The sequence below is a fragment of the Novosphingobium sp. PASSN1 genome (genome assembly GCF_002278815.1).
The window spans coordinates 1-115343 of sequence record NZ_NKIS01000012.1 but is presented as its reverse complement, the minus strand read 5'-3'; the positions used below and the strand labels follow the sequence as shown (position 1 = coordinate 115343).

Genomic DNA, 115343 nt, shown 5'->3' with positions numbered 1-115343 from the left:
GCATAGCCCACAGCGAAGATTCCGACGAGCAGGCCCGGCCGCCAGCGCGCCCGGGTCCGCCAGAACAGCACGAACAGCACGATGCCCAGCACCAGCCCTTCGAGCAGCGCTTCATAAAGCTGGCTGGGATGGCGCGGCAGCGGCCCGGCGCCGGGAAACACCATGACCCAGGGCACTTTCGAATCCGTCACGCGCCCCCACAGTTCGCCGTTCACGAAGTTGGCGCAGCGCCCGAGAAACAGGCCCGGCGCAACGCAGACGGCAATGTAGTCGCAAGTCCGCACGAAATTGAGCCCGCCGCGCCACGCCACCCATGCAATCGCCAGCACCGTGCCGATCAGCCCGCCGTGGAAGCTCATCCCTCCCTCCCACAGCCGGATCAGGCGTGCAGGGTTAGTCAGCAATTCGGGCGCATAGAACACGGCATAACCCAGCCGCCCGCCCAGGATGATGCCCAGCGTTGCATAGAAGAAAAGGTCGTCGGCGTGGCGCTGCGCCAGCGGTGCGCCCGGCTGGCGGATCATCCGCCCCAGCTGGAAGTAGGCCAGCATGATCCCGACCAGATAGGCCAGGCTGTACCATTTGATCGCGAAGAACCCGAGGTCGATCGCGATTGGCGAGAGGCCCAGGCTCTCCCAGTGCAGCGGCTGGTATCCGGTGGTGGCGGCTGCGACAGCCGATAGTGACAGCAAGGGCCAAGCTCCCTGAAGGATCGAGATCGAAACGAACGGTTTGCGTCGGAACTGTTTTGTTTTGTGCCACGCGCATCGCGGCCTTGCGCGGCCTTCTGGCACAGGGCAAACCCGCGAGGCAAACCGAATAACACAGCAAACCCGAGATCGGCCCGGAGAGGTCGGATCAGGGCCGAGAGGAGTGATTGCCAGACCATGCTGACCCAGCTTGACCGGGATCTTGCCCAGGTGATGGACGGGCTGACCGCCCCCGGCGGGATGCTTGCCACCACGCCGCACCATGCCTTTGGCCGCGATCTGCCGATGATCGCCGCGGCCCCGCCCACGCTGGGGGCCTATTTCACCCAGTTCTGCATGTTCCACGGCGCCAAGGAGTTCATCGTCGATGGCGATGTCCGGCTCACCTTCGCGCAAACGCTCGAAGCCGCGCGGATCGCGGCTGGCGGTCTCGTTGCGGGGCACGGCGTCCAGAAGGGCGATCGCATTGGCATCGCCGCGCGCAATTCGGCCAACTGGATCGTCGCCTACATGGCGGTCCTCATGGCCGGCGGCTGCGCCGTGCTGATCAACGGCTGGTGGCAGGGCGAGGAAATGGCCCATGGCATCGACATGGTCGGCTGCCGCCTGATCATCGCCGATCGCCAGCGCGCCGAACGGCTCACCAGCATTGGCCATGGCGCGGAAATCTTGCCCATGCTCCACGATTGCCATCCGGCTGAAGGCCTCGCGGCGCTCACCGCCAAGGGCGGCGATGCGGCCACCCCGCTGCGCGATGTCGGGCCGGATGATCTGGCCACCGTGCTGTTCACCTCGGGCTCGACCGGTGTTTCCAAGGGCGCCTACTCCGATCATCGCGGTGTGGTGCAGGGCACCTACAGCTACCTTGCGCAAAGCGTCATGGTGCTCGGCCTGATGACCGCACGGGGCGAAGCACCGCCAGCGGGTGCACAGCCCATCGCGCTCGTCAACGTGCCGCTGTTCCATGTCACCGGCGAAGTGCCGCTCATGCTCCAGTCCTTTGCGTTGGGGCGCAAGCTGGTGCTCATGGCCAAGTGGGATGCGGTCACCGCGATGCAGCTGATCGAGCGCGAGCGGGTCACGTATTTCGTCGGCGTCCCGCTGATGAGCTACGAGATCGCCACCCACCCCGATCACGAAAAGTACGATCTCTCCAGCTGCGTCACGTTCGCCGCTGGCGGTGCGCCGCGTCCGGTCGAGCATGTCGATCGCATCCGCAAGGCGCTGCCCCACGCCTTCCCGATCCTCGGCTATGGCCTCACCGAAACCAACGGCGTCGGCTGCGGCAACTTCAATGAAAACTACATCGCCAAGCCCGGCAGCACCGGCACAGCCTCTCGTCCGCTGGTCGATCTGGCCATTCTCGATGATGCCGGAAATCCGGTGCCGCAAGGTCAGCTTGGCGAAGTCTCGATCCGCAGCGTGGCCAATTTCCTGGGGTACTGGGACAATCCCGAAGCCACCGCCGCCGCAATCATGCCCGATGGCTACTTCCGCACCGGCGATCTGGGCTACCTCGATGCCGAGGGCTACTTGTTCATTGTCGACCGCAAGAAGGACATCATCATCCGCGGCGGCGAAAACATCGCCTGCATCGAGGTCGAAAACGCAATTTACGCGCACCCCGGCGTGGCCGAAGCCAGCGTGTTCGGCCTGCCGGACGAGCTTTACGGCGAAGTTCCGGTTGCGGTCTATCTCGCCAAGGAAGGCTGCACGGTAACGGCAGACGATCTGCGCACGTTCCTGGCCTCGCACATCGCCGCCTTCAAGATCCCCGTCCGCTTCTGGGAAGAGCACGAGGCGCTGCCCCGCCTCGGCACGGAAAAGGTGGACAAGCGCACCCTCAAGCAGCGTTACGGGGCGCAATGACAAGAGACGCGCAAGGTCGGATAGGATAAGGGGAGGGGCTATGCTTGCCCCCCGGATTCCCAACCAGCGCGCCATCGTGGATCGCCGTGCGCTCGCCGATGCCATTGCCGAGCGCGTCGCGGCGCAAGGTGACAAGGCGCGGCCCGCCATCGTCGAGCTGCTGCGCGAGGCGCTAGCCGCCGGGCGCGAGGAACTGGCGCGCCGCCTGCGCGAAAAGCCTTCGCACGGCACCGAATGCGCGCAGGGGCAGGCGTTCCTTGTCGATCAGCTCGTGCGCGTGATCCACGATCACGTCGTCGGCCATGTCTACCGCGCTAGCAACCGCTCGACGGGCGAGCGCATCGCGCTGGTCGCGGTCGGCGGCTACGGGCGCGGCGAAATGGCGCCGCATTCCGACGTCGACATCGCCTTCCTCACCCCGATCAAGCCGACCTCGTGGTGCGAGCAGGTGATCGAGGCGATGCTCTATTTTCTCTGGGATCTCGGGCTCAAGGTCGGCCAGTCCAGCCGCTCGCTCGATGAAATGGTGCGCATGGCGCGCAGCGATCTCACCATCCGCACCGCGCTGCTCGAAGGGCGCTACGTGTGGGGTGACCGCGCGCTCTATGAAGAAGGCTCGCGCCGCTTTTGGGCCGAAGTCGTCACCGGCACCGAGCGGCAGTTCGTCGCGGAAAAGCTGGCCGAACGCAACGAGCGCCACAAAAAGCTGGGCGATAGCCGCTATGTCGTCGAGCCCAATGTCAAGGAAGGCAAGGGCGGCCTGCGCGATCTGCACACGCTCTACTGGATCGGCAAATACATCCACAAAGTGCGCGATCCCAGCGAGCTTGTCGGTGTCGGCCTGCTCACCGCCGCCGAATACCGCGCCTTCCGCCGGGCGGAGAGCTTCTTCTGGTCGGTGCGCTGCCATCTCCATGCCGTCACCGGCCGCGCCGAGGATCGCCTCACCTTCGATCTCCAGCGCGAAGTCGCGCTGCGCATGAACTTTGCCGATCGTCCGGGCAAAAGCGCGGTCGAACGCTTCATGCAGTACTTCTTCATCCAGGCCACGCAGGTCGGCTCGCTCACCGGCATGTTCCTCGCCCAGCTGGACGAGCAGTTCGCCAAGACCAAGGTCGGCTTCTTCGCCGCGCTGCGCGGCCGCCGCAAACGCAAGATCGGCGCTTTCCCGATCCAGGCGGAAAAGCTTGGTGCCGATGGCGATGATTTCTTCCGCAGCGATCCCGTCCGGCTGATCGAGATATTCCTCGTGGCCGACCGCGAGGGGCTGGAGATCCACCCCGAAGCGATGCGCCTCGCCCGCCGCGATGCGGGGCTGATCGATGCCTCGGTGCGCCGCGATCCGCGCGCCAACACGATGTTCATGGAATTGCTCACCAGCCGCCACGATCCCGAAACGGTGCTGCGCTGGATGAGCGAGGCGGGCGTGTTCAGCCGCTTCGTGCCCGATTTCGGCCGCGTCGTCGCGCAGATGCAGTTCGACATGTACCACCACTACACGGTGGACGAGCACACGATCCGCGCCATCGGCCTGCTCTCGCGCATCGAAAAGGGCGAAGAGACCGAGCAGCACCCGCTGGCCACCGAAGTCATCTCCAAGGTCGCCTCGCGCCGCGTGCTCTATGTCGCCACCTTGCTCCACGATATCGCCAAGGGGCGGCGCGGCGATCATTCGATCCTCGGTGCCGAAGTGGCGATGAAGCTCTGCCCCCGGCTCGGCATGTCCCCTGCGGAAACCGAGATGGTTGCATGGCTGGTGCGCTGGCACCTGCTGATGAGCGCCACCGCCTTCAAGCGCGATCTGGCGGACTACAAGACCATCGCCGATTTCGCCGGGCGCGTGCAAAGCCAGGAGCGGCTGCGCCTCCTGCTCGTCCTCACCATCGTCGATATCCGCGCGGTCGGCCCCGGCATCTGGAACTCATGGAAGCGCCAGCTGCTGGGTGATCTGTTCATCTCGGCAGAGGAAGTCCTGCGCCTCGGGCACAAGCAGCATGGCCGGGCCGAACGCATCGCCGCCAAGAAACGCGCGGTCGCCACGCTGCTCAAGGAGCGCGACGCGCTGATCGGCACCGTGGGCCGCCAGCTCGGCGATGCCTACTGGATCGCGGAGCCTGAGGACATCATCGCGCTCAATCTCCAGCAGATGGACCTTTCGCTCGATGAGCCGCTGACGGTGGAGGCGCACTGGTATCCCGCGCGCGGGGCCACGCTCGTCACCGTACTGGCAGCAGACCACCCTGGCTTGTTCTATCGGATCGCCGGGGGCATCCACCTTGCCGGCGGCAACATCATCGATGCGCGCATCCACACCGCGCGCAATGGCCTCGCGGTAGACAACTTCCTCGTGCAGGATCCGCTCGGCCGTCCGCTCAACGAACCCGCACAGATCGCCCGGCTCAAGACCGCGATTGCCGATGCGCTCGCCAACCGGGTCAAGCTTCTGCCCCAGCTCGCCGCGCGCCCCTCGGCCCGCCCGCGAGCGGAAGCGTTCGAAGTACAGCCCATCGTCATCTTCGACAACAAGGCGTCCAACCGCTTCACCGTGATCGAAGTCGGCGCGCGGGATCGCCCCGCCATTCTCAGCAGCCTTGCCCGCGCCTTGTTCGAAGCGCGGCTGGTGGTCCACTCTGCCCACATCGCCACGTATGGCGAACGCGCGGTCGATACGTTCTACGTGACCGACCTCTTGGGCGAGAAGCTCGAGGCCGAAAGCCGCCTGCGCGCGGTCGAAAAGCGCCTGATCGAAGCGGCGGAGGACCGGCGCACCAAGGCTGTAGCGGCGTGACCGAAGCACAGTATCTTGCGGGCCGCATCCTGCTCGCCATGCCCGGCATGGGTGATCCCCGCTTCGAACGCGCGGTGATCGCGATGTGCGTCCACGATGAACACGGCGCGCTCGGCATCGGTATCGGCAGCGTGCGCGAAGGTGTCACGCTGCACAGCCTGCTCAGCGATGTCGGCATCGATCCGGGCGGTGTGCCCGATGGCCCCGTGCTCAATGGCGGCCCGGTGGAAACCTCGCGCGGTTTCGTGCTCCACAGCACCGATTGGGGCGGCAGCGGGTCGGTCGAAGTCAGCCCGCTCTGCGCACTCTCCGCCTCGATGGACGTGCTGCGCGCCATCGCCGAAGGGCGCGGCCCGTCGAAATGGCTCGTCGCGCTGGGGTATGCCGGCTGGGGCGCAGGCCAGCTTGAAGGCGAAATGCGCCAGCACGGCTGGTACGCCGCGAGAGGGCACAGCGAGATTCTGTTCGAAACCCCGGTGGGCGCCCGCTGGCCCGCCACCTGGCGCGCCGAAGGCATCGACCCATCCCACCTCGTCAGCCAGACCGGCCGCGCCTAGTTCCTCCCCATTTTTGCGCAGCACAAATGGGGAGGTGGCAGCCCGAAGGGCTGACGGAGGGGTAAATTCAACCGAGCCTTCTCACCGCCTCATCCCGCCCGATCAGCGGCAGCAGCGCCTTCATGTCCGGCCCGTGGTCCATACCCGTTAGTGCCTGCCGCAGCGGCAGGAACAGCGCCTTGCCCTTGCGCCCGGTCGTCTCCTTGAGCACCCCGGTCAGTGCAGTCCACGGATCAAGGCTCCAATCGAGGGCCGCGGCTTCCGTCGTGGCCTGATCCAGAAACGCTCGCGTCTCCTCATCGAACTCCGGTGCCGCAATCGGCCCCGTCACCACGCGCCACCACTCCGCCGCTTCGGCCACAGTGCTGAGGTTTGGCCGGATCGCCTCCCACGCCGCTTCGCCCATGCCCTCCGGCAGTCGCTCCGCAACCCGCGCAAATGGCAGCCGGTGGATCACCGCCGCATTCACCCGCGCCAGTTCCGCATCATCGAACCGCGCCGGTGCCCGGCCAAAGCGCCCCAGATCGAAGCTTTCGGCCAGCGCATCGGCATCCAGCGCCGCGTCCACCGGATCGCTCGTCCCCAGCCGCGCCAGCAGCGCAATTAGTGCCTCGGGCTCGATCCCGCTCTCGCGCATCTCGGCCACGCCCAGCGAGCCGAGCCGCTTGGAAAGCTTGCCCTCCGCCCCCGTCAGCAGCGCTTCATGCGCAAAGTTCGGCACCGGGGCACCCAGCGCGGTGAACATCTGCACTTGCGTCGCGGTGTTGGAAACGTGGTCCTCCCCGCGCAGCACCTCGGTCACGCCCATCTCGATATCGTCGATCACCGAAGGCAGCATATAGAGCCACGAGCCATCCGCCCGCCGCACCACGGGATCAGACATCTGCCGGGGATCGAAGTGCTGCGGCCCCCGGATGCCGTCCACCCATTCGATCGGCGTCTCGTGATCCATCAGAAAGCGCCAGTGCGGTGCCTCGCCCGCCGCCGCCTTCGCCGCATGATCCGCCTCGGTCAGCGCCAGCGCCCCGCGATCATAGATCGGCGGCAGCCCGCGCCCCAGCAGCACCTTGCGCTTCAGGTCCAGTTCCTGCGCCGTCTCATAGCACCGATAGAGGCGCCCCGCCGCCACCAGCCGATCAAACGCCGCCTGATAGATCGCAAAGCGCGCCGATTGCCGCTCCTCCCGCTCCGGGTGCAGTCCCAGCCACGCAAGATCGGCCCGGATCGCCACGACATGCTCCTCGCGGCTGCGCGCCACGTCGGTATCGTCGATCCGCAGCAGAAACCGCCCGCCGCTCCGCTTCGCCAGCAACCAGTTGTGCAGCGCCGTGCGAATATTGCCGACATGAAGCGTGCCCGTGGGCGAGGGCGCGAAGCGAGTGGTGACGGGGGTCTTTGACATAGCCTTCGCCTATAGCGGGCGGGCAGGGCCGGACAAGCGCGGTGCTTTGGGATCAGCGCATCAGCATCAGGGGGTGGGTAAATGCATCCCACAACCGTTCGTGCCGGTCGGCGCGGATCAGGCCCTTAATCGCTGCGCCAAACGCATCGCGATCCCGCCGCTGCCCGGCATCCGCGAGCTGCGCCAGTGTCGCCTCATCGGGCGAAAGACGCTGGCAGCAGGCGCGGCCGACGACGAAAGGCTCTGGCCATACCCGGATCACCACCTGAACAAGGTCATGCACGGCATAGGCTGCCTCGCAATTGCTCATGCGCAGCGCCAGTGCCGGTAGCGGATCGCTACGATCCCGCGCGGCAAGCGCGCAGAGCCGGAACGCCTGAACTAGGTCCTGCGCTGCCGCACCTTGCGCGTGCAGCGCGGGCGGACGGGCAAGCGCCGCGATAGTCGGTGCGAATCGGGTAAGCGCTGTCATGGCTGGGCCTGTCTAGTTGCGAACGATTCGCAAGCTATCACAGGTCTTGAGGCCGTCAATGCGAATCGTTCGCAATAAGTCTCAGCCCGTGCGGAACCCATGCGTGATCGGATAGCGCCGATCACGCCCGAAGTTGCGCATCCCCAGCTTCACCCCCGGCGGAGCCTGTCGCCGCTTGTATTCGGCCACATTCAGCAGCCGCTCGATCCGCGCCACGGTGGCATGGTCGAACCCTTCCGCCACCATCTGGTCCACGCTCTTCTCGTGCTCCACCAGCCCGAGCAGGATCGCATCGAGCACGGCGTAATCGGGCAGCGAGTCCGAATCCTTCTGGTCCGGGCGCAGTTCGGCGCTCGGCGGCTTGGTGATGATCCGTTCGGGCATCACCATCCCATCCGGCCCCAGCCCGATCTTCGGCCGGGCCGCATTGCGCCAGCGCGAGATCGCGAACACGGTCGTCTTGTAGGCGTCTTTCAGCGGGTTGTAGCCGCCGTTCATGTCGCCGTAGATCGTCGCGTAGCCGACGCTCATCTCGCTCTTGTTGCCGGTCGTCACCAGCATCGGGCCAAACTTGTTGGAAAGCGCCATCAGTGTCGTGCCGCGAATGCGCGATTGCAGGTTTTCCTCGGTCAGGTCTGGCTGCTTGCCCTCGAACGTCGGAGCCAGCATCTCGGCAAAGGCATCGACTGCCGGGCTGATCGGGATGGTATCGAGCCGCACGCCCAGCATCTTCGCGCAAGCCTCGGCGTCCTCAAGGCTCTCGGCGCTGGTATAGGCGCTCGGCATCATCACGCACCACACCCGCTCCGGCCCCAGCGCATCGACCGCAATCGCCGCGCAGATCGCCGAATCGATTCCGCCCGAAAGACCCAGCACCACGCCGGGAAACTTGTTGGTGTTCACATAGTCGCGCAGGGCGAGCACCATCGCGCAATAGATATCCTCGGGATGCTCTGCGAGTTCGGAAACCACGCCCGGCTGGCAGCGCCAGCGGTTGCCGGTCTTTTGCCACACGGTATCGACCACCGCCTCTTCCCAGTCCGGCATCTGCACCCACAGCGCACCTTCGGGGCCGACCACGAAGCTCGCCCCGTCGAACACCACTTCGTCCTGCCCGCCCACGCGATTGAGATAGGCCAGCGAAATGCCCGTATCGATCGCGCGCCGCTTGGCCACGCCGTCGATGCGCAGTTCGTCCTTGTCGATCTCGTAAGGGCTGCCGTTGATGCACAGGAAGATGTCTGCGCCCTGCGCGGCAAGATGGCGGCACACATCGGGCTGCCAGATATCCTCGCAGATCGGCAGGCCCAGCATCGCGCCCTTGAACGGCACCGGCTCGGGCAGCGGGCCAGGCAGGAAATAGCGCTTCTCGTCAAAAGTGCCGTAGTTCGGCAGCTCCACCTTGAAGCGCACCGCCGCCACTTTGCCCTGATCGAGCAGCGCCACCCCGTTGTGCAGCGCGCCGTCGCGCACGAAGACCGAGCCGACCAGCATGGCGGGCCCCCCATCCGCCGTCGCCGCCGCAAGGGCCTCCAGCGCGATCGCCGCACGCTCGATCAGCGCGGGCTTCTGGATCAGGTCTTCCGGCGGATAGCCGATCAGCTGCATTTCGGGATAGACGATGAGGTCGCTCCCTTCCGCGCGTTCTCGCACGGAGAGCATCCCCGCAACATTGGCGGCAAGATCGCCGACTTTCTGGTTGAGCTGGGCGAGCGTGATGATGAGCGTATCGGGCATGGCGCTGACCCTAGGCGGCATTGGCCAAATAGTTCAAGGGCAGGGCAGTTCAAGGACCACCATTGGTGCAAAACCCTGTGTCCCAACGTTGCAATGCTGTCATCTTGGGCTAAGGCCCCTCCCATCGCCCAGATTTGAGGGACTCGGGGAAGCCCATGAAGATCATGTCCGGCAACGGCAACCTGCCGCTGGCCCGCGCCATCGCTGCCTATCTCGAACTGCCGCTGACCGAAGCTTCGGTCCGCCGCTTTGCCGACGAGGAAGTCTTCGTCGAAATCCACGAGAATGTGCGCGGCGAAGACGTGTTCATCGTCCAGTCGACCGGTTATCCGGCCAACGACAACCTGATGGAACTCCTCATCTGCACCGATGCGCTGCGCCGCGCCTCGGCCAAGCGGATCACGGCGGTCATCCCCTATTTCGGCTATGCCCGGCAGGACCGCAAACCCGGCCCGCGCACGCCGATTTCGGCGAAGCTGGTCGCCAACCTGATCACCACGGCGGGCGCAGACCGCGTCCTCGCGGTCGATCTGCACGCCGGGCAGATCCAGGGCTTCTTCGATATCCCGACCGACAACCTGTTTGCCGCGCCGGTCATGGCCGCCGATATCCAGACGCGCTACGGCGGTCAGGATCTCATGGTCGTCTCGCCCGACGTTGGCGGCGTGGTCCGCGCCCGTGCGCTGGCCAAGCGGCTCGACAATGCGCCGCTCGCCATCGTAGACAAGCGTCGTGATCGTCCGGGCCAGAGCGAAGTAATGAACATCATCGGCGATGTCTCGGGCCGCATGTGCATCCTGATCGACGACATCATCGATTCGGGCGGCACACTGTGCAACGCGGCGCAGGCTCTGCTCGATAGCGGCGCTTCGGGCGTTGCTGCCTATATCAGCCACGGCGTGCTTTCCGGCGGCGCGGTGGCGCGGGTCAACAATTCGGCGCTCAAGGAACTCGTGATCACCGACACGATCCTGCCGACCGAAGCGACTCAGGCGTCGGACCGTATCCGCGTGCTCACCATCGCCCCGCTGATCGGCGAGGCCGTGCGCCGCATTGCCGATGAAAGCTCGGTTTCCAGCCTGTTCGATTGAGTTTTCCGAGGTTCCGGCCCTCTCCCTGACGGGGGAGGGGGTCGGGACACTGCGCCAGTTTTGGTGCGCCCCTTTTGACAGGCGCGGCCGGCAGGCCCATGACCGCGCCCATGCACTTCGCCCAGTTCGATATTGCCGGGTTCCTGCGGGATCACTGGCAAAAGCGCCCGCTGCTCATCCGCAATCCCTGGGCAAACTGGGTTAACCCGCTGGAGCCGGATGAACTGGCGGGCCTTGCCTGCGATGAACCGGGCATCGAATCCCGCCTCATCACGCGCCGGCCTGCTGGTCTGGTGATGGAAAGCGGTCCGTTCTCCGAAGCCCGCTTCGCGCAAGCTGAAACCGCACCGTGGACCTTGCTGGTGCAGGCGGTCGATCACCACGTCCCCGAAGTCGCTGCGCTGATCGCGCCATTCCGCTTCGTGCCCGATTGGCGGATCGATGATGTCATGGTCAGCTATGCCTCCGATGGTGGCGGGGTCGGGCCGCATTTCGATCAATATGATGTGTTCCTCGTGCAGGGGCTTGGGCGGCGGCGCTGGCGCGTGGGGCCGCGCTGCGGTGCGGATACGCCGCTGCTGCCGCACGATGATCTGCGGCTGATTGCCGATTTCGACGCGACCGGAGATTGGGTGCTGGAGCCGGGCGATATTCTCTATGTACCGCCCGGTTTTGCGCATGACGGCGTGGCGGTCGGTGATGATTGCATGACCTATTCGGTCGGATTTCGCGCGCCTTCCCGCGGCGATCTGATCGATGGGTGGAGCGAGCATCTGGCTGACGCGGCAGCCGAGGATGATCGCTATACCGATCCGGATCTGGCCGAGCAGGCCCATCCCGGAGAGATCACCGCCGCCGCGCTGAGCCGGCTCCATGCGATGGCCACCGCTGCCATGGCCGATACCGCCGCCTTTGCCCGCTGGTTCGGGGCATACAGCAGCCTGCCCAAATACGCCGACGCGGATTGGCGGCCAGAAGAGCCGACCACGGCCGATGAGGTGCAGACGTCACTGCAGAGCGGCGCGCCGCTCCTGCGCAATCCGGCCAGCCGGTTTGCGTTCATCCGGCAGGGGGATGCCGCAGTCCTGCTGTTTGCCGATGGCCAGTGCTTTGATTGCGTGGGCGATGTTGCCGGTGTTGCCGAAAGCCTGTGCGCTGGGGCAGAAATGGTGCCGCCCATGCAGTGGGCGCAATCCATGCCGGTTGTCAGGCTGATCGCCGCGCTGATCCATCAGGGCAGCCTCGCGTTCGAGGAGGCCGATTGATGGCGCTGATCCTGTTCAACAAGCCGTTTGGCGTGCTCTGCCAGTTCACCGCCGAACCCAATGGCCCGCCCCGCCCGACACTGGCCGATTTCATCCAGCGTCCCGGGGTCTATCCCGCCGGACGGCTGGATCACGATAGCGAAGGGCTGCTGCTTCTCACCGATGATGGCCGCCTTCAGGCCCGCATCGCCGATCCGCGCTACAAGCTGGCCAAGACCTATCTGGTGCAAGTGGAGGGCGATCCCGATGAAGCCGCGCTGGAGCCTTTGCGCCGGGGTGTCGTCCTGAAAGACGGGCCAACCCTGCCTGCCGATGTGCGCCGGATCGATCCCCCCGCGCTCTGGCCGCGCGATCCGCCGGTGCGCTTCCGCAAGACTGTGCCCGATTGCTGGATCGAACTGACGATCCGCGAAGGCCGCAACCGTCAGGTGCGGCGGATGACCGCTGCGGTCGGCCTGCCCACCTTGCGGCTGGTGCGCTGGCGGATCGGGGAATGGTCGCTCGAAGGCCTCGCGCACGGCGAATGGCGCGAGGTTACTGCCAGGGCTTGATGTCGCCGGGGGCAATCCGGGCAATCAGTTCCAGCCGCCGCGCCTGCCGCGTTTCCAGCGAAAGCGTCATCAAGGGCTGGGGCGAATCGACGAACTGGCGCGGGCTCATGCCAAACAGCGCGGTAAACTCGCGGATCAGGTGGCTCTGATCGTAATACCGCAGCGCCAGCGCCTCGGCTTCCTCTTGATCGGCCACGCCGCGCAAGTGGCTGGCCATGTCGAGCGCGCGGGCGCGGCGCAGCACCTGCTTGGGCGGGATGCCGAAATCGCGTCGGATCAGGCGCTCCAGCCTGCGCTGTTCGGTGCCGCATTGCTGCGCCAGCCGCGCGACGGTAATTTCCGGATTGGTGAAGGCCGCCGCTTCGACCGAGGCAGTTACCGGATCGGGCGGCGCGGCGCCGCTGCGCGCAATCATGCGGCGCATCGCCGCTTCCATGGCCAAACACCACTCTTCGGGCGAGGCGCCTTCGGGCAGGAGGCTTATCCATTCCTCGTTGCACATGCCCAGCGTGTCCAGCGGAGCCAGCCGGTCGCAAAGGGCATCGAGCTTCAGTCCGCCCAGCGCATGGCAGGCTCCCGCGCGGAACGAAAGACCGACACTGGTGAAGCTACCCTTGACGGTGATCGGCATGCGGCGCGTCTGGGGGCCGAAATAGAGGGCCGCCCGGCCCATCTGGCGGCGTCCGTCGGCGGTTTCTGCGGTCCATTCCCCACGCAACTGGATGCGCAGCATGGCCGCATCGCTGAAGATCCCGCAGGAAAGAACGTAGTCCGCAGGCGCATCGACCACCGAAACGTAGAGGCGCGCAATCCACGGTGCCAGATCGCTGGCCGGCGCGCGGCTATACGAAATCGGCTGGCCATCCCGCGTCGCCGCCCCGCCCGAAGCAATCGCCGGGTCAATGGCAGGCCTGCTCATCCGGTTCATTTATGCCCCCATAAACCGATTTGCGACTGGCGCTTCCAGCAATGAAAGGCCCGTCTTGCGCCCTGTCTAGCCACCCCATGGCCCCCGGGGTGTGCGTTCCATCACTGCCAATAAACACAAACCCCCTGATAAATACAAACATGGTGGTCCGCCAAGGCCGTAACCACCGCAAGTCGGGCACCGTCCGGTCCGCGATTCCGACCCGCGCGCTCCCCCTTGACCACACGTGTCAGCGGGGGCCATTGCTGCGGGATGAAGGACACCGATCTGGACCGCGACATTGCCCTCGCCTTGCGCCTTGCCGATGCGGCCGGTGCGGCGATCCGACCCTACTTTCGCAGCGGCCTTTCCGCCGATCGCAAGGCTGATGCCTCGCCCGTCACGCTGGCAGACCGCGCGGCCGAAGAAGCCATGCGCGCCATCCTCGCCGCCGAAGTGTCGGCCGATACCGTGATCGGCGAGGAACTTGGCGCAACTGCGGGAACCTCCCACCGCAGCTGGGTGCTCGATCCGATCGACGGCACGACCGGGTTCCTCGCCGGACGCCCGCTGTTCGGCACGCTGATCGCGCTGGTGATCGAAGGCTTCCCGGTGCTCGGCGTGATCGATCAGCCGATTCTCGGTGAACGCTGGGTTGGCGCCATCGGGCGGCCCACGACGCTCAACGGCCATGCCGTGCGCACGCGCGCCTGCACGCTGCTGGCCGATGCCGCGCTGGCCACCACTGGCCCGCATTACTTCGACGATCATGACGGCGCGCACTTCATGGGCCTCGCGGCAAAGACGGATCACAAGCGCATGGTCATGGGCGGTGATTGCTACAACTATGCGATGCTCGCCTCCGGCCACCTCGATCTGGTCTGCGAGGCGAACCTGAAACTGCACGATTGGGCCGCGCTCGTCCCCATCGTCGAAGGCGCGGGCGGCACCATGGCCGATTGGAATGGTGAGCCGCTCCACGCCGGGTCTGATGGCCACGTGATCGCGCTCGGCGATCCCGCCCGGCTCGAAGACGTGATCGAGGCGCTGGCCTGCCATCACTGATGCGCGCTCGCTGATCCGATGCACCAGCCCCGCCGCCTGTTCTTCTACGGCACGCTGACCCACGAACACGCCAATACCCTGACCGAAACGCTCCTCCCGCGTCTTGACGGCCGGCCCCGGCGCGGCTAGGTGCGCGGCGCGCTGTTTCTCCGCCGCGATCGCCAAGGCGTCTATCCTGTGCTGATGCCGGGGGCAGGGCGCGTGCGCGGCTGGGTCTATGGCGGATTGCGGCCGATCCCGCGCGCGGTGCTCGCCGCGTTCGATGCTTGGGAATACTGCGATCCGCGCCGCCCCGCGCGCGGCGAGTACCGGCGCGTTAACCTCGTCGTCCAGACCCGCGGCGGAGCCTTGCGCGCCGCCGTCTATCTCCCCAACCGTCGCGCGCCGCTGGGCCTGAGGGCGGTTCCCGGCGGGGATTTTGCGGCCCACGCCGCTGCGCGCGGCCTCGCGGTGCTCACTGGTTAGCGCGGCCTTGCCAGCGCGGTTCGCGCATGCCAGCAGGTTTTGGTCCATGACGGAGGGATCGAACATGCGCAGCGCAATCGGGGCAATCACACTGGGGCTAGCGGCAGTTGCCATGCCCGCCACGGCCAAGACGGTGGTGGTCCGCGCCGCGCACATGGTCGATGTCCTCGCTGGCCGCACGGTGGACAATGTCGCCGTCATCATCACTGATGGCCGCATCACGGCCGTCGGCAAAGCCGGTGATGCCGCGCCAGCCGCGGCGGAAACCATCGATCTCGGCAACCGCACGCTGCTACCCGGCCTGATCGACATGCACGTCCACCTCACCAGCGATCCGCGCTTCAGCGGCTATCGCAATCTCGAATTCACAGATAACTTCTGGACCGTGGTCGGGGTCGCCAACGCGAAGCGCACGCTGGAAGCGGGTTTCACCACGGTGCGCAATGTCGGTTCTTCCAACTACGACGATGTTGCGCTCAAACAGGGGATCGAGGCGGGCTACATCACGGGTCCGCGCATCGTGCCCGCCACCTATTCGCTCGGTGCCACCGGCGGACACTGCGATTCGACCGAATTCCCGCCGTCGATCAAGGCACCTTCGCCGGGCGTGGCCAATTCGCCCGAGGAGTTTCGCGCCGCCGTCCGCCGTAATCGCAAATATGGCGCAGAGGTCATCAAGGTGTGCATGACCGGCGGCGTCTTTTCCAAGACCGACACCGTTGGCGGCCAGCAGATGAGCCTTGAGGAAATCAGGGCCGTGACCGACGAGGCGCATATGCTGGGGATGCGGGTCGCCGCCCATGCGCATGGCACCGCCGGGATCAACGATGCCTTGCGCGGTGGGGTCGATACGATCGAGCACGCCAGCCTTGCCGATGAGGAAAGCTTCAAGCTCGCCAAAGCCAAGGGCGCCTGGCTCGACATGGACATCTACAACGACGACTACATCCTGGCCGAGGGCGAGAAGAACGGCGTGTTCGAGGAAAGCCTCGCCAAGGAACGCATGATCGGCCGCAAGCAGCGCGAAACCTTCCGCGCCGCCCATGCTGCCGGGGTCAAGCTGCTGTTCGGCAGCGATGGCGGCGTCTATCCCAATGGCGATAACGGCAAGCAGTTCGCCAAGATGGTCGAATGGGGCATGACCCCGCTGGAAGCCATTCAGGCCGCCACCCGCAGCGCGGCCGAAGCGCTGGACCGGACGGCGGATGTGGGTGCGATTGCTCCGGGCCGCTACGGGGATCTCATCGCGGTGGACGGCGATCCGCTCGCCGATGTGCGCCTGCTCGAAAGGCCTGCGTTCGTGATGAAGGGCGGCGAGGTGGTCCACTCCGCTCCTTGAACGTCAGGCCTCCGAAGCCTCGCTGTTGAGCTGGATGTAATTTGCCAGCCCCATCCGCGCGATCATCTCGAACTGGGTTTCCAGCACGTCGACATGCTCTTCCTCATTGGAAAGAATGTCCGCAAATAGATCGCGGCTGACGAAATCGCGCACAGCTTCGCAATGGGCAATCGCATCCTTCAGCAGCGGGATCGCATCATGCTCCAGCGCGAGGTCGGCCTTGAGCACGTCCTCCACGTCCTCGCCGATGCGCAGCCGGCCGATAGCCTGGAAATTGGGCAGCCCATCGAGGAACAGGATGCGGTCCGCGAGCCGGTCGGCATGCTTCATCTCGTCGATCGATTCGTGCCGCTCGTATTCCGCCAGCTTCTTGAGGCCCCAGTTGGCCAGCATCCGGTAATGCAGCCAGTACTGGTTGATCGCGGTCAGCTCGTTGAGCAGGGCCTTGTTGAGGAATTCGATGACCTTGGCATCACCCTTCATGCTGCGTCTCCTCGCTATGGGGCGAGCGTAGAGAGCGCGCGCTGTGGGCGCAAGGCAGCGATAATCAGGCAGTTACAATCAGGCGGGGACGCAGGCGCGCGCCTCGGCCACGATTTGCTCGGCGTCTTCAAGGCACTGGCGGCACTGCGGGGCGAAGCCAAGGCGGGAATACAGCGATTCGGCATCGCCGCCTTGCTCGCACGCGGCGCGGCGCAGGTCTTTTTCGCGGATGGCGTTGCAGATGCAGATGTACATCGGAACCGAATCCTCGCTTCGTGTCTCGCGACATTAATGCGAGGCATTTGCAATAGCAAGTGCGGAAAGCGCGGCGCTGCGAGGAGGGGCCCGGCGTTGCATTCCGGCGTTCGCAGCTTTATATCCCGAAGCGCATCAAGAGTTGGGGAGAGACGCCCCGACGCCAACCTGCCGGTTTCCGGGCAAGGTGGCGCCTTCGCCTAGCGGAGGGATGCGGCCGGTCCGGCAACGAAACGGAACAAGGCTGCAGGCGTCCACTTCCCGCATTTTTGTAGAGGATGAAGACGCGTGCCGATCCGGATTGCCGACAATCTCCCCGCCCGCCGCACCCTTGAAGCCGAAGGCGTGATCGTGATGAGCGAGACCGAGGCCGCGCGCCAGGATATCCGCCCGCTGCGCATCGCGCTGCTCAATCTGATGCCCGACAAGATCACGACAGAAACGCAGATCTCGCGGCTGCTTGGTGCGTCCCCGCTCCAGATCGAGCTCGAACTGGTGCGCATCTCCGATCATGTCAGCAAGAACACCTCGTCCGGCCATATCGCCGCGTTCTACAAGCCGTGGGAGGATGTGCGGGCCGAGAAGTTTGACGGGCTGATCATCACCGGCGCGCCGGTGGAGCAGATCGACTTTGCTCAAGTGACGTATTGGGACGAACTGCGCCGGATTCTCGATTGGTCGCAGGTCCATGTCCACCGCACGCTCACTTTGTGCTGGGGCGCCATGGCCGCGCTGCACCACTTCCACGGCGTGCCCAAGCATGCGCTGAATGCCAAGGCGGCGGGTGTGTTCAGCCATGTCAACCGCGCGCCCGCCAGTCCGTGGATGCGCGGCTTGCCGGACCTGTTCGATGTGCCCGTCTCGCGCTGGAGCGAACTGCGCAGCGCAGACCTGCCTGCGGGCAGCGGCCTTGCCGTTCTGGCAGACAGTGCCGAAACCGGCCTTTGCCTGATCGACGATCCCGCGAATCGCGCGGTCCACATGCTCAACCATCTGGAATACGATACGCTCACGCTCGCGGGCGAATATGCCCGCGACGAAGGGCGCACGCTGCCTGCGCACTATTTCCCCGGCGATGATCCGGCGGCCATGCCCACCAACACCTGGCGGGGGCACGGGCATCTGTTTTTCAGCAACTGGGTCAACGAAACCTATCAGACAACGCCGTTCGATTCGGTGCAAATCGGCGTGTGATCGCGCTGGGTGCTTGCCTTTTGCCCGCTGCCCCCCTAAGCGCGCCCACTTCATCGGGTGCGACTTCGATGACTCGCCTGGCCATGCAGGGCTGCCACGGCGAGTCGGACGCGCCCTAACCAAGGAGACCAAAATGCCCAAGCTCAAGACCAAGAGCGGTGTGAAGAAGCGCTTCAAGATCACCGCATCCGGCAAGGTCAAGCATGGCGTGGCCGGCAAGCGCCACCGACTGATCAGCCACAACGCCAAGTACATCCGCCAGAATCGCGGCATGGACGTGATCTCCGACGCCGATGCGAAGGTGATCAAAAAGTGGGCGCCCTACGGGCTGAACTGAGGAGCGTTAGACCATGAGCCGCATCAAACGGGGTGTTACCACCCGCGCCAAGCACAAGCGCATTCTCGAACAGGCCAAGGGCTATCGGGGCCGCCGCAAGAACACCATCCGCGTTGCCCGTCAGGCCGTCGAAAAGGCCGGCCAATACGCGTACCGCGATCGCAAGATCAAGAAGCGGGAATTCCGCGGTCTGTGGATCCAGCGCATCAACGCTGCTGTCCGCGCCGAGGGCCTGACCTATTCGCAGTTCATCCACGGCACAAAGCTGGCGGGCATCGAACTGGACCGCAAGGCCATGGCCGATCTCGCGATGAACGAAGGCGGCGTGTTCGCAGCGATCATCGCGCAGGCGAAGACCGCGCTGGCGGGCTGACATTCGGCGCGATTGAGCGCTTTCCTGCGCGGTGTTCCAATCTGGTGCACGCGCGCGCAGGCAAGTTCTGAAAAGCTGACGAAAACAAAAGGGCATCGGTCAACTGGCCGATGCCCTTTTTGTCCATTGTGGCGACTTCCCGTTGCTGTCCCGAAGCGTTATGGTTGTTCCAATCGGGGCGACAACAGGGGCACAGCAGTGAACGGCGACAGTACCGTCAGGGTACGATTCCATCAGCCTCCTCCGGCCATGCGGGCCTATTTCACCACCTTCTACATCACTGAAATCGACGTTGGCACCGATGGCCGGGTCACCGATCACCTCCACCCCGAATGGGCCAATCTGCGCATCATCAGCGGCGTACTTCCGCTTTCAGAGCTGCGCGAAACATCGCCGGTTGGCAATCTTGCCGGGATCGTCACTGGCCCCACCAGCACAACCGTCCGCTTCACCACCGGCACCTCGCGCATCTGGGGCATCGGTCTGCTCCCGCTGGGCTGGGCCAAGTTCGTCGCGGCACCGGCGCACACTTTTGCCGATCGCCTGTGTGATCCGGCGCTTGAACCCGCTTTCGCGCCGCTGCAGCCACTGGTCGATACGCTGTTCGGACCTGCCCCCGATGAAATGACCGAACTGGCCCGCATTACCCGCCATTTCGAAGCACTCGCCGCGCGCGAAGTGCCCGAGGAAGCGCGGATCCGCGCCGTGCATGAGGCGCTGGTCGATCCCGAGATTGCCAATGTTGCCGATATGGCAGACGCTGCCGGGCTCCCCACACACACGCTGGAACGCGTCTGCCGCCGTCACTTCGGCTTTGCGCCCAGCCTGCTGCTGCGCCGCCAGCGCTTCATGCGCAGCCTCTCGCAATATATGCTCGATCCCTCGCTCACGTGGATCGGGGCGATCGATTCGCATTATCACGATCAGGCACAGTTCGTGCGCGAGTTTCACCGGTTCATGGGCATGAGCCCGCGCGCCTATGCCGCCCTGCCGCATCCGGTGCTCGCCGGGGTGATGCGCGCCCGCATGGCGGTGGCCGGTGCGCCAGTACAGGCGCTCCACCTCCCGACCAGGTGATAAACGCGCACCTTGGATTCCGCAGCGTTTGGCGCTAGCGGCGGGGCCGATGGAACAGCTTGAAACAACGCTCGCCGCAATCGCCGGCACCGATACGATCGAAGCCGTGGAGGCGCTGCGCGTTTCCGCGCTGGGCAAGCAGGGCTGGGTCTCGGCCCTGCTCAAGTCGCTGGGCGGCATGAGCCCCGAGGAACGCACCAGCACCGGCCCGCGCATTCACGCCGCGCGAGAGGCGGTCACCGCCGCGCTCGCCGAACGCCGCGCCGCGCTGGAAGGCGCTGCGCTGGAGGCAAAGCTGGCGGCTGAAACCGCCGATCTCTCGCTGCCCGCGCCCGCTGCCCCGCGCGGCAGCGTCCACCCGGTCAGCCAGGTGATGGACGAGCTGGCCGAGATCTTCGCCGACATGGGCTTCGCCGTGGCGACCGGCCCGGAGATCGAGGACGACTGGCACAACTTCACCGCGCTCAACATGCCCGAAACCCATCCGGCGCGCGCGATGCACGATACATTCTACTTCCCGGACACGGACGCGCAGGGCCGCTCGATGCTGCTGCGCACGCATACCTCGCCGGTGCAGATCCGCTCGATGCTGGCTGAGGGCGCGCCTTTGCGCGTGATCGCGCCGGGCCGCGTCTACCGGTCAGATAGCGATGCCACGCACACCCCGATGTTCCACCAGATCGAAGGCCTCGTGATCGACAAGGGCATCCACCTCGGCCACCTCAAGTGGACGCTGGAAACCTTCCTCAAGGCCTTCTTCGAGCGCGACGACATCGTCCTGCGCCTGCGCCCGAGCTACTTCCCCTTCACCGAACCTTCGGTCGAGGTCGATGTCGGCTACACCCTCGTGAACGGCAAGCGCGTCGTCGGTGGCGGCGGTGATGTGCCGGGCGGCGGCTGGATGGAAGTGCTGGGTTCCGGCATGGTCAACCGCAAGGTCATCGAGTTCGGCGGCCTTGATCCCGATGAATGGCAAGGCTTCGCGTTCGGCACCGGTGTCGACCGGCTCGCCATGCTGAAATACGGCATGGACGATCTGCGCGCCTTCTTCGATGGCGATGTGCGTTGGCTCGGTCACTACGGCTTCGGCGCGCTCGATGTGCCCACCCTTTCCGGCGGCGTGGGAGTACGCGCATGAAGTTTGCCCTCTCCTGGCTCCAGGCCCTGCTCGATACCAAGGCCGATGCGCGCACCATCGCGGAGAAGCTCACCTCGCTCGGCCTTGAAATCGAAGGCGTCGAGGATGCCTCGGCGGCGCTCACCAGCTTTCGCGTCGCCCGCGTGCTGACAGCGGAGAAGCACCCGCAGGCCGACAAGCTGCAAGTCCTCTCGGTCGATCTGGGCGATGGCACTCCGCTGCAAGTCGTTTGCGGTGCGCCCAATGCGCGCGCTGGCCTCGTTGGTGTGCTCGGCCTGCCCGGCGCGGTGGTTCCGGCCAACGGCATGGAACTCAGGAAGTCGGCCATTCGCGGCGTCGAATCCAATGGCATGATGTGCTCCACGCGCGAATTGGGTCTTGGCGAAGAGCATGACGGCATCATCGAACTGCCCGCCGATGCGCCGCTCGGCACCAGCTTTGCCGATTATCTCGGTTCCGATCCGGTGTTCGATGTGGCGATCACGCCCAACCGCCCGGACTGCATGGGCGTTCACGGCATCGCGCGCGATCTCGCCGCGGCGGGTCTTGGCGTGCTGAAGCCCATCGACGCCGCACCCGTTGCAGGCAGCTACCCGTGCCCGGTCGAGGTGCGCACCGATGATCCCGAAGGCTGCCCGGCGTTCTATGGGCGCGTCATTCGCGGCGTGAAGAACGGTCCCAGCCCGCAGTGGCTGCAGGACCGCCTGAAGAGCGCGGGCCAGCGCCCGATCTCGGCGCTGGTTGATATCACCAACTATGTGATGCTCGGCTATGGCCGCCCGGCGCACGCCTATGATCTGGCGAAGCTGAACGGCGCAGTCATCGCCCGCCGCGCGCGCGAGGGTGAGAGCTGCCTTGCGCTCAATGGCAAGGAATACCCGCTCCAGCCGTGGATGACGGTGATCGCCGATGACAGCGGCGTCCACGATATCGCGGGCATCATGGGCGGCGAACATTCGGGCTGTTCGGACACGACGACCGACGTCCTCCTCGAAGTCGCCTACTTCACCCCCGCCAATATCGCCCGCACCGGTCAGGCGCTTGCGCTCACGTCGGATGCGCGCGGCCGCTTCGAGCGCGGCGTGGACCCCGCGTTCCTCGATACCGGCATGGACCTGCTCACCAGCCTGATCCTTGAAATCTGCGGCGGTGAGGCCAGCGAAGTCATCCGCGCGGGCACCCCGCCGACGGCGCGCAAGACGCTGGCCTATGATCCCGCGCTTGCCGGCAACCTTGGCGGCATCGACGTGGCGGACAGCGAGCAGAAGCGCATTCTCGCCGCGCTGGGTTTCGAAGTCTCGGCCGATTGGACCGTGGCCGTGCCGACATGGCGCCCGGATGTCGACGCCGCGCCCGACATTGTCGAGGAAGTGATCCGCGTCCACGGTCTCGATGCCGTGCCGTCCACCCCGCTGCCACGCACAGACGGCGTGGCCAAGCCGACCGCGACCGCAGCCCAGATGCAGGAGCGCCGCCTGCGCCGCGCCGCTGCCGCGCGCGGGCTGAACGAGGCGATCACCTGGTCGTTCCTGCCGACTGGGGAGGCCGAGCATTTCGCGGATGGCGAACTCTGGACGCTCGCCAATCCGATTTCCGAAGACCTCAAGACCATGCGCCCCTCGCTGCTGCCGGGCCTGCTTGCCGCCACGCGGCGCAATCTCGATCGCGGCACGGCCACCGTCCGCCTATTCGAGATCGGGCGCCGCTATCTGCGCGGCGAGGGCGGGGCCAGCGCCGAACAGCCGAGCCTGGCCGTCGTGCTGGCGGGCGAAGCGGCTTCGCGCGGCTGGGCAACTGGCAAGGCCAAGGCGTTCGATGCATTCGACGCCAAGGCGGAGGCCCTCGCGCTCCTCGCCGAAGCTGGCGCGCCGGTGGAGAACCTGCAAGTGATGGGTGAGGCTGGAGCGCAGTTCCACCCCGGCCAGTCCGCCACCTTGCGGCTTGGCCCCAAGACGGTGCTGGCGCGCTTCGGCCTGCTGCACCCCGCCACCGCCAAGGCCTTCGATCTGTCCGGTCCGGTTGCCGTGGTCGAACTGTTCCTCGAACGCATCCCGGTACGCAAAGGCCCCGGCAGCTTCGCGCGGCCGCACTATGCGCCGCCCGCGCTTCAGGCCGTCACGCGCGATTTCGCGTTCCTCGTGCCGACCGCGCTCCCGGCGGGCGATCTGCTGCGCGCCGTGCGCGGGGCGGACAAGGCCAATGTCGTTGCGGCCCGCGTGTTCGATGATTTCCGGGGGCAGGGCGTGCCCGAAGGCCACAAATCGCTGGCCGTCGAAGTCACATTGCAGCCGGTCGAGAAAAGCTACGACGAAGCGGCGCTGAAGGCGATCACCGACAAAATCGTGGCAGCAGGCGCCAAACTTGGGGGCGTGCTGCGCGCCTGAACTCTCAGCCAGACGGGGCTTGATGACTGATCTTGTCGCCATTGCCAGCGAAGGCCTGACCGCCCGGATCAATCCGCTGGGCGCAGAGCTTTCCTCGCTCACCGATGCGGCGGGCCGCGAGTACATGACCGACGCCGACCCCGCCTTCTGGTCGGGCCGCGCGCCGCTGTTGTTCCCCATCGTCGGCGCGCTGGCCGGAGATACGCTGCGGGTGGATGGGCGAAGCCATGCGATGCCCAAGCACGGCTTTGCCCGTCGCAGCGCCTTCACGCTGGTGGAGCAGACGGCGGATCGCGCGGTGTTCCGGCTGGAAGACAGCGGCGAAACGCGCAGCTGCTATCCCTTTGCCTTCGCCCTCGAGATGGCCTTCACGCTGTCGGGCCTGACGCTGGAAATGGCCGCCACCGTGCACAACACGGGCGATGCGGCGCTGCCATTCAGCTTCGGCTACCATCCCGCCTTCGCCTGGCCGCTTCCGGGCGGAGCCGACAAGGCCGCCCACCGCGTGGTGTTCGAACGCGATGAGCCGCAGCCGATCCGCCGCATCGAAAAGCAGACGGGTCTGCTCCTGCCCGATGGTGTGCCGACCCCCGTGCAGGGGCGCGAACTATCGCTCGATGCAGACTTGTTCCGCGCCGACGCGCTGATCTGGACGGACCTCAACAGCCGCCGCCTGTCTTATGGCGCAGAGGGCGGAAAAGCGGGCGGCGCATGGCTCGACGTGGCGTTCCCGGACACGCCCATGCTCGGTATCTGGCAAGTGCCCGGCGCGCGCTACATCTGCATCGAGCCGTGGCAGGGGCATTCCGATCCCGTGGGCTATGCGGGCGATTTCGCCGAGAAGCCGGGCGTTGTCGTGCTCGAACCTGGCGCGCGGCGCAGCTTCCGCATGGACGTAACCGTCCGTCCCGGCTAGTCGCGCTGGCCATGAGTTCCAATCGCCGCACCTTCGCCATCATCTCGCACCCTGACGCGGGCAAGACCACGCTGACCGAGAAGCTGCTGCTGCAAGGCGGCGCGATCCACTTGGCCGGTGAAGTCAAGGCACGCGGGCAGGCGCGGCGCGCGCGGTCGGACTGGATGAAGATCGAGCAGCAGCGCGGCATCTCGGTCACGTCTTCCGTGATGACCTTCCAAAAGGACGGCGTCGTCTTCAACCTGCTCGATACGCCGGGCCACGAAGACTTCTCCGAAGACACCTACCGCACGCTGACCGCAGTCGATTCCGCGATCATGGTGATCGATGCCGCCAAGGGTATCGAGCCGCAGACGCGCAAGCTGTTCGAGGTGTGCCGCCTGCGTTCGGTGCCGATCATCACGTTCGTCAACAAGGTGGACCGCGAAGGCCGCTCCGTGTTCGAAACGCTCGATGAAGTGGCCGATGCGCTGGCGCTCGATGTCTGCCCGATGTCGTGGCCCATCGGCATGGGCGGGATTTTCGAAGGCGTGCTCGATTTCGCGACGCAGACCATCGCCCGCCCGGAAGGCGATAGCCGCGAATTTCTCGGCAAGCGCGATCCGAATGTCGCTGGCGCGATCCCGGCTGACATTGCCGAGGAAATCGAACTGGCGCAGGTGGGCTATCCGGAGTTTGATCTGACCGCCTATCGCAATGGCGATCTCACTCCGGTCTACTTCGGCTCCGCGCTCAAGAACTTCGGCGTTGCAGAAATGATCGACGCCATCGCCCGCCACGCCCCCCCGCCGCGCCCGCAGCCCAGCGACAATGGCACCATCGAAACCGACTTCCCCGAAGTCACCGGCTTCGTGTTCAAGGTGCAGGCCAACATGGACCCGATGCACCGCGACCGGATCGCGTTCATGCGCATGGTATCGGGCACCTTCAAGCGCGGCATGAAGCTCACGCCTTCGGGCCTCGGCAAGCCCATCGCGGTCCACTCGCCGATCCTGTTCTTCGCGCAGGACCGCGAGATTGCCGATACGGCGGAAGCGGGCGACATCATCGGCATTCCCAACCACGGCACCTTGCGCGTGGGCGATACGCTTTCGGAAAAGAACGTGGTGCGCTTCACCGGCCTGCCCAATTTCGCGCCCGAAATCCTGCGCCGCGTGCAGCTGAAAGATCCGACCAAGACCAAGCAGCTCAGGAAGGCGCTCGACGACTTGTCCGAAGAGGGCGTGATCCAGGTGTTTTATCCCGAGATCGGCGCGCAATCGATCGTCGGCGTGGTTGGTCAGCTCCAGCTCGATGTGCTGATTTCGCGGCTGGAGGCGGAATACAAGGTCGAGGCCGTGCTGGAGCCTTCCCCGTTCGATACCGCGCGCTGGCTCAAGGGCAGTGACGCTGCGCTCAAGAACTTCACCGATTTCAACATGTCGAACCTCGCGCGGGACCGCGATGGTGATCCGGTGTTCATGGCGCGCTCGGCGTGGGATGTCGGCTATCAGCAGGAACGCAATCCGGAGCTGACTTTCAGCGCCACCAAGGAGCGGTAAAGCCATGCGCATCGCGGTCACGGGAAGCAGCGGCAAGCTCGGCAAGGTTGCAGTGGCGGCACTGCGCGCGGCGGGCCACCGGGTGACTGGCTTCGATATCGTCAGTTCTGTCTATGGCGATGATACGGTGCGCCTCGATTGCGCAGATTTCGGCGCTGTCATGGGGGCGCTCTCAGGCGTTGATACCGCCGCGCGCCGCTTCGATGCGGTGCTGCACCTTGCGGGCATTCCCAAGCCCGGCGCGACGACTGACGAGGCGGCCTTCCGCGTCAACGTGATGGGCACTTACAACGTGTTCTCCGCCGCCGCGCGCCTTGGCATTGGCCGCGTGGTCTGGGCATCGAGCGAGACGATCCTCGGCCTGCCCTTTGCCGAGCCGCCCCAATTCGCGCCCATCGATGAGACGCACCCGCTGCTTCCCAACTGGTCCTATGCGCTGGGCAAGCGGCTGGGGGAGACCATGGCCGACGAGTTCGCCCGCTGGCATCCCGCCATGGCCATCGTCTCGCTGCGCTTCTCCAACGTCTATGTCGCCGAAGACTACGCCGCGCTGCCGCAGATCCAGGCCGATCCCGCCAGCCGCAAGTGGAACCTGTGGAGCTACATCGACGCCGAGGACGCGGCGCAGGCCTGCCGCTGCGCGCTGGAGGCCAGCACTACCGGCCACGAGGCCATGATCATCGCTGCGGCAGACAACCTCATGGGCCGCCCTTCGCGCGATCTGATGGCAGAGCACTTCCCCGGCGTGCCGCTGGCGGAAAGCCTTTCGGGCGAGGCTGCGCTGCTCTCATCAGCGCGGGCCGGTGAACGGATCGGCTTCGCGGCGCGTGTTTCGTGGCGGGAGCGCGTCTGACGCATCGGCCAAAACCGGACTTGCGGCCTGTTCGCACCTGCGGCAGAGACGGCGGATGACACTTCTCGGCCCCACCTCGAACACCTTCATCTCCCAGCGGCTGCGGCTGCACTATGTCGATTGGGGCAATGCGGAGAAGCCGCCGCTGCTGCTGATCCACGGCGGGCGCGATCATTGCCGTAGCTGGGACTGGACCGCCGAGGCCCTGCGCGAGGACTGGCACGTCATCGCGCTCGATCACCGCGGCCACGGCGATAGCGAGTGGGCGTCGGACGGCAACTACCGCACGATGGACATGGTCTACGATGTCGCGCAGCTGGTCCACCAGCTCGGCCTCGCGCCCGTCACCATCGTCTCGCACTCGTGGGGCGCCAACGTTGCGCTGCGCTATGCCGGGCTGTTTCCCGAAGACGTCGCCAAGCTCGTGGCGATCGAGGGCATCTTCCCTACGCCCGATTGGGAACTGCGCATGAAGGACGTGCCCTTCGCCCGGCGCGTGCGCGACTATATTGCGGAGAAGCGCAAGGCCGCAGGCCGCCTGCCGCGCCGCTACCCGACGCTGGAAGACGCCTATGCGCGCATGAAGGCCGAGAACACCTACCTCACCGATGCTCAGGCCCGCCACCTCACGATCCATGGGATCAACCGCAACGAGGACGGCACTTTCACCTGGAAGTTCGATCCCTACGTCCACATCGATCACCCCTACGATATCTCGACCGAGCGCAAGCACGAGCTGTGGGAGGCGATCACCTGCCCGACGCTGCTGTTGAATGGCGCGGATTCGTGGGCCGGCAACCCGGAGCGCGACGGGCGGATCAAGCACTTCCGCGATGGCACGGTGATCGAGTTCGAGAACGCGGGACACTGGCTCCACCACGACCAGTTCGATCGCTTCATCGCCACGCTGCGCGAATTCCTCTGACGCATTTGCAGGCAGGTCTGCCCTCGCAGGCCTGCCTATAATTTAGGCAGTATATCGAATCTGCCCAAGATTCGAGCGAGCCTGCGGGCAGCAATTTCGCACCCGCAACACAATTCCCCCCTGATTCCAGTGCCAAGCGCATTTGGCACGCTGTTTGCGAAGCATGTTCTGCCGGCGGGTCGCCCGGCGAGAAGGCCGCAAAGGGGGGCATGAATGAAATTCATCATCGCCATCATCAAGCCGTTCAAGCTCGACGAAGTGCGCGAGGCGCTCTCCGGGCTGGGCGTTGCCGGGATGACGGTGTCGGAAGTGAAGGGTTTCGGCCGACAAAAAGGCCAGACCGAGATCTACCGCGGCGCCGAATACACCACCAACATGCTGCCCAAGGTGAAGATCGAGATCGCGGCGAGCGACGATCTGGCACCCCGCATCATCGAGACGATCCAGCAGATCGCCAGCACCGACGCTATCGGCGATGGCAAGATTTTCGTTCTCGATCTTGCCTCGGCCACGCGCATCCGCACCGGCGAAACCGGGGATACGGCGCTGTGAGCGGCGCGACTTCTGACATGAAGGGAACTTCGATGATCCGTAAGATGATCGGCGGGGTCGTGGGTGCGGGCGTGATGCTCGGCGCCGCGTCCACCGCTTTCGCCCAGGCGGCGATGGTCAAGGCGCCCGATGTGGCGGCACAGGCCACCATGGTGAACAAGGGTGACACCACCTGGATGCTCATTTCGTCCGTGCTCGTCCTGATGATGAGCATTCCGGGCCTCGCGCTGTTCTACGGCGGCCTCGTCCGCACCAAGAACATGCTTTCGGTGCTCATGCAGGTCTTCATGATCGTTTCGATCGCGGGCCTGCTTTGGGCAACATACGGCTATTCGCTGGCCTTCACCGGCGGCTCGCCCTTCATCGGCGGCTTCGGCAAGGCGCTCATGGCCGGCGTCACCAGCGGGACCTACTCGGCGACGTTCTCCAACAACGTCTACATCCCCGAACTCAGCTACTTCGTGTTCCAGATGACCTTCGCCATGATCACGCCGGCGCTGTTCATCGGCTCGTTCGCTGAGCGCATCAAGTTCACCCCGCTGATGGTGTTCGTGGTGCTCTGGTCGACCTTCATCTATTACCCGATCGCGCACATGGTCTGGTACTGGGCCGGTCCGGACTTCCTCGTCGATGCCCCGACCGACTCCGGTTACCTCTGGGCGATGGGCGCGCTGGACTTTGCGGGCGGCACCGTCGTCCACATCAACGCCGGTATCGCGGGCCTCGTCGGCTGCCTCCTCCTCGGCAAGCGCCTGGGCTATGGCAAGGAAGCCACCCCGCCGCACTCGCTGACCATGACCATGATCGGCGCTTCGCTGCTGTGGGTGGGCTGGTTCGGCTTCAACGCGGGTTCGAACCTTGAATCGAACGGCGTCGCGGCAGTTGCGTTCGTCAACACCATGCTCGCAACCTGCGCTGCTGCTGTCAGCTGGGCGATTGTCGAGCAGGTCGTGCACGGCAAGCCTTCGATGCTGGGCGCTGCCTCGGGTGCCGTCGCTGGCCTCGTCGCGATCACCCCGGCTTCGGGTTACGGCGCGCCGATGACCTCGATCGTCCTTGGCCTCGTGGTCTCGCCGCTGTGCTTCTTCTTCGTCAGCACGGTGAAGAACAAGTTCAAGTACGACGACACGCTCGACGTCTTCGGTGTGCACTGCATCGGCGGCATCACCGGTGCCATCGCCACTGCCATCGTCGCCTCGCCGGCACTCGGTGGCCAGGGCATCATCGACTACACGCAGTTCCCGGCAGTCGCGGCTCCCACCTACGACATCGCAGCCCAGCTCATCATCCAGATCAAGGCCGTGCTCCTCACGCTTGCCTGGTCCGGTATCGGCACGGCGGCGATCTGGTTCGTCCTCGACAAGACCATGGGCATGCGGATCAGCGAAGAAGGCGAGCGCGAAGGCCTCGACATCGCTGACCATGGCGAGCGTGCCTATAACTACTGATTTTCAAGAGCTTGGCGGGGCCAGGGGGCGAGATCCTCTCCCTCGAGCCCACCGGGGCCCCGCCAGACCATGTTCCTCCTGCGAACAGACTAAGGCCGGAAGCACTCATGTGCTTCCGGCCCTTTTTTGTTGCGGCTCAGCGGCTGTTTCTGGCGGCTGTCGTCCGTCGCCCATCAGGCCGCTGACTGCGTTAACCTTCCCACAACGCCCTTGCGCTACATACTTAGGCCGTACTCATGGAATGTACTTGGGGGACAACAGAGTGGTGCTTCGCAAGGCACGTGAGGTTTTCGGAATCGGGGCAGCAGTCGATGCTCCTCCTCCGCGCACGTCCGAAAACGAAGCTGCTGCGCTATGTCACACCTACGAAGCGCTAGGCCTCGGTTTCTTCTGGTCGACCGATGTCGATGGCCGTCTGACCTACCTCTCGCCCGGCGCTCATGCCCTGCTGGTGGAAGATGGCACTGCCGAAGGCAAAAGCTTCCTCGAACTGTTCCTCAAGACCGGCAACGAAAGCGAGGGTGAGCGAACGCTGCCATTTGCCTTCGCGCGCAAGGGCCGGTTCGAGAAGATTACCGTGCGCAGCGAACGCGTCGATGGCGAGACGCTGTGGTGGGCCATTTCGGGCGAGCCGGTCATGGTGCGCGGCGAATTCGCGGGCTTTCGCGGACACTGCGAGGACATCACCGGCGAACGGCGCTCGGCCGAGGAAAGCTCGCACATGGCGATGCACGATGCGCTGACCGGCCTGCTCAACCGGCGCCGCATGTCGCAGCTCCTCGAACGCACGCTGACCCTTTGCTCGCAGCAGCGCAGCCCTTGCGCGATCATGCTGATCGACCTCGACCGGTTCAAGCAGGTCAACGATACGCTCGGCCACGCGGCCGGCGATGCCTTGCTCAAGCAGGTCGCCGCACGTCTGGTTCGCGTGGTGGGCGACAAGGAAAAGGTCAGCCGGCTTGGCGGCGACGAGTTCCAGGTCATCATGTCCGGCGTCGAGGACCGTGGCGTCCTAGGCGATATTGCCACCAGCATCATCACCAGCATCTCGCAGCCCTATACCATCGATGGCAGCCGCTGCCTGATCGGCGCGTCGGTCGGCGTCGCCGTTTCGCCCTTCGATGGCGATGACAGCGACAGCCTCGTGCGTAACGCCGACCTCGCGCTCTATGCCGCCAAGGGTGGTGGGCGCGGGCGTTTCCGGTTCTTCAGCGCAGACCTGCTCAAGGCTGCGGCAGACCGCCGTTTGCTGGAAGAAGACCTCCACGATGCCCTGCAGCGTGACGAGCTCGAGATCCACTACCAGCCGGTCGTGCGTGCGGTCGACAACCACGTCGTCGGGGTCGAGGCACTGGTGCGCTGGAACCATCCGGAACACGGACCGGTCAGCCCGGCACGGTTCATCCCGATTGCGGAGGAATCGAACCTTATCAAGGGTATCGGCGAATGGGTCCTGCGCCGCGCGTGCAGCGAAGCTGCGGCCTGGCCCGGCGGCCTGCGCGTGGCGGTCAACGTATCGCCCGTGCAATTCGCGGATGATGGTTTTCCGGCGCTTGTCGCCAGCGCGCTTGCCAATTCGGGCCTTGAACCTGAACTGCTTGAACTCGAGATCACCGAAAGCGTGTTCCTGCAGGAAGGCGGCGCCACCAATGATCGATTCAAGGCGCTCAAGGGCCTTGGCGTGCGGCTGGCGCTCGATGATTTCGGCACTGGCTATTCCTCGCTCGGCTATCTGAAGACGGCGCCGTTCGACAAGATCAAGATCGACCAGTCGTTCGTGCGCGGCGCAACCGAGGCCGGTTCGCGCAACCGGGCGATCATTGCGGCCATTGTCGCGCTTGCGCAGGCGCTCGAGATGGACACGACTGCCGAAGGCGTCGAGAGCTTCGACCAGTTCGATCTGATGAAGAGCCTCAACGTCACGCTGGTGCAGGGCTATATCTACAGCAAGCCCATCCCCAACGAGCAGTTCGTCCAGAAGCTCAATGAAGGTGACTGGATCATCGAGCCTTCTGGCCCCGCCTTCCAGCGCCACGACCGTCAGGCCATGTTCCGCCGCATCGGCGCGATCCATGATAACCACTATTATCCGGTCGTGCTGCGCAACCTTTCGGTCTCCGGTGCGCTGATCGAAGGTCTGGTCGATGTGCCGCTCGGCACCCAGTTCGTTATCGATCTGGGTGAGGGCCAGCTCGCCGTTGCGCGCGTGCGCCGTTCGCGCAAGCGCCAGCAGGGCCTTGAATTCGAACAGTCACTCGTGCCCGATGGCAATGGCGGCCTGTGTACGCGGCACCGCGCCTCGCCCTATCAGCTGGCCGCTGCCGGCCTGCCGCAGAGCCCCAAGGGCGACGGCGTGCAGCCGATCGGCCCGCACCTCATCGGCGGCGGTGAAGACGGCAAGGCAACGATGCCCGCCTTTGCGATGGCGAGCGACTGGAAAGGTGCGGCTCTCCGCGCGGAGGGATAATCGCCCAGCGAGACGGTTTCCTTGGCGCGGCAAGCCCGCTAAGGCCCGCTCATCATGTCCGCGTCGTCAGATCAGCCCGCAAGCAAGCCTACTGGCACCCGCCCCGTGCCCAAGCCATGGATCGCGGCGATCCATCCTTACGTTCCCGGCAAGTCGACCGGTGCGGATGGGCAAGTGCTGATCAAGCTTTCCGCCAACGAAAATCCGCTCGGCACCAGCCCGCTCGCGCTCGCCGCCCGGCTGGGCGGCGGTGAAGGCGCTGGCGATCCCGCGCGCTATCCCGATCCTGAAAGCCAAGCGGTGCGCAGCGCGCTTGGCGCGCTTCACGCCATTGATCCCGCGCGGATCGTGATGGGCACCGGCTCTGATGAATTGCTCAATCTGGCGGCGCAAGCCTTCGCCGGGCCGGGCGACGAAGTGCTCTACCAGCGTTATGGTTTTGCAGTGTACGAGATCGCCGCCCGCCGCTGCGGGGCGCAGCCGGTCGAGGCGGCAGACCGCGATTATGCCGCCGATGTCGATGTCCTGCTCCGCTGCGTCAGCCCGCGCACGCGCGTCGTGTTCCTTGCCAATCCCAACAACCCCACCGGCAGCTACCTGCCGCGCGCCGAACTGGCGCGGCTCCATGCCGGCCTTCCGGGCCACGTGCTCCTGGTGGTCGATCAGGCCTATGCCGAATATGTCGAGGCGCAAGCGGACGATGGCGCGCTGGCGCTGGCGGCTACTGCCGAAAATGTCCTCGTCACCCGCACGTTCTCCAAGATCTACGGGCTTGCCGGGGAGCGGGTCGGCTGGGCGACCGGCGCGCCGCACCTGATCGATATGCTCAATCGCATCCGCGGGCCGTTCAACCTCACCGTCACCGCGCAGGCGTCTGCGCTTGCGGCGGTCGGGGATCAGGCATTCGTCGCCGCCTCGCGCGTGCACAACCACGCCGAACGCACGCGCTTCGTCGCCGCCCTCGAAGCGCTCGGCAACCACGGCCTGCGCCCGCTGCCGAGCGAGGCCAACTTCGTGCTGATCGAGTTTTCCGGCGCGCTGACCGCAGAGGTGGCCTACAAGGGCCTGATGGACCACGGTTTCATCACCCGCTGGCTGCCGGGGCAGGGGCTGCCGCAGTGCCTGCGCATCACCATCGGCACGGCGGACGAGATGGACACGGTAGCTGCCGTGCTGCGCCAGCTGGCCGAAGCGGCGCGATGAGCGCGCCCGCGCCATTTTCGCGCGTTGCCGTGATCGGGCTGGGCCTGCTGGGCGGCTCGGTCACGCGCGCGGTTCATGCGCACTTGCCCGATGCGATCACCACCGGTTTCGACGCCGATCCTGCCGTGCGGGCCCGCGCGCGGGAGATCGGGCTGGCCAATTTCGTGCCCGATACGGCAGCCGAAGCCGTCACCGGGGCCGATCTCGTCGTGCTGTGCGTGCCGGTGGGCGCCATGGCAGCGGCGGGCGCGATGATCGCCCCGCACCTTGCGTCCGGCGTGATCGTGACCGACGTTGGCTCCAGCAAGGCCAGCGTGGCCAAGGCGCTGGCCGAGGTCTTGCCCGGCATTGCCGTCATCCCCGCACACCCGGTGGCGGGCACCGAACAGAGCGGGCCGGACGCAGGCTTTGCCGCGCTGTTCAAGGGGCGCTGGTGCATCGTCACCCCGCCCGCCGGTGCGGATGAAGGCGAAGTGGCGCGCGTCACGGCCTTCTGGGAAGCGCTCGGCGCGCGGGTCGAGGTGATGGACCCGGAGCATCATGACCGCGTGCTGGCCGTCACCAGCCACCTGCCGCACCTGATTGCCTATACCATCGTCGGCACGGCGTCCGATTTGGAGGAAGTGACGCAGAGCGAGGTGATCAAGTATTCGGCGGGCGGTTTCCGCGATTTCACCCGCATCGCCGCCTCCGATCCGACGATGTGGCGCGACGTGTTCCTCAGCAACCGCGAAGCCGTGCTCGAAATGCTCCAGCGCTTCAGCGAGGACCTCACCGAATTGCAGAAGGCGATCCGCAAGGGCGACGGCGCGACCCTGTTCGATACGTTCACCCGCACCCGCGCGATCCGCCGTTCGATCATCGAAATGGGCCAGGACGATGCACGGCCCGATTTCGGCCGTAGTCATAACGATTAGCTCAGCAGGAACATCGCCGAGACGAGGATCATCACTCCCGTCGCCCCCCAGCCGCCCGCCTTCAGCAGCGGCGGCAGCGTCAATCGGCCCATGACCTTGGGATTGCTCGCTGCCAGCATCGTCATCACCATCAGCGGCGGCGCGAGCAGGCCGTTGATCACCGCCGTCCAGTAGAGCGCCTGCATCGGATCGATGCCGATGAAGTTGAGCGCCACACCGCCCAGCACCGCCACCACGATCGCGGCGTAGAAGGCTTTGGCTTCGTGCGGCTTGCGGTCCAGCCCTTCGGTCCAGCCAAAGGTTTCCGAAAGCGCATAAGCCGCCGATCCCGCCAGCACCGGCACCGCCAGCAGGCCGATCCCGATGATACCCACCGCAAACAGCAGGAAGCTGAGGTCTCCGGCAATCGGGCGCAGCGCGCTGGCGGCGGCATCGGCGGAGGCGATTTCGTGGATTCCGCCCGCATGCAGCGTCGCGGCGGTGGCGATCACGATGAACAGCGCGGTCACGCTCGTCACCCCCATGCCCACCACCGTATCGGTCCGCATCCGGGCCAGCCCTGGCCCTGCCGCACGCGGGAACACGCCCAGCGGGTGCTTGTGCAGCCGGTGCTGTTCTTCCACTTCCTGACCGGCCTGCCAGAAAAACAGGTAAGGGCTGATCGTGGTGCCCAGTGCGGCGATCACCGCCATCGCCGTCTGCCGGTCGAAACTGAGTTCAGGCACCAGCACGCCGCGCAGCACTTCGCGCGCGGAAAGCTCGGCCACAAACGGCACGAGGATATAGGCCAGCAGCGAAAGCGCGGACCATTTCAGGATCCGGGTATAGAGCGCATAGGCCACGAACACTTCGAGCAGCACCGAGATCAGCCCGAACAGCACGACATAGAGCATCGTCGGCCCCGGCAGCAGCAGAGCCAGCGCCGCGGCCATTGCGCCAAGGTCGGAACCGAGGTTGATCGTGTTGGCCACCAGCAGCAGCGTGACCGCCAGCCACAGCACCGGGCGCGGATAGTGCCGTTTCAGGTTGTGGGCGATGCCGTGGCCCGTCACCGCGCCGATCCGCGCGCAGATCAGCTGGGTTGCCACCAGCAGCGGATAGCTGAACACCATGATCCACGCGAGGCTGTAGCCAAACTGCGCGCCGACCTGGCTGTAGGTGCCGATCCCGCTGGGATCATCGTCCGCCGCACCGGTGATGAGGCCGGGGCCGAGCACTTCGCTCCATGTGCGCGCGTCAGCCTCGGTGTGGCGCTCATCGGTGCGGGCATCGTCAATGCTCACGCGCCGGGCGGCCTGGCATTGAGCGCATTGATGGCGGCATGGACGCGGGCTTCGATCTCGTCACGCGGCAGTCCGGGGGGGATCACTTCGCCAAAGCGGTAGCGGATCGTGCCCGCGCGCTTCCAGCGCCGCTGATAAAGCAGCCCGCTATCCACCGCGACCGGGATCACCGGCAGCCCCAGCAACTTGTAAAGCCCGGCAAAACCCGCTTGCAGGCTCGGCTGTGCGCCATGGCGCACGCGGGTGCCTTCGGGGAAAATGATCAGCGGGCGGCCATCGGCGGTCCAGCGCCGGGCCTCGGTCAGCATTGCGCGCAAGGCGCTCGCACCGCGCGCCCGGTCCACCGCGATCAGGCCGTAGCGTGTGCCGATCTTGCCCCACAGCGGGATGCGCAGAAGCTGTTCCTTCGCGAAGACGACGGGGTAGGGATAGAGGTGCGGAAGCTCGATCGCTTCGAAAAAGGACTCGTGCTTTATCGCATAGAGCACACCGGCCTGCGGCACAAACGCAGCGGCTTCGACCGTGATGCCCAGAAACACCCGTGCGCAAGTGCGATGCCACGTCGACCAGATGCGCACCACGTCCTTGTAGCGGTCTCCGCCGAGCACCATCGCGCCGATGGCCACGAAGACCAGCAGCACCGTGGTGCCATAGAAAACGGCATAGAACGCAAGGCTGCGCATGATCTCTGCCACGCGCGGCCCGCGTTCGCGCAGGAAATCCCTCTGCATGGCGCTGTCTGCCACTTGCTGCCCTACCACCCCGCCAGCCACGCCAGGGCGCGGGCGATCAGCTTGTTGTATTCGATGAACAGCGTTTTCATGCTGGGGCGCGAAGGGACCGCATCGGGCAGGATCGCCACATCGCCGGGCGCGGCCATCGTCAGATCGAACACCGCGCGGCGCATGTGCCAATCGGTCGTGACGAGACGCACCGACGTGAGGTGCTCCGCTGCAATCCAGCGCGCCGCTTCCAGCCCGTTGGAGCGGGTGTCGATCGATTCGAAGCCCAGCGTGACGCAGCACGCCATCAGTTCGGGCGAAACCTCGTATTCAGCGGCAAATTCCCCCGGCTTCACTTCGCTGGCGACGCCCGCCACCAGCAGCTTGCGGGCCTGCCCGGCGCGCAACACTTCCAGCGCGCGGGGGATCCGCCCGCTGGCCCCGGTCAGCGCGATGACGCCGTCGGTCTTCTGCTGTCCGGCAGGGCGGGGCAGGGCCATGGCGAACCACAGGAAGCCGAGCACCCAGCCAAGCATCACCGCAGCGCCGATGCGGCGAAACAGGCCGGGCGGTTTGCGCAAGCGGGCCATGTCAGAGCATCCGCCGCAGCGCGGCTAGCACGGTCACGCGCGCGGTAACCACCGCCAGAGCTACCCCTGCAAGCGGGATGGCCGCGATCATCAGCCAGTCCTGCCAGTGCAGCACCGCGCCCGAAACCATGCCCGAACCGAGCGCGGCAAACTGATTTGCCAGCGTGGCGATGGTGATGCCGCCCAGCAGCAGGCCCGCCAGCCCGCCCGCCGCCGCATCGAACGCCATCGAACGCTGGAACACCCGCGCGATCTGCCGGTCGGTGCCGCCCAGCATATGCACGATCTCGATCGCTTCACGGTGATTGCCCAGCGCATTGCGCGAAGCGAGCAGCACGGCGGAAATCGTCGCCATCGCAAGCAGTGCGATCAGGCCGCCTGCCAGCCACTGCAACGTGCCGATCGCGGCGAACACCGGTGCCAGCCATCCCGCCTGCGCATCGACCCGCGCCGATGGCGCCACGGGCCTGACAATCGCCCGCAGCCGCGCCAGCTTCTCTGCCGTTGCCGGGCCTTTCAGCCGCACGTCGATCAGGGCCGGGATCGGCAGCGCCTCGACATCGTCGCCCGGCCGAGTGCCGAGCCACGGCTCGACCAGTGTGTTGAGTTCTTCCTGCGCCACCTGCCGCACTTCGGCGACTTCGGGCGCGGTCTTCAGCGCCGCGAGCACTGCGTCCGCTTGGCGGAGCCGTTCGGTTGGTGCCGCAGTCACGATCTGCACCGTCACGCCGCCTTCAAGGTCGGCGCTGGCGGTGCGCGCGGCATTGCGCAGAGCCAGGCCGCTGGCGGCGGCCACTACCGTGAGCGAAATCATGATCGCGATGACCCACGGCATCGGCCCGGAAAGCTGGGCCTCGGGCAGCAGGCGCGGATCGCTCGTGGCGCCGCCGCCGCGCCAGCGATCGAACAAGGAGGACAGGAAACCCATCGTCTGGCCAGCTCAGCGCGGCAGCGGAGGCGCGCCAGCGCCCCCGGTTGCGCTTGAACCCATCGCCGGGCGGCGCGGCGGATAGCGCAGCGCGCCCGTGGGATCGCTCAGCCGCCCCTTGTCGAGCCGCATGATCAGCGATTCCGGCACCTTGCGGATGAGGTGCACATCGTGAGTCGCGACGACGACCGTGGTCCCCAGCCGGTTGAGGCTTTCGAACAGGCGCAGCAGCTTGAGCGCCATTTCCGGATCGACGTTGCCGGTCGGCTCGTCCGCCACCAGCATGTCGGGCCGGGCAATCACCGCGCGCGCGATGGCGACGCGCTGCTGCTCTCCGCCCGAAAGCGTGGCGGGGCGGGCGTGCTGCCGGTCGCCCAGTCCCACCCAATCGAGCATCTCGCCCACGGGCCGCGCGATATCCTTCTCGCTCACCCCGGCCACGCGCAGCGGCAGCGCCACGTTGTCGAACGCGGAGAGGTGGCTGACCAACCGGAAATCCTGAAACACCACGCCGATGCGGCGGCGGAAGCCCGGCAGGCGTTCGCGCGGCAGGGTGATCGCATCGGTGCCGAACAGCCGGATCAACCCGCGCGAGGGGCGCTGCGCCAGATAGAGCAGCTTGAGCAGGCTGGTCTTGCCCGCGCCGCTCGCGCCCGTCAGGAAGTAGAAGCAGCCCGGATAGAGCGTGAACGAGACGTCGGCCAGGATCTCCTTGTCCGTTCCGTAGCGCAGCCCGACATTGTCGAACTGGACGATTTCGGCTTCAGGCTGGCTCATGTCAGGCGGTGCAGTCCCGAGGGTTGGTGGCGTGCGCGTGGGGGCACGCGCTGCTTCGGGGCGGCTATACGGCGCAATCGATGTGGAAAAAAGGCCGGGTGAGCACTTCTCCCCGCCTGACCCTATTGTTTCCCTGTGTCTGCCCATGCTTAAGCCAGCGTATGATCATCGCGTGCCCAGCCTGCTCGACGCGCTACGTCGTCCCTGACAGCGCGATAGGTGTGGAAGGGCGCACCGTCCGGTGTGCCAAGTGCCGGCACAGCTGGTTCCAACACGGTGCCGCATTGCCCGAGCGGGAGGAGCCGGCTCCGACCCCGCCAACTCCGGCTTCTGCGCCGCCGCCCCCGCCGCCGCCCGCAGCAACTCCGCCTGCGCCGCCACCCCCGGAGCCTGCGGAACCTGAACCCGATCTCACGGCAGAACCCGCCGACCAGGTGCCCGAGCCGCCCGTCGTGCCGCGCCCGGTGGTTCGTCCTGCCACCCGATCGGCGGATGAGGCGTTCGAGGACACGGCTTCGAGCTTCGATCACCAGCCGCCGTTCCGGCCGCGCCGCAATACGGCGAAACTCTGGACCATCGCAGGCATCACCTTTGCGCTGCTCGTCGCCGTGCTCGTCGCGCTGGCGGCGTGGCTTGGTCTGCCCCGGTGGCTGCCTGCCGCGCACGCCACGTTCGGCGCGGGCAATCCTGATCTGGCGCTGTCCTTTCCCTCCGAACGGCAGGATCGCCGTACTTTGCCCAATGGCACCGAGTATTTCGGTGCCAGCGGCACGGTCACCAATGTCGGCAAGCAGCCGCAGGACGTCCCGCCGATCCTGATCGTGCTGCGCGATGCCAAGGACAAGGTGGTCTACACCTGGGATGTCACCCCGCCGCGCGAAATGCTGAAGCCCGGCGAGAGCGTGACGATCAACGAAGCCGTCACCGATGTGCCCAAAAGCGCGAAGGTCGCGGAAATCGGCTGGAAGCCGGAGTAAAAAAACACCGCTTGGTTGTTGCGCGGTGCGGGGTCCTTTGCTAGTGGCCCGCCTCTACCCCGGCAGGGTGGCCTTTTTTGAAAGGGCTGGGCCTTGTTTCGATGTGCGGTCGTGGCGGAATTGGTAGACGCGCAACGTTGAGGTCGTTGTGGGCGAAAGCCCGTGGAAGTTCGAGTCTTCTCGACCGCACCATTCTCTCTGACAATCGAAATGGATTTTGCCTTCGGGCATCCGCTGCGGCGTGGCTGGCGCAGCTTCGCGGGATTGGTGCGCCTTATCGGGGGCAGGCTCGTTGCCCGTCTTGCTTAACTACCATCCGGCATTCGTCACATTTGGGCTTACGGGCATCATGCGGCTCAATCCGGTGCGAATCCCATCTCGATTGCTGGCGCCCAGCTTGGCCCGGATGCGCTTGGAATATTCGCGCATGGTCGCCTCGGTCACGCCCACCGCGCTGGCAATTTCCTGATTTTCGAGTTCGGAACACATCAAATAGGCCACGCGCCGTTCGCTGGGGGAAAGCGGGGCCCGCGCCACATTGTGCAACCGGAGGATGTTGATGGGCAGGTAGCGCTGGAGTGAAAGTACAATCGTCTGACCGTCGTCCATGGCATGGGCGGCGACCCGCATCGTGCACCAGGGTGTGCTGATGTCATCGGCAGCGGGCGGGCTGAACGGGGCTGAGGCAACTTTCGCGAGCCGATCGATCACGGCCTGCGCCGCTTGAGGTACGCGTTCGGCCGTGATCGGAACTTTGCAATCGCTGCTGTTGAGTTGATGCAGGAAGAGACCGGCGGCCGGGCACTTGCTCAGGATGCGGCCTTGCGGATCGACGATAGCCGTGGCGACAATCCCTTCGGCATAGACCTGGTTCGGCCCTATTCCTGCTTCGGGAGCGCGCATCGCATGGAGAAAGTGCGGTCGCAGTGCCAGGACGGCGTCGATTTCACGCTGGCGGAACGGCGCGCTGAACGGTTCGCGGTTGATGGTCAGCAAGGCCACCGGGCGGTTGCGGTCCTTCAGCAGAAAATCCATGTTGTTGCCGATATTGTATGGCCGGAACAATTCGTTCTTCATGACCGAGCGGTCCCAGCCATCGAGCGCGGTGAATTGCCACCAATTGCCGTATTCAAGCGGCGCGTTCACCAGCTTGGCAAAGGAAGGCTGGCCCGTCGCCTCCAGCAAGGGCGTTTGCATCATGAACGCATCGAGCGCCTCCGGGATGGGGTGGCGCTCATAAAGATCGACCGGCTGGCCGTTTTCTCCCAGCCAGACAAACGTGTTGACCGACGAAGGGATGATGAACTGCAGCGCATCGACCATCGCCGGGATGGCCTGCCGTGGCGGCAGACCCAAAGAAGCCATGTGCTGAATGTGCAGTATCGCGGCAGAGTGGCGCAAGATCCCTCGATCAGTTTGGCGTCCATGGCCCGCAGTTCGCGGGTCCGACGCTGGGTCGTGCGGCCTCGGGGCATTTATGTCCTACCCGGGGGACAGTTACAACCGCTCAAACATCCTACTCTTCAGACGCGCGCGTGCCGAAATCTGCCCACTTGGCAAGGTTGGTGGCGCGCCGATGAATTGGAGAATCGGCTGTGGCAACTGCACTCACCCCTCGTCAGTCGAGCGCAACCCAGCAGAGCTACACATTCGACTCAGGCGGTGGAACGGTGGCTGCCAGTACGGTCCCGCAATTGCCCAAGGGCAAAGACACCATCACACTTCTGGATTTCAAATTCGATTTCAACGAGTTCCCGCTGCTGTACGATGCAATTGATGCATTGCCAGGCTTTTCGAAAAGCACGTATAATTCGGTCGATACGAACGGAAAGCCGATCACGGTTCCGCAAATCCATTTTGAATCGCCCAGCGTGGCGGGCTACCAGGCCACGGCTGACTTCCGCGTCGATCTCGCTGCCAAAATTGCGCTCGATTACAACCTTGATCTCGGCCAGTTCACGTTCAACGCGGTGGCCGTTTCGGCCCTGCGGCTGCAAGACCGCGATCCGGTGGATGGCACGCAGCCAGCGAACGATCCCGACGCGGATCTCTACACCAATCTCACGATCGATACGGCCCTTTCAGGGATAACCGTATCGGCCAAGAGCAATGCTGCGACGACCGACAGTACGGCCAAACTCAACGTCGATATCGTTGCCAATGTCGGCGCGTTCAATGCAGGTTTTCTTGGCGATCTGCTAAGCCTCAGCGGCAACTACAGCACCTCGATCGATCTGTTCAAGGGTCGCCCCGGCGACACTGCGGCCTCTTTCACGACCGACTTGCTCAAGGGCTTTATCAACGTCCCCTCGCTGCCCTCCACGCTCAACGCGCAGGCTGGCGGCACCGGGCAGGCACTGTTTGCGCCCTCGTCCGATACCGAGGATGGCCCGATTTTCGCCAATCTCACGTTCGATCCGATCCCGCTGATTCCGGGCCTTGGCCCCATCAACAAGGGCGCGTTCTATCCGATACGGACCCCGCTGCTCGATGTGGGCGTGGAATGGAAGCTGATCACACTGGATTTCGGGGCGAACCTGTCGCTTCGCCAGAGCATCGATGTGTCGATCAAGTCGGTCAATGTCGCGATCGAGGTTGATGAAAAGAACTTCGATACGAACGATCACAAGCTGGTCCGCGATGGCTCAGGCAACATCACTGGCAATGGCACTGCGCTCACCGGGAAGCTGGGCGACAAGTTCAACGTGAACTTCTCGACCGGCGATCAGCAGAACACCCAGATCACCGAGACCTATTTCATCACGGCGCACGTCAAGACGAACATTTCACTGATACCAACGCTGTCGCTCGATTTGCGGCTGATGGATTTTGCGCTGATCATCAATCCGATCCTGATTGATCAGCTCAAGTATGATTTCAATCTGTTCAACCATCGCTTTGATTTCGAGATCGGCGCGATCAAGCTGGTGGAGGATGGTTTTGACGTGACCTTCCGCCCGGTCAGCGTGAAGACGCAAGTCGATACCCATCTGCGCGTGGATGGCACGGAGTTCGATGATCGGGACAGCCCCACCAATGAAGCCGACGTCGGCGCCGATGGGGTGTGGCACAAGGCGCTGTTTCTGGCCGGCAATCAGCCCGATGTGGATGGTCTGGCTGGCGACGACATCATCAAGGGCCAGAACATCGACAGCGTGCTGGCTGGCGGGGCGGGCAACGATACCATCAATGGCGGCACGCAGCAGGACGTGATTGATGGCGGCGATGGGGCTGACTACATTCGCGGAGGCTTCGGCAACGATACCATCTATACTGGCAAGGGCATCGTTGGCACATCCGAGCGCGTCTATGGCGATGGTGGCAACGACAGCATCTATGTCAGCGCCTGGCAGGGCAATATCGATGGCGGCACCGGCGATGACATCATTCGCGTCATCGTTGGCAGCGGCGGTTCGCAGTTCATTTCCGGCGGGGCCGGCAATGATCGCCTTGATCTCGATTATTCGATCTACCAGCACGGCATTACGCTGGATCTATCCGGCGGATTGACCGGGCAGAATTTCACCAAATACGCGCTCAAAGTGCTCGCCAATTCCACGTACCAGTCAATCGAGGCCGTCAATGTCACCGGCGGTTCGCGCTTCACGGATGTGCTGACCGGCGGCGTTCTGGGAGAAACCCTGAATGGCGGCGGCGGCAGCGATACGATTTCGGGCAATGACGGCAATGATGTCATCGATGGCGGGGCGGATGCCGACACACTGCGCGGCGGTGCGGGCGGTGATCAGATCAAAGGCGGCGGCGGTGCCGACAAGATCGACGGCGGTGCGGACAACGATACGATCCTCGCCGGCGATGGGGACGACACCATCACCGCAGGCACGGGCGCAGACCAGGTTCAGGGCGGCAATGGCAACGACACCATCACCGATGCCGGTTCGAATGACGGACTGCGCGACTTCTTCTATGGGCAGGACGGCGATGACACGTTGAGAGCGGGCGTCGGCGACGACAGGCTCGTTGGCGGCAATGGCAACGATACCCTGTTCGACCGGGGCAACGTTGCGAAGATGTGGGGCGATGAAGGCCGCGATACCTTCTATGTGACCGGAGCCAGCACCGCCACGGGCGGCAATGGTTCGGATACCTATCGCATCGGGCTTTCGGCTGTGTTTGGCGGGATACCCTTCGTCCGGACAGTGGGGGCAAAGATCGTTGATGGCGTGGCGGATCAGGAAGTGCCCGGCGTGGTCTTCAGCCCTTTGTCCAATGACCGGATCATCGCCATCGGGGTGACCGCCTCGGCTGTAATCGACCTCCCGGCGGGCTATAAGTTCACGCAATTCGAGCCAGTCGTGTTCGGCAATTCGGGCACGCTGATCTATGGCGATGGCGCGGTTGCCGCCACCTACACCGGGATCGAGAGCTTTGATCTCACCGGTACGGACGATTCTGAAAGCTGGTTCATCGCGGCCCCCTCTGTGGGCGATGGGGCGAGCGGCGAGAGCACGGTGCTGCGCGGCATGGGCGGCGACGATTTCCTCGACGCGGGAACCGACGGGGTCGGCGATATTCTCGATGGTGGCAGCGGCGATGATACGATTGTCGGCCATGCCGGACAGTCGCTCGACGGCGGCACCGGTTTCGATGTGCTGTACTGGCAGTCTCCATCACGCACCGATCAGGTGATCAATCTCGGCAATGAGGAAACCGGGCTTGCGGGGCACGGCACGGGCAATACCCCGATCCTGAACTTCGAGCGGTTGATCATGCTGGGGGGCGTTGGCGTCGGCCTTGGCAACGACAGCATCTCCGGCGGCATTGGCGATGACATCATCATTGGCGGGCGCGGGGACGACTATCTTTCGGGCGGTAGCGGCAATGATCGCATCACCTCCGGCGCAGGCGGATCGCAAATCTACGGCGAAGCCGGCGATGATTACATCCTTGCGACGGACTACGTCAAAGTTCCCGAAAGCGAGCTGACCTTCAAGGTGCCCATCAACCGCACCGGAACGATGTTCGAGACCAGACACATTCCCTATGATTTCATCAGCGGCGGAACGGGCGACGACACGATCTATGCCAGCAATACGGCGGATCAAGTCGATGGCGGAGCGGGCAACGACACCATCACCATTCTCAACGGCGGCTATCGCGGCGCGGTCGTTTCGGAAATTCGGGGCGGGCTGGGTAACGATACCATCGTGGGCAGCGATGAAGCCGAAGTGATCCTCGGCGGCCCGGAGCCCAAGGACCGTACCGGATTGCCCGCGTTTCTGGGGGCGGACGACGACAACCTTCAGGGCCTCGGCGGCGATGACACCCTGTCCGGCGCGGATGGCAACGATATCCTCGATGGCGGCGCGGGGAATGACAGGCTGAAAGGCGGACGCGGCAACGACACCCTAACCGGCGGTGAGGGTAACGATCTGATCGATGGCAGCAGCGGCGCCGACAAGGTCACTTATGCTACCGCGCTCGCCGGTGTCAGGGTGAACCTCGCCATCGCAGACGCTCAGCAGACGGTTGGCGCAGGCACGGACACGTTGATCAGCATCGAGAATGTTACAGGATCGGCGTTCGATGACAGGTTGACCGGAAACGATGGCAACAACACGCTGGACGGCCTTGGCGGGCTTGACCGGATGGCTGGCGGATTGGGCAATGACACCTACGTCGTCGACAACAGCGCCGATCTCGTGTTCGAATCAATAGGGGCGGGCAACGACAAGGTCTTCGCCTCGGCCAGTTGGAACCTCGCGGGCCAGTCCATCGAGACGCTTGAACTGACCGGCACAGCGGGCATCACGGCAACCGGCAATCAATTCGCCAACAGCTTGATCGGCAATTCCGGCAACAACACTCTCACCGGGCTCGGTGGGAATGACCTCCTTGATGGTGGTGCGGGCGATGACACGCTGGATGGCGGCGGGGATATCGATACCGCCAGCTATGCCAACGCTGCCAGCGGCGTCACGGTCAGTCTTGCCCTTGCCGGAGCGCAAGTCACCGGCGGGGCCGGAACGGATACGCTGATCGGAATCGAGAACCTCACCGGCTCGGCCTTCAGCGATAGTTTGACCGGCAATGGCGATAGCAACATCCTGGATGGTCGCGGCGGTATCGACAGCATGGCTGGCGGCTTTGGCGATGACATCTACTACGTCGACAACACCAGCGATGCCGTTGCCGAAGTTGGCAGGCAGGGCACGGACAAAGTCTTCGCCTCGGCCAGCTGGAGCATCTCGGGCCAGTCCATTGAAACGCTCGAGCTGATCGGCACGGCCAACATCGCCGCCACGGGCGATTCGCTTTCCAACACCTTGCTCGGCAATTCCGGCAAAAACCTGCTCACAGGTATGGCCGGAAACGACTTTCTCGATGGCGGCGCAGGCGATGATACGCTGGATGGCGGCGGGGATATCGACACCGCAAGCTATGCACGCGCGGCCAGCGGCGTCACGGTCAGCCTGGCGCTGGCGGGGGCACAGGCCACCGGCGGGGCTGGCATGGATACGCTGGTCAGCATCGAATACCTGACCGGCTCTGCATTCGCCGACACGCTGACGGGCAATGCCGCCAGCAACGTTCTCGACGGCCTTGGCGGCATCGACACCATGGCCGGTGGCAGTGGGGACGACACCTACTATGTCGACAATTCGGGCGATATCGTGATCGAAAATCTCAGGTCGGGCACGGATACGGTGCTTGCCTCGACCAGCTATACCCTGACCGGCGGGTTCATCGAACAGCTTGGCCTGACCGGCACCGCCAACATCAATGCCACCGGCGATGTCGGGTCGAACACCTTGGCTGGCAATACGGGCAACAACCTGCTGACCGGTGGCGGCGGCTTTGACACGCTCCTTGGCGGCGCAGGTGCCGACCGGCTTGATGGCGGTGAAGACGACGACCTGCTCGTCGGCGGCTCTGGTGTCGATACGCTCACCGGCGGAAACGGGGCCGACCGGTTCCAGTTCGGCCCGGCCATCGCTGCCGACGCGGACCGGGTGACCGACTTTGAAGCTGGCAACGACAAGCTGGTTTTCGCGGCAGCTGACTACGGCCAACCGATCGGCGATTTTGACATCCAGTCCTTCACAGAAGGCAGCAGCGCGGTCGGTTCACAAGCACAATTTGTCTACAACAGCGCGGCCCGCACGCTGTCGTGGGACGCCGATGGCGATGGTGCGGGAAGCGCCGTGCTGATCGCCACGTTCGATACCGCGGTGGCGCTTAGCAGCTATGATATCGTGATGGTCTGATCGGCATGGCTTGAAAGGCTGGCGAACACGAATCTGCGATGGCGGCAAAGGCGTGCGGTTCTCCAGGTGCTTCGAACCATCCATCCGAAGCAGCCCGTGCTGCCGTGTTAGCGATTGCTGGCAGAATACCGCCGGTTCATGGCGCATGATCGCGATGCTGGGTTGCAGGAAATAATCGCTGGCACCGTTTGCCGCGAACGGCATCAAATCCAGTTTGCCCTCAGCATGGCGGTCCGCGAACACCTTTGCTGCCCATGAGTTTCCGGCAGGTCAGACCAGTTCGCGCCGGTCAAATTGCCGGGTCTTGCACCTCACCGGTACAAACAGATCCCTCGTCCGCCCATCGTGCGAGCAGCAGGCCGGCACGTTGAATTGCGGCCTCCTGCCCCAGTTCTTGCTCGAGCGCGGCGCAAACAGCGGTGAACGCCATGGGCGCTCGAATCAAACGCTCAAAAATGGCGGCCTCATCACTGTCCAAAATACGAAAACATGGCACCCATCCGCTGCGCCAGACAAGGATATGGACTGGACTTGCTGTCGTGCATCCGTCCGTCCGGGGGGGCAGGCGGGCTGGCGCCGACCAGATTGCTTCGGCCTTGCTGTGATGCACCAGCAGCTGCGCTCCGGCGGCAGGGGAAAGCTCCGCTTGCTCCCAATCCAGCTGCGTGAACATGGCGCGGGTCAGAGGAGCAAGATCGGCCGCAGTCTGGACCGCATCCAGTGCGTGCTCCAGCCGGACAAGTTCCGCGGTGACTGCATCATCGGGACACAGATCAGCGATATTGGTGGCAAAGCTTGCGGCATAGGCATCCAGCGTCCAGCTGGTGGGCGGCTGCGCCATGATATGCTGGCGCGCGGCGGCGTAGAAGCGCTCATCTCCCAGCCATTCCAGCGTCTTGGGGTAAACCTCCGCCAGGCATTGCAGCAGCTGCAGTCGATAAGTGTTGAGATAGACGTCAAGCCCGGGCCTTGCGCTCTCGCCAAAGCGGTCTGCATGGGCCGGATCGCCGGTCTGCAGCCAATCAGTCATGGCGTTCTGGATTGCGGAGAGGTTCATAGCGCGTTGACCCGCTGCGCCCGCGCCGCCCGCCCCCGTGCCACATCCAGTTCGCCGAGTAGTTCGTTCAGCGCAGGGATGGCATCGTCACGCTCGATCATCACCGCGGCGCGCTGATTTGTCCGCCGGATCGCGGCTTCGAAGAGGTCCCAAACCGGATCGCAAACTGCGCGGTCGTGGGTATCGATCAGCAGGGCTTCACCTTCGCTGTGCCCGGCGAGATGGATCTGGTGCACATGGGCCATGGGGAATTGGGCAATGTACTCGGCCGGATCGAAGCCCAGATTGCGGGCGCTGACATAGACGTTGTTGATATCGAGCAGCAGGCCGCATCCGCTGCGCTGGCATAGCGCCGCAAGAAAGGCCCATTCCGGCATCTCGGATTGGGCAAAACCCAGATAGGCCGAAGGGTTTTCGAGCAGGATCTGACGCCCGAGCACCGACTGCGCCTGCGCTACATGACGCGCGACGAGGTCCAGCGCTTCGGACGTGCAGGGCAGCGGCAGAAGATCGTGCGAACTGAAGCCCGGCACCCGGGTCCAGCACAAGTGGTCGGACACGAACAGCGGATCGATCTCGTCCGCCAGCGCGCGGAGCCGGTGCAGGTAATCGAGATCGAGGCCGGTGGCGGAGCCGACGGATAGCGACACCCCGTGCAGCGCAACCGGATAGTGCTCGCGGACCGCGCGAAGGGTCGCCAGCGGTTTCCCACCGGCGACCATGAAGTTTTCCGAGATCACTTCCGCGAAATCGACGGGCACATGGCCGGCCACGAAATCGCTGTAGTGCGGATGGCGCATGCCGAGGCCAAACTGCGTCATCGGCAGAGCTTCACGCCAAGCCCGCCCCCTCGATCACTTCGACGCTGGCGGGGTGGTTTTGCCGCCTTCCTTCGTACACGTGCCCTTGGCTACGTACTTCCATTCGGACGGAGCCATGTCTGATTTTGACTGCCCGGCGCAGCTGTGCATGCCATTCGCATCCGCGCAGTCGTTTTGCCCGGCCTTGGCAACGCCATAGCACTTTTCCTTGCCACCTGCCGCATGTGCCGCAGGCGTACTGGCGGCCATGCCGAGTGCGACGAGGACGGCTGCCGCTGCGACGGTTGCTGGCTTGTTCGTTTTCATTTTTGGTCTGCTCCTTTGGTGTTCAATGTGCGCAGGCTAGATTGCGCCCTTGGGCGCTGTGGTGGTTCCGCCAGCCTTCGCGCATGTGCCCTGTGCCACATACTTCCACTCGGTCCGGCACTCGGTCCGGTCATAGTCCTTTTTTGGCCTGGCCGGCGCAAAAGTGAATCCTCGTCACGCTCGCGCAATCGTTCTGCCCGGCCGTCGATATACCGAAGCATTTGTCCTTGGGCGCATCGGCAGCGTGGGCCGGTGCAGCCGCAAGGCTGAGTGCAAGGGCGACAGCGACGGCAGCTGCCGCTCACGATGTACCGGATAAGTTCGTCATTGGCTTTCCGTCACGTGGTAGAAGTGCTGCGGTCGCTGTTGCTACTCAAGGCTTGCCGGTTCGGGGCTGCTATGGCGTCAGGCCGAGTTTGTGCGCAGACGCAGAACCACGTTCTTGCTCGGGTTTGCGGGATCCGGGCCGAAGGTCACTTCGACGATGTAGTTGTGCAGCGTCCCAAGAACCTTGTACTGCGCGGTGCCTTGCACCATGCTGTCGACCGAGAAATAGCCCCACTTGTCAGTAGAGCAAGTCGGGTTGTCATGCACGCCCGGCTGCGTCGTGATTGCGACATGGGTGCCGTCGATCGGCGAGGTGAAATCTGACAGGCCGGTTACCGACGAAGCGATGTTGGCAATGCCCTTGATGGGATAATCACCCATGGCAACGCAATTGATGTTACCGTTGATGGAGCTGGGGCTGAAATAGACCCGTACCGAACCGCCCGGTGCACTCACTTCGTCCCGGATTTCGAAATCAAAGCCGTCCTGGTTGGCTTTCAGGCTCGTCGCGCCTTCGGTGTAATTTGCGACTATCGCCAAAGCTGGTGTCGATGACAGCGCAATGGCCACCGCCGCCGCGGCAAAAACGTTTCGCTTCATTGGGTTTCCTTGCAAATGTGCGCCGCCAATGGCGGGTATATTTCCAATGGTGGGGCTGGATAGCCTCGCCACTTCAGGCCACTAGCTTGCGGTTCAACCATCTGAAATCCCTTGTTCATGGGAGTGGCAACCACAAGTTCCCGGCTGTAGGGCTTACGGATGAACGCACCGGACGCCGCCTTGCGGGGCGAGCACAAGATCCTGATCATCGAGGATGACGAACCTATCCGGGAACGGCTGGTTCAGGCGATGTTGGTCCACGAAAATTGCTGCGTGGCAGAGGCTGGGACACTGCACGAGGCACGGGCTGCCTTTGCCGCGCAGAAGCCCGATCTGATCCTCTCGGACCTGCGCTTGCCCGATGGCAATGCCATCGCCTTTCTGGTCGAAGCGCGGCGCGCAGCGCCCGCTACCGAAATCCTGGTGATTTCGGTGCTGGGTGACGAGACCACGATCTTTGCGGCAATATCTGCGGGGGCTTCGGGATACCTGCTGAAAGATGCCTTGCCAGCAGACATCTATGCCACCGCGATGGACGTCCTTGCCGGCGGTTCGCCGATGTCGCCGTCCGTTGCTCGTTTGGTCGTGATGCATGCGCGGGCGAACCAGTCTGGCAGGCAGCCGGGCGCGCAGACGGGCGCCGCCATCGACCTCTCCGATCCGCTCACCCCGCGCGAGATGGAGGTGCTGTGGGGCATCGCCAAGGGCTTCAGCTACAGCCAGATCGCCCTGCAATTGGGCATTTCGGCGAACACCGTGCCCAGCCATGTCAAGGCCATCTACCGCAAGCTGCGCGTCGATAATCGCAGTTCTGCAGTCTACGAGGCCGTTCAACACGGCATCATCCGCCTGTAATGCGCAAAGCGCCGGTCATGACGCGCACCGTCGGCGCCGGTGTGATGATTGCTGCGGCGGTCGCACTCGCCATTTTGCTCGCGATGCTGATGTTCGCCCAGACTGCCGATTTCGGTGAACTGGGCAGTCTGGATGCGCTGACTTGCCAGACCCTGCCAGTCCGCCCAGCCACCACCCGAAGCGACCCGCAGGTTTACCATTGCCGTGCTGATATCGCGGGATCTTATGCCCCTGCTGATCTTGCCCTGCTGGCTCCCGTGTTTCGCGATTCCCTCGTCGTCGCCGCCAACGGCGTGACCGTCGGTCAGGCGCGGCTCAACCAGTGGCAGATGCCCGGCCGCCTCGCGACCCTCCCCGCCATGATCGCCATCCCGCGCAGCTTGCTTCGCCCCGGCCGCAACCGGATCGATATAGCGGTAACGGGGCTGGCCGGCCGCACCCCCAGCCTTGGCAGACTGTATGTCGGCCGCGAAGCCGAAGTCATCCGCAAGTTCCGGCAGCTGTGGTTCGTCGCAGAAGTGCTCCCCACACTGATCCTCGGGGGGCAGGCGGCTCTGGCGCTGATGTGCGTCACGATCTGGAACCGCCGCCGCCGGGAAGCCGCGTTCGGCTGGTTCGCGCTTGTGCTATGCTTTGATACCCTGCGCGGATCGCCGATCATTCCGGCCCTTGGCGTCGATGCACCGAGCATCTCCTACTGGAGCCTGCTGGTCCCGTTCAGTTCAGCCGCTTATCTGATGTTTGCAAGGGCGCTTGCGGGCGCGCCGTTCCGAGGGCGAAGCTGGCTGCCGTGGAGCGGCCCGGTCCTCGTTGCCGCAGCTGCCGCGTTTGCGACGCCCGTGGTTGCAACCCGTTTCCTGATGCCGATCGGGATCATGATCATAGGCGGCAATCTTCTGGCTGCCGCAGTCGTGCTGGCAGGCGGTTGGCGGCGCGGTGTGCCGGGCGCGCGGCTGGTATGCTTGTGCACCATACTGTTCATGGCGCTCGTCGCGCACGATGTGCTCCTGCTGCTGCAGGTGATCGAAGGGCAGATCGCGATTGCCCGGCCTGGCCTGCTGGTGCTGCTGATTGCCATGATCACCCTGATGATCAATCGCTTCACCGGGGCGATGGCGGAGTTGGACCGGACCGCTGATACCTTGCGCATTCGCACCGCCGAGATCGAGGCCCAGCTGCGCCGCGCCGACCTCAAGCTGAGGCAGCAGCGCGAAATGACCATCCTTGCGCAAGAACGCGCGCGGCTGATGCGTGATCTGCATGATGGGCTGGGTGGAGACATGGTCGCCGTGCTGGCGCTGGCGGAGCGCAGCGATGGCGCAGGGCCGGAGATTGCCTTTCACGCCCGCGCCGCACTTGCCGATATGCGGCTGATCATTGCCTCGCTTGAGGATTATGGCGGCGATCTGGCGATGGCACTGGGCGCGTGGAAGGAGCGGGCAGAACCGCAAATCGTGGCCGCCGGTATGATCCTGCACTGGCAGATCGGGGATCTTGGTGACACGCTGCAATTTGGCCCGGCACAGGTTCTGGATATCCTGCGCATCTTGCAGGAGGCGCTGACCAACGTGATCCATCATGCGCGCGCTGCCAGTATTACCGTCGGCGCTTTTCTGCTGGCCGATGGCCTTGCGCTCACGTTCGCTGATGACGGAGATGGGCTTGCCGGTAGCTCCCGTGTCGGAAGGGGCCTTGCCAACATGCGCAGCCGGGCCAACGTGCTGGGGGGTGAACTGGAAATCACCTCCACAAGCGCGGGGACGTCGATCGTGCTGCACGTGCCGCTGGTGCAGACGCGCTAAACCACGCCCCGCCAGCTTCACATTGGCCAGCATCCCATTGGCCAGCATCCCATGTTCAGGGGATGGCCCAAGGGACATCTCTCGATCTACCGGGAGCCCTTTGCGGGCATGACGGGCAAACCATGATACGGCACTCCATACCCTCGGCGACTTGCGCGGCGATGATCCTTGCGCTGGCGCTGCCCGGTTGCGCGCCGGTCCGAATGCAGAGCGGCCTGAGGGCGATTGGCCGGCCAGCCGAAGCGGATGTCTTTGGCAGCGCCCGGCACAATCCGCTGTCCGCCGCCGCGCACTATGAGACAGCGATGGGCTTCGTCGCCGGACCTTCGGTCACGCGCGGCGATCTTGAAATGGCGCTGAGCGGTTTCCAGACCTCGGCACGATTGGCCCCGGACTTGTGGGAGCCACTCGCCGGTGCGGCCCTCGTCTCCTACCACATGGGCAACTTCCGCGCTGCGCTGGATCTGATGGGGCAGGCGATCGAGCGGCGCGGCGAAGCAGGGCCGCTGGCGGTGCCTTTCGCCTTGCTGGCCTACCGTGCGGGCGAACCCGAACTGGCCCGGTCCGCCTTGAACCACGCGGGCCATCCGCCGAGCAAGAACTCAGCCGGGCTGCAGTTTCTGGAAGCCGCATTCGCCGGATCCGGCTGGCGGCCGCTCCCGAGCCTGCCTGCCGCTCAGAAGCCGGGACCGCAGACGCAAATGCCGCCCACTGGCGAAAGCAGCGCAAAAACCGGTGCAACCGATGGCGGGCCGGGTGTGGTCATCGAGGCCTATCTCATCCGGGAAACGCGCCAATCCACCGGGGGCCGCGGCCTCAACCTGCTTGACGGGCTTGCCATCCAGTTTGGCGGAACCCTGCTCAACTACAGTTATGATCTGGCGGCAGGTGGGGCCGATACACGCACCGGCAATCTCACGATCACCGCGCCGGCCATCAACTACTCGCTCAACCTGGCCTCCAACGCTCGATCACACGTCACGCTGGAAGCCAGTCCGCTGGTCCTGGCCCGTGAAGGGCATAAATCGAAGTTTCTGGAAGGCGGATCGGTGATGATTGTCCCGCTGTCCGATCACACGCAGCCGGTCGAGCGCGACATTGGCGTTACGCTCGAAGTCACCCCTCAGCGGATCGGTGCAACAGATGTCGATCTGGATGTCGTCCTCGAAATGTCTAACATCACCGGGCAGTCAGTGGTCAGTGCCGGGCGCGGAGCCAGCCTGCTTAAAACCGACAAGACACACGTCGAAGTGTCCGCTCGGGTGCCCTACGGCAAGGCGATCGTGGTGGGCTCGGGTGATTCCCTGAACCGCCGCAGCAGCGACAACCGCTCGGTTGCGCCGATTGAATTGCCCGGCCTTTCGCGCCGTGATTTGTCTGTCGGGCGCCGCGATGTGCTGGTGGTGCTCACGGTACGCGCAATTGATGGCCAGAATCCGGCCACCCATACCGCCGATGAATGGAACCAGATACTGTTCGGCCTGCCGCTACCGCCGTTCACCCAATATGGTCGTCGCCCTTCCGAAACGCCGGCTCCCTTGATGGGCGATGTGCTGCCACTTCGGCTTTACTGAACTCTACCCAGTCAGAGCGAACTGCGATGAGCCGACGGCAGAAATTCGGTGTTCTCAGCGATCGCCACATGCTCGCCTTTGCCCAGTCACCCGGCATCGGCTTCCATCACGCCAGCTTCATGGTGCGGGAGCCCGACGAAATCGGCCGTGCCGGGCGGTGGCTTGTAGACAAGACCGGCAAGGGCGATCGGGGCTTCGGACGCCACACCGGGGGCTCCAATTTCTTGGGATCCCTAGGGGGCGTGGTTTGAGTACTGCTGCGACATGGACTGAATCGACGACTACGAGGCCTGGATCCCGCCTAACAACAATCCGTGACATAGGCCGCGACACGGCGTAAAGGGCCGCGATGTCGGTGCAGCTACGCCGCCACGCCGGTTGAGCTCTCGGGCGTGGGCGTTGCTCGCCACCAGATGCATCCCGGCGGTTTGCGATCCCATCGCATGGAAAAGCAAGCGCCCCCTTCGGAGACAACCCCGTTTATGGCAGGTTACAAGGAACCCGGGCTCGAGGCCCGGCGCGCGGCGGCAGCGTCTGCGCGAGAACAGGCACTCGCAAAACTCAAGGCACGAGCCCCGCTTGATCCTGCCGTGCAGGCCGAACGCGTTGCCGCGGCTGAGGCGCGTGAAAAAATACAGGCTGAAAAGCGCGCGTTGCTCGCCGCGAAAAAGGCGCAGGAACTTGCCGAGAAGGCTGAGCGCGCTGCCAAGGTAGCGCCTGCTCTTACCGAAGCGGAGCGCAAGGCGGCTCGGGACGCAAAGTATGCGGCCCGCAAGGCACGCAAGAAGTAGCGCTTGCAGCATCCTGCCAACGCCAAAGGCATATCCGCTTTGAATGTCGGCGAGCACCTCGTCGACACCGCTTTCGTTCCGGATGGGAGCAGGCTCCGCCTCATCCGCAGTGGTACTGATTTCGCGATCCTTCTCGATGACAACGAATTGATGAGCACCGACCTCTCGGCCTCGGAAGGTGTGCTCGCCAGCGTGGTGTGCGCAGAACTCCGCGGCCGGGACCCGGTTCACATGCTCATCGGCGGCTACGGCATGGGTTACACGCTGAGATCCGCCCTCCGGGTGCTCGGAGCCGATGCCGAAGTGACCGTCGCGGAAATCGTGCCGAAGATCGTCGAGTGGGCGAAAGGGCCGATGGCGTGCATCACCGATGGGTGTCTTGATGACCCGCGCGTGCAACTGGTGCAGGACGACGTTGCCTTTCTGATTGAATCCGCGTTGCAGGGGTACGATTGCATCCTGCTCGACGTCGACAACGGGCCGGAAGGCCTTACGCGCCGGGCGAACGATTGGCTCTATTCCCGAGAAGGCGTAGCGGCCGCGCGGTCTGCCTTGAAGGAGGGCGGAATACTCGGCGTCTGGTCTGCATCTCACGACGACAGATTTGCCGGAGCACTCGCCCGCAGCGGCTTTGCGGTCACGGTCATAGAGACCGATCGGGGCCCGAGCTCGTCCTCGACAGAGCAATGCGATCAGCATGTGATCATCATGGCACTAAAGCGCAGTTGACCCATGGCGCTTGCCGGCCAGACCCGGTCATTCAGATCAGCCAGGGCGAACGACTGCTGCCGACAGAACCTTGCGCATGAACGCCGCGAAGTAGACTGTCGCAGCGCGCGTCAACATGGGCCATTCTGCAGTCTCGGGAATGCCCGTAAAATTCGGCGAGCCGACCCGGCAGCAGCCCCTCACCGCTCTGCGTTATCCCGGCCCGTCTGGGCTTGCCGACTGTCTACCGGCCAGAATAGCACCGCGAAGACCTGCAGCGTGAGCAGAACAACCGCGCTACCATAATAGACCCACCGGATCGCCTCCCTGGCGGTTTCGGTAACGCCCCCGGCAACATACCCGCTGGCACCCAGCGTATAGGCAAACCCTGCTGTGCCGAGGGCCATGCCAACCTTGGTGGCAAGGCTGATCCCGGACGACAGCAACCCCTCGTGCCGCACGCCGTATTTCCGCTCGTTGTAGTCCACGGTTTCGGCAATCATCGTGAAGGCCGCGACAATCGTGACGGACGTGGCGAGGCACGCGGCCAGATAGATCAGGATGAATAGCGGCAAGCTGTCTTCAGCCAGCGGAAGAACCGCAAACAGCACAGCCGCAAGGCTCAGTACGCCGACACAGCCGCTGCGGATACCAGCCCTGGCGAACAACGGCGGCGCGACGAACGAGGGCAGCAGGAGCATGCCTGAAACCGCTGGCAGCATCACGCCGAAGCGCACGAAATAGGTGAGGCAGAAGCCGAAGCAGACCAGCCAGGCGCGGTTGCGCAGCATCTCGCTCACCGCTGGCAGCACCGCGAACTGCGGGTTGGCCCCGTCCTCGATCCGTTCGCGGCAATTGCGGAACAGCGCGGCCGTGCAAACCAGCCCGATCCCCGCAAACAGCACGGCCACGGCCATGAAGCCGCGCTGCTGGTCGCTGCCGCCGAAGAGGCCCACCAGCGGCATCGTCGCGGCCGTGCCAAGCACGACCGATACGGATGTGCCGACCGAGCGCATGCCCGAAAGCTTGAGCCGCTCGCCGGTGTCCTCAGTCATCATCGGCATCAGCGCGGTATAGGGGATCGACTGAAGCGACAGCAGGATACCGAGCGCCTTGAAGGTGACGAAGGCGTAAACCAGCTGGGCGTTCTGCCCCCAGGCTGGCACGTTGAACAGCAGCACTGTCACCAGCGCATACGGAATGGCGGTGAACAGGAAATAGGGCCGGGTGCGGCCAAAGCGGGTGCGGGTCTTGTCCACCGCGATGCCCACGATCATGGCGATCACCGCATCGAGCAGCCGCGCCACCAGAAACACCGTGCCCACCGCCGCTGGCGGCAAGTGGACCACATCGGTATAGTAGAACAGCAGGAACGCGCTTGCCATGTTGCAGGCAAGGCTGGTGCCCATGTCGCCGAAGCCATAGCTCATCCGTTCGATCAGTGTGAGGTGTCTTGCGGCCATGACGCTCTCCCCGGTGCCCCCCACTGTCGTCTACAGCGCGGGCCTCCTGATGAGCCGATCCGAATAACGTATCGGGCGCGCAGCCGATCCGCAGCCCCTTGCGCGCGGCGATGGCGAGCAGTTCGCGGCCCTGCGCCGCCGTGGCGGCTATCGGCTTTTCGGAATAGAGGTGCTTGCCCGCCTCCAGGATCGCTTTGCCGGTTTCGAAATGCGCCGCAATCGGGGTGAGGTTGACTACTACATCGATGGCGGGATCAGCCAGCATTGCGGCGAATTCCACCGCAGCAATGCCATACCGCTCGGCCACCGCCCGCGCGCTGGCCATCCCGCGCGACGAGCAGGAGATCAGCTGCAACTGCGGCCATGCCTGAAGGGCCATGAAATAGGGCGGCGCAATCGCCCCCGTGCCGAGCACGCCAACGCCAAGTGGGCGAGTCTGAGCCGTGATGCCGGACATGGTTGCTTCCCTTCGATCAGTCGTAGATCGGGCGCAGCACAGTATCGAGGTGATACCGGGTGAGCGCCATCGAGGCGAGCTGATCGGGCGATCCATCGTATTCGATCGACATCCAGCCCTTGAACTCGTGCTTCTTGAGCAGGCGGTAGAGCCCCGGAAGATCAAGCTCGCCTTCGCCCGGTTCCCAGAACCAGCGACGCCCGTCGTCGGCGATTTCCGGATCCTGCGCATAGCGCACGCTATCGGGCTGCCTGGCCGAGGCGGTGTCCTTCAAGTGGAAGGTGCTGATGCGGTCGTGATAGTCTTCGTAGAACGTCAGCAGGTCTTCGCCCAGAATCGCGATCTGCGCGGTATCGATGCAATAGTGGACCAGCTTCGGATCGGTCGATTCGATCAGCTCGCGGTGGTTGGGCAGGTTGATCGCGCAGAAGAATTCGTTGTGCAGGCCGATCTTCACGCCGTGGTCGGTGGCGTAGCGGCCGATCTCGTTCATCACCTTGGCGCAGTTCTGCACTTCCTCGCGGCTGAGCGGGCCGGTGCCGAAGTAGTTCTGCGTCGGGCAGGTGTTCATGTAGGTGCCGCCGAACTTGACGATGGTATCCACCGCCTCGCGGCCCGAACGCACGGCTTCATCGAAATGGTCCGCCGCGTGCGAAGCGTGCGCGCCGTGGAACATGCCGATGACTTCAACGCCGCGCTCCCTGGCAAATGCGGTGAAGGCCTCGGGCGAGCCGAACAGGGGGAGAATGTCGGCCAGATCCCACGGCGCGATCTCGATGCCGTGAAAACCCAGCGCGGACTGATATTTCAGGATGCGGTCCCAGTCCGAATAGTAGGCCGTATTGGTCCGGTCCTCATAGTAGAATTCGCGGAAATTGGGGATCTGTCGATAGGGGATCGACTTCCAGTGGCACATGTTGGCGTAGCGGATGTTGGGCATGGTCAGGGGTCCGTCCGGCTCAATTCTGGATGCGCGCAAGCAGCGCGCGGGTGCGCAGCAGGGCGCGGAAAGGATCGCGCGTCTGGCGGGCGCTGACGGTCACCGGACCGGCATAGCCAAGCGTGGTCAGCAAGGCGGCGATGCCGGGAAGATCGACCGAACCGGTGCCGGGATCGCGGAAAACCTGCGTGGCGCGGGTTTCGGGAAACTCGGGGTTGGCGGTTTTCCAGATGTCCTGCGTATCGACGAAATCCGTGTCGGTGAGGTGGACGCAGCCGATGCGGGCGATATTGGCGGTGAGGAACTCCGCCGGATTGAGCCCCGCGACGTGCAGGCTGGCCGTGTCGCAGTCCAGCTTCACGGTTTCGGGCAGCGCGTCCAGCAGCGGCAGGATGCGCGCGCCGCGAAACAGGCTCCAGTATTCATGGCGCAGCACGAGCGTAACGCCGAGGTCCTGCGCCTTTGCGGCGAGCCCGGTGAGCAAGTCCACCGTGCGGCTGGTGAACACATCCAGCTTGCTCTCCAGATCGGGGTGATGGTGCGCGGCGCGGCCGTAGAAGGGCGATGGGCTGATCGCGAAGTAGTCTGCCCCCAGATCAGCCGCATGGGCCAGCGCCTCACCGGCAAAGTGGCCGGACGCACCGAAGAAGAAATCGAGATTGTCGCCCCGCATGAACAGGTTGGGATCGAAGGTCACGCCGCTGACCCGCTCGATCCCGCTCGTGGCTAGCTTCTCGCGGTAGGCTGCGGCGCTGCCGTACTTCGTGTTCACGCAGTAGCGGTTCATCGGCACGCCGCTGCGCCCGCCGAATTGCCACACCAGCTCATAGGGAATCTCGATGGCGCGAAAGCCCGATGTGGCCAGCAGCGGATAAAGTTCTTCCCAGAAATACCGGCTTTCGAACCGGTTGCGGTTCGGTTCCTGATAGTGGCGATTGATCAGATCGAGGCTGATCGCGATCTCGTTGCTATTCATGGGAAAAGTCCATTCCGTGGGGCCGCCGCGCCTTGCAGCAAGCCCCTCTTTTCGGGTGGTTGGGTGACCAGCCGCAGCCGGTCAGCAGCCCAGCGTCTGGCGGCTAAGCGCGTAGGACTGGTCCATCGGCAGGCTGGGGAAGTATTCCAACCCGAGCGATCCCGCATACCCCATGCCCCGCAGGGCCTGCATGACATTGGCCCAATCGACGCTGCCTGTGCCCGGTTCGTGGCGGTCGTCCATATCGGCGACCTGCACGTGCGCGACGAGGTGGATGCGTCCGGCCAGAACCTTGGCCATGTCCTCACCCATGCAGGCGCTGTGCCACACATCGTAGAGCAGGCGCAGGTTGGGGCTGTTCACAGCCTCGACCAGATCAAGCCCGAGCTTGGTGCTGACGAGATACATTGCGGCGAACAGCCGGGTGTTGAGCGGTTCGAGCAGCAGCATGACCCCGGCCGCCTCCGCCGCATCCGCCGCTTCGCGGAGCGCCGCAACGGCATTGGCGAAGTGCTCGTCCTCGCTCATCCCCTCGACCCGGAAGCCCGAGGCGACGATCAGCGCCGGTTTGCCAAGGCAGGCCGTGGCCGCAATCGTCTCGCGCACGGCGGTGACCATCTCCGAACGCTCGGCGGGATCGACGATGGAGCGGCGCGGATCGACGCAAACGCCCGTCAGGCGCATGCCGGTCTCGGTCAGGGCCTGCGCCAATGCGGCGACAGGCTTGTCACGCCAGAGGTGGAACTCGGCAAACTCGAAGCCCGCCGCCTTGGCCGCACGCAGGCGCGCGTCCAGCTCGCCAGCTTCGGCAAACTGCCATTCGATACACGATGATAGGGGATATGCCGCAGACATAGGATCTCTTCCCATTCTACGGCCCCGCCGCGCCTGAGCGCTCGTTTGCCTGGCGGAATCTGGTGCCCGCTACTTTGTACTCACGCCCATTGCCCAGCTGCAGCAAAGAATCAAGTCGTCCGGGTGGAGCGAGATTTCCCGGCCTTGCGCTTTTCGCGCTGCATCATGGCCCGTCAGGCGAGGGTGGCCGCGGTGTCCTCAAACGCCAGACGCAGCAGGTCTTCCATCGCATGGCGCGCCCGTTCACCATCAGCGGCGTCTATCGCGGCAAAGACCGCCATATGTTCGGGCAAGGGATCGCGCGGCAGCGCTTGATGGCGCTGCTTGAACAGGGTCGTCCAATCAACCGCCGCCCCCACCGAACTCGCGAGGGACGCCAGCGCCGCATTGTGGGTGGCATCAAGCACGAGGTGATGGAATTGCTGATCGGCCTCGCGTCCCTTCGCGGTTGCCAGCCCGTGCCGCTTCATGGCAGCCAGAGCCTTGCGCATGGCTTCAAGCTGCTCGTCCGTCCGGCGCTGCGCTGCCAAGTCTGCTGCCGCCGGCTCGATGATGCTGCGCAGTTCGAACAGGCCGCGCACGAAGTCGAGGTCGGGCTCGCCCGAAAACGTCCAGGCCAGAACATCGGGATCAAGCAGGTTCCAGCGGGCGCGGGGCGTCACACGGGTTCCGGCGCGGGGGCGGCTTTCGAGCAAACCCTTGGCGACGAGAATGCGGATGGCCTCTCGATAGGGTGTGCGCGAGACGCCGAGCGCCAGCGATTGCTCGATCTCGCCTTCAAAGCTGTCGCCCGGCTGGTACTGACCGCTGAGGATCGCGGTGCCGAGATTCCGTGCAATCGCCTGGTGAATGCGCTCGGCCTTGGCCACCTGCCTGATCCCCTCATGCGCGCCTAATCGTGGAATGCGTCGGTAGACTGCATCCGGCCACGAAGGAAGGCATCGGCCACGATCTGCAGCGGGGCAAGATCGGCATCGCTCCGCCCCGTGCGGACAAGATCGACGAAGCGGCGGTAAAGGCCGGGATATTCGTCTTCCACGCCAACCCCTTGCGCCGCGCCGTCGATCATAAGCTGGTTGCCGCCCTGCGATAGGACGAGCGTTCCCCCCCGGCCTTCGATCACGATATCCCAGGTCTGCGGCCCGGTCTGGCGAAAGTCGAACTCTGCCACGATGGGCACCTCACTTGCGGTTTGCATGCGCAAGCGCGCGGCTATGGGGGCCTGCCGATTGCTGGGTATCTGGAGCTCCGCATCGCGCAGACGTACCGCTGCGCCCATGACTTCGGTCAGGATCGAAAGAGCGTTGATGCCCGGATCGAAGACACCGAAGCCGCCGGGCTGCCAGATCCAGTCCTGTCCGGGATGCCAATGGCGGACGTCTTCCTTCCACGTGATCGTGACGCGCTCGGCCGCGTTCGCGGCGACCCATGCTTTCGCGAGCGGCACCCCGGCGGCGTAACGCGAATGCCAGCTTGCAAACAACGTCCTGCCGTGTTGCGACGCCAGGGCGGCCAGCGCTTGCGCCTCGGAGACCGTCGCCCCGGGCGGCTTTTCCAGAAAGACGTGCTTGCCTGCCTCGAGCGCCATGATCGCCGTGTCGTAGCGAACCTGCGGTGGCAGGCAGAGCACCACCGCATCGAGTTCGGGCTCGCCCGCCAGCATTGCAGCAAGGTCGGTGTAGTTGCTCACCCCATCGGCCCTTGCGTTGCGGCTGGCCACCGCGACCAGTTCGATGCCCGGCGTGGCGGCAATTGCGGGAATGTGCTGATCGCGCGCGATCTTGCCCAGTCCGACGAGGCCGAGGCGGATCGTTGTCACAGGACGCGGACCGTGATGGGGCTGGCGGCAGTTTCGCGCACCAGCGGATTGCGCACCGGCAGCGTGAAGGCATCGGCTTCGATCTCGAAGACGTCGCCGTCCTGCGTCGTCACGCCGTCGCTGAACGACAGGGTTGCGGTGCCGAAGAAGTGGACATGCACATCGCCCGCGCGGCAGAACTGCGTGTATTTGAAGTGATGCTGCTCAAGGTTGGCGATGCTGTGCGACATGTTCGCCTCGCCCGAGAGGAACGGTTTCTCCCACAGCACGGCTCCGCCGCGCAGGATCCGGCTGGTGCCGGTCACACTGGCAGGCAAGTCTCTGAGCAGCAGTTCGGGGCCGAGCGCGGTCTGGCGCAGTTTCGAATGAGCGAGCCACAGATAGTTCTGGCGCTCGGTCACATGGTCCGAGAACTCGTTGCCGAGCACGAAGCCGAGCCGGACCGGCTGGCCCTGCGCATCGATCAGGTAGACCCCGGCAATTTCGGGCTCCTCGCCGCCGTCCTCGGCAAACCCGGGCGCGGCGAGCGGCGCACCGGGCGCAACAAGGATGCTGCCATCGCCCTTGTAGAACCATTCGGGCTGCACGCCGATCTTGCCGACCTTGGGCTTGCCGCCTTCCAGACCCATCAGGAACATGCGCATGGAGTCGGTCAGCGTCTCGCCAGCTGCCGCTGCCTTGTGCATCTTGTCGCGCCCTTCGGCCGAGCCGAGGTGCGTGAGGCCCGTGCCTGAAACGAGCAGGTGGGCAGGGTCGGCATGGTCGATGGGCGGGAGCAGGGTCATGCCTGCAAGGTCGATCATTTCGCCCGCAGCGCGCTGCGCCAGATCGCGCAGCGTCACGCCTTCGGTCAGAGCCTGCAGGGCGAGTTCGCGGGTGGATTTGGCGCTGTTCAGCCCCCAAGCCTGACCCTCCTGATCGAGCGCCGCAACCCCGCGCACGCCGTCCTTGCTGAATTGCACGAGTGACCGCATCACGCTTCTCCCTGAATGCCGTTCACGCGGCGCGGTATGCGCCACGGGTTTGCGGCCTGCAGCGCAGGTGGCAGCAGTGCATCGGGCATGTCCTGATAGCAGACAGGGCGCAGGAACCGCGTGATCGCGAGCGTCCCGACAGAGGTTGTGCGCCCATCGGACGTCGCCGGAAACGGCCCGCCGTGGACCATCGCATGGGTCACCTCGACGCCTGTCGGCCAGCCATTGGCCAGCACGCGCCCGGCCCTCGCTTGCAGCAGCGCGAGGATCGGGGCAGCGGCGGTGCTGTCGTCCGGATCGATCTGCAAGGTGGCGGTCAGCTGGCCTTCAAGGTTGCGGATCACGTGCGCCACTTCGCCAAGATCGGCGCAGCGCACGACCAGCGAGGCGACGCCGAACACTTCGGCGCCAAGCGCTGTGTCCGCCATGAACTGCGCCGCCGTCGTCTCGAACAGCGCGCCGGGGCCGACCCTTCGGGCGGCTGCATTCTGATCGAGCGCGGCAACGCCTGCCTCATAGGCTGCGCGAATACCGGGCGTCAGCATGACCTGCGGCGGCGCTGCCGTCAGAGCGGCCGATGCCGCTGCGACAAAGCGGTCGAGATCGGGGCCGTCCAGCGCGATCACGAGGCCGGGGTTGGTGCAGAATTGCCCTGCGCCGAGGCTCAGCGATGCAGCAAACCCGGCACCCAGCGCCTCGGCTCGGGCGCTCAGCGCGGCTGGCATGAGGGCAACCGGATTGATGCTGCTCATTTCGGCATAGACCGGGATCGGCTCGGCGCGCTGGCGGGCGATTTCGACAAGGGCCAGCCCGCCGCTGCGCGATCCGGTGAAGCCCACGGCCTTGATCGATGGATGCGCGACGAGCGCGGCGCCAAGCGCGTTCGTGCGGCCCGGCATGTAGGAGAACACACCTTCCGGCAGGCCACAGCCCTGAACCGCAGATCGGATCGCGCGCGCGACAAGCTCGCCAGTGCCGGGATGCGCCGGGTGCCCCTTGACCACCACAGGACAGCCCGCTGCAAAGGCCGCCGCTGTGTCTCCACCCGCCACTGAGAACGCCAGCGGGAAGTTGGACGCGCCGAAGACTGCAACTGGACCGAGCGCCACGTTCATCCGCCTCAGATCCGCGCGGGGCGGGCTGCGTTCCGGAAGCGCGGTGTCGATCACAGCGTCTAGCCAGCGGCCTTCGCGCACTTCGGCTGCGAACATCCTGAGTTGACCGGTGGTGCGCCCCCTTTCGCCTTCGAGCCGGGCGCGCGGCAGGCCGGTTTCGCACATCGCGGTTTCGATCAGGATGTCGCCGATGGCCTCGATGGCCAAGGCTACGGCATCGAGGAACGCGGCGCGCTTTGCGGGGGGCAGCGCGCCGAATGCGCCTGATGCGCCCTCGGCGAGCGCGCAGGCTGCGGCCACATCCTCCGCCGTCGCTTCGCAAAATGGCTGCGGCAGTTCGGCACCGCTGCCCGCCTCCAAAGCGCGGAACACGGTGTCGCGGCGCACATCGCGCGCGCCGATCAGGATGGAGCCGTCAAAGGTCACGCAAGGAACTCCGGATCAGTGGTTGTCGCGCGGCAGGCCGCGGGTCTGGGCGATGCGTTGGAACGCTTCCGCGCCTTCGAGGATCGCGCCGGTCTCAAGCTGGCCGACCGCCGCGCGCTGGATCGCCTGCCACGGCGTCTGCGATGGCGGATAGGGATAGCCGCCCCGCACTTCGAGTGCCGCCCGCCGCGCGTCCAGTTCGTCCGCACCGATCAGCACGTCGACCGTGCCGCGCTTCAGGTCGATCCGCACCCGGTCGCCCGAAACCAGCAGCGCCAGCCCGCCGCCCGCCGCCGCTTCTGGCGAGGCATTGAGGATCGACGGACTTCCCGAGGTGCCCGATTGCCGCCCGTCGCCAAGGCAGGGCAGGGCGGCAATGCCTTCGCGCAGCAGATAGGCAGGCGCGCGCATGTTCACGACTTCGGCCGCGCCGGGATAACCGATGGGGCCGGCGCCGCGCATCACGAGCAGGGTGGAGGAATCGATGCCAAGCGCGGGATCGTCGATGCGCGTGTGATAGTCCTCTGGCCCATCGAACACGACCACGGGGCCTTCGAAGGCCTCGGGATCATCCGGATTGCTGAGGTAGCGCGCGCGAAACTCCGGCGAGATCACACTGGTCTTCATGATCGCGCTGCCAAACAGGTTGCCCGAGAGGACGAGGAACCCGGCATCGGCGAGGAGCGGTGACGCGAACGGCCGGATGACCTTTTCGTCCTCGATGGTCACACCCCGGCAGTTTTCGCCGATGGTCCGGCCATTGGCGGTCATGGCCTGCTCGCGGATCAGCCCCTGTTCGATCAGTTGGCTGACGACAGCGGGCACCCCGCCCGCGTGATAGTAATCCTCGCCCAGATATTCGCCCGCAGGCTGCAGGTTGACGAGCAGTGGCACCTTGTGGCCGTGCTCCTGCCAGTCGCGCAGGGCGAGCTCGACACCCATGTGCCGCGCGATGGCGGCAAGGTGGATCGGCGCATTGGTCGAGCCGCCGATGGCCGAATTGACCACGATGGCGTTGAGGAACGCGTCGCGCGTCATGATGTCGGAAGGCTTCAGGTCGTCGTTCACCATCTCCACGATGCGCAGCCCGGTGCGATAGGCATTCTCCTGCCGGTCGCGATAGGGTGCCGGAATGGCAGCGGAACCGGGCAGCGACATGCCCAGCGCCTCGCACAGCGAGTTCATCGTCGTCGCGGTGCCCATCGTGTTGCAATAGCCGGTCGAGGGCGCGGAACTGGCGACGAGCTTGATGAACCCGGCGTGGTCGATCTCGCCCCGGCTGAGCATCTCGCGGGCTTTCCACACGATCGTGCCGCTGCCGGTGCGCTCGCCCTTGTGCCATCCATTGAGCATCGGGCCGACCGAGAGCGCAATCGCGGGCAGGTTTACCGTGGCGGAGGCCATGAGGCAGGCGGGCGTGGTCTTGTCGCAGCCGATGGTCAGGACAACGCCGTCCAGCGGGTAACCGTGGAGCACTTCGACAAGGCCGAGATAGGCGAGGTTACGGTCAAGGCCCGCAGTCGGCCGTTTACCGGTTTCCTGGATCGGGTGGACCGGAAACTCGAGCGGGATGCCGCCCGCTTCGCGAATGCCGTCGCGCACGCGTTCGGCAAGTACGAGGTGGTGGCGGTTACATGGGCTGAGATCGGAGCCCGTTTGCGCGATGCCGATGATCGGACGGCCGGAACGCAGCTCATCAAGGCTGATGCCGAAGTTCAGATAGCGCTCAAGATAGAGCGCGGTCATGTCGATATTGTCCGGGTTGTCGAACCAGGCGGCGGAGCGGCGTTTGGACATCGTTATTGGCTCATGGAAAGGCGGTAGATCATCGCGTGGCGATAGGGTTTGCCCGGATCGACCCGCACCGAGCCGAACTTCGGCTGGTTCGGTGTGTCGGGGAACTTCTGTGCTTCCAGCGCGACACCGTCGCCCATCCGGTAGAGATGGCCACCCTTGCCGGTTACCGTTCCATCGAGAAAATTGCCGGTGTAGAGCTGGATGCCGGGCTCGGTCGTGAGGACTTCGAGTACGCGCCCCGAAACGGGATCTTCCAGCCGCGCCGCCAGTTCGGGCATGGCCGTCTGGCCCTTGTCGAGCACGAAGTTGTGATCGTAGCCGCGCCCGGTTGCGATCTGCGGGTCCGTGCCGTCGCGCAGCCCTTCAGCCAGAACGCGGCCCTTGCGGAAATCGAACACGCTGCCGGTCACGTCGCGTAGCTCGCCGGTCGGGATCAGGCCTGCGTCTACGGGCGTGAACCGCGCGGCCGGTATCGTCAGGTGCTGCGCCATAGCACCTTGCGGCGCGCCATCTCCGGCAAGGTTGAACAGCGCATGGTTGGTCATGTTGACGATGGTCGGCTTGTCGGTCGCCGCTTCGAACACGATGCTCAGATCGCCGCGCTCGTCGAGTGTGTAGGTGACCGTCACATCGAGCGCGCCGGGATAGCCCATGTCGCCATCGGGACTGTGATGGGTGAGGACGACCGAGGCGACCGGACCGCTGACCAGCTTCGCCACTGTCCAGTTGGCCCGGTCAAACCCCTTGTCGCCGCCGTGGAGTGAATTGGCCCCGTTGTTTCTGGGCACGGTGTAGGTCACCCCGCCCAGCGTAAAGTGGCCGCCCGCGATGCGGTTGGCGACGCGCCCTACAGTGACGCCGAAATAGGTGCGGTTCGCTTCATAATCGGCAGCGGTCGCATGGCCGAGCACGACGTCGGCCTTGCGGCCAGCGCGGTCGGGCGCGACGAGCGACTGCAGCGTCGCGCCATAGGTCAGGATGCGCGCCGAGATGCCTTGGCTGTTGGCAAGCGTGATCGCCTCGACCCTGGTCCCGTCCTTCAGCGTTCCGGCATCGGCGCGCTCGGCCGTGGCTGCGTGCGCCGATGCCGAGCCGGCGAGCAGCAACCCAAGCGCCAGCACCGTTTCTTTTGTTTTCCGCGGCATGGTCGTCTCGCCTTCCGTTCGTCTTGACCATGTCCTTTTGCCGTTATACTCATACAAATACAAGGCTGATAGGGTGGGGCGAGACCGGAATGGCAAGCACGGCGGGTGATTTTGAGGGGAAACGGGGGACGAGGCTGGCGACGGCGCTGGTGTTCGTCACTGCATTGTTCTTCATTTGGGCGTTCGTCACCAACCTGATCGATCCGCTCGTGAAGAGCATGAAGGTGATCTACACCCTCTCTGATTTCGAGACGCAGCTGAACCAGTTCGCGTTCTTCATCGCCTATGGCGTGATGTCGATTCCGGCGGCCTGGTATCTTTCGCGCCGGGGCTATGCCAATGCGATTGTGCTCGGCCTGATCGGTGTGCTGTCTGGCTGCCTGATCGCCTGGTCGACCAGCCTGTCGCACAGCTTTGTCACCGTGCTGATCGGGCTGTTCGTGGCGGCATCGGGCATCACATTGCTGCAAGTCGCCGCCAACCCGCTGATCGCCTCGATGGGGGACCAGAAGAGCTCGCACTTCCGTCTCAACCTAAGCCAGGCGTTCAATTCGCTCGGTGCCTATGTCGGCGGCATTTTCGGCGCGACCTATCTGCTGAAAGGCGATTTGTTCGTCAAAGACGTTGTGCTGACGGATGCGCTCAAGGCGGAAGGCCTGTCCTTCGTCACCGGCGTCTACCTGCTCATCGCCGCTGCGCTGGTGGTGTTCATCGGGGCGGTGCTGCTGGTGCGGGGGACGATTGCGGCGCATGCGCCAGCCCTTCCGGACACAGTGGAATCACCCCTGTCGGCGCTCGGCTCGCGCTGGGCCAATCTCGGCGCGCTGGCGATTTTCCTCTATGTCGGCGCAGAGGTCTGCGTGATTTCGGGGATGATCTTCTTTCTCGAGCAGCCCCAGATTCTCAACATTCCTTCGCAGACCGCAGGCTATGTTGCGCCGATCTTCATGCTGCTCGCGATGGTCGGGCGGTTCGGAGGCAGCGTGCTGCTGCGGCGCATTTCCGCGACAACCATGCTGGCGTTCGTTGCGGCTGGAGCCTCGCTCCTCTGCCTGATCGTGATGGCGACGTATGCCAATCCGGCGACACCGCTGGGTGGGAGCATGACGCTTCCGGGCGGCTATGTCGCACCGCTCACCACAGGCTTCGTGCCTGCGGCTGCGGCAATCATGCTGGGCCTGTTCAACTCGATCATGTTCCCGACGATCTTCACGCTGACGCTCGAACGCTCAAGCGCGCCCGCTTCGGCAACATCGGGCCTGATGTGCATGGCGATCTGCGGGGGCGGGTTCATCTCGATCCTCTACGGCGCGGTGATCGACGTGTTCGCGGGCGGCGTGCCGGTTGGCGCGCGGTCGCTGGCGTTCGTCGTGCCGCTGGCTTGCTACCTCTATGTGCTGTGGTTCGCGCGCGCCGCCCGCCACGCCGAAACGCATGCTATCGAAGAGGGTGTCAGTGCCGGACACTGATGTCCGCCTTGTCTGGCAGGTGCAGGCCCTGCTTGGCGAAGGGCCGGTGTGGTTGCCCGATGAGGGGGCGCTCCGGTTCGTCGATATCAAGCGCGGGCGCTTGCACCGTCATGTGCCCGCAGACGGTGCACAGGAAGCCACCGAACTGGGCGGCCAGCCCAGCTTCATTGTCCCGGCCAGCGATGGATCGCTGGTCGTGGGGTGCGGCGGCCAAATCCTCTCGGTGGAAAAGAACAGTGCCGCCACCTCTGTCCTCGCCGAAATACCGATGTCCGCGCACAACCGCACCAACGACGCGACGGTCGATGGGCAGGGCCGTCTGTGGTTCGGGACGATGGACGACGAGGAGCGGCGACCGACGGGCGCGCTGTGGTGCCTCGATCGGGGCGTGCTGCACCGCATGGGCGGCGACGCGGTTGTCACCAATGGCCCCGCCATCTCGCGCGACGGTCAAACCCTGTATCATGTCAATTCCGGCGAGCGGACAATCTGGCGCTTTATGATTGGCGATGGACCCAGCCTTCAGGACGGCGAGGTTTTCCTGCAGCTGACCGAGGCGGATGGCTATCCCGATGGCGTGGTGCTCGATAGCGAGGATTGTCTCTGGGTCGCGCTATGGGATGGCTGGGGCGTGCGCCGCTATGCACCCAGCGGCGAATTGCTCATGACCGTCGCGCTGCCTTGCGCCCGCGTTACCAAGATAGCGTTCGGCGGCACGGACCTGCAGACAGCCTATGTGACCACGGCCCGCGTCGGCCTCGATGCGGCTGCCTTGGCGGCGCAGCCCCTCGCTGGCGGTCTGTTCGCGTTCGAGGCTCCGGCGGCAGGGCGTGTGCTTCCAGCGGTCAGGCTCGGGGCGTGAGCTGGCATGCGCTTGGCGACTGGGGCACCAGCAACTTGCGCCTCTACCGCGTCGAGGATGGGCGCGTGACCGACCGGCGCGATGGCCCCGGAATCGGCGCGCTGCCGGGCAGCCCTGCGGATGCGCTGCGCGAGGCCCTTGCGCCTTGGGTCGCCGCACAGCCTCCGGCGGGTATCACGCTGTGCGGCATGGCAGGCTCGCGCGGCGGCCTGCAGGAAGCCCCGTATGTCGATTGCCCGGCAAGCGTTGAGGGCTGGGCCGGAGCAGCGCTCTCGCTCGATTTCGAGGGCACGCCGCTACACATCGCGCCCGGTTTGGCCTGCATGGGCGGCGATGGCGCACCGGATGTGATGCGCGGCGAAGAGACGCAGATTTTTGGCGCGCTGGCGCTGGATGCCGATTTGGGGACGCGAAGCTGCCACTTCGTCCTGCCCGGCACGCACAGCAAGTGGGCGCGGATCGAACGCGGCCAGATCCGGGATTTCCGGACGTGCCTCTCGGGGGAACTGTTCGCCTTGCTGCGTGATCACTCGGTCCTGCTCGGCTTGGGCACGCCGACAACCCCGGCTGATGAACCGCAGGGCTTCGTTGATGGTCTCGACCGGGCCGCAAACGGCGGAGGTCTGGTCGGCAGTCTGTTCGAAGCGCGGGCGCAGCAGCTGCGCGGTGGCCGCTCCGCCAGTTGGGCGCTCGGCTTTCTGTCCGGGCTCGTGATCGGCAACGAGATCGCCGATATGCGCGGTGGCCTTGGCCCGGAAGATGCCGTGGTCCTTATCGGCACGGCCGAGCTGACAGAGCGGTATGGGCAGGCCCTTCAGCGCTTCGGTGTAACCGCGAAAGCGATGGATGGCGCGGCTTGTGCCATGCGCGGACTGGAGTTCATCGATGCACACCATTGATTCAGTGCTGGCAGGCGGTGCGCCGCCGATCGTGGCCATCCTGCGCGGCCTCACGCCGCCCGATGCGTTGTCCATCACGAAGGCGCTGGTTGCGGCAGGCATCCGCCTGATCGAAGTGCCGCTCAATTCGCCCGAGCCCTTCATCAGTATTGCGGCGATGCAGGCGGCGTTCGGGCATGAGGCGCTGATCGGTGCGGGCACTGTGCTCGATCTGGCCTCGGTCGATCGCCTCGCCGAGACAGGGGCCAAGCTGTTGGTGACGCCGAACACCAACCCGGCGGTGATTGCACACGGGGTTGCAGCGGGGCTGGAAGTCATGCCGGGTTTCATGACTCCCAGCGAAGCCTTTGCCGCGATGGGTGCTGGTGCGCGGCGGCTGAAGCTGTTTCCGGCGTCCACGATGTCACCCGCCTATCTCAAGGCGCTGCGCGATGTCATCGACCGGAAGATCGCGCTCTGGGCAGTTGGCGGCACGGATGCAACCAACCTTGCCGCGTGGCTTTCAGCGGGAGCCGAAGGGCTTGGCGTTGGCGGCGCGCTCTATCGTCCGGGCGACGATGCCGCCGCTGTCGGCGCAAAGGCCGCAACTTTGGTCTCGTCATGGCTGGCGGCCAAAGCTGGCCGGAAGCAGGATTGAGCCATGTATCTGGGGATCGATGGCGCGATTGATAGGCGGCCAAAAAGCAAACCTCTCCAGTAGCTTCCGCGGTGCGCGGACTCTATGCTGAAGTTTGCGACCAGCTACGCAAGATCCGGCTGCAGAGTCTCCTTGGTCGGCCAACCGATCTCCATGCGCCTTCCACCAGCAGCACAGGCTCGCGGTCCATCTACGCTGACTGGGGTGGGCCATCCGCCGATGGCAACACCCGCGCACCGCACATCCCGATGCTAGGCGACTTGCGGCTGGTCCTCGCCGAGCGGACACAGCGTCCGGAACGCCTGTTGGTGATACACGAGGGGGGCAGTGTCTTCCTCGGCATTCCATACCCCCTCGACCGAGCCAACGACAATCGCGTGGGTTTCGAGCACGGTCAGCGAATGGACGGTACAGGCGATCGCGGAGGTTGCCTTCGCCAGCCGCGGGGAGAAGCCCGGTTCGCATAGCCACTGAGCGGGGTCGAACCGCTGCGCGCCAGACTGGGCAGTGCTTCCAGCAAAGCGTTCGGCGACGGATCGGGCGCCGGCGGGGAGCAGATTGACACAAAAGCGGGTATTCGGTGAAAGCTTGCGGAACATGGCGCCGAAGCGGTTGATGCAGGCCAAAAGGCGCGGCGGGTCCATGCTGAGCGAGCAAACGGCCGTGGCCGTCATGCCCACAGCCGTCTCGCCTTCGCCAGCGGTGACAATGGTGACCGCCCCGGCGAGCCGCCGCATGCCTTCCCGGAATGGTTGCTCCTCGCTCTGGCTCGTCACTGGCGGTCTCCCCTGTCTGTTCTGTGAAAGGCCTATCCGCAGGGGCAGGGGCGGCGAAATCCGCTGGTGGCAGGCGACTATCCCGTCCTCGCAAGTGTGCGGCAGTTGACGAGTGGGGGCCTTTTCATGGATATCAATCGAGACTCCATTGAAGTTAGCTGCGTATGCCGACCAGCGGAAGGGGTGCCGCCATGCACAGGATCACTCTTGGCGCGTCAGACGAGGGCGCGAGCCGTTACTCCGGGGCGCTGGCCGGCCATCTGGATCAGGTCTTTCGTTCACAAGATGGTGATGCGGTCCGGGCTCGGGTCGGCCAGATGTTTTGCGACCACACGATGGCCCTGGTCAACGCGCGTGCCGAACTGGATACGCGGATCTCCTATCTGCGCTGCGGACGGGGCGTTTCGATTACCGAGATGCAGTACGGCGCCGACGTGCTGATCGACGCAGGGCGGCTGGAGAACTTCTACCTCGTCCAAATCCCGCTCGAAGGAAGAGCGCGGGTTACGCTTGGCGGGCGTGAAGAGGTATTCCTTCCCGGCAGCGCCTCGGTCGAAAATCCGGTCGAACCGATGGAGATGTTCTGGAGCCGCGACTGCCGCAAGGTCGTGCTCCGCTACGAGCGGGCGCTGTTCGAGCGGTTCGTGGAGATTTACCTCGGCAAGCCGCTGCGCGATGCGGTGCGGTTCGCGCCTCGGCTGGAACTGACCTCTGTTGGCGGGCAGGTGCTGGTCGATCATCTGCGCTCGGCACTTGGAGTCCTGCAACGCGACGAGTTGCCGGGCCAGTCTTTGCCACCATTGTTCGAGACCCATCTCGAAAACACGTTGATGGGCGCGCTGCTGTTCCTCCAGCCGCACGATCACAGCGCCGATTTCATGGGCGGGAGCGGGTCTGACACCGGACCTGTCAGGCGGGTCCGCGACTATCTCGAGGCAAATGCCCACGAGCCCATCGACATGATGACGCTCGCAGAAATCGCCGGAATCCCTGTGCGCACGCTCTACCACCAGTTTCAGCGGGTCCACGGCGTTTCACCGATGCAGCTGCTGCGCACGATCAGGCTGGACAGGGTGCGGCGCGAGCTGCTGGCGGGGGACAGCGGCGTGAATGTGACCAGCGTCGCGCTGGGCTGGGGGTTCGACCACCTCGGGCGCTTTGCCGCCAGCTACCGCGAGCGCTTCGGGGAAACCCCGCGCGAGACCCTGCAGCGCCGCCGCGCGGGCCTGACCTGAAGCCACGCAGGGCTTGCCCCTGAGGAGAGTTGCGCACGGCGGACAGTGATTGCCGCCAGCGGATTGTTACAATCTTGTCGCTGCATAGCCTGACCCCAATCGCACCAAAGCGTGAATGGGGATAAAGGCATGGCAAGCATTGCAATCGTCGGTGCCGGGCAATCCGGGCTGCATCTCGGGATCGGCCTGCTCATGGCAGGCCATCAGGTGACGCTGGTTTCGAACCGGACGGGCGCGCAGATCGCGGCGGGTACGGTCCTTTCCAGCCAGTCGATGTATGGCATGGCGCTAGGGCTCGAGCGCGAACTCGGCATCGATTGCTGGCAAGACGAGGCACCGCCCTATGCCGGCGCCCAGATGCGCGTGGCGGACAGTGATGGCAATGTCATGCTGTTCTGGCAGGGAGCCATGGACGAGCCCGGCCAGTCGATCGACCAGCGCGTGAAAATGCCGCGCTGGATCGACCGTTTCGTCGAACTCGGCGGTGACTTCGTGATCGAGGATGCCGGCATCGCCACGCTGGAGCGGCTGGCTGCCGGGCATGACCTGACCGTTGTCGCTGCGGGCAAGGGCGAGGTCGGGGCGCTGTTCGAGCGCGATCCGGCGCGTTCGCCCTTCACAGCGCCGCAGCGGGTGCTGGCCCTGACCTATGTCAACCGGTTCCGCCCGCGCCCCGGCGTCCCGGCGATCTGCATCAATATCAACCCGGGCATCGGCGAGTTCGTGTCCTTCCCGGGGCTGACGCTCTCAGGCCCGTGCGAGATCTTCACGATCGAATGCATTCCGGGCGGCCCGATGGACCAGTGGGCCGATGTGAAGACGCCCGAGGATCACCTCGCCATGAGCGAGCACTTGCTGCGCACATTCTTCCCGATCGAGGCGGAGCGCATCGACGGCCATCTCGAACTGACCGATCCGGGCGCGGTGCTACGCGGACGGGTGACTCCCACTACCAAGCACCCGGTGGCCACGCTGCCGAGCGGCGCGATCGTCATGGGTCTCGGCGATGTCGTCTGCCTCAACGATCCGCTGACGGGGCAGGGTTCGAACAACGCGGCCAAGGCAGCGAAAATCTACCTCGACGCCATCGCTGCGCGCGGAGAGGCGCCGTTCGACCGCGCGTGGATGGAAGCCGTGTTCGAGACTTACTGGGACTACGCCCGCTATCCGGTCGCCTACACCAACCAGACGCTCGGCGTGCCGCCGGAGCACATGATGCGCATCCTCAAGACCGCCGAGAGCGATGCCGGGCTGGCCCACATCATGGCCAACAGCTTCAACGACCCGAAGTCGATCGCGCCCTGGTATTACGAGCCAGCCGAGGCCGAGACCTTCCTCGCCGGCCGCGCTGCGCTCGCCGCCTGAGCGGGCGCACCTTCTTTTCAACAGACAACAGCAGAACACCTAGGGGGGTATCTATCATGCGTTCAGTGATCTCGAGCGGGCGCGTCCCGCTGCTATGTGCGGTGTCCCTGATGGCTTTTGCGCCGCTGGCCGTGAAGGCTCAGGATACCGGAGGGGCGGCACAGACAGAGACTTCGGCACTCGACGCACCGATCACCGTCACTGCGCGCAAGCGCGAGGAATCGATCCAGACCACCCCGATCTCGATAACCGCCTTTTCGGGCGCCGGGCTTGAGGCGCGGGGCATCCAGTCGACCGACCGGCTGGCGGAAGTGACCCCGAACCTCACCCTGCAGAACAACCCCTCGTTCTCGGGCGCCAGCAACAGTGCCTCGATCTACATCCGCGGCGTGGGGCAGCAGGACTTCGTGCCCACGGTCGAGCCGGGCGTCGGGGTCTATGTCGACGGCGTCTATGTCGCCCGCTCGGTCGGCGCGATTCTCGATCTGGTGGACTTCGAACGGATCGAGGTGCTGCGCGGGCCGCAAGGCACGCTGTTCGGGCGCAACACGATTGGCGGCGCGATCGCGGTGACGACCAAGTCACCCGGGGACGCCCTCTCGGCCAATGGCTCGCTGACCTACGGCACGAACAACCTCATCGTCGGCAAGGCGACCGTGAACCTGCCGCTGGGCGAAAAGGCGGCCCTGCGCGTTTCGGGCGGGTACTTCGGGCAGGACGGCTATGTCACCCGCACCTTCGACGGCAAGAAGCTGGGCGATGCCAACCGCTTCGCCGGCCGGGTCGCGCTGCGGCTCGATCCAACCGAGACCTGGCGCATCGATCTGGGCTTTGATGGCACCACCGCGCGGGAGAACGGGCCAGCCATGAGCCTGATCGGGATCAATTTCGGCCGCACCACCGATCCCAACACGCCGCCCTTCGCCGATATCAACAACACCATCGCGAGCGTCTTCGCTGGCAAAGGCTTCGTCCCCTGCGCAACCGCGGCGGCACCGCTGAACCTTGCCGTCGCCGGGTGCTACGACAATCGCTACGTGCTCGGGCCAGACAAGAACGCAGGCACTGCGCCGAGCTATTCCAACTCGGACATCTGGGGCCTCGGCCTGACCAACACGTTCGAGCTCAATCCCGATATCAAGCTAAAGTCGATCACCGCCTATCGCCGCCTGCTCGGCAACTTCGCCCGCGACGGGGACGGTTCGCCGGTCACGATCGCCGAGTTCACCGACCGCATCGACCAGAAGCAGTTCAGCCAGGAATTCCAGCTGCTCGGCAAGAGCTTCGACGGCGCGCTCGAGTGGATTCTCGGCGCCTACTACTTCCGCGAGAGCGGGGTGAACGTGAACGGGCTGACCTTCGTCATCAGCCAGTTCCGCTCGGGCGGGGCCTTCCGCAACGAGAGCCTTGCCGCCTTCGGACAGGGCACGCTAAAGCTTGGCAGCAGCGTCAAGCTGACCGCAGGCCTGCGCTATACCCGCGACAACAAGTCGTTCCATCCCGATCAGGTCATCATCGCCAACCGCGCAGCCTTCCTCGGCGCGCCGTTCAACTCGCCGATCTTCGATTCGGGCACGCGCGTGCTGCCCAATGTCGAGGCCAAGGTCCATTTCGGCGAGGTGACGCCGATGGTGAACCTCGCCTGGCAGGCAAGCGACAATCTGATGACTTATGCAACATGGTCGCGCGGGTTCAAATCGGGCGGGTTCAGCCAGCGGGTGTTTCCGCCCATTATCCCCGGCGTGACGACCCCGATCACCGATCCGGTTGCCGCGATCCCCTCGTTCGCGCCGGAAAAGGTCGATGCTTTCGAAGCGGGCTTCAAGTTGCAGACGCCGGACCGGCTGCTGACGCTCAACGCCTCGGCCTTCTACACCGACTACAAGGACCTGCAGGTGCAGGTCTTCACCAGTGTCGCACCGGTATTCCGCAATGCCGGCAGCGCGACGATCAAGGGCTTCGAGGCCGAGGCGCAACTGCGCCCGGTGCATGGCCTGCTGATCGAGGGCGCGCTCGGCCTGACCGACGCGAGCTATGACAAGATCGACCTCGCGACGACCTTCATTGCCAAGGGCAACATGTTCGAGCGCGTCGCGAAATGGACGGCCTCAGCTGCGGTCACCTACGAATGGGAACTGCCCGGCGGCTCCACGCTGCGCCCGCACGCGGACTGGGCTTATCGCAGCAAGTTCTTCAACAACACCTTCAACACGCCCCAGATCGCCCAACCGGGTTACAGCCTGTTCAACGCCAGCCTTGGCTGGACCAGCGCGGGCGGGAAATACGGGCTGGCGGCGACGATCAAGAACATCGCAGACAAGCGTTTCCTGATGTCGGGCATTCTCGTCGACGCGATTCAGGCCTTTGAAGGCGTCTACAACCGGGGGCGCGAGGTTTCCGTCACCGCCTCGGTCAAGTTCTAAGCACGGGCGCCCGGTGAAGGGCCGGCCTCCCTCTTGAGGCCGGCTTTGATCCTGCATTCGAACGGCTGGCACCACTTCGGCATGCCACGCTGCACCAGCGAAGTTGGGCACCTTATCGCGCGCGGTCTGGTGCGGCAGACAGAAACAGCGCGATGGCAGAGGCCTGTGCGGCTGCGCCGATCTGGCCGGTGCCGCGATGCCAGACACCATCCGCCGGCTGCGTGCCATCGGCGGTGCGCGCCCACACCGCTTCGCTGTTGCGGTGCAGCCATTGCAGGATTTCGGCGCGATCAGGGCCATCGGGCAGAGCCTCCACCAGATGGCCGAGGTGGAAGGCGAACACGCCCTTGAACATCGGCCCGTCTGCGCCAAGCTCGTCGCGCGGTTCGGTCAGCAGGCCGTCCGCCGTCACCAGATTGCGCGTGGCCGCGAGCGCGGTGCGCACCGCGATCTTGCGGTACTGCGGGTCGCCGGTGATCGTGCTGAGGTCGTTCAGCCCGCCGAGGATCACGCCCTGATTGTAGGTGTAGTGCGGCGCGCCATTGTTGCGGCATTGTGCGTCCAGCCCATCGTTCACCAGTTCATCTGCATCGATCATTCCCGAAGCGGCAAACCACGCCCAGGTGCGCAGCGCCCAATCGCGATAAGCCGCCTGCCCGGTCGCGAGATAGAGCCGGGTCGAGGCATAAAGCAGCAGTTCGTTGGTGATCGCGTTCTTGTAGCTGTGCTTGCGGTCCCACCACAGGCCGCCGCCGCACGTGTTGTCCCAGTGCTGCGAGGTGATACGCGCGTAGTTTGCTGCTGCCCACCCGAGGAGTTCCGGGTCGTGATCGATCTGCCAAGCATCCACGCTGGCGATCACCGCCCAAAGGTCGTCATCGTTGAGATACAGGCCGGACCGGTTGCGCACCGCGGCAGCGATCCGGCCGGACCAGCGCCGGTCCCCGGTGCGGCGCTGATAGTCGATCAGCACGTCGGACATCGGAAAGCGCTGCCAGTTCTCGCTGGCTTTCCAGCCGTTTTCGGTGGCCCATGTGCGATCGAGGTATTCGGCCGCTGCAGCAGCGCGGCTTTGCCACGGCGCGGTCTGCGCATGGGCGGGCATGGCTGCGGCAAGCAGACCCGGTGCGGCGAGCCCCGCCAGCCAGCGCATGTCAGGCCGCGTCCCGTCTGCGCAGCAGCAGTGCGCCGATCACCAGTACTGCCATAAGCCCGGCGAAGATGGCGGCCAGTTCGCGGTTGTTCCAAGCCATCGTGACGAGCGCAAGGCTGGCCATGCCCAGCGCAATGGCCGGTGCGAACGGATAGAGCGGCGCGCGGAACGGGCGCGCCAGATCCGGCTCGCTACGGCGCAGGCGAAACAGCGCGGCCATCGAGACGATGTACATCGTCAGCGCGCCGAAGGCCGAGAGCGTCACCACGCTGGCGGTCAGCGATTGGCCCGCGATGGTGATGAAGGCATCGCTGTAGATTGCGGCAATGCCCACCACGCCGCCCGCCAGCGTCGCCACGTGCGGCGTGTTGAAGCGGGGGTGCAGCCGCGCGAACGCGCCCGGCAGGTAGCCCGCCCGGCCCAGCGCGAAGATCTGCCGCGCATAGCCCATGATGATCCCGTGGAACGAGGCGACAAGGCCAAACAGCCCGAGCCACACCAGCATGTGCAGCCAACCACTCGATGCGCCCACCGCGCGCTTCATGGCCTGTGGCAGCGGATCGTTGAGGCTGGAAAGTTCGGCCCAGCTGCCCGAACCACCGGCAAACAGCATGACCCCGAAGGCCAGCACGGTGAGCGTGAGAATGCCCGAGATGTAGGCCGTCGGGATCGTCCGGCGCGGTTCCTTCGCTTCCTCCGCCGCCATCGCCACGCCTTCGATGGCGAGGAAGAACCAGATCGCGAAGGGCAGCGCGGCGACGATTCCGCCCACCGCCGCCATGCTGAAATGATCCTGCCCGGCCCATCCGCCCGCAAGGAAATTGGACCAGCGGAATGCGGGCAGCACCACGCCCATGAACACGATGAGTTCGCCCACCGCGAGCAGCGTGACCACCACTTCGAAGCTGGCGGCAATCTGCACCCCCACGATGTTGAGCGCCATGAACACCGCATAAGCGCCCAGCGCCGCATGTTTTGGCTCCAGCGCGGGGAACTGCACGTGCAGATAGGCCCCGATGGCGAGCGAGATCGCGGGCGGCGCAAACAGGAACTCGACCAACGTGGCAAACCCGGCCACAGCACCGCCCAGCGGCCCGAAGGCGCGCAGGCCATAGGCGAAGGGGCCGCCCGCGTGGGGGATCGCGGTGGTCAATTCGGTGAACGAGAAGATGAAGGCGATATACATTGCCGCCACGGCTGCGGTCGTGACGAGAAAACCCAGCGTTCCAGCGCTCGCCCAGCCATAGCTCCAGCCGAAGTATTCGCCCGAAATGACAAGGCCCACCGCGATGGCCCAGAGCTGGAACGGCCCGAGAGTTCTCTGCAACTGGGCGCTCATGTGGGGTCAGGTTCCTTGGAGAATAGGGCCGGGGTCTGGTCGTCCTTCAGCGCGACGCCCGAAAGCTCGCGCCGCAGCGCCTCGCGCAGCAACCAGCCCAGTGTGCGGGCCGCGTCTTCGGGCGTAAGGCCCCCTGCGCCGTGGATATTGGAGATGCAGTTGCGCTCCGCATCGCTGCGGCCGGGGCGGGGGCCGAAGGTCAGGTAGATGCCAAGGCTGTCATGCACGCTGAGGCCGGGCCGCTCGCCGATGATCATCACTGAAACCCGCGCGCCCAGTGCCTCGCCGATGGGATCGGCCAGCGCGACGCGCGCGGCCTGCGCGATCACCACGGGACCGATGGTCAGCCCTTCCAGCGCCGCCGCACAGGCTTTCAGCAGCCGCGCCGCGCCTGCCTGCACGCCTGTCGCGGAAAGTCCGTCCCCGATCACGAACACCACGTCGCAGCGCCCACCTGCCTGCGCCAGCAGCGCGGCAGACCGCGCCGAAAGGCGGCGTCCCAGATCAGGGCGGCGTAGATACGTCGCCCGGTCCGGCGCGTCGCTTTCGACCTGAAGCACCGGGAGCTGGGCGAGTTCTGCCGCCAGCGCGCCACCATCGAGCGCGGCATGAACCGCATCGCGCGCACGGGCATGGGCCAGCTGGAAATCGAGCACTTCGCCCAGCGGCAAGGCATGGCCCACGCGGCCCAGCGCAATCCGCGCCGGGGTTGTCCGCCGCAGCCGCGCCCACATGTCTCCGGGCAGGATTTCGCTCAAGACAGGCTCTCGGCCAATTGGCGCATGAAAGGAGATGCGCCATCGGCCAGGGCGCGCAAGCGGCCATCGGGCGCGGCAATGCCCACCTCCGCCAGCCACGCCTCAAACTCCGGCGCGGGGCGCAGGCCCATCACTTCGCGCAAGTAGAGCGCGTCGTGGTTGGACAGGCTCTGGTACGAGAGCATCACATCGTCGCTGCCCGGCACGCAGATCAGGAAGCTGCAGCCCGCCACCGTCAGCAGCGTCATCAGGCTGTCCATGTCGTCCTGATCGGCCTCGGCATGGTTGGTGTAGCACACGTCGCAGCCCATCGGCAGGCCGAGCAGCTTGCCGCAGAAGTGATCTTCCAGCCCCGCGCGGATGATCTGCTTGCCGTCATAGAGATATTCCGGCCCGATGAAGCCGACGACCGTGTTGACCAGCAGCGGATCGAACGCGCGGGCGACAGCATAGGCGCGCGCTTCCATCGTCTGCTGATCGATGCCGTGGTGGGCATTGGCGGATAGCGCCGAGCCTTGCCCGGTCTCGAAATACATCACGTTCTGGCCCACCGTCCCGCGCCCCAGCGCGAGCGCCGCCGCGTGCGCCTCGCGCAGCACGGCAAGGTCGATGCCGAAGCCCGCGTTGGCCGCCTCGCTCCCCGCGATGGACTGGAACACCAGATCGACCGGCGCGCCGCGCTCCATGATGGCAAGGGCGTTTGTCACATGGGTCAGCACGCAGGTCTGCGCCGGGATGGCATAGCGCGCGCGCAGCTCGTCCAGCATCCGGATCAGGGTGGCCGCGGCAGGCACGCTGTCGGTTGCGGGGTTCACCCCGATCACCGCATCGCCCACCCCGTGGAGCAGGCCATCGAGCACGGCGGCAGCAATTCCGCGCGGATCGTCCGTGGGATGGTTGGGCTGGAGCCGGGTGGAAAGCCGCCCGGGCAGGCCGATGGTGGAGCGGAAGGCGGTCACCACGCGGATCTTCTTCGCCACCGCGATGAGGTCCTGCGCGCGCATCAGCTTGGAAACCGCCGCCGCCATTTCCGGCGTCACCCCGCGTGCGATCTCCGCCAGCGCCGCCGTGTCCGCCGCCTCACTCAACAGCCAATCGCGAAACCCGCCGACGGTGAGGTGGGCAATCGGCGCGAAGGCCGCAGCATCGTGGCCGTCGATGATCAGCCGCGTCACTTCGTCGGCTTCGTAAGGGACTAGCGCTTCGTTCAGGAAGGTGCGCAGCGGCATGTCCGCCAAGACCCAGCGCGCGGCGACCCGCCGTGTCGCGCTACTTGCCGCGATGCCAGCCAGCTCGTCGCCGGAGCGCAGCGGGCTGGCGGCTGCCAGCACGGCTTTCAGGTCGTCAAAGCTGTGTCGCTCGCCGCCAAGATCGCAGGAAAACGGCAAGATCGGAAACCTCCATGGCGCACTCCGGCGATGGTAGGCCTCGATCTTGCCGCCTTGCAACTGGCGTCTGGGGAAAACCCTATTCCGGAATGCGCCAACGGATCACGCCGCTATAGCGTCCAGCCACCAGATCGCCGTGCTCGTCGCGGGCCGGGGTGAAGCGCGCCCGCTGGCTCAGCCGCGCGCACGTTGCGGCATCGAGGTCGGCGGACCTGCTCGACTGCGCGATCCGGCAATCGCGCACGCGGCCATCGGGGCTGATCGACAGTTCGAAGCGCGTGGCCCCCTGATCCCCCCGCCGCAAGGCTGCCGCAGGATAATCGGCGTCCGAAACCCATGTGCCCGGCGCGCCCAGCGGCTGTGCGGCGCGTGGGGTGAAGCTGGGGCCGGAACTGGAGGAGGACGGCGATGGCGGCGGAAGCGGCGGCAGGAGATCGCCGCCGAGGCCCGATCCGACCGGCACCAGCGGCCCCGTATCGATGGGCAGGCCGGGACCGGGCATCGGCGGCAAGGGCACGAAGGGATCGGGCCGGGGCACCGTAAGGCTGGGGCGCGCGGACGGTTTGGGTTCGGGGGCAGGGGCGGGCGGCGGCGGAGGCGGCATATAGGTCCATGCGGGGAGCGCCTGCCGCTTGAACTCCTTGATGATCCCGCCGGCAAATCCGCTGAGCAGCACCACCGCCATCACACCGTGCACCGCGCCAACAGCGCCCAGCGTCGCGATCCGGCGGCGATTGGTATCGGGGGTAAGGTAGGCCATCGCATGCTCTCCTCTGCTGTGCCGGACAGCCCGGGCCGGGAGGAAAGCAGCGGGAACGAAACGAACAATCCCGATGCAAGCAACACGGGCCGAACGACGTTTTAACAATATATCATTACCACGCTTGATGGCGGCATGCGAGAAGAATCTCAACTGCATTGGTGGAGATTTCAGTTTCACACCGCAACCGATCCAGCCTCCGCGACCGAGTGCGCCTTCGACCAGCCCGGCCCATCAATCCACAGCGGCGACCATGCCTTCCGCCAGCCAGCGGCCCAGCAGCGTGCCAGCGGTCCTCACGGCCGCCTCTTCGCCCAATGTCACCGCCAGCCGCGCGCAGATCGCGGCGAAGCCTTCGCCCCCCGCCGACCATGCCAGCACTTCGCGCTCATGGGCCTCGGCGCGCCGAAAGACCGGTTCCAGTCCTTGCCGCCACACCAGCAGCGCGCCGCCTTGCTCCGCGGTTTGGGCATGAGGCGGCGTCTCACCGCTCGCCAGTCCCTGCCAGATCGCATCGGCGTTGGTGGTGATCGGCAGCACCAGCAGCGATGGCACGGGGCGGATCACCGCCGTTTCCCAATCCGTCACGGCCAGAACTTCGGCAAGTGCCTCAGGCTGCAACGCCTCCGCGTCTGGACCTATGAAAACCTGCGCCACCGTCCAGTCGATCAGCGCGATCTCGGCCCCCACAGGATCCTCCGGCCGCAGGAACCCCGCGAAGTCCTCGCCATAGGCATCCAGCGTCCAGCCTGAAGGCGGATGCGCATCGATATAGCGCGCGGCGGCACTCTCGAACGCGTCCTTGCTCAGCCACAGCGCCAGCCGCTGGAATGTCTCGGCAAGGCTGGAAACCAGCGCGGTGCGGTAGGTGTTCTGATGGACCAGCAGGCCCGCAAGGGTGTCACCCTTTCCGCCGTCCAGCGCGGCGGCGGCGCGGTCCTCCCCCGTCACCAGCCAGTCGCGAAACTGGCGCTGCAGGGCCAGCAGGCTCATGCTGCGGCCCGTTCTGCCGCTTCGGCGCTGATGCGGCGCGCCACGTCCAGTTCGGCGCACAATTCGTCCAACTCCGGAATGTTGCCGTCACGCTCGATCATCGTCGGCACTGCGCCGGCCAGCGCGATCGCCGCGCGGTAGAGCGCCCAGACTTCGTCCGGCACCGGCTGGTCGTGCGTGTCGATCAGCAAGTGCTCACCGCGCACATGGCCCGCCAGATGGATCTGCCCGACAGCCGCCATCGGAAAGCCCGCGAGATAGTCCTCTGCGGCAAATCCGTGGTTCACCGCGCTGACATGGATGTTGTTCACATCGAGCAGCAGCCCGCACCCCGTGCGCTGCGCCATGGCGGCGAGGAATTCCCACTCTGTCATCGCGCCGGGAAAGGCGATGTAGCGCGATGGGTTCTCGAACAGCATTCGCCGCCCCAGCGCTGTTTGCGCGCGGTCGATATTGCAGCACACCACGTCCAGCGCTTCCTCGGTATAAGGCAGTGGCAGCAGGTCAGGCGCATGGAAACCGTCGATCCGGGTCCAGCACAGATGGTCTGAAACCACGGCCGGTTCCACGCGGTCGACCAAGCGGCGCAGCGCGGCAAGGTAATCGTCCCTGAGGCCGTCCGCCGATCCGACGGACAGCGAAACACCGTGCAGCGCCAGCGGGTAGTTCGCCCTTGCTTGCAGCAGCGTGTCGAGCGGCTTGCCGCCCGAAACCATGAAGTTTTCGGAAATGACCTCGATGAAATCGACCCGCGCGGTGCCGCCGGTAAAGGCGCGGTAGTGCGGCTGGCGCATGCCGAGGCCAAAGCCTGCCAGCGGCTCAGGCATGGAGAGGTCCGGTCTGTTTTCCCATGATCATGTATTGTATCATGCGTCCTTCACTGCACTGCGCCGGACCATACCCGGTCCGCCACATCTGCAAAAGGATCATGCCATGAAGCTTGCCGCCCCCGCTTTCGCCGCCTCGATCGCCCTTGGCCTTGCAGCCGGCGCTGCGCAGGCTGCCGATGCCAAGCCCGCCATGGAAAAGTGCTACGGCGTTGCCAAGGCCGGCAAGAACGAATGCGCCACGAACACGGGCCTGAGCTGTGCCGGCAGCGCGAAGACCGATTATCAGGGTGATGCGTGGGTCATGGTCAAGGCCGGAACCTGCACCTCGATCCAGACGCCCAGAGGCCCCGGCTCGCTCGCCGCCAAGCCGCGCTGAACTTGCGCCAGTTTTCCGCAGGCATGCTTGGCTGAGGTAAAAAAAGGGGCGGATTGCTCCGCCCCTTCCTCGGCCGAGGGCCTTGCGGCTCCGGTCGTTAGCTGGTTCGAAAGCCGCTTACAGCAGCTTCCAGGTGATCGGCACGGTCACCGAAGTTGCGCCGCCCGGCGGGGGGGGGACCGAACCGGTGCGGCTCGGCAGGGCCAGCGCCTCGCGGTCCAGCACCGTCGAACCCGAAGGCGCGATCAGTTCGGCGCGTTCCACCGCGCCCGAGGCTGCGACGTAGATCTTCACTTTCGCGGTGCCCTGCTCGCCCCGGGCCTGCGCGGCCTTGGGGTAGGTCTGCTTGGAGGCGATGGTGCGGGTCACGGCCTTGATCCAGTCAGCCGACTGGGCATGGGCGGGTCCGGCGATGCAGGCGGCAGCAAGAAGCCCGAAGGCCAGCGTTTTGGCGGTCTTGAACATGGTGGGTCCTTCAAGTTGGCGTCGAATGGGGTAGGCCGCCAGCGGGGGGGCTGGATGGGCCGTGGTCTTGTGCGGTGGCTCCATCTGGCCCTGCGCCCGTTAGATTCGCGCCAACCGGGCTTACGAACGGCACCGGAGGGGGCGTTCATGCGATTTCGGGCGTTTCGGCGCCCTAAACCTTGCCTCCGTGCGCGCCTTGAAGGTTAATGCGGACCCATGATCCCACGCCGATTCGTTCTCGCCGCGCTGCCGCTTGCCGCAATGCTCGTCGCGGCCGCCCCGCAGCGGCGCTCCGCGCCCGCCGCGCCGCCCGCGCCGCCTCCGCCGTTGGCGGCGGTCGAGCGCATCGCGCTGGTAACGGAGATGGGTACGATCGAGCTCGCGCTCGATGGCGCGCATGCACCGATCAGCACCGCCAATTTCCTGCGCTATGTCGATGCCAAGCGGTTTGACGGGATCACGTTCTACCGCGCGATGCATCTGGCCTGGGGCGATCAGCCCAATGGCCTGCTGCAAGGCGGCCTGCGTGATCCGCGCCGCCTGTTCCCGCCTATCGCGCATGAACCCACCAGCCAGACCGGCCTCAGCCACACGGCGGGCGCGATCTCGATGGCGCGGAATGCGCCCGGCACGGCCACGGCGGATTTCTCGATCATGCTGTCCGATATCATCGGCCTTGATGCCGATCCCAAATCGGCGGACCCGGAGGCGCAGGCGGGCTATGCCGTGTTCGGCAAAGTGACGGCGGGCATGGATGTCGTCCGCAAGATCTGGGATTCGCCGATCTCGCAGACGCTGGGCGAAGGGGTGATGCGCGGGCAGATGCTCGAAGCGCCGGTGAAGATCCTCACCGCTCGCCGCCTGCCGCCTGCGCCATAGTAGCCGCGCGGGCTATAGCGGGCAGGCCACGGGCTCACCCGCGCCGCGCTGAAACAGCACCAGCCGCAAGTTGAACGAATCGCCGCCAGCGGTCTGGTTCGGCCCTGCCACCAGTTCCAGCGCCTCGCCCGCAGCGAGATCGGCGCTCAGCGGCGGCAGCTGCAATTGGCCGGTCAACACGCCGCGCCACAGCACTTTGCCGCCTGCCGTCACGGTCAGGTTTACCCCGTCGCCCGCCGCGCCTTTGGCAAAGCAGCCGCCCACATCAAGCGTCTCTGCCACAGGGGCCACATGCCGCCACACTGCGCGCAGCGGCGCAGCGCCCGTGCCGCCCGGCGCGGCGGATGTCGTGTTGATCCGCAGCGGGCGATACCAGCGGTCGCCGAAGTAGCTGGTGAACTGATCGTCGAACAGCGGCAGCCGGTATGTTGCATCGGCCTTGAGCCGCACGGCATAGCGCCATTGCGGCGTGCCCCAGCCCATCAGGGTATCGGCGATCCAGGTGGAGCTGCCAAAGCGGATCGCGGTGGTGCCGGTGATCACCAGCGGGCGCTCGCTCACGCTGGCGATGGGCACCGGCGCGCCGGTCGCATCGCGCACGTCGCCGCCCTCCACCGTGATTGTGCGGGGCGCGCCCCAGACGACCGTGGTGTCCGTGCCGAAGCGATAGGCGAACAACAGCGGATCACCCAGATCGAGCCGCTGCGGCCTCCCCTGCGCCAGCACTTGCTGCATCAGCCGGAAGGCCCGCATCTGTGCTTTGGGCGTGGTGCCCGCAAACAGCCCCATGTTCGGATACCAGCGCTGGTCGATCAGCGCATACCAGCTGGCCTGCGCCGCGCCGCCTGCCGCCAGCATGGTCGCTTGCTTGGTCAGTTCGTCCGCCGCCATGGTCTGGTCGCGCGTGTCGAGGCTCAGCTCGCTGGCCCAGATCGGCACGCGCCGTCCCGCCGCATCCATCGCTGCATTGAGCGCGCCCAGCTCCACGTCGAGCCCTTCGGCGCGGCTGCGATAGGGGTGGACGGCAATGCCATCCACTTCGCCCAGCATCCCGGCGGCAAACAGGGTCTTGAGAAAGCCGGTGCCGATGGTGTTGGTCGATCCGCCAAGGATCGCCGTGCGCCCACCAAGCCGCCCGCGCACAGCCTTCAGCGTGGCGACATAGGCAGCGGCGCGGTTCGTGCCCGCCGGATAAAGCAGCGTGCCGGGGCCATTGATCTCGTTGCCCACCTCGATCCCCGCAAGGCAGGGGCCGAAGCGGTCCGCAAGCGCGGCGAGATAGGCGGCAAAGGCGGCATTGCCCGCCGCGCTCGAAACCCATTGCCCGCCATCATAGAGCGGATTGACCGGCACCGCCGTCAGCAGCAGGCGCTGGCCACTGGCGCAGGCAGCGCTCAGTGCCTGCGCCGCCGGGGTGCCGAGGTCATAGCTCCCGCGCGCTTTCTCGGCTTCCGCCCAAGGCAGCGAATCGCGCAGCATCGGCGCGGAAACCTGTTGCGCCAGCGCCAGCGTGGAGGCGGGCCAGCCCTGGCTGAAATGGGTCTGCACCCCCAGAACCATCGGCGGCAGCGGCGCGGTGTCTGCTGCCGTGCGCGCTTGCGCGCCGGCCGCTTGCGCCGTTCCAATAGGGGAAGTGACCTCTGCCGTGCGTTGCAGCCGCACCGGCCCGCAGGCGGCAAGCAAGCCCAGCAACACGGCAATCCGCAGAGCCGGGCGCACCTCGCCCGCAAGTCGGCCTGCAATCTGGCGGGGGGTATCAATCAGGGCACGGCGAACCATGGCGCACTCTCCATCCGGGGATGCGGCAAGGATGTGCCGGACGCGCCTTAATGCGCTCCCAGCGGATTCGCTTAAGCGGCCATTTTTCTGTGTTGCGCTAGTCTCGCCGAACGCTCGGGGTTTCTGCGTAGCCCGGCCCGACTGGCGGCGCCAAGTGGCATCAGCGCCCGGCGCGTTCGCTGCTCGTGTCCAAAGCCTCGCGGGCGTTTACCATGACAGAAAGGTTTGCCTGCTAAGCGAATCCCGCAAGGGGGCCCGGATCGCGGCCCCGGATCGTATGGATGAAGATGGATATGGATTCTTTCGGGCGCATCGGCGTGATCGGTCTTGGCTATGTCGGACTGCCGCTGGCGGTCTCGTTTGCGCGCAAGCACGCGGTCATCGGGCTTGACGTGAACGCGGCGCGTATCGCCGCGCTGAAGGCCGGAGACGATCATACCAATGAGGTTTCGCGGGAGGAACTGCTCGCCTCGGCGCTGGTGGTGACCGACAATCCGGACGATCTGCGCGGCTGCCGGATCATCATCGTCACCGTGCCGACCCCGGTCGATGAAAGCCGCCGTCCGGATTTCTCGGCGCTGCACAAGGCCTGCCTTACAGTGGGCAAGGTGATCGAGCCGGGCGCGGTGATCGTGTTCGAATCGACCGTCTATCCCGGTGCGACCGAAGAAGTCTGCGCGCCGGTGATCGAAGCCGCCTCGGGCCTGCGCTCGGGCATTGATTTCAAGCTGGGCTACAGCCCCGAACGCATCAATCCGGGTGACAAGGCCCATCCGTTCGAAAAGATCGTCAAGGTCGTCTCGGGCCACGATGCCGAAACGCTCGATCTCCTCGCCGATCTCTATGGCTCGGTGGTCACGGCGGGCATTCACAAGGCATCCTCGATCAAGGTTGCCGAAGCCTCGAAGGTGATCGAGAATACCCAGCGTGACATCAATATCGCGCTGATGAACGAGATTTCGAAGATCTGCGATCTCGTCGGCATCCGCACCAGCGAGGTGCTGGCGGCGGCTGGCACCAAGTGGAACTTCCTGCGCTTCTATCCCGGCCTTGTCGGCGGGCACTGCATCGGCGTCGATCCCTATTACCTCACCGCCAAGGCCGAACAGCTTGGCTATCACCCGCAGGTCATCCTCGCGGGGCGGCGCATCAATGATGGCATGGGCAGCTATATCGCCCAGCGCGCGGTCAAGATGATGGCGGCGGCGCAGTGCAAGCTGGCCGAAGCGCGGGTCGGGATCCTGGGCCTGACGTTCAAGGAAAACGTTCCCGATATCCGCAATTCCAAGGTCGAGGATATCGTGCGCGAATTTCGCGAATTCGGCATCCGGCCTCTCGTGCATGATCCGCTCGCCGATCCGGCTGCCGCTAGCCATGAATTCGGCATCGCGCTGAGCGATCTAGCGGAAATGCATGATCTCGATGCGCTCGTGCTGGCGGTTTCGCACGATGCCTATGCGGCGCTCTCGCGCGATGAACTGGGCGCGATGCTCAAGCCCGGCGGCGTGATCATCGACGTCAAGTCCGTCCTTGCGCCCGAAGCACTGCCTGCCGGAAGTCGCTACTGGAGCCTGTGATCCCGGCTTCATCCGCAGTGTCTTCCGCCGCATCTGCGGTAGGCTGCGGCAGGATCGTCGCCTCGCTGTTCCAGATCAGCCCTGTCGCCGAAAGCTCGGGCGCGAGCTTCTTGTAGAAATTGCCGTTGAGCTGCGTGCGCGTGATCAGCTCGTCGCGGAACTTGAGGTACAGCGTCCGGTCGGGGATGGCGCTGTCCGCTTCGGTCCAGAAGCGATCGAGCGGGCCCTGATAGGTCATGCCCGGCATGTCCCACACGGCTTCGCCCACCGCCTTGGTCGGACATTTCATGCCGATCGAGGTAAGGCCCACCGTGCTATTGATCACGATCACGCCGCGGCAATTGCGGATCAGCGTGGGGGTGTGCTGATCGTGGAGGTAGATCACCCGGTCTGCACAATCGTGCTCGCGCGCCAGATCGCGGATCAGGCGGGTATAGTTGCGGTAGCCGCGGTCCATCGGATGATGCTTGAGCACCAGCCGGGTATCGGCAGGCGCATGCCGGGCGAATGATGCGATCATTGCGTCGATGAAGCCTTCGATCCCGCCGACATCGGCGTGGGTGTGGACTTGCGCATCATTGTGGACCTGCAGCGGAACGAAGAAGTAGCTCTTGCTCCACGGGCCTGAGAGATTGTCCTGCATCCCGCGTTGGCGCCACTTGAACCATTGTTTGCGCAAGGGTGAAAGCAGCCAGGGAAAGCATTCGCTGAGGACCAGCGGCCGGTGGTGCTGATAGTGCGGATAGCGCCAGCGGCCGAGGCCTCCGAACAGATAATAGTGGAACCCCCACCAGACCATCAGCCAGAAAGCGCTCGGCATCGGGCGGATCGTGATGAGGCGGTCCGGTGCGGCAAGGTAGTCTTCGGGCTGGCGGGTCAGCGGGCTGTTGGCATTAACCCCGTCGCGTTCCAGTGTTACGAAATCGGGCCTCAAATAGCCTTCCTCGAACACGCTGACTTCGATGCCGAGGCGCCCCGCCACGGCATGCGCGCTGCTGTGGATCGGGCGGCAATCGCCAAACAGGAACACCAGCTCAATCTGCAATTCGCGCAGCCGGGCCTCAAACCACGCCGGCCAATCTTCCATGCGACCGCGATAGGGCGTGCCGCCGGGGTAGAACAGCCAGTCTCCGGCGTTGAAGTTGATCTTGTGAACCTCGCAGCCGGCGGCTTGCAGATCTGTGGCAAAGCGCCGAAAGAACGGCCCAATCGGTCCCTGCAGAAGGAGCACGCGGCGGCCGGCAAAGGCCTTGATCCCTCCCTCGATCACGGTCACCGTCTCCCCCACAACGCGTCTTTCAGAACCCGCATTTTCCGAAATTGACGCCTTGCCCAACCCGAACGAAGCTGTTCAAGTTTGCCGGTGCTTTGAAGGAGATCGCGCGTCTGTGCAATGCGGTATAGTACCGTTTCGCAAACATCGCCGCATCGGGCTTCAGGGTTCCAGTAATAAGGATAGACCAGTAGCGCGCCTGCAACCAGTGCATCGAGCGTGAGTCGCCGGGTTCTTCTGGGCCATGCCGCCGATACTTCGGCCCGGTCTTCGGTGAGGCCCCAGCCGGCATAGAACGGTGCGCCATAAGTGATGACGGGCTTGCCGCGCAGCAGCGCATCGAACCCTGAAAGCGACGTGATCGTATGGACTTCGTCGCAGGCCTCGATGCAGCTCACGATCGAGGCATCGGTCTCGATCCAGTCCGCGACAGCTTGCGTTTCGCGCAGCGCAGTTCGCCCGCTGCGGTTGCCGCTCATCACATCGGGGTGCGGCTTGTAGACGATCCAGGCGTCTGGCCGGGCACTGCGCACCGCGCGCAGCAGGGCAAGATTGCTGCGCACGTGCGCGCCGCCCAGTGCGATGGATGCATCGGTTTCCACTTGTCCTGGCACAAGCACGATGGGCCGCCCGGGCGCGGGCGCAGGCCAGCGCGGCACAGTGCGCGGCTCGATGTTGTACTTCGTCAGCCCGCTGGCCACGATCAAGGCGCGGATCTGCGCAGCGCGGGCCAGCATGTCTGCGCCGAACGTGTTGGTTTGAAGGATCGTCTCGAGATCGCTGGCGCGTGTCGCATCGAAGTAGATCCCCGTGCGGTCCAGCACCAGCGATTGCGGCGGGATCAGGTCGGAACCAAGGCCGACCGAGCGGATGAAACCGTCCTCCAGCCGGAGCAGGGCAGCCCCGGTCGCGCAGGCGAGGTCCGCGATGCCCGGCGGCGGTGTTGCGCCCCAGATCGCAATGGCATCCGCGGCACTGGGCGCCAATGCAGCAACGGCCTTGCTCCCCCGCACAAAGTGCAGGCGGCGGCACTGGGCCTGCAGCATCGGGCTGAGATTGTGGGCTTTCCATTGGCGCAGGCCAACCGCGATGATCCGGTCATAGGCCGGCCCCCGCTCGGTGTCTGCCAAGGCCCCATTCCCGTTCGTGGCAGTCCCGCTCATGGCTACGGGCTCTACACTCCGGCGGCCGCAGTGACCAGTTCGAGCCGCTGCGCCCAGGTGTGATGCTCCGCGACAAAGGCGGCGCCCTGCCGCGCCCGGTCAAGATCTTCGCTCGAAGGCCCATGCCGCAGGCGATCAAACAGGTCGCGCGCTTCTTCCGCCGTCGTGACAACATGGCAGAAATCGCGGAACAACGCATCGACCGAGGCCGATGCCGAAGTGACGGCAATCCCGCCGCAAGCGAGGATCTCGACCAGACGGCGTGAAACCATGGTCGGCGAATCCGTCACCGTGTTCACGTTGAGCGAGATCAGATGATCCTTGTAGATCTGCGCAGTCTGCGCGTGGGGCACCGCTGGCCGGACCACCAGTCCGTCCCATTCGGGATAGCGATAGATCGAGGAGCCGCGTTCCGAATTGCGATCATAGATCGTCAGCGCCATCCCGCTTTCGCGCACCGCCGTGAACGCCATGTTCTGCCAGGCGCGGCGGACGTCATGGATGTGTGTGCTGTAGCTGCCCACAAAGTTTGCATCATGCGTGCGAAAGTTGAAGCCGGTGAAATTGTGGAACCGGGGCTGGACCGGGAACGGCAGCACCCCAACGCTCGTGCCCGGATCGACGACAGCGCGGTAGCGCGGCACGCAGTTGGCATCGACCGTGAGGATATGATCGAACAGCCGCGCGCTTGCGATGAAGCGGTCGAAATGGACCCCGTCTTCCTTGTTCCAGAACACGGTCGGAATGCCCAGATCGCGCGCAACCCGCACCAACCCGCGCAGTCGCCGGTTGGAACGGAGCAGGTGGCGAGGATAGGAGGCAATCTTGTACTTCCAGCTATCATCGACACCGTGCCACGCGGATTCCACCAGCAGCAGGTCGGGGCGTTCGCTTTTGAGGAGTCCCTTGAAGCCGCTTGAGGGCACGTCGATGACGTTGCACTCAAGCGAAAGGCAAGACCGCGTCAGTTCATCGGCAACGAGCGCAATCTTCAGTTTTGACGCAATCATTCAGCCTCAGCCACCATCTCTCTCAGCCCGGATCCGGGGTGTCGAGAAGCTTGCAGCCTGGCACCACGGCTTCGGATCCTCGCTGCCCTCTATAGAGATGCGCTGGCTGATCGCCAGACCCGGATAATGGTTGGTGCTGGCAACATTGCCGGTCGAGGGGCATTCCCCGCTCTTCTTGGTGCACTTCTCCATCGCGCTCTTGTCGCAGTAGGATTCCTGGATGGCAGGCACCGCATCGCTTGTCCGGAAGGTATTGTCTTCGATCAGATTGTCGTTCGACGTATCGCGCAACTTGATTGCTGCGCCGCAGAAATCCTGGAAGGAATTGTGCCTGATCCGGTTTCCCGACGAATAATGGGCGATGTAGATCGAGTGCAGATAACCGCACTCCTTGAGCGGATAATTCCGGATCGAGTTGAAGTAGTTGTTCTCAAAGATGTTGTCGTGCGAGTTGACCAGCCTGATCGCGGCCGTCGACCGCTCTGTGCCGGGCCGTGAACCGATGCGGGCGAACACATTGTTCTGGATCACGGTGCCAGCGTTGTTCATGTCCGGCGAGCGGCGATCGCCGACCAGGTTGATCGCAGTTCCATAGTCGACGACCCGCAGGCCGCGGATCGTCAGGCCCGTCGTCTTCCCGCCCGATCCGTTGTAGGTCAGCCAGGTGCCACTCCCGTTTCCGTAAAACGCCGGATACTCCGAGGCTTTTTCGCTGGTGCCGGTAATCGTCAGCTTGCCGCGGAATTGTCCCTCGCTGAGCACGATGTTCGTTCCGCGGTAGATCCCTGGGCCGATGAGAATGGTGATGTCCTCGCCGGTGCGGTCGGAGATGGCCTTGCCGACGCTGATGGCCTTGCCCACGCTAGCCACAGCCTTTTCCGGCGCGGAGCCATCCGCAACATCGGAGCCGTTACGGGCAACGTAGATGTCGGCGGCGATGGCATTGCCACCCGTCATGAGAATCCCGGCGGCCATCAGCGCGACGAGTGTGGACTTGATCAAGCGGCGCATGGATGGGCTGTCCTTTCAAATTCCTGGCCGAATGGCCATTCAGGCTTCGACAACTTGCGGCAGTTTGAGTGACAAGGTCTCCTTGAACGTCGCATTAAAGACCTCGATGGCCTTTTGCAGGTCTGCCTCGCGTGCCTTGAATATCGCAAGCGCTTCGGGCTGCATCGACTTGTCTCGACGGGTTCCGGTCACGCGCTCCGTAGCATTCCGGTTCTCGGTGGTCCGGGAAATCTTCGCAAGCCATTCCACCGATGGTCCGATCTTGAGTGGTGCAAAAATGCGCTGCCGTAGCCACATCGCCTTGTCTTTTGAGGCAATGAAGGAATCGAGGTTGAGCGTGGAGATGACCACGCGTTTGCGACCTTCGGCACCGATCCTGGCGATCTGCGATGCTGCGGAAATGCTGGTGATGTAGCGGTCGATGTAATCGTTGGCCCCCATGGCGAACCATGGCATCGATGAAAGCGACAAGTAGCAATCGATCGGGTTGCGGATGCAATAGAAATATCTGACCTGCGGAAAACTCGGCAGAAGCAGAGCATTCAGATCCCGGTACATCAGTTCGGCGGACGGGGACTTGAAGCCTTGTATGGGCGCCGCGGGAACATTGATCGGCATGGTTTTCGAAAAGCTGCCGAACATCTGGATGATCGTCTGCGGGCGCTTTACTGCAATCGCATCGGCGGCATAGCCTGCCGGGTAGAGCTGATCTGCGGCTTCGACTGCCTTGCGAATGATCGGCACGACGCGATTGCTGATTTCACCTTGCAGCGCGACGGAATCGTGACGGGACATGAAATCCGTGAACTGCCTTGTGCCACAACGTGGCATCCCGCAGACAACTACAAATTTCTCCCGAGTAGGGTCGAAATGTTTAGACATCATTCTTCCAGTATCAACGAGTTTACAGCAGGTCTGCGAGGCGTCCTTCTTCGCAAACAATTCCAGTGGATGTGATTTCGCTACCGGATAGGTCGGCCATGCCGGTGGCAATGAAGAAATTTTTCATGACAAGTTCGACGCCGAGCGGATTTACTTCGCGTTGGTTTGGCTCGAAGAACATGCCTTTTGCAGGATGGCTTGCAATGATTTCGTAAGACGGAAAGTAGTGAATGCCCTCATGATCTTCCGCGAGATCGCCTGCAACCGCGCGCAGGACCGATTTCGAATAGACCGTGGCCGGCAGGACGTGCTCTTCTCCCGCTGTTGCCGCCAACGGAACGGGCGATACGGTGAGCAGCAGGCGTGCGCCGGGATTGATGATGCGCAGTTCCCGCCAGAAGGTCTCCATGTCTGCCATCACTTCGCCATAACGCAAATTGCGCAACGCATAGCGTGAAGGGTCGTATTGTCCGGCAATGGTGCCCGGCGCTGTTGGATACATGGTGCCATCGAGGCGGGATTCCCAGCCTTCCGTAAGCCCGAGCGTGAAGACCAACAGATCGAGGGTCGAGAACATCATGAGGACGTGTTCGAGGTGCTGCTTGCGCGCTGCAAGCACGTCTTGGGCACTTGCCGTGCCGCGGGGTTCGACGGACGGCCGCAGGGCATCGAAGAAGCGGCCGTCCCGCATCCAGACTGCATCTGCCGGCGTGTGACGCCCTTGCGCCGCCAGCAGCAATTGCAGCAGTTGGCGGGATGTGTAGATGTTGCCGAACCGGCATGAAAACAGATTGTACCCACGCGCCTGGGCTTCTTCCCTTGAGCCGAATGCAGCAGGTGCCGGTTCCAGATCCATGTAGTTGCAACCCCGCTGCGCGAGGTGGTGTCCGATGTGCTGAGCAAAGCAGCTGCCCGCAGTGGCAATTCGGTCATCCGGATCAAAGGGGATGGGCTGGCTGAGGCTGTCGAGATCTGCGATGTGCCGCTCGCTGATCGCGGGTTTCCAGAACGATCTTTCCGGCCGCCCGCGATAGGGATGGCCATGCGCTGCTTCCTGCACCGCAGCCCTCAGAGGCGCCGTTATCTGCGGCGCGACGTTCTGAAGTTTGGTTTCCGGCTGGTGCTCCGCTTTCGGAAGTACGGGTTCCTCTGATGTCAGGTTGGCGGCGCCATGCGCGATATCGTGCCACGTCTGGATCAGATCCTCGACCTGTGTTGTCGCCGCCTTGCAGGCGGCTGCCAGCCACGCGATGGCTTCTTCAGGCGGGCTGACATGGCCCATCTCGCCCCAGTAGTCCGAATGCAGAATGAAGTTCTGGCGCTCCGAGGCCCGGGCGATAGCACCGACCAGCGGCATCAGCTGCCGCGTGAAATGCCTACGGTCTCCATGCGACTGAACATAAATGACAGTGTTTGTCAGGCCCTTCTGATACAGCGGGACGAGGTCTGCACAGGTGACTTTCGCAAGGTCGGCATCCTTGGTCAGGCTGGGCCAGCAGGCCTTGCGATAATTGGCTACGAGCCGTCCCGAATAGTCCATGATCCGGGTTTGCGGATTGAAGACCACCGCCACGCTGCCGGGATCGCGGTGGGAGAAATACAGCGCGGCAAAGCCGCCGCCCGAACCACCGGTGTAGATTCTGCGTTCGGCGCCCAGAAGCCGTGCGGCTTCGATGCAGATCGCACTGACGATACCCTGAATATCAGCGCCTTCATGGCCGCAATACCAGGCGATGGAGAGATCGCGGTGCTTCGCGAGCGAGGGGTCGGCAATGCTGATCTGGTGGGAATGCGCAGTCTGCCGATTGGGGAAATGGGCAAACGTCGTGCCGCTGCGGCTGTCCTGATGAACAGCGCCGTGAAACGCGAACACGATATTCTTGGAGCCCGGGTTAATCGTGATGCGCAAGGGAATGCTGCATCCCGCAACGCGGATGACGCGGTCACGGGTGCCAGAGCGGCGGAACCGCAATGCGCCAGCCACACGGCTGGTGATTTCCTCCTTGACTGACTGCGGCAACACCCGATCAGGACTCCGCTTCGACTTTCAGCCTGGCCTGATAACCGTTTTGGCCGTTTGTCGATACGGGAGCGGCGGCCTGCAGCAGGCTCAGTTCCCGTTCGATGGTCTCGGCAAATCCCGATTGTGCACGAACCCTTGCCGCTGCTGCAGCCGAAAGGCGCAGGAACAGGTCCGGATCGGCGACAAGGCGCTCGATTGCATCGGCCAGTTCCTCAGGGCTTTCGGGGCTCGCAAGAACACCGCAGGTATCATCCACGAATTCGGGTACGGCCGAGATATTGGTGGTCACCGGGACCAGCCCCGAAGCCATGGCCTCGTCCCGCGAAACGCCTTGCGAATCCAGCCGCGTCGGGCACAGGAAAATGCCGTTCCTGCCATGCTGTTGGGCAATTTCCGCCTGGGTCACGAACCGCCGCTCAAGCGTCACATTGGTCATCCCGCGCAGCGGTGCGACCGTTTCTTCGAACAGTTCGCCATCGCCGATCAGGGTAAACGAAAGGCGGTCGAAGCCGGGGCGTTGCGACAGCAACCGGATCGCCTCGACGGTCAGGTCGTTACCATAGGTTATCGCCGCAAAGGGACGGATCGAAAGCACGGCATGGCGATCCTCCGCCTGCTTGGGCTGATATGCGAACAGGTTTCCGTCGATGAAGTTGTGGATCACGGCAAACCGTTCGCCCTGCAGGCTGATGCCGAGGTCCTCTTCAGCCTCGCGGCGAAGCGTTTCCGAGACGAACACGAACGAGAGATTCGGATGCGGATTTGCGGCCACCTTCCGCCAGAAGGCCAGGCGCTGGTCTGCAAGGCGCATCTGCCGATCGCGCTCTGAATCTTCGAACCGCGCAAACTCGGCGCTGCGCCGTTGCCAGGCGCGGATTTCGGCGCCGTGGACCCATACGGTGATCTTCACCTGATCCAGATGGCGTTCCAGGATGTCCCACATGAACTTGTCGAGCAGGTGGACGAAGACATGTTCGTGCCGCTGCTGCCGCAGCACCAGATCCAGAAAATCCTGGTTGGCCTGAACGATATCGATGCCCTCGAACTCGCGGAAGGCAAACGGCTGGTCGTTGCTGATGCGGAACACGTCGGCTCGCTGGCCAGCCTTGCGGTAACCGCGGACGCGGCTGTGCACGAACCCGTAGCGGTACAGGTCGTCGTAGGCAGGATACTGTTTGCCCAGCACCAGCACGGAAGCAGTCGGGATCAGGAAATTCGGCTTTTCCCGCACATCGTCCAGAATGAGGCGGCGGATCGCCAGCGTGCCGCTGCCCTGCAGCCGCAGGCCAAAGCGCACGAATTCGCAGTTCGGCGGGATTGCCAGCGTGCCCGCGCTTCCCACGCGGAACATGCCGTGGCTGATCTTGACCTTGTTCGCATCGAGAAATTCGAACACGCTTCGCGCGTCGAAACCTTCGCCGGTCACTTCGGCATCAAGCTCGAAGCGGCTGTTCAGGCGCAGGTTCAATTCCTCGCGCGTGAAGTACTTGCCAAGATAGGCATAGCCATACTTGTCGGCGGCAAATTCGCTGCGCACCGTCCAGACCGGGCCGCCCGCATCCTTGAGCACTGCACCTGCCGGGGGCCGTGCAGGAGCAAGCGCGCGCATGGTCTCGGCCGGCAGGGCGAAATGCTCCGCACCGGTGGCGTCGGTGGGCAGTATGGGAGGTGCTGCTGGAGAGCTCTCGGCCAGCGGCAGGATGGTCTGCTCAAGCGATGTGCCTGTCCATAGATCGGGAATGTCATCGACCGTCGCCGCGACATCTGCTGCGCAAAGCCTGCCGTTCCGGCAATAATTGAATTCGTCGACGCCCAGAAAGGTGCCGCCCTTGAGCAGCCAGTCTGCCGCAAACGGGTCGGACTGTGCCTGCCAATGGGTAGACAGCCAATCGCCGCGCACCAATGCCGAACGTGCCGCCAGGGTCGGCACAGGGTGATACTGCTCGCCGTTCTGCAGCAAAGTCAGTTCATCGCCGCTCGCGCAGAAATGGGCAGGCTTGCCCACTGCATCGGGCTGAGCATAGCGCTCGGTCAGCGCCAGATCGGACAGGTAATGCGCGCCGTAGTGATCGTCGGGATGCCACGGGGCGACCCAGTGGCTTTCACCGGCAAGCGTTTGCAGCGCTGCCTGATCGCCTTCCGCGATGATGCGTTCCGCTTTCCCCGGTGCCTCTGCACCTGTCGTGGAGGGAGACAAGGCGAGGCCATTGGCAGCGATGAGGACCAAGCACCGGTTGGGGTGATGCTGCGCCGCGAAGCAGGTACGCAGATGGTTCGCTTCATCGAGCGAGGCCACCTTGCCGATGACTGTGATTGGCGCGGCTTCCACCGTGCATGTCTGGCCCGAGACCTTGGCCGCGATGTAGGCAAGCCGGTGCACGTAGCAATGCTCGGACAGCACCTTGCGTACCCCGGCGAGGCGGAACTTGCGCGCAGTAACCGGATCGCCGGTCACGGCGCCAAGCTGGCGTCCGATTTCGTTCTGGTTATCGGAGCAGACCACCAGATCCCCAAACATGATCCGCACGCCGCGCGAATAGTTGCTCAGGACGATGGTATTGGAGGCCATCAATTCGAACACACGCCGCGCAAACATCGTCTGCGATTGCTTGATCGTGTTCATATTGATGCCGTAGGTGTAACCCTTGTAGGCCTTCTCAATCTTGTCGAACGGAAGATTGCCGACAATGTAGGGGGTGTATTCCTTCGGGAACTCGTAGTGCGGATGCGGGTTTTCGTAGTTGCGGTCGTAGATCTCGACCGGCGCGACCGTGGCGGCGAGTTCGATCAGCGATTGGAAGTCGCGTTGCCGCTCGGGGTACTTGAGGTAGTAGGATCCTGCAAAACAGAAGGCGTTCTGGCGCTCGAACTTCTCGATCGGATTGTGCGTGAGCGGCTGCGCGGCAAACGGCAGCAGGTAAACCCGGTTGTGCCCGACTTTGCGGCGATAGCGGGCGATGCAGTCGATATCCGTGGTGAACACGTGGTCCACGGCCTGCGCGATGTGCTGAAAACCTCCGAAGTGAACCGGGTCTTCCTTGTTCCAGAACATGCTGGGCACACGGTTGCGCGCTGCCCAGGCAATCACGCCCATGATCTCGGGCGAACGGTTGCTCACCTTGAGCGACCATTTGCCTTCGAAACCGCGCCAGGCGGATTCGATGAACACCAGATCTGGCATGAACGCTTCAAGCTGCTCGCGCCATGTGTCGGGGTCGAGCTCCAGCAGTTCGCATTCCGGCGCATAGCTTGATCGCGTGAACTCATCCATCACGCCGGCGATCTTGAGAGACCGCAGATTGGCAGGCAGTGCCTTGAGGAAAGCCGGCCCCCGGTCGCTGTCATCGAGGGTCTCGTTTGTGTCGATCTGCTCGGGCGTGGGCTGCGGCGCCTCGACCAAGGCCGTGACCTTGTTCGCCGCAGCGAGCCGCCGCTGCCGCGCATCACGGCGCATGGACATGATGGCAGAAGGGAAGGCCCTGATCCCGGCGAGCGATTTCAGTGCAAGGATCGCGTTGCCGAGCCGGAAGGCGATACTTTCGCGCACGCGGTCCACGCGTTCGAGCAGGCCATTGATCTTGCGTTCCATCGCCGCGATACGGAATTCGCGTACTTCGACCGTCCGTTCCAGCTTGCGGATCTTCTGGCGCAAGTCGCGCGCTTCGTCGGTCAGCTTGTTGCAATCGGCCAGAAGCTTGGCACGTTCCCGGCTCAATTCCGCGATGCGGGCTTCTGCAACCTTGTGCCGCGCATCAAGCTGCCGCAGATCATTGTTGGCGGATTGCAGGCTTTGCTCGGTCCGGGCTGCAAGCTCCAGTGCAAGGCGTGCATTTTCCTGCGCTTCGCGTTCGCGCTGGGCGAGTGCAAAGGTTTCTTCCTTCGCTCTGATCGCTTGCGCCAATGCATCACGCGCCGTTTCACGCGCATCCACTTCGCGTTGACTGAACGCAAGCGTTTCGTCTTTGGCGACAATCACTCTTGTCAGAGCATCGCGCGCAGTTTCGGCGGAATCCTGCTCCAGCTGGCGCAAGGTGAGTGCTTCTTCCTTGGCGACAATGACTTGTGCCAGCGTCTCATCTTTGGCGGCCACGACCTGTGCCAGCGCGTCGCGTGCGGTTTCGCGCGCTTCGCGTTCATGCTGGCTGAGGGCTAACGCCTCATCCTTCGCGGCCACGATCTGTGCCAGCGCGTCGCGTGCGGTTTCGCGCGCTTCGCGTTCGTGCTGGCTGAGGGCCAGCGCCTCATCCTTGGCGGCCACGATCTGTGCCAGCGCCTCGCGAGCGGCTTCGCGCGCTTCGCGTTCGTGCTGGCTGAGGGCCAGCGCCTCATCCTTCGCGCCGACCACGGCTGCAGATGCTGCAAGGGCTTCTTCTTTGGCCTTCACCGCGGCTGCGGTTGCGGCAAGCGCTTGTTCCCGCGCTCCGAGAAGGGCTTCTGCCGCTTCACGCTCCTTGCGTAGCGCAATGTCGCCACGCTTGCGCAGGGCCTCTGCATTTTCCAATGCCAGCTTCTCGCGGGCTCCGGCTGGCGCAAGCTGGTTGCGCAATTCGCGCAGCAATTGGTTCTGCCGGTAATCGCCCTGGCCGGTGCGGCGTTGCAGAAACTCGAGCCGTTCCTCGATCGTCACCGCTTCTGCGGGAATGAACAAGTGCGTAGGCGTGGCGTTGAAGCAGCCGAGATAGGAAAGGTCCGCTTCCTTCAGCTTGCGGCTGATCGTGCGGAACTGGGCTTCGGTGATGCACTCGATATAAAGGATCGGTCGGTCCCGCCGCAGCAGGCCTGCCGCCCCTTCGAGAACGTCGATTTCCATGCCTTCGACATCGATTTTGAGCATCCCGACACGGTCAGGCAAATCAAGGCTGTCAAGGGAAACGACGTCGAGGGTTCCGCCCTCGGTCAACACGAGGTTTTGAGCGCCGAGGTTGTTGGGCTTCGCCGCGCCGAACTCGGCACGGGCGGTCTCGCGCCCTACACCGACACGCTTGACGGTAATCGGCGGCAGCCCGGGATTCAGGCGCGCGCTTTCCTCGATCGCGTCGCAAAGTTCTGCATTCGGTTCGAACGCGATGACCGGGCACTGCGCGACTGCTGCAAGAAACAGCGTGTGGTTGCCGACATTTGCGCCCACGTCGAGCACGAGTGTGCCCGGCGCAATCCGCCCGGCCATGTCATCCAGCATTTCCTGTTCGTAGGGTTTCCCCTCGGTGAGGATCTTGTTCTGGATATAGTCGGTTGCGGCATGGGGCAGCACAATGCGGTACTGCGCCGCACCAACCGCCAGATCGGCAATCGCCGGCCCTGCGGCTGCAATCTCGCGTTCTTCTCCGGATGTCTTCGGAGAGCTGCCCCCCTCACTCATGACGCCCTCAAGCCCCCTGGATCAAGCCAACGGCATCGATGACGATCTGGTTGCTTGCCGTCGTCATGCCAACAAATTCGTCGTGACCCACCAGCACGACGACGATGTCTGCCCAAGGCAAGGCCTCTTCCAGCGATACCAGCCGGGCCGGCGGAGCCGAGGCGGGAAGGCCCGTGATGTTGGGCTCCACAAAGCAGACCTCGGCATCGCTGCGCTGGCCGAGCTGCTTGGCAATCTCCATCGCCGGGCTTTCGCGCAAATCGTCGATGTTCGGCTTGAACGCCAGGCCGAGGATGGCCACGCGGGGTGTGCGCTGGTGCTGCGCATGGATCGCCGTGATCGCCTCGACGACTTTTGCAATCACCCAACCGGGCTTGCCGTCATTCACCAGCCGTGCGGTGTGCACGAGCCTGGCCTGTTCGGGGGTGCGATTGACGATGAACCAGGGATCGACTGCGATGCAGTGGCCGCCCACGCCGGGGCCCGGGCGCAGGATGTTCACGCGCGGGTGGCGATTGGCAAGGCCGATCAGTTCCCACACGTTGATGTCGAGCTTGTCGCAGATCAGCGACATCTCGTTGGCGAATGCAATGTTCACGTCACGGAAGGCATTTTCCGTCAGCTTGCACATTTCGGCGGTGCGCGCGTTGGTGATGACGCATTCGCCCTGCACGAAGGTCTTGTAGAGCCGTTTGGCAACTGCAGAGCACCGCGCCGTCATGCCGCCAATGACGCGGTCATTATCCACCAGTTCGCGCAGCACATGGCCGGGCAGCACGCGCTCGGGGCAATAGGCTACGCGGATGTCCGATTCCTCGCCCGCTTGCTGCGGGAAGGTCAGGTCTGGGCGCGCGTCGGCCAGCCAAGAGGCCAACTGTTCGGTCGCTCCGACGGGTGAGGTGGATTCCAGCACCACGATGTTGCCCGGCGCCAACACCGGCGCGATGGCCTTTGCTGCGGCCTCGATATGGCGCAGGTCAGGCTCGTGATCGCCCTTGAACGGTGTCGGCACCGCAATGAGGAACGCCTCGGCCGGTTCCGGCGTCAGTGTGGCCCGCAGCCTGCCTTCCTGCGTTGCAGCATGCACCACCATATCGAGATCCGGCTCGACGATGTGGATTCGGCCACTGTTGATCGTCTCGACCGCATAGGCATTGACGTCGACACCGATGACTTCGACCCCGCGGGCGGCGAACACAGCTGCCGTGGGCAGACCGATATAGCCCAGCCCGATTACCGAAATGCGCTTGAATCCGCGATCTGCTGCGCGGCCCGATGCCGCAACAGCATCAATATCTCTTTGAATCATTTCCATTGTTCAAGCACCTGTTGGATCGTTTCGCAGGCACGGCCATCGCCGTAGGGGTTATGAGCAGCGCTCATTGCCGCGTATACGGCCTCGTTGTCCAAAAGAGTTGCTACGCCAAGGACAATATCTTCGGATCTGGTGCCAACAAGTTTCACTGTCCCGGCATCGACTGCTTCGGGGCGCTCGGTCGTTGCGCGCATCACCAGTACTGGCTTGCCCAGCGAAGGCGCCTCTTCCTGAATGCCGCCCGAATCGGTGAGAATGATGTGGCTGCGGATCATGAGATAGACAAACGGCAAGTAATCGAGCGGCTCGATCAGCCGGACGTTGGTGACGTCCGCCAGAATGCGATGCACCGGCCCTCGGACGTTCGGGTTGAGATGGACCGGATAGACGAAATCGCATTCGGGGTAGCGCTGGGCAAGTTCCGCGATCGCGGCGCAGATGCGTTCGAATCCATCACCGAAGTTTTCGCGGCGGTGGCCTGTGATAAGGATCAGCTTCGCGTCCGGACGCAGGATATCCGAGAATTGGGCGGCAAGCTCGTCTGCCAGCGCCGTGTCCTGTTCGATCCGCGCCTTCACCAGCAGCAGCGCATCGATCACCGTGTTGCCGGTCACGTGAATGCTGTCCGCCGAAACGTTCTCGGCCAGCAGATTCGCCCGCGATTGCGCGGTGGGTGCGAAGTGCAGCCGGGCAAGGCCGCCCGTCAGCTTGCGGTTGGCCTCTTCGGGCCACGGCGAGTAGATGTCTCCGGTGCGCAGGCCTGCCTCGACATGGCCGACCGGGATGCGCTGATAGTACGCGGCGAGCGACGTGGCGAGCGTGGTCGAGGTATCGCCATGGACCAGGACGATGTCCGGATTGAACTCGCCCAGCGGCTGCTCGATCCGAGTAAGAATCTCGCTGGTGATGCCCGATAGCGACTGACCCGGCTTCATGATGTTGAGGTCGTAATCCGGTGTTATCTCGAACAGGCGCAAGACCTGATCGAGCATCTCGCGGTGCTGGGCCGTCACGCAGACCCGCGCGTCGAAGCCGTCGGCCGCCGCAAGTCGCTTGACCAGCGGGGCCATCTTGATCGCTTCCGGCCGCGTGCCGAATACTGTCAGTACCTTGATTGTCATAGTGCCAGCACCACTCTCGCGCTCACGGCGATCTGATAGAGAATCTGGGTCAGGTCCTTGAAGAGCTGACGCGACTTTGTGTCGATCTTCGGCAGGACAAGGATCTCGTCGCCGGGTCGGACCCCGCGGCTGTTGTCCTCGGCAGAATCGAAGCTGCCGTTCTGGTGGGCAATCACGATGCGCCGCGCACTGCTCTTTTGCGAGTAGCCACCGGCGCTCGCGATGTAGCCGCCAACCGAGGTGCTGCTTTCCCAGGTGACGGCATTCGGGAACAGCACGTCGCCACTGATGAGGACCAGTCCATCCTTGCCCGGGACGCGCAGGCGGTCGCCATTCTCGAGCTGGAGGCCGTCCCGTTCCGGCCCGTTGCCGAGCACCACTTGGCCAACCGGTGTGACCTTGCGGGCGCGATCGACCCACTGAAGAATCATTTCTGATTCCTGGGCGCGGAGCCGTGCTTCTTCACTCGTGCCCGAACGGGCGTTGAGAGCGGCGGATTCCAGCGCCTTGAGCGACACCTCGAGCATCTCCTTTTGCCTCCGCTGCACACTGGTGCGGAAAAGCTGGATGTTCTCCGGGACCGAGCGGCTGGAAAACTGAACGCGCTGGAGCAGCTCGCCAAGGCGCGAGCCGTACGGCATCACATATTCCTGAACGCTGTCATGTTCGCCTTCCACCCGCACGGTAATCGTTCCCGGCTTCTTGTCGGCGGTGAATTCCACTTCATCGCCGTTGCCGAGAGTGACCGAGGCAGCATCGCTGAGCGCATAGTATTCCGTATTGCGCACGACCCCGGTGTTTCGGGTGACACGCATGTTGGTCGCGGCGGCAAGCGGGCGGGCCATCAGCGCAAGATCGGCTGAGCTGAGTTTGATGTCGCTGGGGAATTCGAAAATCTTCGCGTTCTCTGCAAGGCCCGCAACAGACACGGTATTCTGGCGAGGCCCAACGAAGATCACGTCACCGTCCGCCAGGTTGACCAGCGGCATCACCCCGCGAAACATGAATTCGTAGAGGTTGACCCGGGCTCGGACCTGCTCGCCCCGCTTGACCTGAATCTGGATGAAGGAACCCCGCGTCGGATCGATCCCCCCTGCCTGATCGAGATAGTGCAGCAACGAGGCCATCGACGTGCCTTCATAAAGGCCCGGGCGCTGCACGAAACCGGTCACGAATACCCTTACCGGTTCGGCTTCGGCCAAGCTGGCGTAGACGTAGACGTTGCGGCGGAATGACCGCGCGACCGCGCCTTCGACTGCGGACTGAAGATTGGCGTTGCGCACCCCGCGGATGTTCACCGCGCCCACGCTGGGGAGGAAGATATTGCCGCCCGGATCGACTGTCAGCGAAAGGTTGGCAGTATAGGCGCCCCACAGTCGGACATTGATCCTGTCACCGGTCCCGACGATGTAATCGGGGTTGAACCGGCTGCTGCTGCCACGAGCAAACGTGCCTGTGAACAGGTTCATCCCGAAAACCGGACTCGTGAGGTTCGCCCTGTAGTCGAACTGAGGCGGCCCCTGGGGTGTCACCCGGGCGATGGAGGGGTCTGTGCTCGATCCTGCAGGCGGCGCGGTGCTTGCACTGCCGATCGCGGGTAGCGAGGCAGGGAGGCCGTTGCTCGTAGTCGGGACCGATACGCCGGCCGAGGCCGCGACGCTTGCGAGGGTCGACGGGTCGACCTGCTGCAGGATCTGCGACATGGTATCGGCCGATAGCGGATTGTTTTGCGCTTGGGCGGCTTGGCCAGCCAGCGCCAGCACCGGCAAAACCCAGCGCAACACGCGGTGAAGGATCTTTGTGGGCACGGTCCGCTTCCTCAATCGATGTGATCGCGAATGATCGCGATGGACAGCAGAACCACCCCTGCCAGCACGAACGCGATGATGGCTGTGACGATCGAATTATGAAGCCGCTTGGGCTGGTCCGCTCGCTCCGGCAAGGTCGGCTGCTGCAGTATGCTGACCTTCTTGATCGTGCGCATCGCGTCGATCCGGCCCTTTTCGAGTGCACCGAGTGTGTTCTGGTACAAGCTCTCGGTGAAGGAAGCCTGCTGCTGCAGACGCTGAAAGCGATCCGCAGTGCGATTGAGTGATGCGCTGGAACCCGATGTCACTTTGTCTTTTTCCCTGCGGATCTGCTGCTCGATCCCGTTGATCTGCTCGCGCACGGAAACCACGTCGGGATGATTGGGCACCAGATAGGATTCGAGTGTTGCCTGCTGTGCCTGCAGTGCCGAGCGCCGAGCTTCGAGCTGGTTGATGATGGTCGATACCTGACGCACGGCATCGTCGGGTGAGGCAATGCCTTCGCGGTTCTGGAAGGCAATCACCGCAGCCCGTGCTTCCGCGTTGCGATCAGCGGCGCGCTTCGTGGCACCTTCAAGGAACGCGACCTGCGCATTCGCCAGCTGGTGGACGTTGTCGTTCATGAAGCGCTCGCCCTCGCGGCACATCACCCGCACGATCGCCCGTGCCGTTTCAGGATCGAAGGCCTGAGCCTGGATGTTGAGTGAGCCGGTATATTCGTTGAAGTCGATCCGCACCCGGCTGACGAAATAATCATGGAACCGCTCGATCGGTACGTCGCGAGACCAGAGGCGTGAAAGCGGATCGTGGTGCCAATCGCTGAAGTGCGCGCGCAAATGGAGTTCCGCGTCAAGCTTGAGCAGCATGTCCTGCGAAGTCAGGTAGTCGCGCAGAACCATCTGGTCGGTTCGATCTCCCGAACTCGTGATCCCGCCCAGAAGGCCGCTCAGGGTGCCGATGGACGGGCCCGAGACGTCCGTCCGCTGCACCATGATATGGGCTTCGGAGACATAACGGTTTGATGCAAGCAGCATCCAGTACGCAGCCGAGGCAAGGCTCACCGCCGCCGCAATCCCGATCACGAGATTGCGGATCGCGGTGCGGTCGGAGGAAAGCTTGAATCGGCTTGCGATCCTGTTCCCGAGGACAGTTGGGGATGGCAGATTGATCATGCCGACATGTATTTCCTGTATCGTTTCACGGCTTCATCGATCGTGTCGTACCAGAAGCACCGGCCGTTCCTGATCCAGATCCCGGCGGAGCAGTAATCGAGAAGTACTTTCTCCTGGTGCGAAACCATGATCAGGCTGGCACGTTTGGCCTGTTCGGCGAAAGCGTCTCCGGCCTTCTTGCGGAAGGAAGCGTCGCCCGTAGCGGTGATCTCATCGGAGATATAGACATCGAAATCGAAGGCCACGGACATGGCAAACCGCAGGCGCGCGGCCATGCCGGTCGAGTAGGTCCGGATCGGCTCATCAAACGCCCGGCCCAGCCCGGCGAAAGCCTCGATCCGCTCCAGCCGCTCGGGGATGTCCTCCTCATGGCCGTGGATGCGGCAGACGAACTTTGCATTCTGGCGGCCGGTCAGAACCCCCTGAAGCCCGCCGCCAAAGCCGAGCGGCCAGGAAATCCGCCCCTCGCGTTCAACACTGCCTTTCGTTGGCCTGTCGACCCCCGCGAGCAGGCGAAGCAACGTCGACTTTCCAGCCCCGTTTTTTCCCACGACGCCGACACTCAGGCCCGTCGGGATCGTGAAGCTGATGTCGTTCAGCACCCAAGGCCCAGCGCCGTGTGCGGTTCGATACCGCTTGTAGAGGTTGCGGACAGTTATCATTGCTCGGCAATCTTGTCGCTAAGCAGTACAACCAATACCAGTCCGAGCGCAAATATGGCGCCGCCCGCTTCGAACACGTAGGTCAGATCGGTTTCCGGCGCCTGATTGTAGAACCGCGAGACTGCATGGCGCGCCGCTTCGATGGCGTTGGCAACCGGGTTCAACATCAGCACCTCGCGCCAATCGGGCGGCAGCGAAGAAAGCGGAAAAACCACGCCCGAGGTAAAGTAGAGTGGCCGCATCGCCAGCTTGATCAGCAAGCGCACTTCATCGGCTATGGCTGCCAGACCGGCAATCACCATGCCAAAGCCGACCCCGGTCAGCCACAGGCCGACAAAGGCAAAGAGCAATTGCAGTGGTTCTTCAGGCTCGAATTCGTGGCCGAGCAGTTCGGAGGTGACGATCAGCGCCAGCAGCACGACGATCCATACAAAGCCTTCAAGCAATGCGCGCGAAATGATCGTGTCTACAGGTTTGACCTGCCGATAGGCGAACAAGGCGCGGTTGGAACTCGGCGCGCTCGAAACCGAATTGCCGACATCGCGGAACAGGAAGAAGCATTGCAGGCCGATCACCAACCAGATGATCGTATCCATCTGGCCAACCTTGTGCACGCTGATCGACGAATAGAGAAACATCAGATAGCCGACATGAAATACGGGTTCGGCAAAGACCCACAACCATGAGGTGCGGCTGGCAAAAAGGCGCGTTTCGGCTTCACGCAGGACCAGCGCGCGCCACACGCCCAGCGTGATCGCCAGGCTGCTTCGGCGGACGCGGGGCAATTCGCCGCCACCGTCAGGGCCCGCAACGCCTTCTGTCGTGGTGGTGATGTTCATTCGGCGCCGTGTTCCGGGATGGGGTTCGGCGCGCTTCCGGAGAGCCCGCGTGTGCTGTCGCCGCGCAGGGCCAGCAGCCGATCGATCAGGGCAGGCAGGTCAGCCAGCGCAATCGCGTTCGGCCCATCAGACAGCGCACTCGCCGGATCCGGGTGGGTTTCCATGAATATCCCGGCAACGCCTACCGCTATGGCTGCGCGGGCAAGTGGCTCGACGAACTCGCGCTGGCCACCTGAACTCGTCCCGTTCACCCCCGGCAACTGCACCGAATGAGTCGCATCGAACACCACGGGGCACCTGGTCTCCCGCATCTGCACGAGCGAACGCATATCGACCACCAGGTTCCCATAGCCGAACATGGTGCCGCGTTCGCAGACCAGAAGGGAATCGGCATCCACCCCTGCTGCCAGAGCAGCGGTGCGCGCCTTGTCGATCACCTGAACCATGTCGAGCGGCGCCATGAATTGCGCCTTTTTGATGTTCACCGGTCGGCCGCTGGCTGCTGCCGCCATGATCAGGTCGGTCTGCCGCGCGAGGAACGCCGGCGTCTGCAACATGTCGACCACTTCGGAAACCGCAGGTACATGCGCCGCCTCGTGGACATCGGTGATCACCGGCAGGCCGGTCGCCGCCCTGACCTTGTCCAGAACCCGCAAGCCTTCATCCATTCCGAGCCCGCGGTAGCTGCGGGCGGAGCTGCGGTTGGCTTTGTCGAAGCTTGCCTTGAACACCACCAGAATGCCGGTCCGCTCGGCCAGTCGGCGCAATTCCTCGGCCACGGTGAGGCACAGCGCTTCAGACTCGATCACGCACGGTCCAGCGATCAGGAACAGCGGCTGGTCGATGCCGATTTCGCGGCCGAGAAGTTTCATGATGGCTGCCCGCCTTGCTTCCTGAACTGTGCGGCGCGTTGCCTGAGAGCCGCTTCGATTGCGGCCGTGTCGGAAGGATTGTTCAGTTCGATGACATCCCACGCCGGCACCGGACAGACGGCCATACCTACGCGTATGCCCGCGTCGAGGAAGCGGAGTTGCTCGAGCCCTTCGATCTCTTCGAGCATGCAGGGCGGGTGCGCCATGTACGCAGCAAGTGCCGCAGGCCGATAGGCATAGAGCCCCAGGTGAAGATGGACGAGGTGGCCGGCGATGCGGTCCTGCGGAACATAGGGCAGGACTCGCTTCGAAAAATAAAGCGCATCGTGCCGTTCGTTGAAGACAGCCGTGGTCCCGCCGACCCGTCCTTCCGCCTGGTCCTGCAGCAATCCCGACAGCATGGCCGGGCTGCACGGAACGGCTGGCGTGCAGACCGGCAGATCGGGATCGGCAACCATGCGTGTCAGTGTCGCCTCGATAAGGTCTGCCGGGGTGAGCGGCGCATCGCCCTGCAAGTTGATGACGATGTCAGGGCTCTCGCCCAACCCATCAAGGGCCGCAGCGCATCGCTCGGTGCCGTTGCGGCAGGTTTCCGGCGTCATGACCACTTCTGCGCCAAAGCCGCGCGCCGTCTCGGCAATCCGCTCGTCGTCAGTGGCGATGACGATGCGCACGATGCTGACTGACCCGTCGGCAACGGTGCCCCCGGCGGGCCCCGCCGCAGCCTTTGCCGCGCGCCAGCTCCATTCGATCAGCGGGCGCGTCGTCCCGTCATCGCCGCGCAAAGGGGCCAGCGGCTTGCCAGGAAAGCGGCTCGAGGCGAACCGTGCCGGGATGATGATCACCGCTTGTGATGGCATGCGGATCACGCCGCTCCGGGCGTGGTGAAATCATGAATGTGGACAATGCCGACCGGGTGATCGGGGCGCTCGTCCTCCACCACGAACAGGGCCGTGATGCGGCTTGCCGAAAGCATGGTCAGGGCTTCGTGGGCGCGGGCGTGGGCGAAGATTGTCCGCGGGCGAACCGACATCACGTCGCGCGCGCTGGATGTCATGAGGATGTCGATGTGGCGGCGCAGGTCGCCATCGGTGATGACCCCCACAAGGCGGCCGGCCTCATCGGTCACGCCCGCGATGCCAAGGCTGCGGGCCGTCATCGTCACCAGCACTTCGCGCATGGGCGCTTCGGCCGGGACCAGCGGCATGGCATCACCAGAGCGCATCAGGTCCGCGACCGTGGCGATCTGCCGGCCGATCGACCCACCCGGATGCAACGTCTCGATGCTCTCGCGCGAAACGCCGCGCACGCCCATCACCGTAACAGCCAACGCATCGCCCAGTGCGAGCATCATTGTGGTCGATGTCGTGGGTGCAATGTTGACCGTGCAGGCCTCAGGTGCTTCGGGCAGCAAGAGGCCGATATCCGCCCCCCGCATCACCGGCGACTTTGCCCGCGCCGCGATGCTGATGATCTTGCATTCGAGCGTCCGTGCGTAGCTCATGATCGGGCGCAGCTCAGCGGTATTGCCGGAGTTCGACAGCACCAGCAGCACGTCGCCTGGCACGATCATGCCAAGATCGCCGTGCGCGGCTTCTGCCGGATGGACAAAGATGGCCGGCGTGCCCGTTGCCGCGAAAGTAGCCGCAATCTTGCGCGCCACATGGCCGGATTTGCCCATACCGGTCACTACCACGCGCATTTTCGATGCCATGATGGCCTGCACGGCATCGGCAAAGGCGCTGTCGAGATTCTGGGCGAGGCTGCTCAATGCAGCCGCTTCCGTGTTGATGACCCTTCTACCACGGCTGATCAGGTCGATCGTTGACGGTGGCGAGACGTCGATTTGGTCAAGCGTCTCAAGGGTGTGGGTGGCAGACATTACGAAAATCCCTAAGCTCAGATTTATACCTAGGCAAGCAGCCTAGGAGAGCGAGTGTGACCAAAAGGCAACATGGCCGCATCCATCATGTCTGGAGCAGCCATTCTCGCAGGTATTCGTGTTCGTCGTTGGCCCCCTGCCAAAGCGGTTTGGGCGTAAGCGGGCCCGGTCAAGCTTGAAGCGACAGAATGATGGCCATCCGGGACGAAACGACTGGTCGTGCGGCCCTTTGGTTACTGTTCAGCAATCGTTACGTATCTATCTGCTGCGCATTGTTTTTTGATCGCTGTCCTTAACCGGTTCGTCTATCGGTCGGCTCCCGCGGTCATGCAGGCCGCCCCATCACCAGCAAACAGGGAGGCCACCGCCTTGGCGATTCTCGTAACTGGAAACGCAGGTTTCATCGGGTTTCACACGGCCAAGGCGCTGCTTGAGCGCGGCGATGATGTGGTCGGGATCGATGTCGTCAACGACTACTACGACCCTTCGATCAAGGAGGCCCGGCTCCGCATTCTGGAGGAAACCGCGCGCCGCACTAACGCGCGCTACGTATTCGTCCGGGCCAATCTGGCGGACCGCGCGGCGGTGGAGCGCACCTTCGGCGAGAACGACATTCGCCGGGTGATCAACCTCGCGGCGCAGGCCGGGGTGCGCTATTCGATCGAGAACCCGCACGCTTACGTCGAAAGCAACATCGTCGGCTTTACCAATATCCTCGAAGCCTGCCGCCATGGCGGGGTCGAGCATCTGGTCTATGCCTCGACCAGCAGCGTCTACGGCGCCAATCAGGCGATGCCGTTCAGCGAACATGTCGGCGTGGATCACCCGCTGCAGTTCTATGCCGCGACGAAGAAGGCGAACGAGCTGATGGCGCACAGCTACAGCCATCTCTACCGATTGCCGACCACGGGGCTGCGCTTCTTCACCGTCTATGGCCCGTGGGGCCGCCCCGATATGGCGCTGTTCCTGTTTGCCAAGAACATCCTCGAAGGCAAGCCGATCAACGTCTTCAACCACGGCAACCACACGCGCGATTTCACGTATGTGGCCGATATCGTCGAAGGCGTGATCCGCGCCTGCGACAATCCGGCGCAGCCCGATCCGGCGTGGGACGCGATGCGCCCCGATCCGGCATCGAGCAACGCGCCCTACCGGATCTACAACATCGGCAACAACAACCCGGTGAAGCTGACCGAATATATCGCCGCACTGGAAGAAGCGATCGGGCGCAAGGCCGAGCAGAACCTGCTGCCGCTCCAGCCCGGTGACGTGCCCGATACGTTCGCGGACGTGTCCGATCTCGAACGCAACCTCGGCTACAAGCCGCGGACCACCGTGCGCGAAGGGGTTGGCGCGTTCGTGAAGTGGTATCAGGAGTACATGGCGCAGAACTCGGACTGACGGTTCGCGCCAAGTCTGATAGGCTATTCCTTTCAACCGGGACGGCCCATCGATGCAGCTTCGCCATTTGCGCTATTTCGTTATGCTCGCGCGCGAGGGACACTTTGCCAAAGCGGCAGCGGCCTGCGGCATTTCCCAGCCCACGCTTTCGGCCGGGCTCACCACGCTGGAGGCCGAGTTCGGCCGCCGACTGGTAGAGCGGGACCGGCGCTTCATCGGCCTCACCCCGCACGGGCAGGCGATGCTGCCATGGGCCGAGCAGATCCTCGGCGCGGTGAGCGGCATGGCCAGCGCCGTGGCGGCCACTGCCGCGCCGCTCCGGGGCGAATTCGGCCTCGCCGCGATCCCCGCAGCGTTACCGCTGGTAGGCCTGCTGGGGGAAGCGCTGCTGGCGCAGAACCCCGAACTCACGCTTTCGGTGCGCTCCGCCACGTCCCGCGCGATCGAACATGGGCTGCATGCCTTCGAAGTCGATGCCGGGCTGACCTATCTCGATCACGAACCGCCCGCCAACGTGCTTTCGGTGCCGCTCTATGCCGAACGCTACATGTTCCTCGCCGCGCGTGGCGGCGGGTTCGACCAGCATACCGCCGTCACGTGGGCAGAGGCCTGCGCACAAGATCTCTGCCTGCTCCACCAGGGCATGCAATACCGCCGCATCCTTGACGAACGCCTTGCCGCGCGCGGCCTTGCCGTCACCCCGCGCGCCACGGCAGACAGCCACTTCGCGCTGTTCGCCATGGTCGAGGCCGGGGGCTTCGCGACCATCGTGCCCGATGGTTATGCGCGGATGATGGCGGGCGTGGAATGGGCGCGCTTTCTGCCGTTCGATGCGCCGGAAGAGGCGCGCCGCGTCGGGCTTGTCGTGGTCAACCGCGATCCGCTTGGCCCGATGGCGCGCGCTGCGCTGGCGGCGGCACGGGCGCTGGAACCGGCTGGATTGCCGCCGTCCCTGTAATAGAGATTATCTATCAACCATCAGGCATTTCGATTTGACCTTCGCGCCGCAATTCCCAAGGCATTTCACTATGACAGACCAAGACGAGCTCGATGGCATCCTTGCCGCCCACGCCAGCCGCGAAGGCGCGCTGCTGCCGATCCTGCATGATGTGCAGGCCGCATTCGGCCACGTTTCGGAAAGCGCGGTGCGTCGCATCGCGCAGGCGCTGAACCTGACGCGGGCGGAAGTGCACGGCGTTGTCAGCTTCTACCACGATTTCCGCGAAGAGCCTGAAGGCCGCCCGGTGCTCAAGCTATGCCGCGCCGAAAGCTGCCAGGCGCGCGGCGTCGAAGCGCTGGTTGCGGCGCTGCCGGACAATCCGCGCGTTGCAGTCGAGACGGTCTACTGCCTCGGCCTGTGCAGCGTCGGCCCGGCTGCAATGGTGGGGCATGAAGTCCACGGGCGGCTCGATGCCGCCCGGCTTGGCGCGCTGGTGGAGAGCCTGGCATGACAACCGTTCGCATCTCCGATGACGCCGCCGCGCTGGCCTGCGGTGCCGATGCCGTTGCCGCCGCCTTCAAGGCGGCAGGCTGCACGGTGGAGCGCGTGTCCAGTTGGGGCATGCACTGGCTCGAACCCTTGGCCGAAATTGACGGGCAGGGCTTTGGCCCGCTCACGCCCGAAGATGTCGCCAGCGTCCTTGTCGGAACCAGCGCCAAAGCCATCGGCACAATCGCCGAGCATCCCTTTATTGCCCGCCAGCGGCGCTTCACGTTTGCGCGCGCAGGCAGGACGCGGCCGCTGAGCCTTGAAGACTACGCCGCAACCGGCGGTTGGGCGGGCCTCAAGCGTGCCCGCAATCTCGGCCCCGAAGCCACCATCGCCGATGTCACCCAGTCCGGCCTGCGCGGTCGCGGCGGCGCTGGCTTTCCGGCAGGGATCAAGTGGACCACCGTCGCCAAGGCCGCTGGCCCGGTGAAGTACATCGTCTGCAATGCGGACGAAGGTGACAGTGCAACTTTCGCGGACCGGATGGTGATGGAAGGCGATCC

Annotated in this window: 97 protein-coding genes, 1 tRNA gene, 4 pseudogenes and 1 riboswitch (1 of these 103 running past the window's edge); of the genes and pseudogenes, 47 read left to right on the top strand and 55 right to left on the bottom strand. The window is 64.5% G+C overall.

The annotated features are described in order from the left end of the window. Positions 1 to 692, bottom strand: partial view of a prolipoprotein diacylglyceryl transferase gene (gene lgt / locus CFE35_RS18255; RefSeq protein ID WP_292932784.1) — the 5' portion only. It extends 211 nt beyond the left edge of the window; the window shows 692 of its 903 coding nt (coding positions 1-692); the start codon lies at positions 690 to 692; its stop codon lies off the left edge, out of view. A gap of 195 nt (positions 693 to 887) precedes the next feature. Between lgt and CFE35_RS18250 the strand changes: the two genes are divergently transcribed. From CFE35_RS18250 to CFE35_RS18240, 3 genes are read left to right on the top strand one after another with little or no spacing between them, the layout of a single operon-like run. Next, positions 888 to 2579 carry a class I adenylate-forming enzyme family protein gene (locus CFE35_RS18250; RefSeq protein WP_292932782.1) on the top strand — a complete coding sequence of 564 codons (1692 nt, stop codon included), beginning with the start codon at positions 888 to 890 and terminating at the stop codon, positions 2577 to 2579. Between the two features lie 40 nt (positions 2580 to 2619). Continuing rightward, a complete protein-coding gene (locus CFE35_RS18245; protein WP_292932780.1) occupies positions 2620 to 5367 on the top strand; it encodes a [protein-PII] uridylyltransferase in 2748 nt (915 codons plus the stop codon). Between the two features lie 47 nt (positions 5368 to 5414). Beyond that, complete coding sequence (locus CFE35_RS18240; RefSeq protein ID WP_292932855.1) at positions 5415 to 5924, top strand: YqgE/AlgH family protein; 510 nt, start codon at positions 5415 to 5417, stop codon at positions 5922 to 5924. Positions 5925 to 5991: 67 nt separating this feature from the next. Here the strand turns inward: CFE35_RS18240 and gltX are convergent, their stop codons facing one another. The 3 genes from gltX to CFE35_RS18225 form a co-directional block, all read right to left on the bottom strand. Then, complete coding sequence (gene gltX / locus CFE35_RS18235) at positions 5992 to 7326, bottom strand: glutamate--tRNA ligase (protein WP_292932778.1); 1335 nt, start codon at positions 7324 to 7326, stop codon at positions 5992 to 5994. A 52-nt stretch (positions 7327 to 7378) separates the two neighbouring features. Beyond that, positions 7379 to 7798, bottom strand: a complete 420-nt coding sequence (locus tag CFE35_RS18230) for a hypothetical protein (protein WP_292932777.1) — start codon at positions 7796 to 7798, stop codon at positions 7379 to 7381. An 81-nt stretch (positions 7799 to 7879) separates the two neighbouring features. Next, positions 7880 to 9535 (bottom strand): NAD+ synthase, encoded by a 1656-nt coding sequence (locus CFE35_RS18225; protein ID WP_292932776.1) that lies wholly within the window; start codon positions 9533 to 9535, stop codon positions 7880 to 7882. A gap of 155 nt (positions 9536 to 9690) precedes the next feature. On the opposite strand from CFE35_RS18225, the gene CFE35_RS18220 reads away from it, so the two are divergent. The 3 genes from CFE35_RS18220 to CFE35_RS18210 all read left to right on the top strand — a co-directional run bounded on the left by CFE35_RS18220 (position 9691) and on the right by CFE35_RS18210 (position 12442). Beyond that, positions 9691 to 10626, top strand: coding sequence for a ribose-phosphate pyrophosphokinase (locus tag CFE35_RS18220; RefSeq protein WP_292932774.1), 936 nt, complete (start codon positions 9691 to 9693; stop codon positions 10624 to 10626). A 110-nt stretch (positions 10627 to 10736) separates the two neighbouring features. After that, positions 10737 to 11891, top strand: a complete 1155-nt coding sequence (locus tag CFE35_RS18215) for a cupin domain-containing protein (protein ID WP_292932854.1) — start codon at positions 10737 to 10739, stop codon at positions 11889 to 11891. Then, positions 11891 to 12442, top strand: coding sequence for a pseudouridine synthase (locus tag CFE35_RS18210; RefSeq protein WP_292932772.1), 552 nt, complete (start codon positions 11891 to 11893; stop codon positions 12440 to 12442). Before CFE35_RS18215 ends, CFE35_RS18210 begins: the two co-directional genes overlap by 1 nt. Here CFE35_RS18210 and CFE35_RS18205 read toward each other — a convergent pair. Next, positions 12426 to 13370: a helix-turn-helix domain-containing protein gene (locus CFE35_RS18205; protein ID WP_292932770.1), complete on the bottom strand. Its 945-nt coding sequence runs from the start codon at positions 13368 to 13370 to the stop codon at positions 12426 to 12428. The two genes, CFE35_RS18210 and CFE35_RS18205, sit on opposite strands and share 17 nt — an antisense overlap. Positions 13371 to 13622: 252 nt before the next feature. Here CFE35_RS18205 and CFE35_RS18200 point away from each other — a divergent pair, with 252 nt between their 5' ends. The 3 genes from CFE35_RS18200 (at position 13623) to CFE35_RS18190 (ending at position 16218) form a co-directional block, all read left to right on the top strand. Beyond that, positions 13623 to 14414 (top strand): inositol monophosphatase family protein, encoded by a 792-nt coding sequence (locus tag CFE35_RS18200; RefSeq protein ID WP_292932769.1) that lies wholly within the window; start codon positions 13623 to 13625, stop codon positions 14412 to 14414. Positions 14415 to 14543: 129 nt separating this feature from the next. Next, a complete protein-coding gene (locus CFE35_RS18195) occupies positions 14544 to 14879 on the top strand; it encodes a gamma-glutamylcyclotransferase family protein (RefSeq protein WP_292932768.1) in 336 nt (111 codons plus the stop codon). Positions 14880 to 14943: 64 nt separating this feature from the next. Next, positions 14944 to 16218 (top strand): amidohydrolase family protein, encoded by a 1275-nt coding sequence (locus CFE35_RS18190; protein WP_292932766.1) that lies wholly within the window; start codon positions 14944 to 14946, stop codon positions 16216 to 16218. A gap of 3 nt (positions 16219 to 16221) precedes the next feature. Here CFE35_RS18190 and bfr read toward each other — a convergent pair whose 3' ends face one another. Next, positions 16222 to 16701 (bottom strand): bacterioferritin, encoded by a 480-nt coding sequence (gene bfr, locus CFE35_RS18185; protein WP_292932764.1) that lies wholly within the window; start codon positions 16699 to 16701, stop codon positions 16222 to 16224. A gap of 78 nt (positions 16702 to 16779) precedes the next feature. Next, positions 16780 to 16956, bottom strand: coding sequence for a (2Fe-2S)-binding protein (locus CFE35_RS18180; RefSeq protein WP_292932762.1), 177 nt, complete (start codon positions 16954 to 16956; stop codon positions 16780 to 16782). A gap of 127 nt (positions 16957 to 17083) precedes the next feature. Next, a riboswitch (SAM-I-IV-variant riboswitch) is annotated at positions 17084 to 17199 on the top strand. Positions 17200 to 17244: 45 nt separating this feature from the next. Between CFE35_RS18180 and metA the strand changes: the two genes are divergently transcribed. From metA to CFE35_RS18105, 15 genes are all read left to right on the top strand, one after another. Continuing rightward, positions 17245 to 18150 (top strand): homoserine O-succinyltransferase, encoded by a 906-nt coding sequence (gene metA, locus CFE35_RS18175; protein ID WP_292932760.1) that lies wholly within the window; start codon positions 17245 to 17247, stop codon positions 18148 to 18150. A 133-nt stretch (positions 18151 to 18283) separates the two neighbouring features. Next, a complete protein-coding gene (gene rpmI / locus CFE35_RS18170) occupies positions 18284 to 18487 on the top strand; it encodes a 50S ribosomal protein L35 (protein ID WP_054122496.1) in 204 nt (67 codons plus the stop codon). Between the two features lie 13 nt (positions 18488 to 18500). Next, positions 18501 to 18860 (top strand): 50S ribosomal protein L20, encoded by a 360-nt coding sequence (rplT, locus tag CFE35_RS18165; RefSeq protein WP_292932756.1) that lies wholly within the window; start codon positions 18501 to 18503, stop codon positions 18858 to 18860. 198 nt (positions 18861 to 19058) lie between these two features. Next, positions 19059 to 19937 carry a helix-turn-helix domain-containing protein gene (locus CFE35_RS18160; RefSeq protein WP_292932754.1) on the top strand — a complete coding sequence of 293 codons (879 nt, stop codon included), beginning with the start codon at positions 19059 to 19061 and terminating at the stop codon, positions 19935 to 19937. Between the two features lie 49 nt (positions 19938 to 19986). After that, positions 19987 to 21075, top strand: coding sequence for a phenylalanine--tRNA ligase subunit alpha (pheS, locus tag CFE35_RS18155; protein ID WP_292932753.1), 1089 nt, complete (start codon positions 19987 to 19989; stop codon positions 21073 to 21075). Further along, entirely contained in the window at positions 21072 to 23459 is a 2388-nt protein-coding gene (gene pheT / locus CFE35_RS18150; protein ID WP_292932752.1) for a phenylalanine--tRNA ligase subunit beta, read from the top strand. Before pheS ends, pheT begins: the two co-directional genes overlap by 4 nt. A 22-nt stretch (positions 23460 to 23481) precedes the next feature. Beyond that, complete coding sequence (locus CFE35_RS18145) at positions 23482 to 24375, top strand: aldose 1-epimerase family protein (protein WP_292932750.1); 894 nt, start codon at positions 23482 to 23484, stop codon at positions 24373 to 24375. An 11-nt stretch (positions 24376 to 24386) separates the two neighbouring features. After that, complete coding sequence (locus tag CFE35_RS18140) at positions 24387 to 25916, top strand: peptide chain release factor 3 (RefSeq protein ID WP_292932748.1); 1530 nt, start codon at positions 24387 to 24389, stop codon at positions 25914 to 25916. Positions 25917 to 25920: 4 nt separating this feature from the next. Further along, the gene (locus CFE35_RS18135) at positions 25921 to 26769 is read left to right on the top strand and encodes an NAD(P)-dependent oxidoreductase (RefSeq protein ID WP_292932747.1); all 849 of its coding nucleotides are present in this window, start codon (positions 25921 to 25923) and stop codon (positions 26767 to 26769) included. Between the two features lie 55 nt (positions 26770 to 26824). Next, complete coding sequence (locus CFE35_RS18130) at positions 26825 to 27694, top strand: alpha/beta hydrolase (protein WP_292932746.1); 870 nt, start codon at positions 26825 to 26827, stop codon at positions 27692 to 27694. Positions 27695 to 27907: 213 nt separating this feature from the next. Beyond that, positions 27908 to 28246: a P-II family nitrogen regulator gene (locus tag CFE35_RS18125; protein WP_292932745.1), complete on the top strand. Its 339-nt coding sequence runs from the start codon at positions 27908 to 27910 to the stop codon at positions 28244 to 28246. 32 nt (positions 28247 to 28278) lie between these two features. Further along, positions 28279 to 29694 carry an ammonium transporter gene (locus CFE35_RS18120; protein WP_292932743.1) on the top strand — a complete coding sequence of 472 codons (1416 nt, stop codon included), beginning with the start codon at positions 28279 to 28281 and terminating at the stop codon, positions 29692 to 29694. 265 nt (positions 29695 to 29959) lie between these two features. Beyond that, entirely contained in the window at positions 29960 to 32161 is a 2202-nt protein-coding gene (locus CFE35_RS18115; protein ID WP_292932741.1) for a bifunctional diguanylate cyclase/phosphodiesterase, read from the top strand. Between the two features lie 54 nt (positions 32162 to 32215). Then, positions 32216 to 33364 carry a histidinol-phosphate transaminase gene (gene hisC / locus CFE35_RS18110; RefSeq protein ID WP_292932739.1) on the top strand — a complete coding sequence of 383 codons (1149 nt, stop codon included), beginning with the start codon at positions 32216 to 32218 and terminating at the stop codon, positions 33362 to 33364. After that, positions 33361 to 34281, top strand: coding sequence for a prephenate/arogenate dehydrogenase family protein (locus tag CFE35_RS18105; protein ID WP_292932737.1), 921 nt, complete (start codon positions 33361 to 33363; stop codon positions 34279 to 34281). The genes hisC and CFE35_RS18105 overlap by 4 nt, the downstream gene beginning before the upstream one ends. On the opposite strand, the gene CFE35_RS18100 is transcribed toward CFE35_RS18105, so the two are convergent. Genes CFE35_RS18100 through ftsE form a run of 5 tightly spaced genes read right to left on the bottom strand, consistent with a single transcriptional unit; the run spans position 34278 to position 38581 of the window. After that, positions 34278 to 35564: a divalent metal cation transporter gene (locus tag CFE35_RS18100; RefSeq protein WP_366557160.1), complete on the bottom strand. Its 1287-nt coding sequence runs from the start codon at positions 35562 to 35564 to the stop codon at positions 34278 to 34280. The genes CFE35_RS18105 and CFE35_RS18100 overlap by 4 nt on opposite strands. Next, positions 35561 to 36295, bottom strand: a complete 735-nt coding sequence (locus tag CFE35_RS18095; protein ID WP_292932735.1) for a lysophospholipid acyltransferase family protein — start codon at positions 36293 to 36295, stop codon at positions 35561 to 35563. The genes CFE35_RS18100 and CFE35_RS18095 overlap by 4 nt, the downstream gene beginning before the upstream one ends. A 23-nt stretch (positions 36296 to 36318) precedes the next feature. Next, positions 36319 to 36876, bottom strand: coding sequence for a YdcF family protein (locus CFE35_RS18090; RefSeq protein ID WP_292932733.1), 558 nt, complete (start codon positions 36874 to 36876; stop codon positions 36319 to 36321). Position 36877: 1 nt separating this feature from the next. Beyond that, complete coding sequence (locus CFE35_RS18085; protein ID WP_292932732.1) at positions 36878 to 37804, bottom strand: cell division protein; 927 nt, start codon at positions 37802 to 37804, stop codon at positions 36878 to 36880. Between the two features lie 12 nt (positions 37805 to 37816). Beyond that, positions 37817 to 38581 (bottom strand): cell division ATP-binding protein FtsE, encoded by a 765-nt coding sequence (ftsE, locus tag CFE35_RS18080; RefSeq protein ID WP_292932731.1) that lies wholly within the window; start codon positions 38579 to 38581, stop codon positions 37817 to 37819. 80 nt (positions 38582 to 38661) lie between these two features. On the opposite strand from ftsE, the pseudogene CFE35_RS22550 reads away from it, so the two are divergent. From CFE35_RS22550 to CFE35_RS18070, 3 genes and pseudogenes are all read left to right on the top strand, one after another. Then, positions 38662 to 38838 (top strand): annotated as a pseudogene (locus tag CFE35_RS22550) (MJ0042-type zinc finger domain-containing protein); the annotation flags it as partial. A gap of 177 nt (positions 38839 to 39015) precedes the next feature. Further along, positions 39016 to 39558 (top strand): FxLYD domain-containing protein, encoded by a 543-nt coding sequence (locus CFE35_RS18075; protein ID WP_366557163.1) that lies wholly within the window; start codon positions 39016 to 39018, stop codon positions 39556 to 39558. A gap of 105 nt (positions 39559 to 39663) precedes the next feature. Further along, positions 39664 to 39750, top strand: a tRNA-Leu gene (locus CFE35_RS18070). 117 nt (positions 39751 to 39867) lie between these two features. Here CFE35_RS18070 and CFE35_RS18065 read toward each other — a convergent pair. Next, entirely contained in the window at positions 39868 to 40959 is a 1092-nt protein-coding gene (locus CFE35_RS18065; RefSeq protein ID WP_292932728.1) for a helix-turn-helix transcriptional regulator, read from the bottom strand. A gap of 269 nt (positions 40960 to 41228) precedes the next feature. On the opposite strand from CFE35_RS18065, the gene CFE35_RS18060 reads away from it, so the two are divergent. Beyond that, on the top strand, positions 41229 to 46787 hold the full coding sequence (locus CFE35_RS18060; RefSeq protein ID WP_292932727.1) for a calcium-binding protein: 5559 nt from the start codon (positions 41229 to 41231) through the stop codon (positions 46785 to 46787). A gap of 289 nt (positions 46788 to 47076) precedes the next feature. Here the strand turns inward: CFE35_RS18060 and CFE35_RS18055 are convergent, their stop codons facing one another. From CFE35_RS18055 to CFE35_RS18035, 5 genes and pseudogenes are all read right to left on the bottom strand, one after another. Continuing rightward, on the bottom strand, positions 47077 to 47844 hold the full coding sequence (locus CFE35_RS18055) for a DNA-binding domain-containing protein (protein ID WP_292932726.1): 768 nt from the start codon (positions 47842 to 47844) through the stop codon (positions 47077 to 47079). After that, entirely contained in the window at positions 47841 to 48665 is an 825-nt protein-coding gene (locus tag CFE35_RS18050) for a DUF692 domain-containing protein (protein ID WP_292932725.1), read from the bottom strand. Before CFE35_RS18050 ends, CFE35_RS18055 begins: the two co-directional genes overlap by 4 nt. Before the next feature lie 33 nt (positions 48666 to 48698). Further along, positions 48699 to 48971 carry a DUF2282 domain-containing protein gene (locus tag CFE35_RS18045; protein ID WP_292932724.1) on the bottom strand — a complete coding sequence of 91 codons (273 nt, stop codon included), beginning with the start codon at positions 48969 to 48971 and terminating at the stop codon, positions 48699 to 48701. A 130-nt stretch (positions 48972 to 49101) separates the two neighbouring features. Then, positions 49102 to 49188, bottom strand: a pseudogene (locus CFE35_RS18040) (DUF2282 domain-containing protein); the annotation flags it as partial. Positions 49189 to 49376: 188 nt separating this feature from the next. Then, positions 49377 to 49898: a hypothetical protein gene (locus CFE35_RS18035; RefSeq protein WP_292932723.1), complete on the bottom strand. Its 522-nt coding sequence runs from the start codon at positions 49896 to 49898 to the stop codon at positions 49377 to 49379. Between the two features lie 159 nt (positions 49899 to 50057). On the opposite strand from CFE35_RS18035, the gene CFE35_RS18030 reads away from it, so the two are divergent. From CFE35_RS18030 to CFE35_RS18010, 5 genes are all read left to right on the top strand, one after another. After that, positions 50058 to 50753 (top strand): response regulator transcription factor, encoded by a 696-nt coding sequence (locus CFE35_RS18030; RefSeq protein WP_292932721.1) that lies wholly within the window; start codon positions 50058 to 50060, stop codon positions 50751 to 50753. 17 nt (positions 50754 to 50770) lie between these two features. Then, positions 50771 to 52555, top strand: a complete 1785-nt coding sequence (locus tag CFE35_RS18025; protein ID WP_292932720.1) for an ATP-binding protein — start codon at positions 50771 to 50773, stop codon at positions 52553 to 52555. A gap of 203 nt (positions 52556 to 52758) precedes the next feature. Beyond that, the gene (locus CFE35_RS18020) at positions 52759 to 54129 is read left to right on the top strand and encodes a hypothetical protein (protein ID WP_292932719.1); all 1371 of its coding nucleotides are present in this window, start codon (positions 52759 to 52761) and stop codon (positions 54127 to 54129) included. A gap of 482 nt (positions 54130 to 54611) precedes the next feature. Next, positions 54612 to 54920: a DUF6481 family protein gene (locus tag CFE35_RS18015; protein WP_292932850.1), complete on the top strand. Its 309-nt coding sequence runs from the start codon at positions 54612 to 54614 to the stop codon at positions 54918 to 54920. 3 nt (positions 54921 to 54923) lie between these two features. After that, a complete protein-coding gene (locus tag CFE35_RS18010) occupies positions 54924 to 55649 on the top strand; it encodes a spermidine synthase (RefSeq protein WP_292932718.1) in 726 nt (241 codons plus the stop codon). A 179-nt stretch (positions 55650 to 55828) separates the two neighbouring features. Here CFE35_RS18010 and CFE35_RS18005 read toward each other — a convergent pair whose 3' ends face one another. From CFE35_RS18005 to CFE35_RS17955, 11 genes and pseudogenes are all read right to left on the bottom strand, one after another. Next, entirely contained in the window at positions 55829 to 57091 is a 1263-nt protein-coding gene (locus CFE35_RS18005) for an MFS transporter (protein WP_292932717.1), read from the bottom strand. 145 nt (positions 57092 to 57236) lie between these two features. Further along, positions 57237 to 57470, bottom strand: a pseudogene (locus tag CFE35_RS22545) (Gfo/Idh/MocA family oxidoreductase); the annotation flags it as partial. Between the two features lie 94 nt (positions 57471 to 57564). Beyond that, positions 57565 to 58488: a sugar phosphate isomerase/epimerase gene (locus CFE35_RS17995; RefSeq protein ID WP_292932714.1), complete on the bottom strand. Its 924-nt coding sequence runs from the start codon at positions 58486 to 58488 to the stop codon at positions 57565 to 57567. 19 nt (positions 58489 to 58507) lie between these two features. Next, positions 58508 to 59464, bottom strand: coding sequence for a sugar phosphate isomerase/epimerase (locus CFE35_RS17990; RefSeq protein WP_292932712.1), 957 nt, complete (start codon positions 59462 to 59464; stop codon positions 58508 to 58510). A gap of 81 nt (positions 59465 to 59545) precedes the next feature. Further along, the gene (locus CFE35_RS17985; protein WP_292932710.1) at positions 59546 to 60319 is read right to left on the bottom strand and encodes a TIM barrel protein; all 774 of its coding nucleotides are present in this window, start codon (positions 60317 to 60319) and stop codon (positions 59546 to 59548) included. 173 nt (positions 60320 to 60492) lie between these two features. After that, the gene (locus CFE35_RS17980; RefSeq protein WP_292932848.1) at positions 60493 to 61197 is read right to left on the bottom strand and encodes a FadR/GntR family transcriptional regulator; all 705 of its coding nucleotides are present in this window, start codon (positions 61195 to 61197) and stop codon (positions 60493 to 60495) included. A 14-nt stretch (positions 61198 to 61211) separates the two neighbouring features. After that, positions 61212 to 62138, bottom strand: a complete 927-nt coding sequence (locus CFE35_RS17975; RefSeq protein ID WP_292932709.1) for a Gfo/Idh/MocA family oxidoreductase — start codon at positions 62136 to 62138, stop codon at positions 61212 to 61214. Further along, positions 62135 to 63115 carry an AraD1 family protein gene (gene araD1, locus CFE35_RS17970; protein ID WP_292932708.1) on the bottom strand — a complete coding sequence of 327 codons (981 nt, stop codon included), beginning with the start codon at positions 63113 to 63115 and terminating at the stop codon, positions 62135 to 62137. The genes CFE35_RS17975 and araD1 overlap by 4 nt, the downstream gene beginning before the upstream one ends. Then, on the bottom strand, positions 63112 to 64653 hold the full coding sequence (locus CFE35_RS17965; RefSeq protein ID WP_292932706.1) for an aldehyde dehydrogenase (NADP(+)): 1542 nt from the start codon (positions 64651 to 64653) through the stop codon (positions 63112 to 63114). Before CFE35_RS17965 ends, araD1 begins: the two co-directional genes overlap by 4 nt. 15 nt (positions 64654 to 64668) lie before the next feature. Next, positions 64669 to 66450, bottom strand: a complete 1782-nt coding sequence (locus CFE35_RS17960; protein WP_292932700.1) for an IlvD/Edd family dehydratase — start codon at positions 66448 to 66450, stop codon at positions 64669 to 64671. Between the two features lie 2 nt (positions 66451 to 66452). Further along, positions 66453 to 67595: an aldose epimerase family protein gene (locus CFE35_RS17955; RefSeq protein WP_292932698.1), complete on the bottom strand. Its 1143-nt coding sequence runs from the start codon at positions 67593 to 67595 to the stop codon at positions 66453 to 66455. A gap of 89 nt (positions 67596 to 67684) precedes the next feature. Here CFE35_RS17955 and CFE35_RS17950 point away from each other — a divergent pair, with 89 nt between their 5' ends. From CFE35_RS17950 to CFE35_RS17935, 4 genes are read left to right on the top strand one after another with little or no spacing between them, the layout of a single operon-like run. Next, complete coding sequence (locus tag CFE35_RS17950; RefSeq protein ID WP_292932697.1) at positions 67685 to 69064, top strand: sugar MFS transporter; 1380 nt, start codon at positions 67685 to 67687, stop codon at positions 69062 to 69064. Continuing rightward, complete coding sequence (locus CFE35_RS17945; RefSeq protein ID WP_292932696.1) at positions 69051 to 69926, top strand: SMP-30/gluconolactonase/LRE family protein; 876 nt, start codon at positions 69051 to 69053, stop codon at positions 69924 to 69926. The genes CFE35_RS17950 and CFE35_RS17945 overlap by 14 nt, the downstream gene beginning before the upstream one ends. Beyond that, positions 69923 to 70825 (top strand): 2-dehydro-3-deoxygalactonokinase, encoded by a 903-nt coding sequence (locus CFE35_RS17940; RefSeq protein ID WP_292932694.1) that lies wholly within the window; start codon positions 69923 to 69925, stop codon positions 70823 to 70825. The genes CFE35_RS17945 and CFE35_RS17940 overlap by 4 nt, the downstream gene beginning before the upstream one ends. Beyond that, on the top strand, positions 70812 to 71462 hold the full coding sequence (locus tag CFE35_RS17935; protein WP_292932693.1) for a 2-dehydro-3-deoxy-6-phosphogalactonate aldolase: 651 nt from the start codon (positions 70812 to 70814) through the stop codon (positions 71460 to 71462). Before CFE35_RS17940 ends, CFE35_RS17935 begins: the two co-directional genes overlap by 14 nt. A 251-nt stretch (positions 71463 to 71713) precedes the next feature. Here the strand turns inward: CFE35_RS17935 and CFE35_RS17930 are convergent, their stop codons facing one another. Beyond that, entirely contained in the window at positions 71714 to 72238 is a 525-nt protein-coding gene (locus tag CFE35_RS17930; protein WP_292932692.1) for a flavin reductase family protein, read from the bottom strand. 191 nt (positions 72239 to 72429) lie between these two features. Between CFE35_RS17930 and CFE35_RS17925 the strand changes: the two genes are divergently transcribed. From CFE35_RS17925 to CFE35_RS17915, 3 genes are all read left to right on the top strand, one after another. Next, the gene (locus CFE35_RS17925; protein ID WP_292932690.1) at positions 72430 to 73473 is read left to right on the top strand and encodes an AraC family transcriptional regulator; all 1044 of its coding nucleotides are present in this window, start codon (positions 72430 to 72432) and stop codon (positions 73471 to 73473) included. Positions 73474 to 73602: 129 nt separating this feature from the next. Further along, a complete protein-coding gene (locus CFE35_RS17920; RefSeq protein ID WP_292932689.1) occupies positions 73603 to 74838 on the top strand; it encodes a styrene monooxygenase/indole monooxygenase family protein in 1236 nt (411 codons plus the stop codon). Positions 74839 to 74894: 56 nt separating this feature from the next. Next, on the top strand, positions 74895 to 77261 hold the full coding sequence (locus CFE35_RS17915; RefSeq protein WP_292932687.1) for a TonB-dependent receptor: 2367 nt from the start codon (positions 74895 to 74897) through the stop codon (positions 77259 to 77261). A 112-nt stretch (positions 77262 to 77373) separates the two neighbouring features. On the opposite strand, the gene CFE35_RS17910 is transcribed toward CFE35_RS17915, so the two are convergent. The 7 genes from CFE35_RS17910 to CFE35_RS17880 all read right to left on the bottom strand — a co-directional run bounded on the left by CFE35_RS17910 (position 77374) and on the right by CFE35_RS17880 (position 84479). Continuing rightward, complete coding sequence (locus CFE35_RS17910; protein WP_292932685.1) at positions 77374 to 78414, bottom strand: glycoside hydrolase family 76 protein; 1041 nt, start codon at positions 78412 to 78414, stop codon at positions 77374 to 77376. A 1-nt stretch (position 78415) separates the two neighbouring features. Continuing rightward, the gene (eat, locus tag CFE35_RS17905; RefSeq protein ID WP_292932683.1) at positions 78416 to 79753 is read right to left on the bottom strand and encodes an ethanolamine permease; all 1338 of its coding nucleotides are present in this window, start codon (positions 79751 to 79753) and stop codon (positions 78416 to 78418) included. Beyond that, positions 79750 to 80511 carry an ethanolamine ammonia-lyase subunit EutC gene (gene eutC / locus CFE35_RS17900; protein ID WP_292932681.1) on the bottom strand — a complete coding sequence of 254 codons (762 nt, stop codon included), beginning with the start codon at positions 80509 to 80511 and terminating at the stop codon, positions 79750 to 79752. The genes eat and eutC overlap by 4 nt, the downstream gene beginning before the upstream one ends. Next, positions 80508 to 81899, bottom strand: a complete 1392-nt coding sequence (locus CFE35_RS17895) for an ethanolamine ammonia-lyase subunit EutB (RefSeq protein ID WP_292932679.1) — start codon at positions 81897 to 81899, stop codon at positions 80508 to 80510. The genes eutC and CFE35_RS17895 overlap by 4 nt, the downstream gene beginning before the upstream one ends. Positions 81900 to 81978: 79 nt before the next feature. Then, positions 81979 to 82659, bottom strand: coding sequence for an energy transducer TonB (locus tag CFE35_RS17890; RefSeq protein WP_292932677.1), 681 nt, complete (start codon positions 82657 to 82659; stop codon positions 81979 to 81981). A gap of 234 nt (positions 82660 to 82893) precedes the next feature. Then, positions 82894 to 83652, bottom strand: a complete 759-nt coding sequence (locus CFE35_RS17885; protein ID WP_292932675.1) for a DNA-binding domain-containing protein — start codon at positions 83650 to 83652, stop codon at positions 82894 to 82896. Then, positions 83649 to 84479 (bottom strand): DUF692 domain-containing protein, encoded by an 831-nt coding sequence (locus CFE35_RS17880; protein ID WP_292932673.1) that lies wholly within the window; start codon positions 84477 to 84479, stop codon positions 83649 to 83651. The genes CFE35_RS17885 and CFE35_RS17880 overlap by 4 nt, the downstream gene beginning before the upstream one ends. Before the next feature lie 106 nt (positions 84480 to 84585). Here CFE35_RS17880 and CFE35_RS17875 point away from each other — a divergent pair, with 106 nt between their 5' ends. Continuing rightward, positions 84586 to 84858: a DUF2282 domain-containing protein gene (locus CFE35_RS17875; protein ID WP_292932671.1), complete on the top strand. Its 273-nt coding sequence runs from the start codon at positions 84586 to 84588 to the stop codon at positions 84856 to 84858. Positions 84859 to 84975: 117 nt separating this feature from the next. Here CFE35_RS17875 and CFE35_RS17870 read toward each other — a convergent pair whose 3' ends face one another. Continuing rightward, positions 84976 to 85323 carry an energy transducer TonB gene (locus CFE35_RS17870; RefSeq protein WP_292932670.1) on the bottom strand — a complete coding sequence of 116 codons (348 nt, stop codon included), beginning with the start codon at positions 85321 to 85323 and terminating at the stop codon, positions 84976 to 84978. 216 nt (positions 85324 to 85539) lie between these two features. Between CFE35_RS17870 and CFE35_RS17865 the strand changes: the two genes are divergently transcribed. Beyond that, positions 85540 to 86202: a peptidylprolyl isomerase gene (locus tag CFE35_RS17865; RefSeq protein ID WP_292932668.1), complete on the top strand. Its 663-nt coding sequence runs from the start codon at positions 85540 to 85542 to the stop codon at positions 86200 to 86202. 12 nt (positions 86203 to 86214) lie between these two features. Here the strand turns inward: CFE35_RS17865 and CFE35_RS17860 are convergent, their stop codons facing one another. Continuing rightward, the gene (locus CFE35_RS17860; protein WP_292932666.1) at positions 86215 to 87981 is read right to left on the bottom strand and encodes a hypothetical protein; all 1767 of its coding nucleotides are present in this window, start codon (positions 87979 to 87981) and stop codon (positions 86215 to 86217) included. 287 nt (positions 87982 to 88268) lie between these two features. On the opposite strand from CFE35_RS17860, the gene CFE35_RS17855 reads away from it, so the two are divergent. Further along, on the top strand, positions 88269 to 89558 hold the full coding sequence (locus CFE35_RS17855; protein WP_292932664.1) for a nucleotide sugar dehydrogenase: 1290 nt from the start codon (positions 88269 to 88271) through the stop codon (positions 89556 to 89558). Here CFE35_RS17855 and CFE35_RS17850 read toward each other — a convergent pair. The 16 genes from CFE35_RS17850 to CFE35_RS17775 form a co-directional block, all read right to left on the bottom strand. Further along, positions 89500 to 90834, bottom strand: coding sequence for a capsular biosynthesis protein (locus CFE35_RS17850; protein WP_292932663.1), 1335 nt, complete (start codon positions 90832 to 90834; stop codon positions 89500 to 89502). The two genes, CFE35_RS17855 and CFE35_RS17850, sit on opposite strands and share 59 nt — an antisense overlap. Next, positions 90831 to 91961, bottom strand: a complete 1131-nt coding sequence (locus CFE35_RS17845) for a capsular biosynthesis protein (RefSeq protein WP_292932662.1) — start codon at positions 91959 to 91961, stop codon at positions 90831 to 90833. The genes CFE35_RS17850 and CFE35_RS17845 overlap by 4 nt, the downstream gene beginning before the upstream one ends. A 44-nt stretch (positions 91962 to 92005) precedes the next feature. Further along, a complete protein-coding gene (locus CFE35_RS17840; protein WP_292932660.1) occupies positions 92006 to 93004 on the bottom strand; it encodes a glycosyltransferase in 999 nt (332 codons plus the stop codon). A gap of 6 nt (positions 93005 to 93010) precedes the next feature. After that, on the bottom strand, positions 93011 to 94015 hold the full coding sequence (locus CFE35_RS17835; protein ID WP_292932659.1) for a right-handed parallel beta-helix repeat-containing protein: 1005 nt from the start codon (positions 94013 to 94015) through the stop codon (positions 93011 to 93013). 39 nt (positions 94016 to 94054) lie between these two features. After that, positions 94055 to 94810: a hypothetical protein gene (locus CFE35_RS17830; protein WP_292932657.1), complete on the bottom strand. Its 756-nt coding sequence runs from the start codon at positions 94808 to 94810 to the stop codon at positions 94055 to 94057. Positions 94811 to 94919: 109 nt separating this feature from the next. Beyond that, on the bottom strand, positions 94920 to 96917 hold the full coding sequence (locus CFE35_RS17825) for a GSCFA domain-containing protein (RefSeq protein WP_292932655.1): 1998 nt from the start codon (positions 96915 to 96917) through the stop codon (positions 94920 to 94922). 7 nt (positions 96918 to 96924) lie between these two features. After that, the gene (locus CFE35_RS17820; RefSeq protein ID WP_292932653.1) at positions 96925 to 102279 is read right to left on the bottom strand and encodes an FkbM family methyltransferase; all 5355 of its coding nucleotides are present in this window, start codon (positions 102277 to 102279) and stop codon (positions 96925 to 96927) included. 7 nt (positions 102280 to 102286) lie between these two features. Beyond that, entirely contained in the window at positions 102287 to 103594 is a 1308-nt protein-coding gene (gene wecC / locus CFE35_RS17815; RefSeq protein WP_292932651.1) for a UDP-N-acetyl-D-mannosamine dehydrogenase, read from the bottom strand. Then, entirely contained in the window at positions 103585 to 104715 is a 1131-nt protein-coding gene (gene wecB / locus CFE35_RS17810; protein ID WP_366557159.1) for a UDP-N-acetylglucosamine 2-epimerase (non-hydrolyzing), read from the bottom strand. Before wecB ends, wecC begins: the two co-directional genes overlap by 10 nt. Next, entirely contained in the window at positions 104712 to 106523 is a 1812-nt protein-coding gene (locus tag CFE35_RS17805; RefSeq protein WP_292932649.1) for a polysaccharide biosynthesis/export family protein, read from the bottom strand. The genes wecB and CFE35_RS17805 overlap by 4 nt, the downstream gene beginning before the upstream one ends. Before the next feature lie 11 nt (positions 106524 to 106534). Continuing rightward, positions 106535 to 107695, bottom strand: a complete 1161-nt coding sequence (locus CFE35_RS17800; protein ID WP_292932647.1) for a hypothetical protein — start codon at positions 107693 to 107695, stop codon at positions 106535 to 106537. Continuing rightward, positions 107692 to 108297, bottom strand: coding sequence for an ABC transporter ATP-binding protein (locus tag CFE35_RS17795; protein WP_292932645.1), 606 nt, complete (start codon positions 108295 to 108297; stop codon positions 107692 to 107694). Before CFE35_RS17795 ends, CFE35_RS17800 begins: the two co-directional genes overlap by 4 nt. 56 nt (positions 108298 to 108353) lie before the next feature. Beyond that, on the bottom strand, positions 108354 to 109196 hold the full coding sequence (locus CFE35_RS17790) for an ABC transporter permease (protein WP_292932643.1): 843 nt from the start codon (positions 109194 to 109196) through the stop codon (positions 108354 to 108356). Continuing rightward, complete coding sequence (gene kdsA, locus CFE35_RS17785; protein ID WP_292932641.1) at positions 109193 to 110068, bottom strand: 3-deoxy-8-phosphooctulonate synthase; 876 nt, start codon at positions 110066 to 110068, stop codon at positions 109193 to 109195. The genes CFE35_RS17790 and kdsA overlap by 4 nt, the downstream gene beginning before the upstream one ends. Then, positions 110065 to 110928: a 3-deoxy-manno-octulosonate cytidylyltransferase gene (locus CFE35_RS17780; RefSeq protein ID WP_292932844.1), complete on the bottom strand. Its 864-nt coding sequence runs from the start codon at positions 110926 to 110928 to the stop codon at positions 110065 to 110067. The genes kdsA and CFE35_RS17780 overlap by 4 nt, the downstream gene beginning before the upstream one ends. Positions 110929 to 110933: 5 nt before the next feature. Further along, on the bottom strand, positions 110934 to 111950 hold the full coding sequence (locus CFE35_RS17775) for a KpsF/GutQ family sugar-phosphate isomerase (RefSeq protein ID WP_292932639.1): 1017 nt from the start codon (positions 111948 to 111950) through the stop codon (positions 110934 to 110936). A 369-nt stretch (positions 111951 to 112319) separates the two neighbouring features. Here CFE35_RS17775 and CFE35_RS17770 point away from each other — a divergent pair, with 369 nt between their 5' ends. The 4 genes and pseudogenes from CFE35_RS17770 to CFE35_RS17755 form a co-directional block, all read left to right on the top strand. Beyond that, a complete protein-coding gene (locus tag CFE35_RS17770) occupies positions 112320 to 113351 on the top strand; it encodes an NAD-dependent epimerase (protein WP_292932637.1) in 1032 nt (343 codons plus the stop codon). Between the two features lie 52 nt (positions 113352 to 113403). Continuing rightward, on the top strand, positions 113404 to 114309 hold the full coding sequence (locus tag CFE35_RS17765; protein WP_292932635.1) for a LysR family transcriptional regulator: 906 nt from the start codon (positions 113404 to 113406) through the stop codon (positions 114307 to 114309). 70 nt (positions 114310 to 114379) lie between these two features. Next, positions 114380 to 114802, top strand: a complete 423-nt coding sequence (locus tag CFE35_RS17760; RefSeq protein ID WP_292932633.1) for an NAD(P)H-dependent oxidoreductase subunit E — start codon at positions 114380 to 114382, stop codon at positions 114800 to 114802. Continuing rightward, positions 114799 to 115343 (top strand): annotated as a pseudogene (locus CFE35_RS17755) (formate dehydrogenase); the annotation flags it as partial. The gene CFE35_RS17760 and the pseudogene CFE35_RS17755, both read left to right, overlap by 4 nt.

Coding starts and splice junctions, on each gene's coding strand:
- CFE35_RS17780 (WP_292932844.1), bottom strand. CDS start 110,928: ATGCCATCACAAGCGGTGATCATCATCCCGGCACGGTTCGCCTCGAGC.
- CFE35_RS18245 (WP_292932780.1), top strand. CDS start 2,620: ATGCTTGCCCCCCGGATTCCCAACCAGCGCGCCATCGTGGATCGCCGT.
- CFE35_RS17800 (WP_292932647.1), bottom strand. CDS start 107,695: ATGATCAATCTGCCATCCCCAACTGTCCTCGGGAACAGGATCGCAAGC.
- CFE35_RS17915 (WP_292932687.1), top strand. CDS start 74,895: ATGCGTTCAGTGATCTCGAGCGGGCGCGTCCCGCTGCTATGTGCGGTG.
- CFE35_RS17910 (WP_292932685.1), bottom strand. CDS start 78,414: ATGCGCTGGCTGGCGGGGCTCGCCGCACCGGGTCTGCTTGCCGCAGCC.
- CFE35_RS17960 (WP_292932700.1), bottom strand. CDS start 66,450: ATGTCCAAACGCCGCTCCGCCGCCTGGTTCGACAACCCGGACAATATC.
- kdsA (WP_292932641.1), bottom strand. CDS start 110,068: ATGAAACTTCTCGGCCGCGAAATCGGCATCGACCAGCCGCTGTTCCTG.
- bfr (WP_292932764.1), bottom strand. CDS start 16,701: ATGAAGGGTGATGCCAAGGTCATCGAATTCCTCAACAAGGCCCTGCTC.
- CFE35_RS18050 (WP_292932725.1), bottom strand. CDS start 48,665: ATGACGCAGTTTGGCCTCGGCATGCGCCATCCGCACTACAGCGATTTC.
- CFE35_RS17840 (WP_292932660.1), bottom strand. CDS start 93,004: ATGATTGCGTCAAAACTGAAGATTGCGCTCGTTGCCGATGAACTGACG.
- CFE35_RS17890 (WP_292932677.1), bottom strand. CDS start 82,659: ATGGCCTACCTTACCCCCGATACCAATCGCCGCCGGATCGCGACGCTG.
- CFE35_RS17990 (WP_292932712.1), bottom strand. CDS start 59,464: ATGAATAGCAACGAGATCGCGATCAGCCTCGATCTGATCAATCGCCAC.
- CFE35_RS18205 (WP_292932770.1), bottom strand. CDS start 13,370: ATGAACCGGATGAGCAGGCCTGCCATTGACCCGGCGATTGCTTCGGGC.
- rpmI (WP_054122496.1), top strand. CDS start 18,284: ATGCCCAAGCTCAAGACCAAGAGCGGTGTGAAGAAGCGCTTCAAGATC.
- rplT (WP_292932756.1), top strand. CDS start 18,501: ATGAGCCGCATCAAACGGGGTGTTACCACCCGCGCCAAGCACAAGCGC.
- CFE35_RS18085 (WP_292932732.1), bottom strand. CDS start 37,804: ATGGGTTTCCTGTCCTCCTTGTTCGATCGCTGGCGCGGCGGCGGCGCC.
- CFE35_RS17875 (WP_292932671.1), top strand. CDS start 84,586: ATGAAGCTTGCCGCCCCCGCTTTCGCCGCCTCGATCGCCCTTGGCCTT.
- CFE35_RS17855 (WP_292932664.1), top strand. CDS start 88,269: ATGGATATGGATTCTTTCGGGCGCATCGGCGTGATCGGTCTTGGCTAT.
- CFE35_RS18020 (WP_292932719.1), top strand. CDS start 52,759: ATGCAGAGCGGCCTGAGGGCGATTGGCCGGCCAGCCGAAGCGGATGTC.
- CFE35_RS17925 (WP_292932690.1), top strand. CDS start 72,430: ATGCACAGGATCACTCTTGGCGCGTCAGACGAGGGCGCGAGCCGTTAC.
- CFE35_RS18200 (WP_292932769.1), top strand. CDS start 13,623: ATGAAGGACACCGATCTGGACCGCGACATTGCCCTCGCCTTGCGCCTT.
- CFE35_RS17765 (WP_292932635.1), top strand. CDS start 113,404: ATGCAGCTTCGCCATTTGCGCTATTTCGTTATGCTCGCGCGCGAGGGA.
- CFE35_RS17760 (WP_292932633.1), top strand. CDS start 114,380: ATGACAGACCAAGACGAGCTCGATGGCATCCTTGCCGCCCACGCCAGC.
- CFE35_RS18035 (WP_292932723.1), bottom strand. CDS start 49,898: ATGAAGCGAAACGTTTTTGCCGCGGCGGCGGTGGCCATTGCGCTGTCA.
- CFE35_RS18045 (WP_292932724.1), bottom strand. CDS start 48,971: ATGAAAACGAACAAGCCAGCAACCGTCGCAGCGGCAGCCGTCCTCGTC.
- CFE35_RS18005 (WP_292932717.1), bottom strand. CDS start 57,091: ATGGCCGCAAGACACCTCACACTGATCGAACGGATGAGCTATGGCTTC.
- wecB (WP_366557159.1), bottom strand. CDS start 104,715: ATGACAATCAAGGTACTGACAGTATTCGGCACGCGGCCGGAAGCGATC.
- CFE35_RS18230 (WP_292932777.1), bottom strand. CDS start 7,798: ATGACAGCGCTTACCCGATTCGCACCGACTATCGCGGCGCTTGCCCGT.
- CFE35_RS18210 (WP_292932772.1), top strand. CDS start 11,891: ATGGCGCTGATCCTGTTCAACAAGCCGTTTGGCGTGCTCTGCCAGTTC.
- CFE35_RS18250 (WP_292932782.1), top strand. CDS start 888: ATGCTGACCCAGCTTGACCGGGATCTTGCCCAGGTGATGGACGGGCTG.
- CFE35_RS17835 (WP_292932659.1), bottom strand. CDS start 94,015: ATGCGCCGCTTGATCAAGTCCACACTCGTCGCGCTGATGGCCGCCGGG.
- ftsE (WP_292932731.1), bottom strand. CDS start 38,581: ATGAGCCAGCCTGAAGCCGAAATCGTCCAGTTCGACAATGTCGGGCTG.
- CFE35_RS17830 (WP_292932657.1), bottom strand. CDS start 94,810: ATGTCCCGTCACGATTCCGTCGCGCTGCAAGGTGAAATCAGCAATCGC.
- pheS (WP_292932753.1), top strand. CDS start 19,987: ATGGAACAGCTTGAAACAACGCTCGCCGCAATCGCCGGCACCGATACG.
- CFE35_RS18090 (WP_292932733.1), bottom strand. CDS start 36,876: ATGGCCCGCTTGCGCAAACCGCCCGGCCTGTTTCGCCGCATCGGCGCT.
- CFE35_RS18140 (WP_292932748.1), top strand. CDS start 24,387: ATGAGTTCCAATCGCCGCACCTTCGCCATCATCTCGCACCCTGACGCG.
- eat (WP_292932683.1), bottom strand. CDS start 79,753: ATGAGCGCCCAGTTGCAGAGAACTCTCGGGCCGTTCCAGCTCTGGGCC.
- CFE35_RS18135 (WP_292932747.1), top strand. CDS start 25,921: ATGCGCATCGCGGTCACGGGAAGCAGCGGCAAGCTCGGCAAGGTTGCA.
- CFE35_RS18215 (WP_292932854.1), top strand. CDS start 10,737: ATGCACTTCGCCCAGTTCGATATTGCCGGGTTCCTGCGGGATCACTGG.
- CFE35_RS18125 (WP_292932745.1), top strand. CDS start 27,908: ATGAAATTCATCATCGCCATCATCAAGCCGTTCAAGCTCGACGAAGTG.
- CFE35_RS18030 (WP_292932721.1), top strand. CDS start 50,058: ATGAACGCACCGGACGCCGCCTTGCGGGGCGAGCACAAGATCCTGATC.
- CFE35_RS17775 (WP_292932639.1), bottom strand. CDS start 111,950: ATGTCTGCCACCCACACCCTTGAGACGCTTGACCAAATCGACGTCTCG.
- hisC (WP_292932739.1), top strand. CDS start 32,216: ATGTCCGCGTCGTCAGATCAGCCCGCAAGCAAGCCTACTGGCACCCGC.
- CFE35_RS17790 (WP_292932643.1), bottom strand. CDS start 109,196: ATGAACATCACCACCACGACAGAAGGCGTTGCGGGCCCTGACGGTGGC.
- CFE35_RS17870 (WP_292932670.1), bottom strand. CDS start 85,323: ATGTTCAAGACCGCCAAAACGCTGGCCTTCGGGCTTCTTGCTGCCGCC.
- CFE35_RS17860 (WP_292932666.1), bottom strand. CDS start 87,981: ATGGTTCGCCGTGCCCTGATTGATACCCCCCGCCAGATTGCAGGCCGA.
- CFE35_RS17985 (WP_292932710.1), bottom strand. CDS start 60,319: ATGTCTGCGGCATATCCCCTATCATCGTGTATCGAATGGCAGTTTGCC.
- CFE35_RS18130 (WP_292932746.1), top strand. CDS start 26,825: ATGACACTTCTCGGCCCCACCTCGAACACCTTCATCTCCCAGCGGCTG.
- CFE35_RS18145 (WP_292932750.1), top strand. CDS start 23,482: ATGACTGATCTTGTCGCCATTGCCAGCGAAGGCCTGACCGCCCGGATC.
- CFE35_RS17885 (WP_292932675.1), bottom strand. CDS start 83,652: ATGAGCCTGCTGGCCCTGCAGCGCCAGTTTCGCGACTGGCTGGTGACG.
- CFE35_RS18180 (WP_292932762.1), bottom strand. CDS start 16,956: ATGTACATCTGCATCTGCAACGCCATCCGCGAAAAAGACCTGCGCCGC.
- CFE35_RS17995 (WP_292932714.1), bottom strand. CDS start 58,488: ATGCCCAACATCCGCTACGCCAACATGTGCCACTGGAAGTCGATCCCC.
- CFE35_RS18225 (WP_292932776.1), bottom strand. CDS start 9,535: ATGCCCGATACGCTCATCATCACGCTCGCCCAGCTCAACCAGAAAGTC.
- CFE35_RS17935 (WP_292932693.1), top strand. CDS start 70,812: ATGCACACCATTGATTCAGTGCTGGCAGGCGGTGCGCCGCCGATCGTG.
- CFE35_RS18120 (WP_292932743.1), top strand. CDS start 28,279: ATGATCCGTAAGATGATCGGCGGGGTCGTGGGTGCGGGCGTGATGCTC.
- CFE35_RS18055 (WP_292932726.1), bottom strand. CDS start 47,844: ATGAACCTCTCCGCAATCCAGAACGCCATGACTGATTGGCTGCAGACC.
- CFE35_RS17880 (WP_292932673.1), bottom strand. CDS start 84,479: ATGCCTGAGCCGCTGGCAGGCTTTGGCCTCGGCATGCGCCAGCCGCAC.
- CFE35_RS17820 (WP_292932653.1), bottom strand. CDS start 102,279: ATGAGTGAGGGGGGCAGCTCTCCGAAGACATCCGGAGAAGAACGCGAG.
- CFE35_RS18190 (WP_292932766.1), top strand. CDS start 14,944: ATGCGCAGCGCAATCGGGGCAATCACACTGGGGCTAGCGGCAGTTGCC.
- CFE35_RS18220 (WP_292932774.1), top strand. CDS start 9,691: ATGAAGATCATGTCCGGCAACGGCAACCTGCCGCTGGCCCGCGCCATC.
- gltX (WP_292932778.1), bottom strand. CDS start 7,326: ATGTCAAAGACCCCCGTCACCACTCGCTTCGCGCCCTCGCCCACGGGC.
- pheT (WP_292932752.1), top strand. CDS start 21,072: ATGAAGTTTGCCCTCTCCTGGCTCCAGGCCCTGCTCGATACCAAGGCC.
- CFE35_RS18105 (WP_292932737.1), top strand. CDS start 33,361: ATGAGCGCGCCCGCGCCATTTTCGCGCGTTGCCGTGATCGGGCTGGGC.
- CFE35_RS18240 (WP_292932855.1), top strand. CDS start 5,415: ATGGGTGATCCCCGCTTCGAACGCGCGGTGATCGCGATGTGCGTCCAC.
- CFE35_RS18015 (WP_292932850.1), top strand. CDS start 54,612: ATGGCAGGTTACAAGGAACCCGGGCTCGAGGCCCGGCGCGCGGCGGCA.
- wecC (WP_292932651.1), bottom strand. CDS start 103,594: ATGGAAATGATTCAAAGAGATATTGATGCTGTTGCGGCATCGGGCCGC.
- CFE35_RS17865 (WP_292932668.1), top strand. CDS start 85,540: ATGATCCCACGCCGATTCGTTCTCGCCGCGCTGCCGCTTGCCGCAATG.
- CFE35_RS18025 (WP_292932720.1), top strand. CDS start 50,771: ATGACGCGCACCGTCGGCGCCGGTGTGATGATTGCTGCGGCGGTCGCA.
- CFE35_RS17955 (WP_292932698.1), bottom strand. CDS start 67,595: ATGCCGCGGAAAACAAAAGAAACGGTGCTGGCGCTTGGGTTGCTGCTC.
- CFE35_RS17920 (WP_292932689.1), top strand. CDS start 73,603: ATGGCAAGCATTGCAATCGTCGGTGCCGGGCAATCCGGGCTGCATCTC.
- CFE35_RS17950 (WP_292932697.1), top strand. CDS start 67,685: ATGGCAAGCACGGCGGGTGATTTTGAGGGGAAACGGGGGACGAGGCTG.
- CFE35_RS18095 (WP_292932735.1), bottom strand. CDS start 36,295: ATGCAGAGGGATTTCCTGCGCGAACGCGGGCCGCGCGTGGCAGAGATC.